Annotated in this window: 112 protein-coding genes and 3 tRNA genes (2 of these 115 cut by a window edge); 62 read left to right on the top strand and 53 right to left on the bottom strand. The window is 42.1% G+C overall.

Annotated features, from left to right (window positions below; genetic code table 11):
- The 3 genes in view from QWZ01_RS20245 to QWZ01_RS20255 are tightly spaced (at most 29 nt apart) and all read left to right on the top strand, a layout consistent with a single transcriptional unit that may run on beyond the window.
- Positions 1-749, top strand: the 3' portion of a protein-coding gene (locus QWZ01_RS20245; RefSeq protein ID WP_290326528.1) for a sensor histidine kinase. It extends 82 nt beyond the left edge of the window; 749 of the gene's 831 nt are visible here — the last part of the coding sequence; its start codon lies beyond the left edge, outside the window; the stop codon is at positions 747-749.
- Positions 715-1,359 carry a response regulator transcription factor gene (locus QWZ01_RS20250; RefSeq protein ID WP_290326529.1) on the top strand — a complete coding sequence of 215 codons (645 nt, stop codon included), beginning with the start codon at positions 715-717 and terminating at the stop codon, positions 1,357-1,359. Before QWZ01_RS20245 ends, QWZ01_RS20250 begins: the two co-directional genes overlap by 35 nt.
- A 29-nt stretch (positions 1,360-1,388) precedes the next feature.
- Complete coding sequence (locus QWZ01_RS20255; protein WP_290326532.1) at positions 1,389-2,459, top strand: PA0069 family radical SAM protein; 1,071 nt, start codon at positions 1,389-1,391, stop codon at positions 2,457-2,459.
- An 18-nt stretch (positions 2,460-2,477) separates the two neighbouring features.
- Here the strand turns inward: QWZ01_RS20255 and QWZ01_RS20260 are convergent, their stop codons facing one another.
- The 5 genes from QWZ01_RS20260 to QWZ01_RS20280 form a co-directional block, all read right to left on the bottom strand.
- Complete coding sequence (locus QWZ01_RS20260; RefSeq protein ID WP_290326534.1) at positions 2,478-2,876, bottom strand: ribosomal maturation YjgA family protein; 399 nt, start codon at positions 2,874-2,876, stop codon at positions 2,478-2,480.
- Position 2,877: 1 nt separating this feature from the next.
- Positions 2,878-3,324, bottom strand: a complete 447-nt coding sequence (locus tag QWZ01_RS20265) for a DinB family protein (protein ID WP_290326535.1) — start codon at positions 3,322-3,324, stop codon at positions 2,878-2,880.
- A gap of 118 nt (positions 3,325-3,442) precedes the next feature.
- A complete protein-coding gene (locus QWZ01_RS20270) occupies positions 3,443-4,186 on the bottom strand; it encodes a zinc ribbon domain-containing protein (protein WP_290326538.1) in 744 nt (247 codons plus the stop codon).
- Entirely contained in the window at positions 4,186-5,283 is a 1,098-nt protein-coding gene (locus QWZ01_RS20275) for a Nif3-like dinuclear metal center hexameric protein (protein WP_290326540.1), read from the bottom strand. Before QWZ01_RS20275 ends, QWZ01_RS20270 begins: the two co-directional genes overlap by 1 nt.
- 34 nt (positions 5,284-5,317) lie before the next feature.
- The gene (locus QWZ01_RS20280; protein ID WP_290326542.1) at positions 5,318-5,689 is read right to left on the bottom strand and encodes a TM2 domain-containing protein; all 372 of its coding nucleotides are present in this window, start codon (positions 5,687-5,689) and stop codon (positions 5,318-5,320) included.
- 183 nt (positions 5,690-5,872) lie between these two features.
- Between QWZ01_RS20280 and QWZ01_RS20285 the strand changes: the two genes are divergently transcribed.
- The 5 genes from QWZ01_RS20285 to QWZ01_RS20305 all read left to right on the top strand — a co-directional run bounded on the left by QWZ01_RS20285 (position 5,873) and on the right by QWZ01_RS20305 (position 10,650).
- Positions 5,873-6,544, top strand: a complete 672-nt coding sequence (locus tag QWZ01_RS20285) for a hypothetical protein (protein WP_290326545.1) — start codon at positions 5,873-5,875, stop codon at positions 6,542-6,544.
- Between the two features lie 51 nt (positions 6,545-6,595).
- Positions 6,596-7,630 (top strand): NAD-dependent epimerase/dehydratase family protein, encoded by a 1,035-nt coding sequence (locus QWZ01_RS20290; protein ID WP_290326547.1) that lies wholly within the window; start codon positions 6,596-6,598, stop codon positions 7,628-7,630.
- On the top strand, positions 7,618-8,409 hold the full coding sequence (locus tag QWZ01_RS20295; RefSeq protein WP_290326549.1) for an SDR family NAD(P)-dependent oxidoreductase: 792 nt from the start codon (positions 7,618-7,620) through the stop codon (positions 8,407-8,409). The genes QWZ01_RS20290 and QWZ01_RS20295 overlap by 13 nt, the downstream gene beginning before the upstream one ends.
- Before the next feature lie 3 nt (positions 8,410-8,412).
- Positions 8,413-8,688: a hypothetical protein gene (locus QWZ01_RS20300; protein ID WP_290326550.1), complete on the top strand. Its 276-nt coding sequence runs from the start codon at positions 8,413-8,415 to the stop codon at positions 8,686-8,688.
- A gap of 303 nt (positions 8,689-8,991) precedes the next feature.
- The gene (locus tag QWZ01_RS20305; RefSeq protein ID WP_290326552.1) at positions 8,992-10,650 is read left to right on the top strand and encodes a glutamine--tRNA ligase/YqeY domain fusion protein; all 1,659 of its coding nucleotides are present in this window, start codon (positions 8,992-8,994) and stop codon (positions 10,648-10,650) included.
- Positions 10,651-10,834: 184 nt separating this feature from the next.
- Here QWZ01_RS20305 and QWZ01_RS20310 read toward each other — a convergent pair whose 3' ends face one another.
- The 4 genes from QWZ01_RS20310 to ypfJ all read right to left on the bottom strand — a co-directional run bounded on the left by QWZ01_RS20310 (position 10,835) and on the right by ypfJ (position 13,997).
- Positions 10,835-11,659 carry an N-acetylmuramoyl-L-alanine amidase gene (locus tag QWZ01_RS20310; RefSeq protein WP_290326554.1) on the bottom strand — a complete coding sequence of 275 codons (825 nt, stop codon included), beginning with the start codon at positions 11,657-11,659 and terminating at the stop codon, positions 10,835-10,837.
- Positions 11,660-11,763: 104 nt separating this feature from the next.
- A complete protein-coding gene (locus QWZ01_RS20315) occupies positions 11,764-12,726 on the bottom strand; it encodes an MrcB family domain-containing protein (protein ID WP_290326556.1) in 963 nt (320 codons plus the stop codon).
- Entirely contained in the window at positions 12,717-13,109 is a 393-nt protein-coding gene (locus QWZ01_RS20320; RefSeq protein ID WP_290326558.1) for a (deoxy)nucleoside triphosphate pyrophosphohydrolase, read from the bottom strand. Before QWZ01_RS20320 ends, QWZ01_RS20315 begins: the two co-directional genes overlap by 10 nt.
- Positions 13,110-13,139: 30 nt before the next feature.
- The gene (ypfJ, locus tag QWZ01_RS20325) at positions 13,140-13,997 is read right to left on the bottom strand and encodes a KPN_02809 family neutral zinc metallopeptidase (RefSeq protein WP_290326560.1); all 858 of its coding nucleotides are present in this window, start codon (positions 13,995-13,997) and stop codon (positions 13,140-13,142) included.
- Between the two features lie 267 nt (positions 13,998-14,264).
- On the opposite strand from ypfJ, the gene QWZ01_RS20330 reads away from it, so the two are divergent.
- Genes QWZ01_RS20330 through QWZ01_RS20345 form a run of 4 tightly spaced genes read left to right on the top strand, consistent with a single transcriptional unit; the run spans position 14,265 to position 18,294 of the window.
- Positions 14,265-14,948 (top strand): DUF6134 family protein, encoded by a 684-nt coding sequence (locus tag QWZ01_RS20330; RefSeq protein WP_290326561.1) that lies wholly within the window; start codon positions 14,265-14,267, stop codon positions 14,946-14,948.
- Between the two features lie 24 nt (positions 14,949-14,972).
- Entirely contained in the window at positions 14,973-15,602 is a 630-nt protein-coding gene (locus QWZ01_RS20335) for an RNA polymerase sigma-70 factor (protein WP_290326563.1), read from the top strand.
- A gap of 1 nt (position 15,603) precedes the next feature.
- Positions 15,604-16,584, top strand: a complete 981-nt coding sequence (locus QWZ01_RS20340) for a FecR domain-containing protein (RefSeq protein ID WP_290326565.1) — start codon at positions 15,604-15,606, stop codon at positions 16,582-16,584.
- 9 nt (positions 16,585-16,593) lie between these two features.
- A complete protein-coding gene (locus QWZ01_RS20345) occupies positions 16,594-18,294 on the top strand; it encodes a peptidase associated/transthyretin-like domain-containing protein (RefSeq protein ID WP_290326567.1) in 1,701 nt (566 codons plus the stop codon).
- A gap of 192 nt (positions 18,295-18,486) precedes the next feature.
- Here QWZ01_RS20345 and QWZ01_RS20350 read toward each other — a convergent pair whose 3' ends face one another.
- Complete coding sequence (locus QWZ01_RS20350; protein ID WP_290326569.1) at positions 18,487-20,025, bottom strand: Do family serine endopeptidase; 1,539 nt, start codon at positions 20,023-20,025, stop codon at positions 18,487-18,489.
- Between the two features lie 189 nt (positions 20,026-20,214).
- Between QWZ01_RS20350 and dapF the strand changes: the two genes are divergently transcribed.
- A complete protein-coding gene (gene dapF, locus QWZ01_RS20355) occupies positions 20,215-21,009 on the top strand; it encodes a diaminopimelate epimerase (RefSeq protein ID WP_290326572.1) in 795 nt (264 codons plus the stop codon).
- Between the two features lie 359 nt (positions 21,010-21,368).
- Here the strand turns inward: dapF and QWZ01_RS20360 are convergent, their stop codons facing one another.
- From QWZ01_RS20360 to ku, 5 genes are all read right to left on the bottom strand, one after another.
- A complete protein-coding gene (locus QWZ01_RS20360; protein ID WP_290326574.1) occupies positions 21,369-21,866 on the bottom strand; it encodes a hypothetical protein in 498 nt (165 codons plus the stop codon).
- Positions 21,863-22,444, bottom strand: coding sequence for an RNA polymerase sigma factor (locus QWZ01_RS20365; protein WP_290326576.1), 582 nt, complete (start codon positions 22,442-22,444; stop codon positions 21,863-21,865). The genes QWZ01_RS20360 and QWZ01_RS20365 overlap by 4 nt, the downstream gene beginning before the upstream one ends.
- 170 nt (positions 22,445-22,614) lie before the next feature.
- Positions 22,615-22,770: a lmo0937 family membrane protein gene (locus tag QWZ01_RS20370; RefSeq protein ID WP_290326577.1), complete on the bottom strand. Its 156-nt coding sequence runs from the start codon at positions 22,768-22,770 to the stop codon at positions 22,615-22,617.
- A 106-nt stretch (positions 22,771-22,876) separates the two neighbouring features.
- Entirely contained in the window at positions 22,877-23,422 is a 546-nt protein-coding gene (locus QWZ01_RS20375; RefSeq protein WP_290326579.1) for a YciE/YciF ferroxidase family protein, read from the bottom strand.
- Between the two features lie 170 nt (positions 23,423-23,592).
- Complete coding sequence (ku, locus tag QWZ01_RS20380) at positions 23,593-24,363, bottom strand: non-homologous end joining protein Ku (RefSeq protein ID WP_290326581.1); 771 nt, start codon at positions 24,361-24,363, stop codon at positions 23,593-23,595.
- Positions 24,364-24,666: 303 nt separating this feature from the next.
- On the opposite strand from ku, the gene QWZ01_RS20385 reads away from it, so the two are divergent.
- Together QWZ01_RS20385 and QWZ01_RS20390 are read left to right on the top strand one after the other, a co-directional pair.
- Positions 24,667-25,353: an SIMPL domain-containing protein gene (locus tag QWZ01_RS20385; RefSeq protein WP_290326583.1), complete on the top strand. Its 687-nt coding sequence runs from the start codon at positions 24,667-24,669 to the stop codon at positions 25,351-25,353.
- Positions 25,354-25,599: 246 nt separating this feature from the next.
- Positions 25,600-25,977 carry a DUF6249 domain-containing protein gene (locus QWZ01_RS20390; protein WP_290326585.1) on the top strand — a complete coding sequence of 126 codons (378 nt, stop codon included), beginning with the start codon at positions 25,600-25,602 and terminating at the stop codon, positions 25,975-25,977.
- 76 nt (positions 25,978-26,053) lie between these two features.
- Here the strand turns inward: QWZ01_RS20390 and QWZ01_RS20395 are convergent, their stop codons facing one another.
- Positions 26,054-26,569 (bottom strand): DinB family protein, encoded by a 516-nt coding sequence (locus tag QWZ01_RS20395; protein WP_290326587.1) that lies wholly within the window; start codon positions 26,567-26,569, stop codon positions 26,054-26,056.
- Entirely contained in the window at positions 26,547-27,767 is a 1,221-nt protein-coding gene (locus tag QWZ01_RS20400; protein WP_290326590.1) for a sensor histidine kinase, read from the bottom strand. Before QWZ01_RS20400 ends, QWZ01_RS20395 begins: the two co-directional genes overlap by 23 nt.
- 204 nt (positions 27,768-27,971) lie before the next feature.
- On the opposite strand from QWZ01_RS20400, the gene gltX reads away from it, so the two are divergent.
- A complete protein-coding gene (gene gltX / locus QWZ01_RS20405) occupies positions 27,972-29,492 on the top strand; it encodes a glutamate--tRNA ligase (RefSeq protein WP_290326591.1) in 1,521 nt (506 codons plus the stop codon).
- An 89-nt stretch (positions 29,493-29,581) separates the two neighbouring features.
- On the opposite strand, the gene QWZ01_RS20410 is transcribed toward gltX, so the two are convergent.
- The gene (locus QWZ01_RS20410) at positions 29,582-29,791 is read right to left on the bottom strand and encodes a hypothetical protein (protein WP_290326592.1); all 210 of its coding nucleotides are present in this window, start codon (positions 29,789-29,791) and stop codon (positions 29,582-29,584) included.
- Between the two features lie 316 nt (positions 29,792-30,107).
- Between QWZ01_RS20410 and QWZ01_RS20415 the strand changes: the two genes are divergently transcribed.
- Positions 30,108-30,521 carry a hypothetical protein gene (locus QWZ01_RS20415; protein ID WP_290326593.1) on the top strand — a complete coding sequence of 138 codons (414 nt, stop codon included), beginning with the start codon at positions 30,108-30,110 and terminating at the stop codon, positions 30,519-30,521.
- Between the two features lie 3 nt (positions 30,522-30,524).
- Here the strand turns inward: QWZ01_RS20415 and QWZ01_RS20420 are convergent, their stop codons facing one another.
- Both QWZ01_RS20420 and QWZ01_RS20425 read right to left on the bottom strand, forming a co-directional pair.
- Positions 30,525-31,856 (bottom strand): APC family permease, encoded by a 1,332-nt coding sequence (locus QWZ01_RS20420; protein WP_290326595.1) that lies wholly within the window; start codon positions 31,854-31,856, stop codon positions 30,525-30,527.
- 130 nt (positions 31,857-31,986) lie between these two features.
- The gene (locus QWZ01_RS20425) at positions 31,987-33,789 is read right to left on the bottom strand and encodes a M61 family metallopeptidase (RefSeq protein WP_290326597.1); all 1,803 of its coding nucleotides are present in this window, start codon (positions 33,787-33,789) and stop codon (positions 31,987-31,989) included.
- 121 nt (positions 33,790-33,910) lie between these two features.
- On the opposite strand from QWZ01_RS20425, the gene QWZ01_RS20430 reads away from it, so the two are divergent.
- From QWZ01_RS20430 to QWZ01_RS20455, 6 genes are read left to right on the top strand one after another with little or no spacing between them, the layout of a single operon-like run.
- Complete coding sequence (locus tag QWZ01_RS20430) at positions 33,911-34,345, top strand: MarR family winged helix-turn-helix transcriptional regulator (RefSeq protein WP_290326599.1); 435 nt, start codon at positions 33,911-33,913, stop codon at positions 34,343-34,345.
- A 33-nt stretch (positions 34,346-34,378) separates the two neighbouring features.
- A complete protein-coding gene (locus QWZ01_RS20435) occupies positions 34,379-35,461 on the top strand; it encodes an efflux RND transporter periplasmic adaptor subunit (protein WP_290326600.1) in 1,083 nt (360 codons plus the stop codon).
- A 6-nt stretch (positions 35,462-35,467) separates the two neighbouring features.
- On the top strand, positions 35,468-38,593 hold the full coding sequence (locus QWZ01_RS20440) for an efflux RND transporter permease subunit (protein ID WP_290326602.1): 3,126 nt from the start codon (positions 35,468-35,470) through the stop codon (positions 38,591-38,593).
- Positions 38,594-38,598: 5 nt separating this feature from the next.
- Complete coding sequence (locus QWZ01_RS20445; protein WP_290326604.1) at positions 38,599-39,918, top strand: TolC family protein; 1,320 nt, start codon at positions 38,599-38,601, stop codon at positions 39,916-39,918.
- A 48-nt stretch (positions 39,919-39,966) separates the two neighbouring features.
- Positions 39,967-40,347 carry a response regulator gene (locus tag QWZ01_RS20450; protein WP_290326606.1) on the top strand — a complete coding sequence of 127 codons (381 nt, stop codon included), beginning with the start codon at positions 39,967-39,969 and terminating at the stop codon, positions 40,345-40,347.
- Complete coding sequence (locus tag QWZ01_RS20455; protein ID WP_290326608.1) at positions 40,344-41,198, top strand: BadF/BadG/BcrA/BcrD ATPase family protein; 855 nt, start codon at positions 40,344-40,346, stop codon at positions 41,196-41,198. Before QWZ01_RS20450 ends, QWZ01_RS20455 begins: the two co-directional genes overlap by 4 nt.
- Before the next feature lie 116 nt (positions 41,199-41,314).
- On the opposite strand, the gene lnt is transcribed toward QWZ01_RS20455, so the two are convergent.
- Together lnt and rsmI are read right to left on the bottom strand one after the other, a co-directional pair.
- Complete coding sequence (gene lnt, locus QWZ01_RS20460) at positions 41,315-42,934, bottom strand: apolipoprotein N-acyltransferase (RefSeq protein WP_290326609.1); 1,620 nt, start codon at positions 42,932-42,934, stop codon at positions 41,315-41,317.
- 103 nt (positions 42,935-43,037) lie between these two features.
- Complete coding sequence (rsmI, locus tag QWZ01_RS20465) at positions 43,038-43,757, bottom strand: 16S rRNA (cytidine(1402)-2'-O)-methyltransferase (protein ID WP_290326611.1); 720 nt, start codon at positions 43,755-43,757, stop codon at positions 43,038-43,040.
- 115 nt (positions 43,758-43,872) lie between these two features.
- Here rsmI and serS point away from each other — a divergent pair, with 115 nt between their 5' ends.
- Both serS and QWZ01_RS20475 read left to right on the top strand, forming a co-directional pair.
- Complete coding sequence (serS, locus tag QWZ01_RS20470) at positions 43,873-45,144, top strand: serine--tRNA ligase (RefSeq protein WP_290326613.1); 1,272 nt, start codon at positions 43,873-43,875, stop codon at positions 45,142-45,144.
- A 172-nt stretch (positions 45,145-45,316) separates the two neighbouring features.
- Positions 45,317-46,969 carry a M28 family metallopeptidase gene (locus QWZ01_RS20475; RefSeq protein WP_290326615.1) on the top strand — a complete coding sequence of 551 codons (1,653 nt, stop codon included), beginning with the start codon at positions 45,317-45,319 and terminating at the stop codon, positions 46,967-46,969.
- Positions 46,970-47,166: 197 nt separating this feature from the next.
- On the opposite strand, the gene QWZ01_RS20480 is transcribed toward QWZ01_RS20475, so the two are convergent.
- From QWZ01_RS20480 to QWZ01_RS20490, 3 genes are all read right to left on the bottom strand, one after another.
- Positions 47,167-47,529, bottom strand: a complete 363-nt coding sequence (locus QWZ01_RS20480) for a TM2 domain-containing protein (protein WP_290326617.1) — start codon at positions 47,527-47,529, stop codon at positions 47,167-47,169.
- A gap of 283 nt (positions 47,530-47,812) precedes the next feature.
- Positions 47,813-48,133, bottom strand: a complete 321-nt coding sequence (locus QWZ01_RS20485) for a DUF2752 domain-containing protein (RefSeq protein ID WP_290326619.1) — start codon at positions 48,131-48,133, stop codon at positions 47,813-47,815.
- Complete coding sequence (locus QWZ01_RS20490; RefSeq protein ID WP_290326621.1) at positions 48,126-48,533, bottom strand: DUF4199 domain-containing protein; 408 nt, start codon at positions 48,531-48,533, stop codon at positions 48,126-48,128. Before QWZ01_RS20490 ends, QWZ01_RS20485 begins: the two co-directional genes overlap by 8 nt.
- Positions 48,534-48,751: 218 nt before the next feature.
- On the opposite strand from QWZ01_RS20490, the gene mfd reads away from it, so the two are divergent.
- Positions 48,752-52,108, top strand: a complete 3,357-nt coding sequence (gene mfd / locus QWZ01_RS20495; RefSeq protein WP_290327828.1) for a transcription-repair coupling factor — start codon at positions 48,752-48,754, stop codon at positions 52,106-52,108.
- 151 nt (positions 52,109-52,259) lie between these two features.
- Here the strand turns inward: mfd and hpt are convergent, their stop codons facing one another.
- Positions 52,260-52,796, bottom strand: coding sequence for a hypoxanthine phosphoribosyltransferase (hpt, locus tag QWZ01_RS20500; RefSeq protein WP_290326623.1), 537 nt, complete (start codon positions 52,794-52,796; stop codon positions 52,260-52,262).
- Between the two features lie 145 nt (positions 52,797-52,941).
- Here hpt and QWZ01_RS20505 point away from each other — a divergent pair, with 145 nt between their 5' ends.
- The gene (locus QWZ01_RS20505; protein WP_290327829.1) at positions 52,942-54,168 is read left to right on the top strand and encodes a M16 family metallopeptidase; all 1,227 of its coding nucleotides are present in this window, start codon (positions 52,942-52,944) and stop codon (positions 54,166-54,168) included.
- A 23-nt stretch (positions 54,169-54,191) separates the two neighbouring features.
- Positions 54,192-54,764, top strand: coding sequence for a peptide deformylase (gene def, locus QWZ01_RS20510; protein WP_290326625.1), 573 nt, complete (start codon positions 54,192-54,194; stop codon positions 54,762-54,764).
- A 102-nt stretch (positions 54,765-54,866) separates the two neighbouring features.
- Here the strand turns inward: def and QWZ01_RS20515 are convergent, their stop codons facing one another.
- The 3 genes from QWZ01_RS20515 to QWZ01_RS20525 all read right to left on the bottom strand — a co-directional run bounded on the left by QWZ01_RS20515 (position 54,867) and on the right by QWZ01_RS20525 (position 57,168).
- The gene (locus QWZ01_RS20515) at positions 54,867-55,502 is read right to left on the bottom strand and encodes a peptidase associated/transthyretin-like domain-containing protein (RefSeq protein ID WP_290326627.1); all 636 of its coding nucleotides are present in this window, start codon (positions 55,500-55,502) and stop codon (positions 54,867-54,869) included.
- Between the two features lie 114 nt (positions 55,503-55,616).
- Positions 55,617-55,895 (bottom strand): NifU family protein, encoded by a 279-nt coding sequence (locus QWZ01_RS20520; RefSeq protein ID WP_166095485.1) that lies wholly within the window; start codon positions 55,893-55,895, stop codon positions 55,617-55,619.
- Positions 55,896-56,064: 169 nt separating this feature from the next.
- Positions 56,065-57,168: an Mrp/NBP35 family ATP-binding protein gene (locus QWZ01_RS20525; protein WP_290326631.1), complete on the bottom strand. Its 1,104-nt coding sequence runs from the start codon at positions 57,166-57,168 to the stop codon at positions 56,065-56,067.
- Positions 57,169-57,285: 117 nt separating this feature from the next.
- Between QWZ01_RS20525 and QWZ01_RS20530 the strand changes: the two genes are divergently transcribed.
- The 5 genes from QWZ01_RS20530 (at position 57,286) to QWZ01_RS20550 (ending at position 62,462) form a co-directional block, all read left to right on the top strand.
- Positions 57,286-59,535 carry a biosynthetic peptidoglycan transglycosylase gene (locus QWZ01_RS20530; RefSeq protein ID WP_290326633.1) on the top strand — a complete coding sequence of 750 codons (2,250 nt, stop codon included), beginning with the start codon at positions 57,286-57,288 and terminating at the stop codon, positions 59,533-59,535.
- Between the two features lie 109 nt (positions 59,536-59,644).
- Positions 59,645-60,274 carry an NAD(P)H-dependent oxidoreductase gene (locus tag QWZ01_RS20535; protein ID WP_290326635.1) on the top strand — a complete coding sequence of 210 codons (630 nt, stop codon included), beginning with the start codon at positions 59,645-59,647 and terminating at the stop codon, positions 60,272-60,274.
- Between the two features lie 165 nt (positions 60,275-60,439).
- Positions 60,440-60,814, top strand: a complete 375-nt coding sequence (locus QWZ01_RS20540) for a response regulator (RefSeq protein WP_290326637.1) — start codon at positions 60,440-60,442, stop codon at positions 60,812-60,814.
- Between the two features lie 151 nt (positions 60,815-60,965).
- Positions 60,966-61,196, top strand: a complete 231-nt coding sequence (locus QWZ01_RS20545; protein ID WP_290326639.1) for a hypothetical protein — start codon at positions 60,966-60,968, stop codon at positions 61,194-61,196.
- 201 nt (positions 61,197-61,397) lie between these two features.
- Positions 61,398-62,462 (top strand): alpha/beta hydrolase family protein, encoded by a 1,065-nt coding sequence (locus tag QWZ01_RS20550; protein ID WP_290326641.1) that lies wholly within the window; start codon positions 61,398-61,400, stop codon positions 62,460-62,462.
- A gap of 32 nt (positions 62,463-62,494) precedes the next feature.
- Here the strand turns inward: QWZ01_RS20550 and QWZ01_RS20555 are convergent, their stop codons facing one another.
- From QWZ01_RS20555 to QWZ01_RS20565, 3 genes are all read right to left on the bottom strand, one after another.
- Positions 62,495-63,430: a class I SAM-dependent methyltransferase gene (locus tag QWZ01_RS20555; protein ID WP_290326643.1), complete on the bottom strand. Its 936-nt coding sequence runs from the start codon at positions 63,428-63,430 to the stop codon at positions 62,495-62,497.
- 289 nt (positions 63,431-63,719) lie between these two features.
- Positions 63,720-63,793: transfer RNA gene (locus tag QWZ01_RS20560), tRNA-Pro, on the bottom strand.
- A gap of 153 nt (positions 63,794-63,946) precedes the next feature.
- Positions 63,947-64,528 carry a PAS domain-containing protein gene (locus QWZ01_RS20565; protein ID WP_290326645.1) on the bottom strand — a complete coding sequence of 194 codons (582 nt, stop codon included), beginning with the start codon at positions 64,526-64,528 and terminating at the stop codon, positions 63,947-63,949.
- Between the two features lie 320 nt (positions 64,529-64,848).
- Here QWZ01_RS20565 and QWZ01_RS20570 point away from each other — a divergent pair, with 320 nt between their 5' ends.
- On the top strand, positions 64,849-65,199 hold the full coding sequence (locus QWZ01_RS20570) for a bleomycin resistance protein (protein WP_290326646.1): 351 nt from the start codon (positions 64,849-64,851) through the stop codon (positions 65,197-65,199).
- Complete coding sequence (locus QWZ01_RS20575; RefSeq protein ID WP_290326647.1) at positions 65,199-66,308, top strand: alpha/beta hydrolase; 1,110 nt, start codon at positions 65,199-65,201, stop codon at positions 66,306-66,308. Before QWZ01_RS20570 ends, QWZ01_RS20575 begins: the two co-directional genes overlap by 1 nt.
- 112 nt (positions 66,309-66,420) lie before the next feature.
- On the opposite strand, the gene QWZ01_RS20580 is transcribed toward QWZ01_RS20575, so the two are convergent.
- A complete protein-coding gene (locus tag QWZ01_RS20580; RefSeq protein ID WP_290326648.1) occupies positions 66,421-67,320 on the bottom strand; it encodes a flavin reductase family protein in 900 nt (299 codons plus the stop codon).
- Between the two features lie 320 nt (positions 67,321-67,640).
- Positions 67,641-67,714: transfer RNA gene (locus QWZ01_RS20585), tRNA-Pro, on the bottom strand.
- 251 nt (positions 67,715-67,965) lie between these two features.
- Between QWZ01_RS20585 and QWZ01_RS20590 the strand changes: the two genes are divergently transcribed.
- From QWZ01_RS20590 to QWZ01_RS20605, 4 genes are read left to right on the top strand one after another with little or no spacing between them, the layout of a single operon-like run.
- Entirely contained in the window at positions 67,966-71,331 is a 3,366-nt protein-coding gene (locus QWZ01_RS20590) for a DUF4175 family protein (protein WP_290326649.1), read from the top strand.
- A 1-nt stretch (position 71,332) separates the two neighbouring features.
- Positions 71,333-71,758: an ATP-binding protein gene (locus QWZ01_RS20595; RefSeq protein WP_290326650.1), complete on the top strand. Its 426-nt coding sequence runs from the start codon at positions 71,333-71,335 to the stop codon at positions 71,756-71,758.
- Complete coding sequence (gene ybeY / locus QWZ01_RS20600; RefSeq protein WP_290326651.1) at positions 71,758-72,183, top strand: rRNA maturation RNase YbeY; 426 nt, start codon at positions 71,758-71,760, stop codon at positions 72,181-72,183. Before QWZ01_RS20595 ends, ybeY begins: the two co-directional genes overlap by 1 nt.
- A gap of 40 nt (positions 72,184-72,223) precedes the next feature.
- Positions 72,224-72,739, top strand: coding sequence for a glutathione peroxidase (locus tag QWZ01_RS20605; protein WP_290326652.1), 516 nt, complete (start codon positions 72,224-72,226; stop codon positions 72,737-72,739).
- 286 nt (positions 72,740-73,025) lie between these two features.
- Here QWZ01_RS20605 and QWZ01_RS20610 read toward each other — a convergent pair whose 3' ends face one another.
- Genes QWZ01_RS20610 through QWZ01_RS20625 form a run of 4 tightly spaced genes read right to left on the bottom strand, consistent with a single transcriptional unit; the run spans position 73,026 to position 76,184 of the window.
- The gene (locus QWZ01_RS20610; protein WP_290326654.1) at positions 73,026-73,838 is read right to left on the bottom strand and encodes an MlaD family protein; all 813 of its coding nucleotides are present in this window, start codon (positions 73,836-73,838) and stop codon (positions 73,026-73,028) included.
- On the bottom strand, positions 73,835-74,635 hold the full coding sequence (locus QWZ01_RS20615) for an ABC transporter ATP-binding protein (RefSeq protein WP_290326656.1): 801 nt from the start codon (positions 74,633-74,635) through the stop codon (positions 73,835-73,837). Before QWZ01_RS20615 ends, QWZ01_RS20610 begins: the two co-directional genes overlap by 4 nt.
- A 1-nt stretch (position 74,636) precedes the next feature.
- On the bottom strand, positions 74,637-75,413 hold the full coding sequence (locus QWZ01_RS20620; RefSeq protein ID WP_290326658.1) for an MlaE family ABC transporter permease: 777 nt from the start codon (positions 75,411-75,413) through the stop codon (positions 74,637-74,639).
- Positions 75,414-75,473: 60 nt separating this feature from the next.
- Complete coding sequence (locus QWZ01_RS20625; protein WP_290326660.1) at positions 75,474-76,184, bottom strand: pirin family protein; 711 nt, start codon at positions 76,182-76,184, stop codon at positions 75,474-75,476.
- Between the two features lie 85 nt (positions 76,185-76,269).
- On the opposite strand from QWZ01_RS20625, the gene QWZ01_RS20630 reads away from it, so the two are divergent.
- The 5 genes from QWZ01_RS20630 to QWZ01_RS20650 all read left to right on the top strand — a co-directional run bounded on the left by QWZ01_RS20630 (position 76,270) and on the right by QWZ01_RS20650 (position 82,898).
- Positions 76,270-76,926: an oxidoreductase gene (locus QWZ01_RS20630; protein WP_290326662.1), complete on the top strand. Its 657-nt coding sequence runs from the start codon at positions 76,270-76,272 to the stop codon at positions 76,924-76,926.
- Positions 76,923-78,791, top strand: coding sequence for an ABC-F family ATP-binding cassette domain-containing protein (locus tag QWZ01_RS20635; protein WP_290326664.1), 1,869 nt, complete (start codon positions 76,923-76,925; stop codon positions 78,789-78,791). Before QWZ01_RS20630 ends, QWZ01_RS20635 begins: the two co-directional genes overlap by 4 nt.
- Before the next feature lies 1 nt (position 78,792).
- Positions 78,793-79,038 carry a CBU_0592 family membrane protein gene (locus QWZ01_RS20640; RefSeq protein WP_290326666.1) on the top strand — a complete coding sequence of 82 codons (246 nt, stop codon included), beginning with the start codon at positions 78,793-78,795 and terminating at the stop codon, positions 79,036-79,038.
- Positions 79,039-79,261: 223 nt separating this feature from the next.
- Entirely contained in the window at positions 79,262-81,124 is a 1,863-nt protein-coding gene (mnmG, locus tag QWZ01_RS20645; RefSeq protein ID WP_290326668.1) for a tRNA uridine-5-carboxymethylaminomethyl(34) synthesis enzyme MnmG, read from the top strand.
- A 115-nt stretch (positions 81,125-81,239) separates the two neighbouring features.
- Entirely contained in the window at positions 81,240-82,898 is a 1,659-nt protein-coding gene (locus QWZ01_RS20650; protein ID WP_290326670.1) for an Ig-like domain-containing domain, read from the top strand.
- Here the strand turns inward: QWZ01_RS20650 and QWZ01_RS20655 are convergent.
- Positions 82,888-83,400: a gamma carbonic anhydrase family protein gene (locus QWZ01_RS20655; protein ID WP_290326672.1), complete on the bottom strand. Its 513-nt coding sequence runs from the start codon at positions 83,398-83,400 to the stop codon at positions 82,888-82,890. The two genes, QWZ01_RS20650 and QWZ01_RS20655, sit on opposite strands and share 11 nt — an antisense overlap.
- 60 nt (positions 83,401-83,460) lie before the next feature.
- On the opposite strand from QWZ01_RS20655, the gene QWZ01_RS20660 reads away from it, so the two are divergent.
- Positions 83,461-83,533: transfer RNA gene (locus QWZ01_RS20660), tRNA-Gly, on the top strand.
- Between the two features lie 155 nt (positions 83,534-83,688).
- On the opposite strand, the gene nadB is transcribed toward QWZ01_RS20660, so the two are convergent.
- The gene (gene nadB, locus QWZ01_RS20665; protein ID WP_290326674.1) at positions 83,689-85,281 is read right to left on the bottom strand and encodes an L-aspartate oxidase; all 1,593 of its coding nucleotides are present in this window, start codon (positions 85,279-85,281) and stop codon (positions 83,689-83,691) included.
- A gap of 407 nt (positions 85,282-85,688) precedes the next feature.
- Between nadB and nadA the strand changes: the two genes are divergently transcribed.
- From nadA to QWZ01_RS20680, 3 genes are all read left to right on the top strand, one after another.
- Positions 85,689-86,681, top strand: a complete 993-nt coding sequence (gene nadA, locus QWZ01_RS20670; RefSeq protein ID WP_290326676.1) for a quinolinate synthase NadA — start codon at positions 85,689-85,691, stop codon at positions 86,679-86,681.
- A gap of 322 nt (positions 86,682-87,003) precedes the next feature.
- Positions 87,004-88,050: a thiamine-phosphate kinase gene (thiL, locus tag QWZ01_RS20675; protein WP_290326678.1), complete on the top strand. Its 1,047-nt coding sequence runs from the start codon at positions 87,004-87,006 to the stop codon at positions 88,048-88,050.
- A 1-nt stretch (position 88,051) separates the two neighbouring features.
- Entirely contained in the window at positions 88,052-88,486 is a 435-nt protein-coding gene (locus tag QWZ01_RS20680; protein ID WP_290326680.1) for a hypothetical protein, read from the top strand.
- Between the two features lie 149 nt (positions 88,487-88,635).
- On the opposite strand, the gene QWZ01_RS20685 is transcribed toward QWZ01_RS20680, so the two are convergent.
- From QWZ01_RS20685 to QWZ01_RS20710, 6 genes are all read right to left on the bottom strand, one after another.
- Entirely contained in the window at positions 88,636-90,006 is a 1,371-nt protein-coding gene (locus QWZ01_RS20685; protein ID WP_290326682.1) for a DNA recombination protein RmuC, read from the bottom strand.
- Positions 90,007-90,170: 164 nt separating this feature from the next.
- Entirely contained in the window at positions 90,171-90,425 is a 255-nt protein-coding gene (locus tag QWZ01_RS20690; protein WP_290326684.1) for a hypothetical protein, read from the bottom strand.
- A gap of 45 nt (positions 90,426-90,470) precedes the next feature.
- Entirely contained in the window at positions 90,471-91,067 is a 597-nt protein-coding gene (locus tag QWZ01_RS20695; RefSeq protein ID WP_435404568.1) for a DUF4269 domain-containing protein, read from the bottom strand.
- Entirely contained in the window at positions 91,036-91,518 is a 483-nt protein-coding gene (locus tag QWZ01_RS20700) for a gliding motility lipoprotein GldH (protein WP_290326687.1), read from the bottom strand. The genes QWZ01_RS20695 and QWZ01_RS20700 overlap by 32 nt, the downstream gene beginning before the upstream one ends.
- A complete protein-coding gene (gene ricT, locus QWZ01_RS20705; RefSeq protein WP_290326689.1) occupies positions 91,518-93,077 on the bottom strand; it encodes a regulatory iron-sulfur-containing complex subunit RicT in 1,560 nt (519 codons plus the stop codon). Before ricT ends, QWZ01_RS20700 begins: the two co-directional genes overlap by 1 nt.
- 2 nt (positions 93,078-93,079) lie before the next feature.
- Complete coding sequence (locus tag QWZ01_RS20710) at positions 93,080-94,225, bottom strand: DNA polymerase III subunit (protein WP_290326691.1); 1,146 nt, start codon at positions 94,223-94,225, stop codon at positions 93,080-93,082.
- Between the two features lie 225 nt (positions 94,226-94,450).
- On the opposite strand from QWZ01_RS20710, the gene ruvX reads away from it, so the two are divergent.
- Positions 94,451-94,861: a Holliday junction resolvase RuvX gene (gene ruvX / locus QWZ01_RS20715; RefSeq protein ID WP_290327830.1), complete on the top strand. Its 411-nt coding sequence runs from the start codon at positions 94,451-94,453 to the stop codon at positions 94,859-94,861.
- A 78-nt stretch (positions 94,862-94,939) separates the two neighbouring features.
- Here the strand turns inward: ruvX and QWZ01_RS20720 are convergent, their stop codons facing one another.
- Positions 94,940-95,362: a GxxExxY protein gene (locus QWZ01_RS20720; RefSeq protein WP_290326693.1), complete on the bottom strand. Its 423-nt coding sequence runs from the start codon at positions 95,360-95,362 to the stop codon at positions 94,940-94,942.
- Between the two features lie 245 nt (positions 95,363-95,607).
- Between QWZ01_RS20720 and QWZ01_RS20725 the strand changes: the two genes are divergently transcribed.
- The 4 genes from QWZ01_RS20725 to QWZ01_RS20740 all read left to right on the top strand — a co-directional run bounded on the left by QWZ01_RS20725 (position 95,608) and on the right by QWZ01_RS20740 (position 98,635).
- Positions 95,608-96,246, top strand: a complete 639-nt coding sequence (locus tag QWZ01_RS20725; protein WP_290326695.1) for an O-methyltransferase — start codon at positions 95,608-95,610, stop codon at positions 96,244-96,246.
- A 2-nt stretch (positions 96,247-96,248) separates the two neighbouring features.
- Positions 96,249-96,800 (top strand): glycoside hydrolase family 73 protein, encoded by a 552-nt coding sequence (locus QWZ01_RS20730; RefSeq protein ID WP_290326696.1) that lies wholly within the window; start codon positions 96,249-96,251, stop codon positions 96,798-96,800.
- A gap of 60 nt (positions 96,801-96,860) precedes the next feature.
- Positions 96,861-97,691 (top strand): glucosaminidase domain-containing protein, encoded by an 831-nt coding sequence (locus tag QWZ01_RS20735; RefSeq protein ID WP_290326698.1) that lies wholly within the window; start codon positions 96,861-96,863, stop codon positions 97,689-97,691.
- A 143-nt stretch (positions 97,692-97,834) separates the two neighbouring features.
- Complete coding sequence (locus QWZ01_RS20740) at positions 97,835-98,635, top strand: peptidase associated/transthyretin-like domain-containing protein (RefSeq protein ID WP_290326699.1); 801 nt, start codon at positions 97,835-97,837, stop codon at positions 98,633-98,635.
- A gap of 14 nt (positions 98,636-98,649) precedes the next feature.
- Here the strand turns inward: QWZ01_RS20740 and QWZ01_RS26050 are convergent, their stop codons facing one another.
- On the bottom strand, positions 98,650-99,165 hold the full coding sequence (locus QWZ01_RS26050) for a YcxB family protein (RefSeq protein WP_353959423.1): 516 nt from the start codon (positions 99,163-99,165) through the stop codon (positions 98,650-98,652).
- A 383-nt stretch (positions 99,166-99,548) separates the two neighbouring features.
- On the opposite strand from QWZ01_RS26050, the gene QWZ01_RS20745 reads away from it, so the two are divergent.
- Positions 99,549-100,574: a DUF3078 domain-containing protein gene (locus QWZ01_RS20745; RefSeq protein WP_290326701.1), complete on the top strand. Its 1,026-nt coding sequence runs from the start codon at positions 99,549-99,551 to the stop codon at positions 100,572-100,574.
- Positions 100,575-100,585: 11 nt separating this feature from the next.
- Here the strand turns inward: QWZ01_RS20745 and QWZ01_RS20750 are convergent, their stop codons facing one another.
- Positions 100,586-101,542, bottom strand: coding sequence for a helix-turn-helix transcriptional regulator (locus tag QWZ01_RS20750; protein WP_290326703.1), 957 nt, complete (start codon positions 101,540-101,542; stop codon positions 100,586-100,588).
- Between the two features lie 71 nt (positions 101,543-101,613).
- Between QWZ01_RS20750 and QWZ01_RS20755 the strand changes: the two genes are divergently transcribed.
- On the top strand, positions 101,614-102,270 hold the full coding sequence (locus QWZ01_RS20755) for a CatA-like O-acetyltransferase (protein WP_290326705.1): 657 nt from the start codon (positions 101,614-101,616) through the stop codon (positions 102,268-102,270).
- Between the two features lie 19 nt (positions 102,271-102,289).
- On the top strand, positions 102,290-102,859 hold the full coding sequence (locus QWZ01_RS20760; RefSeq protein ID WP_290326706.1) for a DUF1543 domain-containing protein: 570 nt from the start codon (positions 102,290-102,292) through the stop codon (positions 102,857-102,859).
- An 88-nt stretch (positions 102,860-102,947) separates the two neighbouring features.
- Here the strand turns inward: QWZ01_RS20760 and QWZ01_RS20765 are convergent, their stop codons facing one another.
- A complete protein-coding gene (locus QWZ01_RS20765) occupies positions 102,948-103,535 on the bottom strand; it encodes an HD domain-containing protein (RefSeq protein ID WP_290326708.1) in 588 nt (195 codons plus the stop codon).
- Positions 103,536-103,954: 419 nt separating this feature from the next.
- On the opposite strand from QWZ01_RS20765, the gene ffh reads away from it, so the two are divergent.
- The 5 genes from ffh (at position 103,955) to QWZ01_RS20790 (ending at position 109,988) form a co-directional block, all read left to right on the top strand.
- Positions 103,955-105,283 (top strand): signal recognition particle protein, encoded by a 1,329-nt coding sequence (gene ffh / locus QWZ01_RS20770; RefSeq protein WP_290326710.1) that lies wholly within the window; start codon positions 103,955-103,957, stop codon positions 105,281-105,283.
- Between the two features lie 162 nt (positions 105,284-105,445).
- A complete protein-coding gene (locus tag QWZ01_RS20775) occupies positions 105,446-107,068 on the top strand; it encodes a M1 family metallopeptidase (RefSeq protein ID WP_290326712.1) in 1,623 nt (540 codons plus the stop codon).
- 154 nt (positions 107,069-107,222) lie between these two features.
- Positions 107,223-107,627 carry a hypothetical protein gene (locus QWZ01_RS20780; protein ID WP_290326714.1) on the top strand — a complete coding sequence of 135 codons (405 nt, stop codon included), beginning with the start codon at positions 107,223-107,225 and terminating at the stop codon, positions 107,625-107,627.
- A gap of 135 nt (positions 107,628-107,762) precedes the next feature.
- The gene (locus QWZ01_RS20785) at positions 107,763-109,301 is read left to right on the top strand and encodes a YifB family Mg chelatase-like AAA ATPase (protein WP_290326716.1); all 1,539 of its coding nucleotides are present in this window, start codon (positions 107,763-107,765) and stop codon (positions 109,299-109,301) included.
- A 306-nt stretch (positions 109,302-109,607) separates the two neighbouring features.
- On the top strand, positions 109,608-109,988 hold the full coding sequence (locus QWZ01_RS20790) for a response regulator (protein WP_290326718.1): 381 nt from the start codon (positions 109,608-109,610) through the stop codon (positions 109,986-109,988).
- Between the two features lie 84 nt (positions 109,989-110,072).
- Here the strand turns inward: QWZ01_RS20790 and QWZ01_RS20795 are convergent, their stop codons facing one another.
- Positions 110,073-113,048: an outer membrane beta-barrel protein gene (locus QWZ01_RS20795; RefSeq protein ID WP_290326720.1), complete on the bottom strand. Its 2,976-nt coding sequence runs from the start codon at positions 113,046-113,048 to the stop codon at positions 110,073-110,075.
- Between the two features lie 217 nt (positions 113,049-113,265).
- Positions 113,266-113,943 (bottom strand): hypothetical protein, encoded by a 678-nt coding sequence (locus QWZ01_RS20800; RefSeq protein WP_290326722.1) that lies wholly within the window; start codon positions 113,941-113,943, stop codon positions 113,266-113,268.
- Between the two features lie 202 nt (positions 113,944-114,145).
- On the opposite strand from QWZ01_RS20800, the gene QWZ01_RS20805 reads away from it, so the two are divergent.
- The gene (locus QWZ01_RS20805; RefSeq protein WP_290326723.1) at positions 114,146-114,418 is read left to right on the top strand and encodes a hypothetical protein; all 273 of its coding nucleotides are present in this window, start codon (positions 114,146-114,148) and stop codon (positions 114,416-114,418) included.
- A gap of 137 nt (positions 114,419-114,555) precedes the next feature.
- Here the strand turns inward: QWZ01_RS20805 and QWZ01_RS20810 are convergent, their stop codons facing one another.
- On the bottom strand, positions 114,556-115,343 hold the 3' end of the coding sequence (locus QWZ01_RS20810) for a zinc-dependent metalloprotease (protein ID WP_290326725.1). It continues 1,855 nt past the right edge of the window; the window shows 788 of its 2,643 coding nt (coding positions 1,856-2,643); its start codon lies off the right edge, out of view; it ends in the stop codon at positions 114,556-114,558.

Below are 115,343 nucleotides of genomic sequence, written 5' to 3' on the forward strand. Positions count from 1 at the left end.
GCTTTTTGTTGATTTATCAGCGAAAACAAAACAAAAACCTGTTTGAAAAGGAACAGCTTAAATCATCTTTTCAACAGGAGCTGCTTAAAACCCGTATGGAAATTCAGGAGGAAACACTTAATACTGTAAGCCGTGAGCTTCATGACAATATAACCCAGGTTTTATCATTTGTAAAACTTAACCTGGGTGTATTAGGAAAAACCCTGGACAGCAGCGGACAAGCAAAGATCAACGATAACCGGGAGCTGATTGCGCAATCTATCAGTGATCTGCGCAACCTTTCAAAAAGCATCAGCTTTGAGCATATTAGCGCCATTGGCCTGGTGAAAACGCTGGAAATGGAGGCCGAACGCATTAACAGAAGCGGGATCATAAACATAACTCTCCAAATTGCTGGTGATGTGTTTGCCCTTGGCGAACAGCGCGAACTGGTTTTATTCAGGATATTTCAGGAGGCTTTAAATAACGCCTTAAAATACGCGCAGGCGGCAAACTTTAAAATCAGCTTGTATTATAAAGCACAAATGTTTAATTTGACCGTCGAAGATGATGGTATCGGTTTCGACCCCCGATCACTGAAAGATAAAAGCGGATCAGGCTTACGAAACATTACAAACAGGGCATCATTAATTGGTGCCGAAACAGCTATAAACAGCTCGCCGGGTAACGGCTGCAGTATTAAGCTATCCCTCAATCCTCTCGAATTACAAACTTATGCTAACGGAACCCATTCAAATAGCCCTGGTTGATGATCACCGCCTTTTCAGAAGTGGAATAGCATCATTAATAGTGAGCCTCAACCGCTATAATATCCTGTTTGAGGCTTCCAACGGTAAAGAGTTAGTTGATAAAATAAGTACCGGTCTTGTCCCAAACATCGTACTGCTTGATATTAATATGCCGGTTATGGATGGCATATCAACAGCGCAATGGCTTAAAAAACATCAGCCCTCTATCCGCGTTATCATATTATCCATGTTTGAGGATGCCGAAAAGGTACTTACCATGGTCAGAATGGGTGTAAAGGGTTATTTACTTAAAGATTCTGAACCACATGAATTTGAAACCGCCCTGCTCAAAGTTTCCGATGGTGACTTATATTACCCCGATTTTGTTACCAAGCATCTGCTAAACAATTTTAATAGTGATAAAACCTCGCAGGTAAAGCTAAACCCACGCGAGATTGAATTTTTACGTCTCACTGGTACCGAACTTACCTACAAAGAAATTGCCGATACCATGTGTATTAGCGTGCGTACCGTGGATAGCTACCGCGACCAGCTTTTTGATAAACTGGGTATTAAAAGCCGCGTTGGCCTGGTATTATACAGCATAAAAAACAAACTGATCGATTTGTAATTTGCTAATTTTATTAGCAAATTTGTGAAATGGCACATGAAGATAATCCCGACTTTTTTAAAGGCCGGGGAGCGCAGGTAAACATCCATAACAAATTTTTAAAAAACAAGTACGTATCCGAACACATTGAGGGCCTGGACGAGCCGCTGCTGGAAAATACTGCCACTCAGCTTTTTGAGGAAACGCCAAAGAAAATTGTTAGCGAATCGCACAGTCCTGATCTGAGTCACATGTACTCCATTAATCCTTACCAGGGTTGTGAGCATGGCTGTATCTACTGCTATGCCCGTAATAGCCACGAATATTACGGCTTCAGCGCCGGGCTTGATTTTGAGCGCAAGATCATCATCAAGCGAAATGCTCCTGAACTACTTGAACAATATTTTAACAAAAAAAACTATAAACCTGTGTGCATTATGCTCTCGGGAAATACAGATTGCTATCAGCCTGTGGAAAGGCGATTGGAGATAACCCGAAGATTGCTGGAAATGTTTCTACATTATAAAAACCCGGTCAGCATCATCACCAAAAACAACCTCGTGCTGCGCGATCTGGATATATTAACTGAACTGGCCTCCATGAACCTGGTTCATGTAAACGTATCCATCACCTCATTAAATGAACAGTTACGCCAAAAATTGGAGCCCCGTACAGTAACTGCAACTGGCCGCCTGGCTGTGATCCAAAAATTGGCCGAAAAAGGTATACCTGTCAGGGTGATGGCTGCTCCTATTATTCCCGGGCTTAACAGTAATGAAGTGCCCAACATTATCAAGGCCGCGGCAGACAGGGGCGCTTTAGCTGCCGGTTTCACCATAGTGCGTCTGAATGGCAGCATTGCTGAAATATTCAGCGACTGGATATATAAAGCTTTTCCAGACAGAGCTGAAAAGGTTTTGAACATGATCAGGGAATGCCACGATGGGAAATTGAACGACAGTGATTTCGGCCGCCGCATGAGCGGCGAGGGAAAAGTGGCCGAATCTATTCACCAAATGTTTCGGATGGCCTGTAACCGTTTTATGGCTGGCCGGGTGATGCCGGAATACGACTATAGTTTATTTGTGCCGCGGAAAGGGAAACAAACGAGTATGTTTTGACCGTTGATTTAAATGTGATTACACTGATTTCGATGATGGCTTTCTATTAGCATCAGTCATTTTTAGGCATGTGTCTATCCCTACGCCAATCCACACACCAACGGTATAGCAAAGAAGGTCGCTCCATAAAAAGCCGGTACCCAAAACCAGGCGCCCAAAAAGCGTATGCCTTAGGTTGTTTATCCATGGCGCCTGATAAAGCTGACTAAACTCTATGGCATAACAAAACAACAAACCGGATAATATCATAAATTTTACCGGCCTTTTGATAAAGAAAAACCGCACAATAAAGTAAATCATGAGCGACCAAAGAATATCACCTATAAACAATGGTATAAAGTCAAAGTGCCGGGATAATAAACCGGCAACTATGGTGATAAATACCAGTATAAGATAGCTAATTCTTTGCCGTATCACTTTAATTATCCAACAGTCGCCTGTGGTAGTTAACCTGCCCCAGGTGATAATTCAGATGGCTCACCACATGTGTTAATAAATGACCTGTGGTAACTTTTTCATCAAAAAGAGGCTGTGGATATTCTTCTTCAAGTTTTGATTCAGGCAAACTATCAAATGTTTGGGCTACAACCTGTATGGTATCATCAAGACGCTTCAACAATTCGGCTCTTGGTACACTATCAGGTAAAAATTCAAGCTCACGCTTCCGTACATAACCTGTATTACCCAGTTGCGCACCAATAAAATGATTAAAACTGCCTATTAAATGCACGCATAAGGTACCGGCGCTGTTAGTGATCTGCTTTTCAGCATGCCATATCCTTTGCTCATCGCGATAAAGCTCAATCTCAGTTTTAAGTTTTCCCAGATCTCTGAGAAGAATCTTTTTAAATACTGCCACCATCATACTCATGGGTTAAAAATCCCATTGTAAATATCATCAATTATAAGCGTTCTTAAATACATTTTATCGCAAACAAAAAAAGGCGCCTTGTGGGCGCCTTTCATATATTTTAAGCTAATGCTTATGCTTCTTCTGCTTCCAGAGCCATTTGCTCATCAACCAGAATACGTCCGCAGTGCTCGCAAACGATGATCTTTTTACGTTGACGGATATCAGACTGACGCTGAGGTGGAATCTGGTTAAAACATCCTGAACAAGAGTCGCGCTGAATAGTAACTACAGCTAAACCATTCTTAGCATTTTGACGCAAACGGTTGTAAGCAGTTAATAAACGCTCTTCAATGTTTCCAGTTGCTTTTTCAGCCTGTGAGGTAAGTTCGTTCTCTTCTTTTTCAGTTTCGGCAGTAATAGTACCTAACTCATCTTTTTTGGCATCAAGATCACTCTTGCGTGCTTCAAGATCGGCAAGGGCTTTTTCGTAGATCTGGGTTTTTGAAGTGATCTCGAAACCATACTCACGTATTTTTTTCTCGCTTACCTGTATATCTAATCCCTGTATCTCAACTTCTTTCGATATGGCATCATACTCGCGGTTGTTCTTAACTTCATTAAGCTGACCTTCGTATTTTTTGATATTAGCCTGAGCTTCTTTGATCAGGTTTTTGCGGGTTACTATTTCATCCTCTACATCATCCAGCTCGGCTTTGATCTTTTGGATGCGGGTTTCAAGACCTGCAACATCATCTTCCAGATCGGCTACCTCCATTGGTAGTTCTCCTCTTACTTGGCGAATTCTATCAATTTTGGTGTGGATAGTTTGTAGTTCGTATAAAGCTTTAAGCTTCTGTTCTACGGTTTGTTCCATTAAATAAAATATTTGACTGGGTTTGTATTTACCTCTGTTAAACGGACGGCAAAGTTAGGAAATTTTTTCCGTATTATTTCATACAATAATTGCGCTGTAAATTGTTCACTTTCAAAGTGTCCGATATCTGCTATCACTATTTTTCCTTCGGCATCAAAAAACTCATGATACTTGTAGTCGGCAGTGACAAAAAAGTCGGCACCTGCCGCAATGGCATGCTTTAATAAAAAGCCACCTGCACCACCGCAAACGGCTACTTTTTTAACAGGCTTGCGGGTTAATGCCGTATGCCTGATCACATGCGTGCGCATCTTATCCTTCAGCTGAAACAAAAACGATTCTTCGTTTTGAGGCAGTTCCAGCTCCCCTATCATTCCCGAGCCTACCTGCTGATACTGATTGGTTAAATTAAAAAGATCATAAGCCACTTCCTCATAAGGATGTGCCAATATCAGTGCCATGATTATCTTACTCTCTAAGTTGGCCGGATAAACGGTTTCCATGCGTACCTCGTTTTCGTGATGGCGTTTGCCTGGTTCGCCAACATGGGGGATAGTAGCCTCGTTACCTTTAAATGTGCCGGTGCCATCAGTATTAAAACTGGTTTCGCTGTAGTTGCCAATATTGCCTGCACCAGCAGCAAACAAAGCATCGCGAACTTCATTTGCATGGCTTTGCGGCACAAAGGTTACCAGTTTTTTCAACAGATTATGCTTAGGCGCCAATATGCGGGTGTTTTTTAAACCGAGCGTATCGCAAATGCGCTGGTTAACACCTCCCATAATATTATCCAGGTTGGTATGTATGGCGTAAATAGCTATATGGTTACGAATGGCTTTCTCCACTACCCTTTCCACATAGGTTTTGCCGTTAAATCTTTTTAATCCTTTAAAAACTATGGGATGATGCGATATAATAACCTGACAGCCGCTGGCAATGGCTTCATCAACTACCGCTTCTGTACAATCTAACGATAGCAGCGCCTGGCTAACTTCCTGTTCAGGATTACCAACAATAAGGCCCGAGTTATCGTAATCTTCCTGGTACACGAGTGGTGCCAGGCTTTCAAGGTATGCAGTAAGTACAGCTAATTTCATGAATAAATATGAGTATAAAGCATTAGGCTGGATATCAACTATTGGGTTGGCTCATTGCCGCCATGCGATGGCTTTCATAAGCCATATTCTTATTATACTCCAAAGTGAGCGATTTATTTTTCACGAGATCAACAATAGTTCCAACCAAACAAAGGCCTCCGGTAAAAAAGTATAGGACACCCATGCCTATCTGCCCCAGAAAAAAGCGTTGTATACCGGCAAACCCAACAAAACCCAGCAAGGTAAAAATCAGTATCTCATTGGTATTTTTCCGTTTGCTGCTGTAAACCCTGTAGAAATAATTTTTCTGTTCATCGCTAAGCTCCCTGGTGGCTTGCTGCAGAAACCCCATTTCTTCGGGGCCCATATCGGCAAAATTCATATAGGGGTCCTGGTACACATTCATATAGTAAGGTTTATAATTGATAGCTGTTTGTTCAAAAATAATTATTTTATGATATAAAACTATAGGCAATTTACAGTAAGGCATTATACAGAAACAAAAAAATTAACATCAATTTCTGTAACGTTATATCACAGCAAACGTCTGTACCTTAGATCGATCCCTTTTCTCTTATAAACCATCGCCATGAAAAAAACAAAAACACAGGCCTGTGCTACCCTAATGCTATTATTTATATCCGTTAGTGCCTTTGCGCAACAGCGCGCAGTTAGCTATGACCTGGACCGCTTAGTTACAGAACATCGGCTTAGTGTGTATAATCGCGAGGCATCACCGTTGAATGATCAAGGCCAAAAGGGTCTCAAATTATCGGCAAAATATAATGATGGTGTAGCCTGGATCAACGATCTTAATTTTACAAATGGCATTATTGAGCTTGACGTTCGCGGAAAAAACGTGCCTCAGGAAAGTTTTTTAGGTGTAGCTTTTCATGGTGTTGATGAAAAAACGCTGGACGCCGTGTATTTCCGCCCGTTTAATTTTCACGCTGTTGATTCTGTTCAGCAGATCCACATGGTGCAGTACGTATCGCATCCGTTGTACCCGTGGAATGTACTGAGAGAAAAATTTAATGCCCAATATGAAAAAAGGATCAGCTCGCCCCCGAACCCTGATGCATGGTTTCATGTGCGTATAGAGATTAGGTATCCGCAGGTATTGGTATTTGTCAATAATCAAACATCACCATGTTTAAGCGTTAAGCAGCTCAATAATCGGCAAAGCGGAAAACTCGGGCTCTGGGTGGGTAATGGATCCGATGGATCGTTTGCAAACCTGAAGGTTACATTTTTCAATTAAAAAAATAACATAAGGCATAGGGGTAATTGAAAAGCCGGTTGTATAACGGGTATGAAAGTATTAGTTACCGGTGCAACAGGTTTTATTGGCAGGCGGCTTACGTTGTCGTTGGCCACAGCAGGCTATGAGGTAAAAGCCTTATGCCGCGATACCAATCATCCATACTTAATTAAACATCAAAACATTGAGCCTGTGCTGGGTAATATCCTTTACCCCCAAGGCCTTAAAAGGGTCATGGCTGGCTGCTCGCAGGTTTATCACATGGCAGCTTTGGCCAAAATGTGGTGCCGCAACCCTGATGCATACCACGAAACCAATGTTATTGGCACTCGTAATGTGCTGGAAGCTGCAAAGCAGACTGATATAAACAGAATAGTTTATACTTCAACCTGTGGTGTATGGGGACCAACTATTAAACATCCCATGACCGAGAATGACCCGCGCATCTGCGGTTTCCCGATAGCCTATGAGCGTACCAAATACCTGGCCGAGTTGGAAGTGCAGAACTTTGTAAGGCAGGGATTGGATGTGGTTATTGTAAACCCATCGCGGGTTTATGGTGAAGGGCCTGTAACCGATAGTAATACCGTAGCCAAAATGGTATTTGGCTATTTAAAAGGTACATGGCGCTTTATACCCGGCAATGGCGAACAGGTAGCCAACTATGCCTTTTTAGATGATGTAGTTGCCGGACATATAGCTGCCATGAACAAAGGCCTCACCGGCGAACGTTACATTTTAGGAGGGCATGACATTAGCTTCAATGATTTTTTTAAAACCTTACAGCAGGTAACAGGCATACAGCAAAGCATGATTAAAGTACCACTAAAGGTCATTGAGTTTTACAGCATGCTGCAATGGCTCAAAACGCGGCTAACAGGCTTGCCTCCGGTGTTTTTGCCCGAGTTTGCACAGCGACTACATTTTGATCAAAAGTATAGTAGTAATAAGGCCGTTAACCAGTTAAACTACACAATCACCCCATTTGCCGATGGCTTGCGCAAAACTGTTGATCATTTGCAGGCCAGCGTTCAACAAACACATCAGGAATCTTCTTCAACCATATCAGAACTATGCCACAATTAACCGCCATAGTAACAGGCGCCAGCGAGGGTCTGGGCAAGTCATTCGCCATTGAGTTAGCCCGTCGTAGTATTAATTTGGTAGTGGTGTCCCTCCCCGCGTCAGGGTTGCCGGAGCTTGCTTCCTTCATCCGAAAAAATTTTGAAGTAAAGGTTAGCTACATCGAGGCCGACCTTACCCAGACTGAAAGCTCTCCGGAAATTTTTAATTATCTGCATGATCATCATATCACGGCTCATGTGCTAATCAACAATGCTGGATTAGGCAATTGGTCATGGTTTGAAGAAAAAAGTGTTTCCTTTTATAAAACGCAGATAGAGCTTAATGTGATGACCCCGGTGCTGCTCACCCGTTTGTTTTTGGCGCAAACAGATGCCTCGGTTACCTCTTATATTTTAAATGTAGGCAGTTTGGGCGGTTTATTTGTTGTGCCCAAAAAGCAGGTTTACGGTGCAACAAAATCATTTATCCGCTATTTTACCCGCTGCCTGCAGTTGGAATTGCATGGATCAAACGTAAAGCTGAGTTTGCTTAGTCCGGGCGGTATCAATACCAAACCTGAGCTGCTGGTAATGAACAACAGCCTGAAAGGAATTTCAAAAGCTACCATCCTTGAACCGGAGCAGGTAGCCCGCATTGCCATTGACGGACTACTAAAGGGCAAAAAGGAGATCATCCCCGGCATAGTGAACCGCATGCTGGTTTTGTTGAACAGTTTACTGCCTGATTATGTAAAAGATAGTATTATTAAACGAAGATTAAACACTATTTTAGAGTCGTGAATTATGATCCTGTCAGTACCCATATACCGGCTTATTAAAAACCTGAGCAGTTACTTTAACCGCACCAGTAATACCTGTACAGTGGTTGATGATGAAACTATCATTATCAACTCGGGCAGCCTGCGCGGACTTATCCTGGAGTTTCATTACAACTTTTGCCAGGTAAAAATTCGTGGCCGCATCAATCTATGTATCGATATTACCCGCGATGTTTCCGTTGATGTACTCATGCGTATACTGGCCAGCCACAACATCATCCAAAGCCCACCGGCTCCCTGAGATTTTGGGGACTGTGAGGCTTTTGGACTGTCGGATAAAGGCTTAAATGACTGTGTAAAGAAGGATTAAGGAATAAAGGTTTAAAGCTGGATTTATCCTGACTATATTGTTTTTTGCCCGAATGTCTTTTGTTTCAACGGTCTGCTTGCCCTAAAGTCCGAAATTCTTTCGTCCTTGCTCCTTTGTCCAAAAGTCTTCTATCTCAGTAGTCCAAAAGTCCCACAGTTCAAAAGTCTTCCAGTCCAAAATCCCTCTCATCACATCAAAAAGTTTGTTACTTTTGTGCCTATTGCTATTTTATTTATGAGCGAAGAAAGATCACTGAATTTTTTAGAGGAAATTGTTGAAGAAAATATAGCTGCCGGTGTAAATGGCGGCGCGGTACTAACCCGTTTCCCGCCCGAGCCCAATGGCTATTTGCATATTGGCCACGCTAAATCTATTTGCCTAAACTTTGGGCTGGCAAAAAAATATAACGGCAAAACCAACCTGCGTTTTGACGATACCAACCCTACCAAAGAGGATATTGAATATGTTGATAGTATTAAAGAGGATGTAAAGTGGCTTGGCTTCGACTGGGCAAATGAGTTTTACGCCTCTGATTATTTTGATAAATTATATGAGCTGGCTGTTGAGCTCATCAAGAACAATTTGGCTTATGTTGATGACAGCACCGCCGAAGAAATAGCCGCACAGAAAGGTACACCAACAGAGCCTGGTACACCAAACCAGTATCGCAGCCGCTCGGTTGAAGAAAACCTGCAGCTCTTTGCCGATATGAAAGCTGGTAAATATTCCGATGGTGCAAAAGTATTGCGGGCCAAGGTTGACCTGGCATCGCCAAACATGCACCTGCGCGACCCTTTGATGTACCGCATTAAACATGCCCACCATCACCGTACCGGCGATGCCTGGTGCATTTACCCGATGTATGATTTTGCCCACGGCCAGTCAGATGCTATTGAGCACATTACACATTCGGTTTGTACGCTGGAGTTTGTGCCTCACCGCCCGCTATATGATTGGTTTATTGAGCAACTGGAACTGTTCCCGTCAAAACAATATGAATTTGCGCGCCTTAACCTCAATTATACTGTAATGAGTAAGCGTAAGCTGCTGCAATTGGTTGAGGAAAAGCATGTAGAAGGCTGGGACGACCCGCGTATGCCTACCATTAGCGGTTTGCGTCGTCGCGGTTATACGCCTGCCAGTATCCGCGAATTTTGCGATCGCATCGGCGTAGCTAAACGGGAAAATATGATTGACGTAGGCTTGCTGGAATTTTGCATTCGCGAGGATCTGAATAAAACGGCATGGCGCCGCATGGCTGTGCTCGATCCGATCAAATGTATCCTGACTAACTACCCCGAAGGCGAAACCGAAATTATGCACGGCGAAAACAACCCGGAGGTAGAAGATGGCGATGGCAGCCGCGAGTTTCCGTTTAGCCGTGAACTTTGGATAGAGCGCGAAGACTTTATGGAGATTCCGCCGAAGAAGTTTTTCCGTTTGGGAGTTGGTTTGATGGTGCGTTTAAAAAATGCCTATATCATCCGTTGCAACGATTTTGTGAAAGACGCAGATGGCAATGTAACCGAGATCCATTGTACTTACCTGCCTGAATCAAAATCGGGTAATGATACCAGCGGCATCAACGTAAAGGGAACTATTCACTGGGTAAGCGTACCCCATGCCAAGACAGCCGAAGTTAGGCTATATGATCGCCTGTTCCAGGTAGAAAACCCGCAGCATGAAGAAGGTGACTTTAAAGATTACCTGAACCCTAACAGCCTGCAAGTTATACATACAGCCTATATAGAGCCCGATCTGGCTAACGCCACACCTGGTAAAGCCATTCAGTTTATGCGTAAAGGCTATTTTACTTTAGATAAATACTCTACCCAGGATAAGCTGGTATTTAACCGCACCGTAACGCTGAAAGATGGCTGGGTGAAAAAGTAGTGCAGGTTCGTAGAAGAAGGTGCGAGGAGCGCCTCTGACACTGTTAAATAAAAAAGGGATTCTCTATGATCAGAGAATCCCTTTTTTATTTAGCGATCTGTCGCCCTGAGTATAATGAAGCATACATTCGCCAATCTACACCGGGAAAAGAAACGCACCTCACTCTCCGATCCCCGCACCCCAACTAATACTTCTTATAAACATTATACAAAACGTTCAAATCAAATTCGGTCATGGTTGGCGTTTCGTCAGTTTGTACAAAGTGGCGTTTAAAGGCTACGATGGCCGCAGTCAGATTGCGGGTATCATAACCGATCAGCCTAAGTGCCGTGGCGTAATCAAAGTTTTCTGGCGGAAGTTCCAGCAGTTCATCCCTCCAGTAGCCAAAGCCTTTTTGTGCCAGCAGTTTCCAGGGGAAGAATGGCCCGGGATCAGGCTTGCGTAACGGGGCAATATCCTGGTGACCAATAAAATTACCCGTGGGTATACCATAACTCTTCTTAAGTTGCGCTAACAAAGCAACCAGGCTGTTCAACTGTTGATCTGTAAAGGGCTCGTTGCCGTTATTATCAATCTCAATACCTATAGAACAGCTGTTCATATCAGTAATGCTCCCCCACCGGCTGATGCCGCCATGCCAGGCACGCAGGTAATCGTTCAGCATATGATATACCTTACCATCCTTGGCTACCACGTAATGCGCGCTCACCTGTGTTTTTACAATGGTAAAGGTTTTAAGCGTTTGCTGTACAGAATCCTGCGCAGTAAAGTGAATGATCACATAATTTGGTTTGCGCAGATTAAAATTAACCGTACCTACCCACTCACCGGGAATAGCAGCACCAACGCTATCCGCCAGCATAGGAGGCTGTGTTTGTTCAATAACCTGGGCCAATGTATCAGCATGCTGTTTATAAACCTTGTTGGTTAAAGCATACGGCCCCTTTGGTGAACAGGAACTAATAACGGCAAGCGCCGATATTAAAAGTATAGTGTAAGTATATTTCATGCAAAGCTTTGTAGATGAGCTAATGTAAGAAAATACGCAGGAAGAGGGAAAGTGTTTTAAACAGCGGTATGGCTGGTCAAGGAATTGTTACGTGATTAGCAAATCTATCGAATTAGGCTTTTTAAGAGTTCGATATTGCTTGGATCCTCTAGACGATGTATCATGCTGTGACAATTTGAGCATAATACCACAAAGTCCTTTCTGGCGTCTAATTGTATTCGTTGTTGAGTTAAATAAGATATTGGCACAAGATGATGTGCTTCTATAAAGCCCCTTCCAATTTCTCCATACCTCTCTTCAAAATTAAGCTTACATACTTTACAAGTATATCCCTGCGTTTCTTTAACTTTCTTTGACAATCTGATATTTCTTTCAATTCGTTTGTGAAACCTAAACTTCCTTAACTCTTCAAATTCTTTGTATTTTTCTTCATCATCTTCCTTTTCAGCTTGAGTTGATGGCAGACCTTCATTATATGATATGAGTTCATAAATATTTAAGATTTCTTTTATATCGTTTTGCAATTGATTATCAGAGGGAATTTTATCAGCTGAATAGAATTTTGAAATTACATTTCCTGCTTCATACAAACTTGGATATTTAGATTTTGTCGTTGAAAGGTTTTTCAGTTTTATTACATCCTCATCAAAATTTGATGGAATTTTACCTATTTGGGCTCTAAAATCTTGCGCTTTTATTTTGAGAACCTCTTTTGCCTCTCGTTTATAAATGGCTTGAATCTCAGTTACCCCTTGGTTCAAAGACAAATAAAATCCGGACATATCATCCCTGAAAAGAAAAACAGGATAATAACCAGATTGAGGAGTATTAGTAATTAAAACATCCAAAATTGCAATCCAAGGTGTTGCACTCCAATTTCCATTACCAGGAGATCCTTTAATTATATATCTTTCCTTATCTAAGATTAATTTAGACATCATATCTGGTAAATGCTGACGAATTAAGGTTCCAAGCGGATGCTTACCAAAAGATTGACTATATGCTTCGTGATAATCGTTAAGTACGTTTTGAAAGAGTTCTTGTAAATCGCTATAAATTACTTCCATCTATTTGTTAGATAATAGTTAACTATAGGCACATCTGCATCCGCCCAATCCAAAGCTAACAATTCATTTCCATGCAACCATTTAAATTCAGCGTGCTCTTTTAATAAAATATCTCCGCTAATATGTTTACAGGTAAATGGGATGAGCTGTATGGTAATATTAGGGTATATGTGAATATTGTTTAGTAAAGCTTTCTTAATTTGAATTTCTATATCGAGCTCTTCTTTTATCTCCCTAATTAAACAAGCTTCTGGTGTTTCGTCGGGTTCAACCTTACCCCCTGGAAACTCCCATTTTAATGGAAGACTCATTGATTTACTTCGTTGTGTAACCAGAACTCGTTCTTGACTGTCAATTATAATAGCACATGTTACTTGAATCACATCTCTAAAATAGCATTTTAAAACAATCTTCTACTCCACCTCCCCACTCGCAAAAGTATCGCCCTGGCTAACATCTCCTGTTTCGTAGCCTTTTTTAAACCAATACATGCGTTGGGCGCTGGTGCCGTGGGTAAAGCTGTCAGGCTCTACATGGCCCTGAGCTTGCTTTTGGAGGCGGTCGTCGCCAATGGCGTTGGCTGCGTTTAGGGCTTCTTCGATATCGCCCGGGTCGAGCACATTTTTAAGGTTTTGTTCGTAGTGCGCCCATACGCCGGCATAAAAATCGGCCTGCAATTCCAGTTTTACGGATAGTTTGTTGTATTGCTTCTCGCTGAGGCGCCTGCGAGCCTGATCAACTTTGGCAGAGGTGCCCAGCAAGTTTTGTACATGATGGCCAACCTCATGGGCTATCACATAAGCCTGGGCAAAGTCACCGGAGGCACCAAAACGGTTCTGCAACTCATCGTAAAAAGACAGATCGATATACACCTTGGCATCGGCCGGGCAATAGAATGGACCCGTTGCCGAGCTGGCATTACCACAGCCCGATTGTATGGCATCAGTAAACAATACCATGCGGGGCTTATCGTAAGTTTTACCCATTTCGTTAAAAAGCTTAGTCCATATATCTTCGGTATCGGCCAAAACAACTTTCACAAACTGCACTTGCTTTTCTTCAGGCGCGTTGGGGTCTTTAGCACGCTGTTCGGTTCGGGGTTGTGTGTTGCTTGCCACTTGGTTAAGCAGTTGCGAGGCATCTATACCCGTAAAATAGTAAATGGCAATAGCCACAATACTTACTATTCCGCCGCCCAGTGCAAAGCGGCCTCCGCCGCCTCCGCGGTCGTCTTCTACATTATCGCTTTCGCGCCTTCCGAACCATTGCATGTTGTTTGTGATTAGTTTGTACAGTAAACATAATTGTTTTAATTATTGTTTCACAGCCACATAACGGTCTTTTTTAATTCCTGAAATCATATTTTACCCAACCCTCTTTCCAGCGAAGCTGAGGAGAGGGTGATCCAGCGTAGCGCAGATCGGGTGAGTATAATGAGTAAATTATATTACCTCCCAGGCATAGGGGTAACGCCTTAATGAATTGTACTACCTGTAGTTAAAAAGAATACAGGTATTAATTTATTAAAAACCATCATCATGATAACCGCCCTGCTTATCTGGCTCTTTAAAAAATATGTGGCCCCGGCTCTCAAAAATAGAAACATCACGCTATCTGTTTTTGTAACCCCGCTAAAAAGGTTGGCCACACTGTTGGCGCTTGTTTGCTTTTCGGTTGCTTCTTTGGCCCAGGAACAAACAGTTAAATATAACGTGCTGCACAGTGGTAAAGTGGTTGGCCATATGGACCTGTACCAAAAACGCGAGGGCGATGATCTGTACCTCAAAATGACCTCCGAAGTAAAAATGCGTTTCATTATGAGTATCAAAGTTGATATTCAGGAAGAGTCGGTTTTTCAGAGTGGAAAGCTGATCAGCTCACGTGTGTGCCGTAATGTTAACGGAAAGGAAAAGGCCAACCGCCAAACCAAAGCCTGCGGCGATGCCTATCAAACCCTGGCCGAAGGTAAATGCGGACAACGAGTTGATCAAAAACACATCGGCCAAAACATGATGCTGTTATACTGCCATGAACCCGATGATAACGCGCAGATCTATTCTGATAATTTTCAACAGTTTTTACAGGTAAAGCGGGTTTCCGAGCATGTATACCGCATTGATCTGCCCGATGGTAATTATAATTTTTACTCATATAGCAATGGTATTTGCAGCAAGGTTGATATTCATCATTCGCTGTATACCATACAAATTAAGCTTGCCTGAAATTTTGCTTTTAACATTCCCTTTGTGAATTTGACCGCCAAACAAGCTATCTTTAATGCAAACTTTCACCTCTTAAAAGTGGAATATAGCGATAGCTCGGTCATCAGTTTATTAAAAGAAGGCAGCGAAAAGGCATTTGAATGGTTGTTTAAAGCACATTTCGACAGTCTGCATGCCTATGCCTATACTTTTTTAAAGGATGATGAAATGGCCGAAGAAATTGTACAAAACGTATTTTGCCGCATATGGGAAAAACGCGATCAGCTAAAAATCGATGGTTCACTAAAGGCTTACCTGTACAGGGCTGTTCATAACGAAAGCCTCAACTATTTAAAACATCAAAAAGTAAAAGCCTCATTTGGGGTATATTATGCCGGGCAGCTGCAACAGGATGAGGAAGAAAATGCCTCTGGCAAGTTAATGACGGCCCAGTTGCAGCAGCGTATTGATAGTGCTATGAGCGAGCTGCCTCAGCAATGCCGGATTATTTTCCAGCTCAGTCGTTTTGAACAGCTTAAATATCAGCAAATTGCCGATCACATGGGCCTGTCCGTTAAAACAATAGAGAACCAAATGGGCAAGGCCCTGCGCCTGATGCGCGAGAAACTGGCGGAATTTTTGCCGGTTATTTTAATTATATTAATGCAATGGTAGTATGATGGGTAATGCCAATACAAATATAAACGACGACTTGTTGGTAAAATACATAGCCGGGGAAGCTTCGCGCGCCGAACACCTGGTTGTGGAAGATTGGATTGCCGCCAGTGAAACCAACCGCGCCCTTTATGAGCAGTTTAAACTCATTTGGGATCAAAGCCCTCAGGCCGTGCGGAACGTAAATAAAGAGGACGCTTATATACGGCTGCAAAACCGGCTTAATAACCCTGCTGCAATGCGCCAGCCTTCGGTACTGACCAAAACACCAACCTCATATTGGGTAGGCCTGGCTGCATCAGTGCTTTTAATCAGCTCCATACTTTGGCTTACTTTTAACCACTTTTATGACAACGGTTCGGTTTCATTTATCCGGATAGAAAGTAACAGTAAGGTTCGTACGCAAAATCTGCCCGATGGCTCTGAGATCACCCTTAATGCCCACTCCACCCTTGTTTATCCAAAAAGGTTCACCGGCAATATTAGGCCTGTGAGTTTACGCGGGGAAGCATTTTTTAAAGTTAGTCCGGATAAAACAAAACCGTTCATAATTAAGGTGAATGATGTAACAGTTCGTGTGGTTGGCACGTCATTCAATATTAAAAGCCGTAATGGCAAAACCGAAGTAATTGTGGAAACAGGCATTGTAAAAGTTCGTGAACACGAAAATACTGTTGACCTTAACCCCGGCGAAAAGGCAACCGTTATTAAAGGATCCTTATTAAAAGAACAAAATAAGGGCAAGCTTTATAATTACTATTTAACCAGGCAACTGGTATGCGATAAAACTCCTTTGATTGAGGTGGTGCAAACCCTTAACGAAATATATGGTGCTCATATCATCATCGCCAATAAATCATTAGAGGCTTTACCTATAACCACAACCTTTCAGGGTCAGTCGCTTGATGAAATAGTGAGCGTCATTAGCGATACCTTTAAGATTACCGTAGAGCGCAAAAATCAGCAGATCATATTTAAATAACCTTTTTACATGGGCTGTTTACGCAGGTATATTATTGTTGCCGTGATCATGTTTGCGCTTCCTATAGTAAGCTATGCCTATCTTCCCGAATCCATCCTCGCCAAAAACATATCTATCCATGTAAATAATATGCGCGTGGGTACGGTGCTAAAAACCATTGAGGAAAAGGGCAACTTCACTTTCTCTTACAACAGTAACATTGTAAAAACCGATAGCCTGGTAACTATCAACGCCGATAACTGGACAATAAAGGAGGTACTTGACCACCTGCTCCTTAACCGCTTTGAATATAAAGAAACCTCCAATTTTGTTATTCTGCGCTATGCTCCGCTGCAACTATCCTTAACTACAGAAAAAGCTGCAGCCGAGGGCGATGAATACCACATCAGCGGTTTTGTAACTGACGAGCAAAGCGGCAAAAAGCTGGAAAACGCAAGCGTGTATGATCGTGTGTTGCTGCAATCTGTGCTTACTGACAAAGAGGGACATTTTGAACTTTTTCTCAGGAATAACGGTCAACCGGTAACAGTTACCGTTAGCAGGGAATTTTATAAAGACACCACCATAACCTTTTTAACTGGTGTAACCGTAAACCCTAACGATAACAAACCAAAAAGTCTTATTGGCTACATTATAAGCGGCGATAACGACGGCATTGAAACCACCTCATTAGGTAGGCTTTTTATATCAACCAAGCAGCAAATACAAGCTGCCAACCTTCATGGGCTTATTGCCCAGGCACCTTTCCAGGCATCGGCAATCCCCGGAGTAAGCACCCATGCCGAGTTTAGCGGCCAGGTGGTGAACACCGTATCATTAAATGCGGTAGGAGGCTATAATGCCGGGGTTGATGGTTTTGAACTGGGCCTCATTTTCAACTTAGATCAGGGCGATGTGGGAGCAGTTCAAATAGCAGGTATATTTAACGTGGTTGGTGGCAATGTAAACGGTTTTCAGCTCGGTGGCTTATATAATAATGTGTTGGGGAATGTGCGGGGCATACAGCTGTCGCTACTGCATAACAGTGTAAAACATGATCTTAATGGTATACAGCTATCTGGAGTGTATAATCATACCAAAGGTAATGTGGCCGGTATGCAGCTGGCCATATTGGGTAATGTGGCCGGTAAAAAAACAAGCGGAATGCAGGTGGCCGGGCTTTTTAACTATGCACGTAACCTGCGGGGAGTGCAACTCGGGCTGGTTAATATTGCAGATACTTCTTCGGGCTATAGCATTGGTTTGATCAACATAGTAAATCATGGTTATCATAAACTGGCCTTATCAAGCAACGAAACGCTGAACGCCAATTTGGGCCTTAAAACAGGAAGCCGGCAACTCTATACTATTTGGCAGGGTGGAATACGATTTGATGATAACAGTAAACTTTATGCATTTGGCTTTGGGTTTGGTCGCGAGCTGGGTTTGGGCAAGCGCTTAGCCCTTAATCCCGAACTTACCCAAAATTACGTTTACCAGGGCAATTGGGCACGCACCAATCTGCTTAGCCGTCTTGATGCGTCTTTAACTTATAAAGCGGCCCGATCATTCTCCATAAACGTCGGACCATCGTTAAACTTTTTTTATTCGGACCAACGTAATCCTGTTAATGGTTACGCCTGGGTAAATGACCTTCATCATAGTTTTATCAGCAGCAGCCGCAACTGGACAGGCTGGGTAGGCTGGACAGTTGGGGTTAGTTTCTTTTAGAGGATTAATTCATTTTTATCGATCTCCTTTTGTCATCCTGAGGAACGAAGGATCTATTCGTGAACTGTATATTTCGCAGAATAGATGCTTTACTATGTTCAACATGACAGAAGTGTTAAATCAGTAAATATCCCCCAAACAAGAAACCCCAACCTTTCGGCCGGGGTTTCACTATTAAATCGCTTTATTCTTTTATTGCACCTGGAACATATTGTTAAAGTTTGTCCCGTCGGGATAGTTACCTGAAATTACCAGGTTACCATTACGCAGGTTGGTGATGGCTTTATCAATATCGGCCACACTGTTTATGGGTTGTTTATTGATGCTGGTGATCACTGAGCCTACCGGTATCTCAAAGTTATCAAATACCCGACCCGGACGCACCTGGGTTACTTTAACACCTGAGTTTACATGGAATTTTGCTTTTTCGGCAGCTGTTAACGGCTGAAAGCTTGCACCCAGTTTGTTAAATAATTCTTCGGCCGATTTAGATACTGCCGCGGTACGGTTTACCGGCGTAGCATCAGCTTTAAGCGTTACAGCAAAGTTTTTCTCTTTACCTTCTCTAAGCACAGTTATATTAACCTTATCCCCAGGTTGTAAACGACCAACATGCTCTTGCAGATCAGACGATTCGTAAACCTGGGTACCTTCTACCTTGTCAATAATATCACCTTTTTTAATACCAGCCTGCTCTGCACCGCCGCCTGGTACAACGTCATTAACGTATAAACCGTTCGTATTGGTTATATTCAGTTGCTGAGCAACTTCGGGGTTAAGTTCGGTAAAGCTTACGCCAACAAAACCACGTTTAACAGAACCATATTTCTTAATATCGTTCAATACTTTTTTGGCCAGGTTAATTGGAATGGCAAAGCCATAGCCTTCGTATGAGCCTGTGTGCGATGCAATGGCAGCGTTAATACCTACCAGTTCGCCTTTTGTATTTACCAATGCACCGCCGCTATTGCCTGGGTTAATGGCAGCATCGGTTTGGATGAATGACTCAATAGCCTTGTTAAGCCTTGGTGCTCCCTGCTGATTGCGGGTACGTCCAAACGGATTTTCATCGCTATTATCCTGGCTGCCGATAATGCCTATGTTACGGCCCTTGGCGCTCACAATACCTGCTGTTACAGTTGATGTTAAGTTAAATGGGTTACCCACGGCCAATACCCACTCGCCTACACGAGTATCGTCTGAGTTACCCAGTTTTACAATTGGCAGATCAGTAGCGCTAACCTTGATTAAAGCAAGATCCGTACTGGGGTCGGTACCAATAACTTTAGCCTCAAACCGACGGTGGTCGTTAGTGGCTACGGTAATTTTATCGGCATTTTCAACTACGTGGTTATTGGTTACAATAAAACCATCTGGCGAAATGATAACCCCTGAACCTGATGCCTGTTGAGGACCACGCTGCGGAGCACGCTGGCCAAACATATCGCCAAACATTTGTTCAAGCTGGTCTTGCCCGCTACCGCCCGATTTACTGCTGTATGTAGTACGAATATACACTACCGCCGGGGTTGCCGCGGCCGCAGCTTCTGTAAAATCAAGCGCTCCGGTTGATGAAACTACCGGCGCGGTTTTATTACTGGTGAAGTATACTTTTTGCTTATCCTCAAAGCTCATGTTATCGGCATATTTGTTCTCGATCATCCTATATGCCCCTAAAGCCAGTGCACCTCCTACAAAAGCGGTTAATAGTGTTAAACCTATCTTTTTCATTTATATTTGCCTTTCTTATTTTATGTTTATATAATTTAACAACTCAAATTTAATACCATATAGACTACAATAGCAACGATAAGTTATTGCGTTTTTTGTTAAATTTTGTTAAATAAAAATATCCCGGCATTTTTAATCATTAGCCAGGAGGTGTGTTAAGCTAAGTAGCTGATATTAAATGACATTATTGTGAATATACGATTTTATAAATACCAGGGCGCAGGCAATGATTTTATAATGGTTGATAACCGTACAAATACAGTGAATCACACCAATCCTAAACTTATTTCATCCTTGTGCGACCGCCGTTTTGGTATTGGCGGCGATGGTATGATGTTTCTGCAAAACAAAGAAGGCTTTGATTTTGAAATGGTTTATTACAATGCCGACGGACAGCCCAGCAGCATGTGCGGTAATGGTGGCCGCTGCATTGTTGCCTTTGCCAAGTTTTTAGGCATTATTGAAACCGATACTGAATTTTTGGCGGTTGACGGCCCTCACCATGCCAAAATTTCAGAAAGCGGCGATTGGGTAAGCCTGCAAATGATTGATGTTGACCAAATTAGCACCGATCATGGCGCTTACGTGCTCAACACAGGATCGCCCCATTATGTAAAACAGGTTGATGATTTGGCGCACCGAGATGTTTTTCATGAAGGTAAGGCCATTCGTAATAATGCTACTTATCGTGAAAAGGGGATCAATGTAAACTTTGTTGAACCAACCGACGACGGGTATTTTGTACGCACTTTTGAACGCGGTGTGGAGGATGAAACTTTTGCCTGTGGAACCGGTGTAACCGCAGTTGCCCTGGCTATGGCCTGCCACAAACAACAAACGGGAAATATTACCACCCCAATCAAAGTATTAGGCGGCGATTTGAATATCCGGTTTAACTATGACGGCAATGCCTTTACTGATATTTTTTTAGAAGGGCCCGCCGTACAGGTTTTCAGCGGTGAAGTTAGCTCCCCAGCGCCCTGAAGGGGAGTTTCTTTAATTACTTTAAGCCTTTCCGTTTGGAAAGGCTTTTTTATTTCCCCACCCATTACAATTTATAGTTTACCTGATTAAGCTCCCCTTTAGGGGTAGGGGGCAAAAAATAAAAGCCCCCCAGACTTGCTCCGGGGGACTTTCAACCTAAACCTTATCACAATTAAACCGGTAAGTTTACCAGTTCGTGTAGGGTATTACAATTACTATACCAAAGTTGCATATGGTGCGGAATTTATGTTCAATACCATGTTACTCCATATTAAAACTTGCCTTCAGATTACACAAAAAAACACACCATGACTAATTGATTGGTCACTTGTCGGTTTTGGGATACACCAACGGCAATTCTATACCTGCTTTGTGGTTTTGCGCCTGCGTAAATAAGCATCAGTTAAAAACAAAGCCAGCACCACATCAAATATTAAGAACCATTTCATAAACGCCGAGCTCAAAATACCCCCGGCATTTGGCAACTTTATATTAGCCGGCAGAGTTACATCGAATTTAATGCCTGAAATATCGATACTTGAAAATGCCATTACCAGCAAAGCCACTATGGTTACTGTAAAGAAAATGGCAATCCCCTTAATGATGCGTTTATCAATAGCGGCTTTGAGCGGTTGCAAGGCATTTTCGGTACGTATAGCCTCCATTACATTAAAAGTGAAGGCCATAGGCGGCTCATCAAGTTCCATTAATGCAAACTCCTGGTTAAGCGCCAGCAGTTCCTGATATTTTTTGGCATATAGCTCATCATTCGCTATAAGCCTGGCAATGGCTTCCTGCTCCGCTTGGGTACAGGTTCCATCAATATAGTTCCAGAGTTTTTCTTCAATCTCGTTCATATCAGTTCTTTCACCTCCTGTTTTAAATTGCGCTCCAGCTTTTCTTTTAAGCGCTGGCGTGCCCTGAATAGTTTAACCTTAACCGTATTAGCCTCTATGCCCAGGGTTTGAGCAATTTCTTCGAGTGATTGCTCGCCCTTGTAAAACAAGGTGATGATGGTGGCATCATCAGGCAACAATTGCTCAATGGCCTGGTTAAGGTAAAACGACCGGGATTTATTTTCTAAGTTATCTGTATCATAGCCCGACTCATGGTGTTCAACCTGTATAAAGGTATGCTCATCATCTATTGAATCGGTTGCTATTCTTTTCTTTCTTAAAAACGTCATAGCCGTAGTATAAACTATACTATACAGCCAGGTACTAAATTTTGATTGTCCCTGAAACGAACTTAATGACCTGTACGCTTTCACAAAACAATCCTGAGCAATCTCTTCGGCATCTTCCCTGCCTTTGGCAAAACGCAGGGCAAGGGTAAATACAAAACGCTGGTGCCGTTTAACCAGATCGGCATAGGCCGATTGATTACCCGCCAGGGTTTGTTGTATAAGTTCGATATCTGAAAGCTTGCTCTGCATGTAATACAACCTCTCTGACGCCGTGTTTATAACTTAGGTTACATGTTTTAAGTAAAAATACTAAAATTTAACCCGCTATGGTATTAATACGATGAAATACAAAGAGATACCTTATAAACAAAAAATGCCTCTGAAATAAACCAGAGGCATTGCAATTATGGTAAAACAGCTTAAACAGCTGTTGGTCGCCTGATGATGCCTAACAGTACGGCAATTATTGCAATAACCAGCAATACGTGTATTAAGCTGCCTACAGAAGTAAAAAACACGCCAATTGCCCATCCTATCAAAAGGATCACAGCAATTATATACAATAGTGAGTTCATAATAATTTGGTTTTAGTTAATGTTTTCACAGATAGATAACTATACAATAGCCAAATGCATTAAAATGTTTTAAAACGTTTGGCTTATTTGGAGGACTAAGCCCCAATTACTTTTTCTCTGATCTGGATGATTGATTGATGCCGGCCTCCGCAATTTGGGTAAGTGTGCTATCAGCATTTTTTTCCTCCTGCAAGGTAGAGTCAAGCAGTTCGGCAGCCTCATTATATCCCAGTACACTGGCCAACGTTTTTAAGGTTCCGTATGATGCAATTTCATAGTGTTCAATTTTTTGAGCCGCCGATATAATACCGGCATCGCGGGTAATGCTGCCCTTTTCGGTTTCGGCTACAATTTCATCACCTTCCTTAATTAAACCGGCCATGGCCTCGCATTTTACAGCTACTGCTTTTTTGCCGATAGATTCAAATGCCGATTCTAAGCGGGTAATGTGGTTTTCGGTTTCGGTGAGATGATTATCAATTGCCGAACGCAATTCGTTTGATGTTGCTGCTTTGGCCATTTTGGGTAAAGCTTTGGCCAGATGTTTTTCGGCCCAGTAAATGTCTTTTAATTCGTCAATAAATAATTCATTTAATGCCGATTCCTGAACATCATCTGTTTGTTCAGGAGCTTTTGTTTTTGTAGTTGCCATGGGTGAAGTTTTTTAGTTTGATGTACCTGGCTTAAAACAAAGGCAATGCCATAATTAATTATTTTAAAATAATATTAATTATTACGATAGAATATTCAATCATTAAAACACTCTACAGCCCAAATAGTGTAGCAATAATATGGTTAGTTGTATAGTAAATCAGAAAAGTGTTAGGCCCCCTTTTTGGTTTTTAGGCTGCTCATTAACTGTTCGTACAAATCATCACTGGTGGTTTTGCGAGGTTTTAGTTTTTTAACTGTTGTGCGTTTGCCTTTTGATTTGGCTTTAATGATGTTTAACAGCTCGCCTGTATATTCATCTTTAAATTTAGACACATCAAAATCTTCGGCGTACTGGTTAATCAGGGCCAAGCCCACATCCAACTCTTTTTTACTTACCGCAACATCATCGGCAATGTTCAAATCTTCCGTACTTCGTATTTGCTGGCCAAAACGTATACGGGTTATTACCAGTACATTGTTCACCGGGTGCACTATACACAGGCTTTCGGTGCTGCGCAGTACAAAACGGGCTAAACCCGCTTTTTTTGATTGCTGCAGGGCTTTCAATAGCAGAGCGTAAGCCTTATTGTTTTTGGTATCAGGTTCTGTATAATACGAGGTTTCATAAAACATAGGGTTTACATCAGCAATATCCACAAAGCTTTCAATTTCTACCACTTTGCTTTTTTCGGGAGCCGCATCTTCAAAATCATGATCATCCATGATCACATAATCATCATTAAGCTTGTAGCCTTTTACAATTTTATCGTACGGCACCTCTTTGTGGGTATGCTCATTTACCCGTTGATAGCGTATGCGTGCATGATCTCGGCTATCAAGCATATCAAAATCAAGCGAGCTTGTTTGCACCGCCGAATAAAGCTTTACGGGGATGCTTACCAAGCCAAAACCAATTGAACCTTTCCAGATAGACCTCATAATACAAATGTTTAAATATTTTTCAAGTATAACCTCTAAAAAGCACAAACAGTTTTTATATTATTGACCATCAACGGCATTGGTCAAAGCCCAATACAAAAATGTAGCTTTATATGCCTTTTGCTACAGCATATAATAGTCTGTTGCTAAACAAATAAATTGCCAACCCTGTTACACATTAAACTTTTAGCACGTTAACATAGTCATATACTCAAATAAAAATAACTATAACGTGAAGTCATCGGCGACAAACTAAACAAAACAGTCGCTGATTGCATCACAACAATTAAAAACAATTATCACATGAAAAAGCTATTTATCCTTGCCGTATTATTAACATTCACCTATGGTGCTTTTGCACAAACTATTGATCTGCGCCGCAAAATTGAGGTAACCGGAACTGCCGAGCAGGAAGTTACCCCCGACATTATATACGTTTCTATATCCCTGCAGGAATATATGAATGGTAAAAACAGGGTAACCATTGATGTTCTGGAAAACCAACTTGAAAAAGGCGTGAAAGACGCAGGCATTGCCAAAGAAGACTTTACCGTTAACAATGTATCGGCCTGGAACAACACCTATCAGAAAAAGAAAGCTCCTGATTTTTTGGCCAGCAAGCAATATCTTATTAAGGTTACCGACCTGAATAAATTTAACCAAATATTGGCTAAGGTTGATGCTAAAGGTATCCAATCAACCAATATTGAAAGCTACGACTATTCAAAAATCAACGACCTGAAAAACACCCTGAAATTAAAAGCCCTTTTATCGGCACGCGATAAGGCCTCTTTCCTGGTAAATGGCCTGGGCGATAAGTTAGGTTCGGCTATTAACATCACCGAAAATGATAACAGCAGTTTCCCTCAGCCACGTACCATGATGTTTAAATCGGCAATGGCTGCCGATGCTGAAAAGGTTGAGTCTGATATTGATTTTAAAAAGATAAAACTGAGTTTCCAGATACAGGCTGTATTTGAAATAAAATAAGTAGCGGGGACTCACCCTGACATCGCTACGCTTATCACCCCTCTCTTCGCCTGCGGCGGAAAGAGGGGTTTTTCTTTTACGTTTTCTATGTCCTCTTTCCTGCGAATCCAAGATTGGGTGAGTTATTAAAAATTTTTATTACATGGTGTAACCTGTTTTTAAAACCTGTAGTCATAGCTTACATATACACCATAATGGTGGTTTAAAAAGAGAAAAATTTAATTAACTTATTAAAACTTAAATACTATGGGCGCAGGTGAATTAGGGGTATTAGCTGGAATAATAATACCTCTCGGCTTTTTTATTATGATATTCGGTATTGTTTATTTAAACAAACGCGAGAAACTGGCAATGATTGAACGCGGGATGGATCCCCGTACTTATAAGCCACAATCAGCCCCTTATCAAAACCTTAAATGGGGATTGTTATTGCTTGGCGCTGGAGTTGGTTTATTGTTAGCATTTATTTTAGATCATTCCTTGTACAGCAATTTAGATGAGGATAGCATACCTCCTTTATACTTTGCCCTTATTGCCATATTTGGCGGCCTTGGATTGTTCCTATCCTACCGTATAGAAAAAAAGGAAGTACTGGATAAGGAAGATGCAACCTTAACAAAATAAACAACATCAATATTCTTAATGTAAAAGGGCGCTGTTCTATCAAACAGCGCCCTTTTACATCTTAATATTCCTGAGTTCAGGAAATTCCGTAGCGGTCTTTAAATACATTCAGGTGGTGCAATTCGTGCCCTGCCAGCATATATACAAATGCCCTTACCGAAAACGGGTGATTACTTGCAATACCCGTGCGCAGCAACTGCTCTTCACTAAAGCCCCTGATCATGTAAATATTTGACTGGCGGGCAGCCTTAAATTCGGCAGCAAGGTCCTGAATGCTTCGGCTGTTAAAATCAGTGTTATCTACATAAATATTCTGATCAAAACCGGGCAACTCAATGTAGTTGCGCGAAAAAACCAAAGCCCGGTAGGCAAATGTGCGTTCGGTATCAATCATGTGCCCAAGTGCCTGTTTAACCGTCCATTTACCGAGAGCATAAGCATAGGATGCCTGTTCATCTGTAAGCTTGCTGAATAATTGATAACTGCTTTCCATTAGCTGTTCAAGCAGTTCAATTACATTCTTGTTAGGCACTAGGCCAACGTATCCCGCGGCAAAGGGCGAATATTCCTCAGGCTGTGGTTTGCTTATCATTTTGCGTGTTTTTTAATACTATCCTAAAGGTAGTTCCTTTACCTATTTCTGAGTCTTTTACAAATATTTGCCCATTATGGTAATTCTCCAGTATACGTTTGGTTAATGACAAACCTAACCCCCAGCCACGTTTGCGAGTGGTATAACCCGGTTGAAAAACGGTATCAAATTTTGATCGTTGTATACCTTTTCCGGTATCTGTTACGTCAATAAATATCTGGTTCTTAACCTTCCCTTTCCCGCTACTGATCTCTATTCTAATATTGCCTTTGCCATCAATGGCATTAACCGCGTTTTTAAGCAGGTTTTCCAGTACCCAATCAAACAGCGGGATATTGAGTCCGGCTTGCAATAAGGGGTTTCCGTTCAATTCAAATCCTATGTTTTTGCTTACACGAACTTTAAAATAGTCAACAAAATCCTTCACCACATCATAAACCAAATGTTCTTCCAAAACCGGTTTTGATCCTATTTTTGAAAAACGGTCGGCTACAATCTCCAGTCGTTTTACATCATTCTCCATTTCGGCCACCAGCACATCGTCTTCCGCGTCAAATTTTTCTTTCATCAGCTCTATCCAGGCCATTAATGAAGATATGGGCGTACCCAGCTGATGCGCCGTTTCTTTAGCCAAGCCTACCCAAACCTGATCCTGCTCCGATTTTCGCGAGGAGCTGAATGCCGTATAGGCCATCAATAAAAATATAGCAATTAAGGTTAACTGAACATAAGGGAACAGTTTTAACTGGGTAAGTAATGGCGAATCTTTATAAAACACCAGCCATTGCGTACCCGGCACCTTAAGTCTGATGGGAGCGTGTTGATTTTTCATATACGCCAACTCCGATTCAAAGTAGGCAGTATCATACTTCATTTTTTTGTTGTTCTCGGCCTGCAGCTTGATAAAGGTTTTTGTAGTATCCAATCCGCGTACATATTTAAAGTCACCGTTTTCATCGGTTACAATAGCGGGAACGGTTAAACTGTCCCTTACAGCAATTACATAACTTAAAAAATCATTATCATCAGATGCCAGGATCTGTTTCATACTTAATGCCCAAACTTGCGCGCGTGTACGCTCGGAACGGGCAATGTTTTTTACCAGGTAATTAGTATAAAACAACGAACTGCTGGCTATTACTACTGCAAACGCGAGCAGGAAGTATTTCCAGCGCTTTTTTTGTTGATATGGATTCATTTTGGCCAAGTAGTCAAATAACGTAAAATTATTTCAAATGTGCGGATGCAGATGTGCTGATTTAAAATGTGCAACTTTTGCCTGCTTAATTCATTTTATTTGCGCATCTGGAACCCGAACATTCGCACATCTGCATATCTGCACACCCTCATATTTGCACATCCGCGCATCTGCACATTGTAAAAAACTTATCTTTGCCACATCATGACCGATAAAAAAGTAAGAGTCCGTTTTGCACCAAGCCCAACCGGTGGTTTACACCTGGGCGGAGTACGCACCGTATTATTTAACTATTTATTCGCCAAAAAACATAAAGGCGATTTTGTTTTAAGAATTGAAGACACCGACCAAACCCGCTATGTGGAAGGTGCCGAAGAATATATTTTAGATTGCTTAAAGTGGTGCGGCCTGGAGCCCGACGAAAGTCCGGTAGCCGGAGGCCAATATGCTCCTTACCGCCAAAGCGAACGTAAAGCCCTATACCGCGAATATGCGGAACGCCTGGTGATGCAGGGCCATGCTTATTACGCCTTTGATACTGCAGAAGAGCTGGACAAAAACCGCAAGGAAATCCCTAATTTTCAATATGGTCAGGCTTATCGTGATAGCCTGCGCAATTCATTATCATTACCACAACATGAGGTTGATGCCCTGCTTGACGCAGGTACTCCGCACGTGATCCGCATAAAAATGCCGGCCGACGAAACCATTAGTTTTCACGACATGATACGCGGTCATGTAAGTTTTGAAACCAACCAGGTTGATGATAAGGTATTGCTTAAAGCCGATGGCATGCCTACCTATCATTTGGCTGTTGTGGTTGATGATTACTTAATGAAGATTTCTCACGCATTTCGCGGTGAAGAATGGCTGCCATCTGCCCCGGTACATTTGCTGCTTTGGGATTACCTTGGCTGGAAAGCCGATATGCCGCAATGGGCGCATTTACCATTGATATTAAAACCAGATGGCCACGGCAAGCTAAGCAAACGCGATGGCGCCCGCTTGGGTTTCCCGGTATATGCCATGAGCTGGTTTGATGCTAAAACTGGCGAACTTACTCCTGGTTTCCGCGAGCTTGGGTTTTTACCTGAGGCGTTTTTGAACTTGCTGGCTACCCTCGGCTGGAACGATGGTACCGATCAGGAAATATTTACGCTTGATGAACTGATAGAGAAATTCTCTATTGAACGAGTAAATAAAGCCGGCGCTAAATTTGATTTTGAAAAGGCTAAATGGTTCAATGCCGAGTGGATAAAACGCTCGGATGCAACTACACTGCTGCCGCATGTAAAAACCATTTTAGCAGAAAAAAATATCAATATAACTGATGATCAGCGATTAATTACTTTGATTGATCTGATCAAAGACCGCTGTGTTTTATTGCCCGATTTTTACCAGCAATTAGGCTACTTTTTTGAAGAACCAAAATCATACGACCTCGCTTCCGTTAAACCGAAATGGAACGACCAGAAAGGTGATTTTTTTAAGGAATACATTGAAAAGTTAGCCAATATTGAAGCTATACAACCCGAACTGGAAGAGCCCGCCTTTAAAGCCTTTGCTGAAGAAAAAGGAATGAAAATCGGCGATGTCATGATGCCATTCCGCATTATGCTTGTTGGCAGCAAGTTTGGCCCGCATGTATTTGATATAGCTGCATCATTGGGCAAACAAGAAACCATTAACAGAATAACCAAAGGTCTGGTTGCGTTTTCGGCCTAAGAGCCTTTGTCTTTATTTATCAAGGCCCTTTCACTTGTGTTATAACGAAGCGAAAGGGCCTTTTTATTTATAAAATATCTCTGTTTATTTTAATTGGTGATCTCTTGCAAAATTTCATTTACCCTGTTTGGCGCTACTCCTTTTTCAATGGCCATTTCAGCCAATAGTTTGGTTTGCGCCTTTTGATATTTTATAAATGTAGGTATGCTGAAAACAAGCCTTGCGGTTAAAATCAGGATAATAACACTTACAATAAAAATAACAGGATATATAAACAGTATAAATTCAGGAGTGCCCATGTGATGTTTGGTTAAGGTTATTAACCAAGGTAATAATTTGTGCTTAATATTTTATGAATAATAACGTAACAAACATATTTCAATTCCGTAATAATGACTTAACCGCTTGAAAGGCTGTATGATGCGTCAAAATATACCATTATAAACACTCGATATAAGTTAATTTATTTTCTTATATGTATAATAAATAAAAAATAGCCATTATAAGCTCGCTTAAAAAGCGCTTTTTGTATCAATATTATTACAAATCGCAATAATATTTTGTTGGTATCATATTTATGATTTAATTTTAACCTGCCCTACTAATTAACTGGTTATGATCAGCATACGATCTAAAAATGTATTACTTGTAGCTCCCGATACTTTTCCGGTAGAGCTATTGCCTGAAAGTCAGCTGTTCAGGCATATTTCGTCCATAGCCACTATTTTTCCAACCATACATGAACTTAAGCCTAATCTGATCATTTTAGATCACGAATATGTGATCAAAGACATAGAAAGGATCTTAAGAAGAATAAGCAGCAACCCCTCTTATAATAAAATTAAAGTTTGCTGCTATAAAAAAACCGCCCACACCAAAACCGACGGCCTTTTAAAAGCATTAGGGGTTGATCATATATTTTACCAGGAAGATTTTAGTAAGGAAGCACAGAGCAAAAACACTTCAGGCGTACTCTCAAGCATTTTAGATACCTCCATTGTGCACCTGCTGGCAAAGGCGGTGCATTAAAAATCAATATTGTTTAGTTTTTAAATGAGGCCGGGTTAATAAAATGATGCGCCAAGCTATTTCCGCGCTTAATAGTGTACCTATTGCAAACGCCGCTGCCTTAAGCGCTTCTGGTGTTGAAGAAAGCGCACCTCCTAAAGCTACCGCATAAACAACAAAGGGCAGCAACAGTGCCAGGCAAAGCCCGGTAACACCTAACGGAATGCGGAATGGCCTTTCTTTGTGAGGCTCTTTCAATCTGAGCCTGATCAGTGAAACATACTCCAACGATAAGCCCGCACCATATACGGTTACATCAATAATAAGCAGGTCGGCAAATGTCCAAAGTATCATGAAGCTTACTACTATTGAGCAAATAATGATAGAGATATAAGGAGTTTTAAACTTGCTGTGCAATTTGTTCAAACCCTTCGGAAGCAAGTTATCTTCAGACATTACCTGAGGCACACGTGATACTGACAGCAATACCGCCGCATATATACCCAGCGTACTGGCCATCCCTCCCGCTGCTATAACAATACCCAACCAACGGCCACCAACCAGCACACCCAATGCAGGAAAACCATCGTTGGTTAAAGTATCATCGTTTATACCCGATTGCTGGGCAACCCAGGTAATGAGCAAATAAACCACCATGACCAACAAAAAAGCGATCACCATTGAAATGCGGTATGAACGCACTGGTTGCTCAACCTCCTCGGCATAGGTAGTAATGTTATCCCAACCCAGGCAATTCCACATTACGGTATACAAGGCCATACCAAATGATGAAAAATTTATTCCCTTTAAAGACGGACCAGGAACCACCAAACCACCTGCATGATGATGAATCGCCATTACAATAAGCACAATTACGGGAGCCAACACCGCCGCACTTAAAAATAGCGATACCTTACCCACAGGTACAATACCCAATATATTTAACCCTGCCGATGCCCATATGATCAGCAGGCAAACCGGCACCTGGTACTGCAGCAATACAGGGAAAAAGAACGAGGCATATTGTACAAACAAAACCGGGTAAATGGCCAGATCAACAAAGGTGTAAAGCCAGGTCCACCAGCCCTCATAAAAACCCCAACGGGTACCCAGCGCATATTTAACCCACTTGTAATATCCACCGGTAATAGGCATCATGCTGTTAAGCTCTAAAACAGTGAATATGGCCGGTACATCCCATAGTAAAGGTGTTAGCAATAGTATCAGCAGCGCGCCATGATCGCCGGCGTAACTAAGTAAAGGTTCTAATCCGTAAGGACCACCTGAAACAGTAAAGAAAATAACAGCAATTAACTGTATAGGCCTGATTTTTTTTAACGCGGCAGCTGATGGCATAAGCGATAAAAATATAATTTATGCAGGGATATTGAAAGGCTATTCAAAAGAAAAGGGACGCATTCATATACGTCCCTACGGTTATTTTTCTATATAGACACCTGTAATGTGTCTCTCAATCATATGTAATTTACAAGCTCAACCATTTTTTGCGAACCTGCAGTTGCTGCGGGCTGGCATTATCTACAGCTACAATTTTATATTTAACGCGGTTGTTCCTGAGCAATGTTACAGGCAAGGTTAGCGGTAACCCATCGCGGATAATGCTAACTTTTATTTGATCACCTACCTTTTTATCGTTTAGCATGGTTGCGGCATCGGTAATGGGGTTATCGTCAATAGCAACCAGTTCATCGTTAACGTTAATACCATTAATATAGGCAGATGTTCCACGTGCAACATTGGTAACTATGATCTTTTTATTGGCAGCAGTTGAGGTTACCACCCCTAAAGCAGGGTCATTACTACCGGCGAGATCATCAACTATTTTATACCCGGCATAACCCAAGTAATTATTATAATCAATTGGAGTTAAGCCATTTATATATTTTTTATAAAAATCACCCAGCTTTTTACCGGCAAATTTTTCAAATCCTTTTTTAAACTCGGCATCCGTATAACCTCGCTGTTTGGTTTTATAATATTCGGTGTACATGTATTTCATTACATCATCAAGCGAGTATTTGCCTTTACTGCTGTTAATGATCTCGAGGTCAAGCATCATGCCTACAATAGCCCCTTTATTATAATAGGATATGGTTGTATTGCCTGAGTTTTCATTTGGGCGATAAGCTTTTATCCATGCATCAAAGCTTGATTCGGCAACAGTTTGAACATTTTTACCCGGCAGATTTTCCAGGATATTAAACTCCCCGGCCAAAACATCCAGGTAATTTTCAGGCGGATAAAGGTTAGTACGGCGTACAACTATCTCCTGAAAATATTCGGTAAAGCCTTCGGCAATCCAAAGGTTGGTTGTATAATTTTCGTTATCATAATCAAACGGGCCAAGTACAATCGGGCGCAAGCGCTTTACATTCCATAAATGGAAATGCTCATGAGCAGCCAAACCTAAAAAATTCTGATACCCTTTTTCAGTTCCATATGCATCGCGCGAAGCACCTAAAACTGTGGAACTCAAGTGCTCCAGTCCGCCCCCGCCCTTTAAATGATTGTGTACTATAAAAACATAATGCTTGTTGGGGTTTTCGCCAAAAATAGCAGCTTCCTGTTCTACAATACTATGCAGATCTTTTTTAAGGCGCTCCTTATCGTAATTGCCTCCGCCATACATACATACCTCATATTTTACACCCGATACATCAAAGCCAAAAACGTCCTGGTTACCTACTTCAATCGGCGAATCGAACAGGATATCGAAGTTGGGTGATACACGTGTAAACGGATCGCCGTTAACCATTTCCAAACTGGTTGATACTTTATCCCACCCTTTATAAGGTTTAATATGAATGGTTGATGGCTGGTGAAGCATATTAGCCGGGTAAATAAATATCCCTGAGGTAGAAAGGAAACCATGTGAAGCATCGATATAGCTGGTACGAACAGATACCTCATTGGCATACACCCGGTATTTAATGGTTATCTCCGATAGGCCCTTAGCGGCAATGCGCCAGGTATTCTTATTGATCTTGGGCGATGCAATCGGTTTTCCTCCGGCTTCAGCACTAAAAGCCTCTATATTTTTTGCAAACTCCCTCACTAAATATGAGCCGGGTGTCCATACGGGCATTTTCAGGTCGAGTTGGTTTTGTTTCAGGCCCAAAACATGCATCTCAACATCTGCATAATGCGCCTGAGCCTCCGGGAAGGTAACGGTATAGGATATGTTAGATGAGCCTTGCGCCTTACTTACAGATTGATTCATAAATAATAGTATTAAGAAAGAAGTAACGGTATGTATAATTGGTTTCATGCCCGCAATTTAAAAATTTTATGTCTTCAAAAAATTTATGCGATAAATACGCACGTGTAAAATGGTTGATACATGCAACTATTTTAATAGCCAACTGTTTAAGTTTGCAGGTACAATTACAATGCAATTGATTGAACCTATTTCGCGAAAACTGATACGGCTTGGTAAATTATACCAAAGCGTACTGGCTAAACATACGGCCTATCTGGATGTGAACCAGTACCATTATATTTTATCGCTGATTTGTTATTATGACGGCCAGCTTTCGCAAAAGGCGCTGGCCGAGATGCTGGGAAAAGATAAGTCGGCAATGGTAAATATCATTAACCTGCTTACCAAAAAAGGGTTCGTATATCGCGAAAACAATCCTAACGACCGCCGCGAACAATTGTTAAAAGTTACTCAAAAAGCTAAAGAAGCTGTACCGCACATCGTAGAAACGTTTAAAAACATTAACACGAATATAACTGCAGGCATATCTGAAGAAGACCTGAAAATATTTGAAAGTGTACTGTTGCGCATGCAAAGCAACATCAAGCCCTTAACTACCGCCTAATTAAAAACTAAATCACTACATGATTAATTCCATATGAGAACAAGGTATATCATTTACACCGCGCTGGCTTTGCTGGTTGCCTATTTAATCTACAACAAGTTTTTCAGCCCCGGAGCTAAAGAATCTGCTGCGGCAATGGCCGCCGGCGGCAAGGGTGGAAAACGCAAAACCGGCCCTGTATCAGTTAATGTCATGATTGTGAAAGATACCGCAGTGAATAATGTTATTGATGTAACCGGATCAATTGATGCTAATGAAAAAGTTAGCCTGGTAAGCCAAACCGCAGGCAGTATTACCGGGATATATTTTACCGAGGGCACCCGGGTACAAAAAGGCCAACTACTGGTTAAAGTATACAACCAGGATCTGGAGGCTTCGCTAAAACAGGTTAAATACCAGGAAACACTGGCTAAACAAAATGAGTACCGCAATAAAATATTACTGCAAAAGGAAGCCATTAGCCAACAGGAATACGATACCTCCTTAACTTCTCTCAACTCCTTAAAAGCACAGGGAGATGTGATTAAGGCCCAAATACAACGTACCGAGATCCGGGCACCGTTTTCAGGGACCATTGGCTTAAGGAACGTGAGCCCCGGGGGATATTTGTCGCCACAAACTCCAATTGCACAGCTTGTAAACATTGATCCGGCTAAGGTTACTTTTTCTGTACCGGAAAGATATTTATCAATAATCGGCTCAGGCAGCAAAATCAAGTTAAATACCGAAAGCTCGAGAGAAACCTTTACTGCTACCGTGTACGCTATTGACCCATCAATTGATGTTAACTCACGCACCATTACCGTACGCGCCAAAGCACCCAACCCTAAGGGTTTACTTACAGCGGGCAGCTTTGCCAAGATCAATTTAACGCTTGATCAGATACCTAAAACCATTTTGCTGCCAACACAGGCCGTTATACCCGATTTAAAAAGCAACCTGGTTTACCTGTATAAAAATGGTGTGGCTACACCCCAGGCTGTAAAAACAGATATGCGTACCGATACCAAAATACAGATCATTGATGGCTTAAAACCTGGCGACAGCGTGGTAGTTTCGGGTATAATACAAATGCGACCAAAGGTTCCTTTAAAAATTGCTAAAGTAATTAAGTAAAAAGCTATGAGTTTATCCTCAGTTAGTATAAAAAGGCCGGTACTGGCTACAGTAATGTCAGTAGTTATTGTAGTATTCGGTATTATCGGCTACAAATTTTTAGGGGTGCGGGATTTCCCCTCTGTTGATCCGCCTATTATTTCGGTATCAACCAGTTACGCAGGTGCCAACGCCGATGTAATTGAATCGCAGATCACCGAGCCGTTGGAGAAGGCCATCAATGGTGTTCCGGGTATCCGTAACCTGTCATCAACCAGTTCTGTGGGTTCAAGTAACATCACGGTTGAGTTTGACCTGGATGCCGATCTGGAAACTGCTGCTAACGACGTGCGCGATAAGGTAGGACAGGCACAGCGCCAGTTACCGCAGGATATTGACGCCCCACCGGTGGTTACCAAAGCCGATGCCAGCGCCGATCAGATCATTACCCTGGAAGTACAGAGCGATACCCGCAACATTAACCAGCTGGACGATTATGCCGAGAACGTATTGCAGGAAGGCCTGCAAACCATCCCAGGTGTAAGTACTATCAACATACAGGGTCAGCGCCAATACGCCATGCGTTTATGGATTGATCCTAATAAACTATCTGCCCAGGGTGTAACCGCAACGGATATTGGCGCGGCGCTCAGCAAAGAGAACGTGGAGCTCCCAGCCGGTAAAATTGAGGGTAACAATACCGAGGTTACCATCAGGGCTCTGGGTAAACTATCAACCGAAAAAGATTTTAACGATCTGATTATCCGGTCAGACAGTAACCGGGTTGTTCGCCTGCGCGATGTGGGTTATGCTGTTTTGGGTTCAGCCAACGAGGAAACTATCTTCAAAGAGTCGGGCGTACCCATGATTGGTTTGGCCATTGTACCGCAACCGGGAGCCAACTATGTACAGATTGCCAAAGACTTTTACAAACGCCTTGACCAGATCAAAAAAGATCTTCCTCCGGATATTAAGGTAAAGGTGGCTTTGGATAACACACGTTTCATCAACCAATCTATCACCGAGGTGCAGGAAACACTGATCATTTCTTTTGTGTTGGTGGTTATTATCATTTATCTGTTCTTCCGTGATTGGCTGATCGCCTTCCGTCCGTTAATAGATATACCGGTATCACTGATAGGAGCATTCTTCATCATGTATATTTTTGGTTTCTCCATTAACATATTAACCTTGTTGGGTATAGTATTGGCAACGGGCCTGGTTGTGGATGATGGTATTGTGGTAACCGAGAATATTTATAAAAAGGTTGAAGCCGGGATGGCTATCCGTAAAGCCGCATTTGAAGGCTCGGCCGAGATATTTTTCGCGGTGGTATCTACATCCGTTACCCTGGCGGCGGTGTTTTTACCCATTGTGTTTTTACAGGGATTTACCGGCAGATTATTCCGTGAGTTTGCGGTGGTAGTAGCCGGGGCGGTACTGATATCAGCATTTGTATCATTGTCGCTAACGCCGATGCTGAATGTAAAACTGATTCGTAAAAACAACAAAAAATCAAAGTTTTATGAGCGTACGGAGCCTTTCTTCGTAAACATGACCAACTCTTATACCGAAACCCTGGTTAAGTTTATGAAAGTACGCTGGGTATCGTTTGTTATACTGGCTGTATCCATCATCATCATTGGCGTTTTGGTTAATGTTATCCCATCAGAGCTTGCCCCGCTTGATGACCGTAGCTTACTGCGCTACAGCGTTACAGGGTCTGAAGGAGCAACCTATGAGTACATGACCAAATACATGGATAAGGTATCGCAACTGGTTGATGATTCTATTCCCGAGGCAAAGGTTAACTTCGAGATCGTTTCACCTTCATTTGGTGGCGGCTCATCCAACTCCGGCTTCGGCCGTATAGGCTTGGTTGCTCCTGATGAAAGGGGGCGCTCGCAACAGCATATTGCCGACTGGCTCAGTAAAAAGCTAAGCAAAATGCCCGATGCCCGTGCCATTGTAATACAGGAACAAACCATAAGCGGTGGTGGTAGCGGTGCGCGTACCTCGCTCCCGGTGCAGTACGTTATACAGAATCAGGATTTTGAAAAGATACGTAAGGTGTTACCGGAGTTTTTTGCCGAGGTTTCTAAAAGCCCCGTATTCCAGGGAACCGACGTTAACCTGAAATTCACGAAGCCTGAGCTTCGGGTAATTACCGATCGTGACCGTGCCCGTGATCTCGGGGTTTCCGTTGATGATATAGCTCAAACACTGCAATTATACTATAGTGCCGGCCGTTTGGATTATTTCCTGATCAACGGAAAACAGTACCAGGTAATTGCCCAGGTTGACAGGGCTAACCGCGATCAACCCCTTGACCTGAAATCGGTTTACCTGCGTAGCACAAAAGGCGGCCTGGTACAGCTGGATAACGTAGTAAAAGTAACAGAAGGCGCTACACCGCCGGCGATTTATCACTTTAATCGTTATAAATCGGCCACCGTATCGGCGGGTTTAGCTCCCGGCCGTACCGTTGGTGATGGTATTAAAGAGATGGACCGCATTGCCGCCAGCTTACTTGACGATACCTTCAGCACAGCGCTTAGCGGCCCATCACGGGATTATGCCGAGGGTTCATCAAACATCCTGTTTGCCTTTGGTTTTGCCTTGTTACTGATATATCTGGTACTTGCAGCACAATTTGAAAGTTTCATGGACCCATTCATAGTGATGCTTACCGTGCCGCTGGCTATTTCGGGCGCGTTTTTATCGCTTTGGCTGTTTAACCAAACTCTCAATATATTCAGCGAGATCGGTATCATTACCCTTGTAGGTTTGGTAACCAAAAACGGTATCCTCATTGTGGAGTTTGCCAACCAGCGCATGGAACATGGTGTAGCCAAATACGAAGCCGCAATTGAAGCCGCTACCGCCCGTTTACGCCCAATATTAATGACCAGTTTAGCCGTGGTGCTTGGTGCCGTGCCAATTGCCTTTGCGCTGGGTGCCGGTGCAAAAAGCCGTGTATCATTAGGCATTGTAATTATGGGTGGTATGTTGTTTTCGCTGGTATTAACACTTTATATCATCCCGCTGATGTACGTGATTTTTGCTTCAAAAACCCGTCGCGACCCTGATCATGACCCTGAAGACATGGAGGTACATGAAGAGAAAACCCCTAAACTGATTGAAAACTACTAAGCGATATGATCACTAAAAAAATAGCTTTCTTTATTTTCTGCAGCATTGTTTTCAGTATAACGGTACGGGCACAGGATGCTCCTGTGCTCACCCTTAAAGATGCCATAGAGATTGCCCTGAAAAACAACTATAATATCAAGCTGTCGCAAAATAACTCAAGCATAGCATCAAATAACGTTACCCTGGGTAATGCGGGAGTATTGCCACAAGTAAGCGGCGATTTTAGCACGACAGACAGTCGCCAAAAAACCAAGCAAACCCGTAACGACGGCACCATTAACAATATCAACGCGCATAACTCCAACAACAATTATGGAGTAAACCTTAACTGGACCATTTTTGATGGCTTTGGTATGTTTGCCAATTACTCCCAGTTAAAAACTTTGGATACCCTCGGCGCTATCCGTTTAAAAGATACTGTACAAAGTACTGTTGCCAACGTAATCACTACGTACTATGATCTGGTTAGCCAAAACGAGCAAATAAAGGCCTTAAAGGGCGCCATTGATATTTCACGTACCCAGTTGCATTATGCCAACGATAAGTTTCAGGTAGGCCGTGCCTCAAGGCTTGATGTTTTAAATGCACAGGTAAACCTCAATACCGATACCGCCAACCTGGTTACCCAATACCAGCAATTTAAGGCCATTAAAATACAGCTGAATCAATTGCTGATCCGCGATCCGCAAACTGATTTTTCGGTAGTTGACACCATGGTTATTGACAACAAACTGGTACTTGCCGAGATTATTAACAGCGCCCAACTGCAAAACCCGGCAATATTATCGGCACAAATCAATAAACGCCTGGCCGAAATTAATTTGAAACAGGTACGCGCAACCCGTTACCCGCAAATTGGCGTAACATCAGGCTATACATTTTCAAACAGTAAAACACCCGCGGGCTTTACCCTATCGCAAAATGTACATGGTTTAAATTACGGCTTAACCGCTACCATTAATATTTTTGATGGTTTTAACCAAAATCGCAGGGAAAGGAACGCCAAAATACAAATTGACAACGCTACGATTACCGCCAAACAAACCCGGCTTAATGTTGAGGCGCAGATCAGCAATTTTTACGTGAGCTATTTATCCGGGCTCGATCTGATAAAACTGGGTGAAGCCAATATGGTAATTGCCAAGAAGAACCTGGACATATCGTTAGAGAAATATAAGCTGGGCAACATTACTCCATTGGAGATCAGGGAGGCCCAACGTAATTATCTTGATGCGCAATCAAAGTTCTTTACGGCTCAGTATCAATCAAAACTTGCCGAGGTTACTTTAAAGCAAATCACCAATAGTATAGATATTAAACAATAACGAAAAAGTATATTTTTTAAATTACGATAAAAAGCTATTTTTGAAGCGATGTTAAATCCATACAAAACCTGCCTTTTAATTGACGATAGTTATATCGATAATTTCATTTCGCGCAGGATTTTGGAAAGCAGCAATTTTGCAGAGCAGATAATTGTTTGCCAATCACCTGCCGAGGCCATTGACTTGCTTAGGGAAGGTTCAGTAAAACCCGATGTTATTTTTTTAGATATCCGGATGCCCCTGATGACCGGCTTTGAGTTTTTGCAGGAGTATGATGCGCTTCCAATGGATAAAGATGGCATTAAAATATTTATGCTATCCTCATCCCTTGATCCTACTGACCTGAAGGAATCGTTAGGAAACAAGTATATTACCCAGTTTATTCATAAGCCATTAACGCTTAAATCGCTCGAAGAAATTTGTCCATGATCTTAGTCGCCGATAGCGGATCTTCAAAAACAGACTGGCTGCTTACAACCCCGCAGCAAGAGTCAATATCATTTAAAACAACCGGGTTAAACCCTTACTTTTTAACCGAAAAGGAAATAGCCAAAGTAATACAGGACCAGGTGCCCGAAATGGTAGCCTACGCCAATGATATTACCGAAATATATTTTTTTGGCGCTGGCTGCTCAAGCCCCGACAGGCATGAAATTGTTTCAAACGCCATCAGTCAGCTTTTTAATAAGGCTTTTATAAGTGTCGATAGTGATTTGTTGGGTTGCGCGTATGCAACCTGCGGGCACGAAAAAGGCCTTTGCTGTGTAATGGGTACAGGCTCAAACATCTCCTTTTTTGATGGCGAGAACATCCACGACGGTCAGCATGGTTTGGGCTTTGTTTTGGGAGATGAGGGTGCCGGAACCTGGTTTGGCAAAGCCCTAATCACCGATTTTTTGTACGGCAATATGCCTGCCGATATCAGCGAAAAGTTTGATAAGGAATATGGCATCAACAAAGAGATTGTGATTAAGAATGTTTACCAAAAGCCTAATGCCAATACCTACCTGGCCACATTCTCAAAATTTGTAAGCGAGATTAAAACAACCCCATACGGACAGGCTTTATTAGAAAAGGGACTGCTGGAGTTTATTGAAAGCAATATCAAATCGTACCCGGAATATCACCGGTATAAATGCCATTTTGTTGGATCTATAGCGTATTTCTTTGCTGAAGAACTAACCGAACTTTGCCATAAACAAGGTGTAAAAACCGGTAAGATCATCAAACAACCCATCAATGACCTGATGGCCTTTATCCTGAAACGAAACGAGGAGTAAATAAACTATCGTCATCCTGAACTTGTTTCAGGATCTCTGGACAAGTATTCCGCATTCGATACAACAAATTAGCTTTTGGGATGCCGAAACAGGTTCGGCATGACGGCAAGAAATGATTAAGCAACCCTGCGCTTTCTGAATCTTGGCCCAACAACCACAAATCCTATAAGCAATACCGCCACCGTGCTTCCTGTTTTGGGCAGGTAATCTCCATGCTTTGTGTAAAAAGTAAGTTCGGAGTTAAGGTTAATGTCCTGTTTAAGAGCAGTGCGTGTCCACCACTTGGTTTGTTGTACCACATCGCCGCGTTGATTGATAAATGCCGAAATACCCGTATTGGCCGACCGCGCCACCCATCTGCGGGTTTCAATAGCCCTAAGTTTGGCATAATCCAGGTGCTGGTCTTTACCGGATGTATTCTCCCACCAACCATCATTAGTAATAACCGCAATAAATTGGGCTCCTTTTTTCACCGAACGGGCCACATATCCTCCCCAGATAGACTCGAAACAAATTACAGGATCAACACCAATACCGCTTTGCGAATAAAAAACCTCCGCATCTGGCTGACTGCCATATGCACCCGTAGCACCACCCAAATGTTCAAATACAGGTTTTAAAAACGACAGCGTGTTCCCAAATGGCAATGATTCGGCCCCCGGCACCAAGCGCGATTTATGATAAAACTGCACCTGATCGCCATTTTCAATATTTAAAGCGGTGCTAAAACTATCGGCAAATAAGCCATCCTGTGTTGGTGTAGCTGTTGAAGTGGCCCGGTTATTATAAATTTTATAGGTTTCACCCCCGGTTAGCAGGTTGCCATTTTTGAATTTTGTTAAAAACCGCTTAGCCTGTATAAATGAATTGCTTGATTGTATGCGATCTTCATCCATATAATCAGGTATAGCTGTTTCGGGCCATAAAAAGAACTCCGTATTACGTTGGCCTATGCTATCCGAAAGATGGCTCATAATGGCTATCTGCTGTAATGTAGGTATAGTTCCCTCCTTTTCATACGGATCAATATTGGGCTGAACAACCACAATGTTCGATGGATTTTTTTGCTCGGTATAATTGTAATAAGCAAACAATGAAAAGCTAAGCGGCAGCACCAAAATCAACGCAAAAGCTACAATATATTTTAAACGTAAAGTTTTTGGTTGTGCCTCGCGTAGTCCTACATAAATCAAAAATGCCAATATATTAAGTGCCCACACCCAAATAGTGCCGCCATAAACACCAGTATACTCATACCACTGCACCCACTGGTGGCTTACAGCAAAGCCGTTACCCAGGGTCATCCACGGGAAGTTTAGGTCCCAACTCTGGTGCAGATATTCATAACCGATCCAAAGGCAAACCAAGCCGGCAAGACTCCAGCCCCTGCTGGTCAATAACCTTAAACGATAGTAAAACCAGCACGCGAAAGCCATAAGCAAGGGTCCCAGCGAATATGGGATAAGCGTAATTGGGATAGCCACCAGATCGCCTACTATCTTTAACGCGTTATAAACCCAATACACCGATGCCACGTTCCAAACAAAAAAGCCGATGAAGGTTACATTAAATATCTGCCGTCCTTTTTTTACTGTTGTTGATTGGATAATATTTTCCATTGCCAGCAGCATAGGTACAAACCCAATAAACAGCAACAAGGTGGTATAAGGTGTTGGCGGCCACCCTATCCAAAGTAATAAACCGGAAAGAATGGCTAACGGAAGATTTTTTTTCATTTATATTAATTTCTTCTGGCTGTCATGCTGAGCTTGTCGAAGCATGGTGGGAGAGCCTTTGCGCTTGTCCTTCAACAAGCTCAGCATGACAGCCTCTTTTATCTTATTCCTCTTCGTCTTTATACTTGTTTTTTGAGCTTTTTGCTTCGGCTCCTGCTACACAAATCACGAACTCTCCCTTTGCAGGGTGCGTTTCATAATATTGCTTAACCTCTGTTACCGTACCACGAACCGTTTCTTCAAACATTTTGGTGAGTTCGCGTGATACAGATAATTGCCTGTCGGCACCAAAATAAGTGGCCATTTCATCAAGTGTTTTCAATAAACGGTGCGGCGACTCATACAGTATCAATGTACGCTCTTCTTCGGCTAATATTTTGTAGCGTGTTTGGCGTCCTTTTTTCAGCGGTAAAAATCCTTCAAAGCAAAACCTGTCTGTTGGGAAGCCTGAATTTACCAGCGCGGGTACAAAAGCGGTGGCCCCAGGCAGGCATTCTACTGCAATATCAAACTTTAAAGCTTCGCGTACCAGGTAAAACCCCGGGTCAGATATAGCCGGTGTTCCCGCGTCAGATATCAGGGCTATGTTTTTCCCTTCCAGCAAAAACTTCACGATCTCGTTTGATGACTGGTGCTCATTATGCTGATGGTGCGAAAACACTTTTTGATGAATGTCAAAATGTTTCAGTAAGGGTGCGGAAGTACGTGTATCCTCAGCCAAAATAAGATCGGCCTCCTTTAAAACACGTATAGCTCTAAAGGTAATATCTTCTAAATTACCAATTGGGGTGGGTACTAAATATAGTTTGCCTCTTTCGCTCATAGTTCATGGATAATGGTTCATGGTATGGCATTGGTGGCATTAATTTTCAAAATGAGCCATGAACAATGAACCATAAACTATGAACTAATTATATCTTTGCCTAAAAATAAATTAAATGCTGCAAGTTAGTTATATCCGCGATAACCGGGAACAGGTTTTGGAACGTTTGGCTGTAAAAAATTTTAAACAGACCCAACTGGTTGATGAAATTATAGGGTTAGATGACAAACGTCGTCAAACTCAAACCAGCCTGGATAACGTTTCGGCCGAGGCCAATGCCGCAGCCAAACAAATTGGTGATTTGATGCGCAACGGTAAAAAAGATGAGGCAGAAGCCATTAAATCAAAAACCGGTGCCTGGAAAGAAGAGATCAAAAAACTTGGTGAACAGCTTACCTTTATTGAAGAAGAACTATATCAAAAACTGGTTTTATTGCCCAACCTTCCACACAGTTCTGTACCCAAAGGTTTAACCCCCCAGGATAACGAGGTAGTATTGGAAAACGGCAGCAAACCCGAACTTCCATCTACAGCCTTGGCTCACTGGGAACTCGCGGCTAAATATAACCTGATTGATTTTGAACTGGGTGTTAAAATAACCGGAGCTGGTTTCCCGGTATATAAAAACAAAGGCGCTAAACTGCAACGCGCATTGATCAATTATTTTATTGATGAAGCCGAGAAAGCGGGCTACAGCGAAGTAAGCGTACCGCTAATGGTTAACGAAGCCTCTGGTTTTGGGACATCACAGCTGCCCGATAAGGAGGGCCAGATGTATTTTGTAGGTTTAGATAATTTATACCTGATACCTACCGCCGAAGTGCCGATCACCAATATGTTTCGCGATGTGATATTAAAGGCCGATGAATTGCCTGTAAAACATTGCGGGCATACGCCATGCTTCCGTCGTGAGGCGGGTTCATATGGGGCTCATGTGAGGGGACTTAACCGCCTGCATCAGTTTGATAAGGTAGAAATTGTACAGGTAGCACATCCTGACAAATCATACGAGATACTGGAGCAAATGAGCACCCATGTTCAGGGATTATTACAAAATTTAGGTCTGCCATACCGCGTGTTACGTTTATGCGGCGGCGATATGGGTTTTGGCTCTGCCCTTACTTATGATATGGAAACCTGGAGCGCGGCACAGCAACGCTGGCTGGAAGTGTCATCTGTATCAAACTTTGAAACATTCCAGAGCAACCGCTTAAAACTGCGTTTCCGTAATGCAGAAGGTAAAACCCAGCTGGCCCATACCCTAAACGGGAGCGCCCTTGCTTTGCCGCGTATTGTAGCAACCTTGCTGGAAAACAACCAGACAGAAAAAGGCATTAAAATACCGGAGGTACTGGTGCCATATACCAAGTTTGAGTGGATTGATTAAGTAATCCTTAAACATACACTCGCGTCATTGCGAGGAACGAAGCCATCTCTAAGCTTTATAAAGAGCCCCCTTTAGACTTACGAAGTTTAAAAACTTCGTAAGTCTTCAAATCACCTTACGTCCCTTGCAGTAAGCCGCTGCTTTAATTACATTTGGGTTAATTCCATCATGTATGAAAAACAGATACCATTACTTACTTGCATTAACCGGATTTGCCTTACTAACCGGATGCACTCAGGATAAAAAGACAGGACAGGAAGCCGCAAAGGCCATGTCAGCCGATGAAATAAAATCACACATTGCAATATTAGCTGCTGACTCTTTAATGGGACGTAAACCTTTTACCGAAGGCGAAACAAAAGCTACAGCCTATATCGCTTCCGAGTTTAAAAAGGCTGGGTTAGAGCCGGGCAACAACGGTAGCTATTTTCAGGATGTACCCATGGTAGAGATTACCAGCACCCCATCCGCAACTATGCAGATCAGCGGGAAAACATCAATGAGTTTACACCCCTCAACTGATTTTGTAACGTTTAGTCGCCAGGAGATCGATTCGGTACAGCTTAAAAATTCGCCGCTTGTTTTTGCAGGATACGGTGTTGTTGCACCGGAATATCATTGGAACGATTATGCCGGCCTTGATGTAAAAGGTAAAACAGTGGTAGTATTAGTGAATGATCCGGGTTTTAAAAACGGCGACCCAACGTTTTTCAAAGGCGATACCATGACCTACTATGGCCGCTGGACCTACAAATTTGAAGAAGCAGCCCGTCAAGGCGCTGCGGGGGTGCTCATTATACACCAAACAGAGCCTGCCAGCTACGGTTGGGATGTTGTTTCAAACAGCAATACGGGTGCAAAACTTTACCTTACTCAAAAAGACAAGCACTTGTCACGTTGTAAGGTTGAAGGCTGGGTAACTGAGGATGCCGGCAAAAAGCTATTGGCAGCAGCAGGTATTACCGGCGATATCCGTGCCCTTGCCCGAAAGAAAGACTTCAAGGCTATTCTGCTGAATATGAATGTATCGTTGTCCATCAAAAACAAGCTTAAATATTCTACTTCGCACAACGTAATTGGCACTTTGAAAGGCAGCACCCAGCCCGATGAATATGTGTTATACAGCGCCCACTGGGACCACCTGGGCATAGGAAAACCCGATGCCAAAGGTGATAGCATTTACAATGGTGCGGTTGATAATGCAAGTGGTGTTGCGGCTATCATTAGCGTAGCTAAGGCCTTTCAGCAAGCTAAGGATAAACCGAAACGTTCTATTGTATTTTTAGCGGTTACCGCCGAAGAACAGGGCTTGCTTGGTTCAGAGTACTATGCCACTCATCCTGTATATCCGCTCAATAAAACCATTGCCGATCTGAACATGGATGCGCTTGGAAATTATGGCGAAACCAAAGACATTGCCATCACAGGTAAAGGGCAAAATGATCTTGAAGATTATGTAGCCGAAGTAGCCAAACAAGATGGCCTTACGCTTATAGGCGACCGTCACCCAGGTTCAGGCAGTTATTACCGTTCAGACCATTTTAACTTTGCCAAACAAGGTGTACCCGCGCTTGATATTAACAATGGCAGCGACAGCAAAACACATGGTGCCGGTTATGGCGAGCAGCAGCAAAAAGAATATGGTGACAACCGCTATCACCAACCTGCCGATAATTACTCCGCAGATATGGATGCAACCGGTATGGCACAGGTAGCCGATATCCTCTACCGTGTGGGTACCAAGCTAAGCAATGAAAGCACTTTCCCTGGTTGGAAAACTGGCTCGGAGTTTAAGGCTGTAAGAGATAAGGCTCTGGCGAAGTAACCCCCGCTCAACTCGTCATGCCGAACTCGTTTCGGCATCCCAACAGAAGGTTACGTCTACCGGTAGAATTAGCTCATGGGATGCCGAAACAAGTTCGGCATGACGAAAGGGAATATTCTAAAACTAAAAAATCCACCTCATAACAGAAGGTGGATTTTTTTTGATATATAGTGAAACTATGGTTCCCGAAGAAACGTTTAGTTGCTCATTTTAGCAATATTGAAGCTTTCAAAAGCCATCTGTTTGTTATAGTCGTTAGCTATATTTTTATAATTAATAAGGTCAACAATAGTACCGATGAAGCAAAAGCCGGCTGTAAAAAAGTATAATAGTCCCATGCCAATCTGATCGGTCAGAAAGCGCTGTACCCCTGATACACCGAGAAAACCTAATAAGGTGGCCAACATAATATCCTGCGGATTTTTTCTTTTACCACCGTAAATACTCATAAAATATCTCAGCTGGTTTTCTGTTAATGAAGCTGAGGCCTGTTGCAAAAAGGCAAATTCTTCGGGTGTCATCCCGTCAAACATCATATATGGATTTTGGTAAGTGTTCATCTTAGTAGTGTTTAAGTTTACTGTTTGTTTTATGATATAAAGGTATAACGCAGGGCAAAAAACGCCAATGTAAAACTGGTTAGCAGCCTCAACAAGTCGGTGAGTTGGCAGGTTTTGGCGGTAAAATAATTTTGCGTGAATAGTATTTATGAAAGCTATGTCATTGCGAGCGTAGCGCGGCAATCGCATACTTTACAGAGAGAACTCGTATTATTCGCGATTGCTTCGTCGTTCCTCCTCGCAATGACAAAAGGAAAACATGTTAAGGATCGATAGCTCTTATTTAAGAAACATGATTCCCCGGGTTCTCAAATCTCCGTCCGTAACCAAGGCGGTCTTTCCCTAAAATATAAATGCGATGAAAAATAATAAGCACAGCGGGAATGCCCAGCCAGTGTGAATGAAAGGAATTGCGGATGTCGCCATGAAACAGGTAAATGATGGCGTGGCCCAGGCCGCAGCCCGGGCACCAGGTAATACCCATTAGTTTTAACGGGCACAATGTAAAATGCGATTCGGCCTGCGGAGCAGTAAAAGCCAGCGACAGCATAGCTGCTATCCAGAAAAGAAGTTCAAAATATTTTGAAAACAGCTTTTTAATCAACCTTGTTCGACTTGTTGTGAAACAGTAACGATACCCCAAAGGCCAGTAAAACACCAACCAGCAAAGCACCAAATATCCTGCCCGAAAAATCGCGGATATTGTTTCCGGCAGATATGTAGCTAATATAGAGTATAGCGCCAAAAACGGCAATAATACCCCCTACTATTAATATTTTAAAGCTTTGTATCAGCGCTTCCAAAAAACCCATCTTCCCCTTACAATCCTGCGCGCGGTAACTTCTGATGCCAAAATACAAACCTATTGCCGGTATCAGGAACGAAAAGTATTCAACAGGCGCTACCTTATCTGTGCTGGGTGTAACCCCCAAGCTGTGCATGGCAAACATCCATATGCCGCTTAATACGCCTATAATAATACCCGATAAAAGTGCATTCTTCATGGTTATAAAATTTGGTTAAAGTAATAGGTTGGCTTGAATAATTAGTTTTACTGAATTTACCATTAAAAAGTAATAATCACTGCATATTGTTTGCATAATTGCTATTTATTTTAGAGTAAAGATTTGGGAACAAAGAGTAAGGATTTTTCGTTGCTCCTTGGTTCTCAAAATCTTTGATCCTTTTCTCCCCCATCTTTTTTGCGTACATTTGCAGCGGTTTGAACATCCGTGATATTTTAGATAGATATAAAGCTGATGAAAGGATCAAAGCGTTGGCAACCGCGCTCAATGCTTCTAAAAATCCAAGAATACAGCTTCGTGGTTTAGTTGGGTCAAGTGACTCGGCCATGGCGGTAGCATTGTATTTTTTGCAGCACAAGCACATGATATTTGTGTTGCCCGAGCGTGAAGACGCCGGATATTTTCAGGCCGATCTCGAAAACCTTACCGGTAAAGAGGTACTGCTTTTCCCTTCATCATACCGCAAACCCTTTGAATTTACCCAGCCCGATAGCAGCAATGTACTGGCCCGGGCCGAGGTACTGAACGAGCTTAATCACTCGTCGGAATTTGGACAGTTGATCGTAACCTACCCCGAGGCCCTGGCCGAAAAGGTAATTGACCGTGCATCACTCGAAAAAAATACGCTTGAGATTGCCGTTAGCAGCAAATTAAGTATCGACTTTATTAACGAGTTTTTAATTGAGTACGACTTTGACCGGGTTGATTTTGTGTATGAGCCCGGCCAGTTTTCGGTTAGGGGTGGCATTGTTGATATATTTTCTTTCTCGCATAATCTGCCCTACCGTATAGAGTTTTTTGGCGATTTTATTGAATCTATCCGTACGTTTGAAATTGAGAGCCAGCTATCTGTTGAGCAGGTTAAAAGCATCACCATTGTACCCAACGTACAGTCAAAATATTTAACCGAAAGCAATATTTCATTACTGGAATATGTTGATGCTGGTACACAGGTATGGATAAAGGATGTACAGTTTACGCTGGATATTATACAAACCGGTTTTAAAAAGGCGGTAAATCTCTGGAAGGCTTTATCCGCTGAAGAGAAGGCTCAAAACCCTGATTGGATAGACCCCAAATTTGGCTTTACCGATGAAAAACTAATAGCTGACCAGCTGCATGATTTTCCGGTGGTGGAGTTTGGCAAACAGTTCTTTTACCAGCCAACAGCCTCTATTAACTTTGAAATGCGTCCGCAGCCTTCTTTTAATAAAGATTTTACGCTGCTGATCCACAATTTTAAAAACAATGAGGCCGAGCATATCGAGAATTTTATCCTGACCGATTCAGCCCGCCAGGTAGAACGTTTGTACGCTATACTGGATGATCTGGATAAAACGGTAAAGTTTACCCCGGTAAGTGTTTCCATTCGTGAGGGATTTATAGATCATGAGCAAAAACTGGCCTGCTATACCGATCACCAGATATTTGATCGTTATTATAAATATAAGCTCAAGAAAGGCTACCAGCGATCACAGGCCATCACCCTAAAAGAACTGCGCGACCTTAAACCCGGTGATTATGTAACCCATATTGACCACGGCATAGGTAAATATGCCGGTTTGGAAAAAGTGGAGGTAAACGGCAAACAGCAGGAAATGATCCGCTTGATTTATGCCGATAACGACCTGCTTTACGTCAATATCAACTCGCTTAACCGCATTTCTAAATACAGCGGCAAAGAGGGCACCGTTCCTAAAATGAACAAGCTGGGTACCGATACCTGGGAGCGCCTCAAAAAAACCACAAAAAAAAAAGTTAAGGACATCGCCCGTGACCTGATCAAACTTTACGCCGTGCGTAAAGCCCAGCATGGTAATGCCTTCTCGCCCGATAGTTATTTACAAACCGAACTGGAGGCATCCTTCCTTTATGAGGATACTCCCGACCAGGAAAAAGCCACCACCGACTTTAAAAAAGACATGGAATCGCCGCATCCAATGGATAGGCTCATTTGTGGTGATGTGGGCTTTGGTAAAACCGAAATAGCCGTACGTGCGGCATTTAAAGCCGTGGCCGATAGCAAGCAGGTAGCCATATTGGTACCAACTACCATTTTAGCGGCTCAGCACTATAAAACATTTACCGATAGACTCAAGGGTTTCCCGGCAAATATTGATTACGTAAATCGCTTTAAAACGAGTAAACAAATCAAGGATACGCTGGAAAAGCTGAAGGCGGGAAAGGTTGACATCATCATCGGCACACACCGCCTGGTGAGCAAAGACGTAAAGTTTAAAGACCTTGGCCTCATGATCATTGACGAAGAGCAGAAATTTGGTGTATCAACCAAAGAAAAGCTAAAGCAAATGCGCGCCAATGTTGATACGCTTACGCTAACCGCCACTCCTATTCCCCGTACCTTGCATTTTTCGTTGATGGGTGCAAGGGATTTGTCCATTATATCCACTCCTCCCCCAAACAGGCAGCCGGTAGTTACCGAACTGCATGTATTTAACGATACACTGATCAAAGAGGCTGTTGAGTTTGAAATTGACCGGGGCGGCCAGGTATTCTTTATCCATAATCGCGTGGCTGACCTGCCGCAATTAGGAGGCATGATTCATAAACTTGTTCCCAAGGCACGGGTAGGTATAGCCCATGGCCAACTGGAAGGCGACGCATTGGAAGATGTAATGCTCAAATTTGTGAACCATGAATACGATGTATTGGTGGCCACTACAATTATTGAAGCCGGTTTGGATATTCCGAACGCTAATACCATCATCATCAATTACGCCCACATGTTTGGCCTTAGCGATCTTCACCAGATGCGTGGCCGTGTTGGGCGAAGCAATAAAAAGGCATATTGTTATTTGCTAAGTCCACCGCTATCTACCTTAACCAGCGAGGCCCGCAAGCGATTAAGCGCTATTGAAGAGTTCAGCGACCTGGGCAGCGGGTTTAATGTTGCCATGCGCGATCTGGACATCCGCGGCAGCGGCAACCTGTTGGGTGCTGAACAAAGCGGTTTTATTGCTGAAATTGGCTTTGATATGTACCACAAAATTTTGGACGAGGCCATACAGGAGCTTAAAGAGGATGAATTTAAAGGTGTTTTCCCTGATGATAAACCCCGTCCGTTCATTTCCTTTACCCAGATAGATACCGATCTCGAAATTCTAATACCAGACGAGTACGTAACCAATATTGCCGAACGCTATAACCTATACACCGAGCTATCCAAATTGGAAAACGAAGTGGAACTGGCCGCTTTCCAACAACAGCTGCATGACCGCTTTGGCAAAATACCACCTCAGGTGAATGACCTGTTAAACACCATGCGACTGCAATGGCTGGGCAAGGTAATCGGCTTCGAGAAAATTTCGCTTAAAAAGAATGTGTTGCGCGGTTACTTTATCAGCAACCAGCAGTCGGCCTATTTTGAATCAGACGCATTCCGCAACGTGCTTACGTTTGTGCAATCAAACATGCGCCGTACCAACCTTAAAGAAGTAAAAAATACCCTGCGTTTAAGTATCGAGGGTGTTAATAGCATTGATCAGGCTGTATTGTTTTTAAATGAAATAGCTGGCATGGTTGGGGTTGATTAAGCCCCCCTCACGTCATGTTGAACTTGTTTCAGCATCCCACATGCAACGTTATACATGTGGGATTGCTTAGCATTTGAGATCCCGAAATAAATTCGGGAGGACGACATCTGGGTATAAATCCGAAATCGAAAATTTTAATTTCGAAATCTCTTTACACTTTCTTATAAATACTATTCAAATTACGGCCCAACTCCTGGTAATCTAAACCATAGCCTACTACAAATTCGTTTTCGATTTCAAAGCCTACGTATTTAAGCTCGTCAATCGGGTTTTGCAAGGCTGCTGGCTTCAACAATAGCGAGCACACGCTTATAGAGTTAGGTTTGCGAAGCTTCAGTTTCTCTACCAGGTAGTTAAGGGTATTTCCGGTATCAACAATATCTTCTATAATGATTACGTCGCGGTCTTTGATATCTACAATCAAATCAATGTCTTCGCGTATTTTGAGTTTGCTTGTGGTACCTCCATAGTACGAAGCAAGTTTGGTAAAAGCAATTTCGCAGGGGATATCGATGTGTTTAATGAGGTCGGCAATAAACAGAAAGCTGCCGTTAAGCACACCCACAAACACGGGCACACTGTTGGGGTAATCGGCGTTAAGTTGCTGGCCAATGGTCTTGGTTCGTTCGGCTATTAAACTTTCACTGATTAGGGGCTCAAACTCAAGATCGGCAATTTTAATTTTCATGGGTAGGGGTATTTAGATGTTTAGGATATTCAAAAATCGTTGATTCATGTAAATCCAGTACGATTTTTCGCCTAAAATAGTATAAATAGGTTACAATAACATCAAAATAATTGTAACGGATATAACGTTATATTTACACCTCATGATAGACTATCAGGCTTACACCTTACCCAATGGCATCAGGATATTGTATAAACATGCTCCGTTTACCATTACCCATTGTTGCTTTATTGTAAACGCGGGCTCGCGCGATGAAAATGCCGGCCAAGAGGGCCTTGCGCATTTTATTGAACACCTGCTTTTTAAAGAAACCGAAAGGCGCAGCACCAGCCAAATATTGAACCGGCTTGAACTGGTTGGTGCCGATCTGAATGCTTATACCACTAAAGAATACACCTGCATACATGCCTCACTGCTTAACCAGCATTTGGAACGTGCAATGGATCTGTTTGAGGATATCCTTTTTCACTCCACCTTTCCGGAAGATGAGCAGGAAAAAGAAAAAGGTGTGATATTGGATGAGATCGCCTCCTACCTTGACCAGCCTGAAGAAGCCATCCAGGACGATTTTGAGGAGCTTCTGTTTGCTGATCATCCTATGGGTAAAAACATCCTGGGAACAGAGGAGTCTGTTGGTAAAATGAATGGCGCTGATATCCGCGCGTTCATCAATAGCAACTACAGTACCTCAGAAATGATATTTGCGGTGCATGGCAATTATGATTTCAAAAAGATCATTAAGCTGTCGGAAAAGTATTTTGGCCAGGTAGCTGTAAACAAGTCCGAAAAAAAACGGACCACTCCGCACTCTAATCAAAGCGGCATCCATATAGTTAAAAAGCCCATTTCGCAAACGCACTGTATCATAGGCAATCAGGCTTATTCATCATCGCATCAGCATAAAAATGGGCTGTTATTGCTAAATAACCTGCTGGGAGGCATGGGTATGAGTAGCAGGCTTAATCTCGAGATCCGCGAAAAATACGGCATCGCCTATACTATTGAATCAAATTATACGGCACTTACTGACACCGGCATTTTCTCTATTTATTTTGGCACCGACGCTGAAAAAGCCAACAAAGCCTCGCGCCTGGTTCATAAAGAATTGAAGAAACTGCGCGATCAAAAACTGGGCACCCTGCAGTTGCATCAGGCCAAAGAAAAATTTATTGGTCAGATAGCCCTTGCCGAAGAAAACAGGATGAGCCTTATTATTTCAATGGCTAAAAGTTTGCTCGATTTTAACCATATTGATACCCTGGAAGATGTATTTGCCAAGATAAATGCCGTTACTGCCGATCAACTATTGGAAATAAGCAACGAAATTTTTGATATTGACAGGCTAATTACACTGAAATTTGAACCTAAATAATAATAAACCTGTATTTTTGCATAATGAAATACCCTATCATAGCTTACGGAGATCCTGTTTTAAGGAAAAAAGCAACAGCAATTGAACCTGATGAATACCCGCACATAAAGGAGTTGGTTGCAAACATGTTTGAAACCATGTATGCCGCTCATGGCGTTGGCCTGGCTGCCCCGCAGGTAGGCATGTCTATGCGTTTATTTGTGGTTGATGCTTCTGTGTTCAGCGATGATGAGCCCGAGCTTAAGGACTTTAAAAAAGCATTCATCAACGCCACTATTTTAGAGGAAGAGGGCGAAGAATGGGGCTTTAACGAAGGCTGCTTAAGTATTCCGGACATCAGGGAAGATGTTTACCGCAAACCTATCGTAAAGATGTCATACTATGACGAAAACTGGAAGCACCACGTTGAAAGCTTTAAAGGCTTAGCGGCCCGTGTTATACAGCATGAATATGATCATATTGAAGGTAAATTATTTACCGATAAATTAAGCCCGCTACGCCGTCGCCTTATTGAGAAAAAGCTGAATGATATTTCAAAAGGGATGGTTGATGTAGACTACAAAATGAAATTCCCTGCCGTTAAAAAAGGCAGATAACTTTAGTTTTGAGTAGTGAGTGATGAGTTTTGAGTGAAAAGAAACTCATCATTTCCAATTAAAGGAAAAAACTCGATACTTAAAACTCAGAACTTCTTAAAACTAATTACTGCTCTTATTATCAGAATCTGTTATCTGTTTAATCAGGCTGCCCCAGGCCAAGGGGTTAAGCAGCGGGTTGGGGGTTAAGGAGTGCGAATTCACGATACTGGTATGCATGCTTTGCGCGTTTGCCGACTGTATTTCCTGCGCATCGCGGGGTAATATATTTCCTAAAGCCACCAATGATGTACGGCTTATATTTTTACGGGCTATCTCCAGGTCATCATCTGCCAGTTTTATAGCCAAAAAATCTTTCTTAAATTCATCAGTAGTAGCCCATGGAAACACATGGAAGGTAGGCAGGTTTATGATTTGCGGTTTAAGCAAAACCTGCATAGTATAGCTGTTGTTGGGCACCTTTGCCGGGATCACAACAGTTAATGTCCCGTAACCCACACAGGTAAACCGCAGGGTATCCTGCTCATGGGCCACAAATGAAAAATATCCTTTATAGTTTGACTGGTTGGCCGAATTACGCGCCGAGGTATTGGTAATAGTTACATAAGGCACTATAACATTAACACTATCCGCATTATGAATAATCCCTGTAAACTGCACAACGGGCCGGTCGTTATGGTTTTGAGCAAAAACGCCTGCTGCTGTAAATAAAAATAATATGGCTATTAAATATTTCATATACCAATCACTTTTCCCGTATATATTACATGCCCCAGCCGGAAAAAGTTTTAAAACTAATTCAAAAGTACGTTAATGCCCTAAATAAGCCGGGCATTTTAACAATACTTAACATTATCTCAAATTTTCGGGAAGCACCGCGTTAGGATCGTCAATATCTGTTAAGTTAATAGCCTCGATGCCTGTAACTTCAGGAACCGCTTTTTTTATGGCCTGCTCAATGCCTGCCTTAAGCGTCATGATGCTCATCGGGCATGACCCGCATGAACCTAATAGTTTTAATTTAACTACACCCTCAGGGGTAATCTCCTCGATCGAAACATTCCCGCCATCAGCTTCCAAATACGGACGGATGGTATCTAAAGCTGTTTCTACCTGACTTAATAAACTCATTTTTACTAATTTATAACAAAAGTAAAGTTACTTAATTATTTACAATATTTTTAATGGACTTAAGGACAAAAGACTATGGGATTTTTGGACTATGAGACCGTGGGAAGCCTATTTTTAATGATAATGACTTCGCGTCCTGTATCTTTCTGTCTTTTATCCTTACTCAATTTTATCCCTGCTCCATATACCTGCTTGCAACAGCCGCGTTATCCAATGCTTTCGCGTTTGAAATAGCTACCTGCTGTGCTACACGGCGGGCCATTTCTAAAAACGCGCTGGTCATCGGGCCATCTTCATCCATTATGGTTGGCTTGCCGGCATCACCCGATTCGCTTATCCCCTTTACTAACGGAATTTCACCCAAAAATGGTACATCCAGCTGTTCTGCAAGTTTGTGGCCTCCGCCTTTTCCAAATATATAATATTTATTTTCTGGCAGCTCGGCTGGTGTAAAGTACGACATGTTTTCTACCACACCCAATATTGGCACATTAATGGCCGGCATTAAAAACATGCCTATCCCCTTTTTAGCATCGGCCAGTGCTACATTTTGCGGCGTTGTTACAATAACAGCTCCTGTTACCGGGAAAGTTTGCGTAACGGTGATGTGTATATCGCCGGTTCCGGGCGGCAAGTCAATCACCAGATAATCCAGATCGCCCCAATCGGCATCATTAAACAACTGTTTCACCGCGGTTGATACCATTGGCCCGCGCCATGGCACAGGCTGATTAGGGTCGGTAAAAAAGCCTATCGAAAGCAACTTGATACCATATTTTTCAATCGGTTCAATCCGGGTTTTACCATCAACAACACTGGCCTGCGGGCGTGCGCCTTCCAAACCAAACATGATAGGTACCGATGGGCCGTAGATATCGGCATCAATCAAACCTACTTTAGCACCGGCCTTGGCCAGTCCTAATGCCAGGTTTGCCGCCACTGTTGACTTACCTACTCCGCCTTTGCCAGATGCAACGGCAATTATATTTTTAACACCCGGTACTCCGGTATTTTTTTGCGTGGTAACCCGCGATGTCATGTTAATGCTCACCACGGCCTCTTTACTTATAAAATGGCTGATGGCATTTCGGCAGGCATTTTCAATTAAAGCCTTTAACGGGCAGGCCGGCGTGGTTAACACAACCGAAAAGCTCACGTTGTTGCCATCTATATGAATATCCTGTATCATGTTCAGGGTAACCAGGTCTTTTTTAAGGTCCGGTTCTTCTACATTACCCAGGGCTTGTAAAACTTGTTCTTTAGTAATTATCATAATATTATGGCAAATTTATGAAAACAGGCTGTTGATTTGCGTTTGTTAAAGAAACAATTTGCAGAAACAACCGTTTGCAGGGGATAAGATTTAGTTTAGTTTTGGAAAAATTTACACATGAAGCGCCTTAATCCTAAATATATACGCATAGCCGCCTTTATACTAATACCCTTATTCCTTATTTTTTTAATAGTTGGGTACACCACGTATTCAAAACGTGAGTCGCTGCTTCAAAAAGCTATTGACAAAGCTAAAGCAAAAGCCAAGAGGGATTATAATTTAGATGTAAAAATAGGTTCGGCCCATTTTACAGGCTCAAGCACGGTATCGTTTACCGATGTAACCATTGTGCCTGAGCAGCGCGACAGCCTGCTGAACATTAAAACTTTGGTGGTTAGTGTTAAGCTTTTGCCGTTAGCAGTTGGCGATATTAAATTGGCTGATGTGATATTGCAGGATGGATTCATCAACCTCACAAGTGTTAAAGGCGTTAAAAATTTCGACTTTCTGTTTAAAAAGAAAAAGGATACCACAACAACACATACCAAAGTTGATCTGGCCGATCTGTCTGACCACCTGATCAACGAGCTGCTTTATAAAATTCCGGATAACCTGGCGCTTAGTAATTTTTCAATTTCATTCAGGGATGATAGCACCAAGCTAAAACTGCTCGCCAAAAACGCCATGATTAAAGATGGCAACCTTACTTCAACCATTGATGTGGATAATGGTGCTGCCACCTGGCATTTTGCCGGCAAAATGCACCCGTCTGATAAAGATATTGACGTAAAGTTATATGCAGATGGCAAAAAGGTAGAACTCCCGATTATCGAGAAAAAATTCAGGCTTAAATTAAACTTCGATACCATCAGCACCAAACTTACCAAAGTGGAACATGGCGGCGGCGAAACAAAAATTTATGGTTCCTGGGCCGTACACAACCTGCTCATTCACCACCCTGCGCTATCATCAGATAATATTGAGTTTCCGGATGCTTCTATTGATGCCAATGTTTTTGTGGGCAGCAATTATGTATCTGTTGATAGCTCTTCGCTCATTCATATTAAAAAATTAACAGCTCATCCATTTATCAAATACACCCTAAACCCGGTTAAAATTTATGAGTTAAAACTTAATACCGGCTGGCTTAATGCTGCCGATATTTTTGACGCGTTCCCTTCTGGTATGTTTGATGCGCTTAACGGCATTCAAGTGGCCGGCAAGCTTAACTATGGCCTTAACTTTTATATGGATACATCAAAACCGGATGATCTCCAGTTTGATTCGCGCCTGAGCAAGGATAATTTCAAGATCATAAAATACGGCAAAACCGACCTTACCAAGCTTAACAGCAGCTTTGTGTATACCCCTTATGAAAAGGGTAAACCCATGGCGCCACACCTGATTGGGCCCGACAATCCCGAGTTTACACCGCTCGAGCAAATTGCACCAACGTTGCGTAACGCGGTAATGACGGCCGAAGACCCATCATTTTATACCAATCATGGTTTTGTTGAGGAGGCCATCCGCAAATCAATAGTTACTGATTTTAAGGATAAGAAATTTAAACGCGGTGGTAGCGGCATATCCATGCAACTGGTTAAAAACGCATACCTGAGCAGGGAAAAAACCCTTGCCCGTAAAATTGAGGAGATCCTGATTGTTTGGATTATCGAGAACAATCGCCTCATGAGCAAAAACCGCATGCTGGAGGTTTATTTTAATATTATTGAATGGGGCCGCAATATCTATGGTATATCAGAAGCCTCACACTATTACTTTGGTAAGTCGCCTTCTGAACTTAGCCTGGGCGAAAGTATTTACCTGGCCAGTATTGTGCCTTACCCTAAGGGTGGTTTGTATGCTTTCCAGCCTGATGGTACGCTTAGGCCTGGCCTGCATGGCTACTTTAACCTTATCGGTAAGTTAATGGCTCAAAAGGGCTATACGCAACGCGATACCAATGCCTACGGGTTTTATTCTGTACGATTACGTGAAGGCCTGCGTCGTGCCATTGCCCCTGTTGATACCGCTACAGCTGATAGCCTGATGAAACAAGGCGGCGACGATAACGAGATTATGCCTGTGCTGGAAGATCCTGTAAAGAAACCGGGCTTTTTCCAACGCCTGTTTGGCAAAAAGGATACTACCGGTAAAGCAGAAGAAGAAAAAGAAAAGCAGAAAGAAAAATCGGCCAAGGAAAAGCTGAAAGAGCAGATTGAGGCATTGAAGCAGGAATATAAACTCAAGATAGATAATATTGATACCACAGGCAAAACCCGAAAAGATATCAGGCAGGAAAAACGTCGCCTCAGAAAGGAACAAGACGACAAAGAAGATGAGTTGAAAGCAAAGGCAAATTTGTAGCTGAAATTATCATGTAAATTAGGTGTTTAAACACCTAATTTACATTTGGGTGATTGTTTTGCATGTTTAAACATTTAACTTTGTTTAAACAACAAAAAAAATACATATCATGTCACTCATAGAAAAATTACAATGGCGTGCTGCCGTTAAACAATTTGATTCAAGCAAAAAAATCTCTGCCGAACAATTAGATAATTTACTGAGCGCTGTACAGCTTGCCCCTACCTCACTGGGTCTTCAATCATTTAAAGTTATTTTGGTTCAGGACGCCGAAACCCGCGAAAAATTACGCGCCGCTGGTTACAACCAGGCACAAATTACAGATTCTGCCGCATTGTTTGTTTTTGCATCATTAACCAACCTTGACGAGCAATTTGGTAAAAGCTTTATCGATCTTGTAGCTTCTGTGCGTAATATTGACCGCGCAAGCCTTGAAGGTTACGAGCAAATGGTTTTAGGCACATTAAGCAGCCGTACTGAAGAGCAAAAATTAGAATGGTCACACAAACAGGCCTACATCGCTTTAGGTGTATTATTAAGCGCCGCTGCCGATTCAGGTATTGATGCAGCACCAATGGAAGGCTTTGATGCTGCTAAATTTGACGAGATTTTGGGTCTGAAAGAAAAAGGCTTAACTACAACCGTTATTGCAGCTGTTGGTTTCCGTTCAGAAGATGATCAATACAGCAAAATGACCAAAGTACGCAGATCAAAAGAAGAACTGTTTTTACACGTATAATTATTCCATTGGACCTGCCTGGTATCCATAATGTCGCTTCTGAGGCAGCCGGCAGGTCCAATTATCCTCCATATCGCCCTTCATTCAGTACACTTTAAGCAAATTTCTTCTTGATAACCACATGTTAATCAATGGCATGTGCTTTGTATTCTTATACCTGAGAATATGAAAACGATGGCAAAGAAGATATTAATAGTTGACCACAGTGAGTTAATGACCGAGGTTATGTCATACATCTTAAGCGGAAAGGGCTACGATGTTATAGCACTGAACGGCCCCGATCACATATTCACCAATATCCGCCAAAACCATCCCGACCTGGTTATCATTGACTCGCTTTTGCCCGGAATTGATGGTGCTGATTTATGCCGCTTGCTAAAGCGAAACAAGGCAACAAAAACACTTCCCGTGATCATTTGTACTGATAGCGAAGATTTAGATCAATCCCTAACTCAAAAGGGAGCACCTGACGATATTTTGCACAAGCCATTTGGCATGAATAACCTGATTGAAAAGGTAGAATATCAACTTGCAGCCTAAATAACTCTTAAATAAGGATACCACTCTGTGAACATTTTTCTTAGCTGATGCGCTGTTAAATAGAAGTATAGGCAAAGAAATTATCGCTCAATTTTCTTTAAAATGCATTTTTTATTGTCAACAGTTGTATATTTACCCCGAGGAGAAAAAGATGGGCCTGCCACTAAGAATTACATATAACGATACCGACCACGTTTATCAGATCAATACAACACCGATCAACAAATCAACAAGTGAGCTTGAAATATTGCTAAACGGCGAGAAAATTGTGCTTCAGAAGGATGCCCGTGGCGCATGGATACAAATGGGCGAAGGGCCACTGATTGATCCTGAACTTGCCCAGGCCCTTGGCCGTTCTGTTTCATTAAGATTCAGGATGTAACCTTAACCTGTTTTTAAATTTCGTTTCCGATATTCCTTTTTATTTCCCTTATTGCCATTCGCTGCAACTAAAGCACGCTCCATATAAAGCTGTTTGAATAACCACCCGCGCTTATGTAAAAATTTTGATCCCTTGAAATAAGGGCCAATACATTACATATCTTGTATTCGATATTCTGAAACCGAAGCTAACCCGCATGCTATGTTATTACAACACAAGACGCTTTCTATCTGTATATGGCTATTATTATTTTCTGCCGGTGTATTTGCCCAGCAAACACCGTATTTAGCAGAAGACCGGGTTGCGGCCGATTTTAAGAAGTTACTGAACAGGCCCCGGGTTGCTGCCAGACCTTCCTTTCAAATCACTAAAACAGATTCGGTTATTATTGAAACGGGATACATATATAGTGAGAAAGATGAAAAGGTACCTATTCTGATCTACAAACCGGTTACACAGGCCAAAGCCTTTCCTGCCGTTATTTTTCTGCATGGTACCGGAGGCACTAAAGATGCTAAGGACATTAAAAACATACTCTACCAGCTTAGCAAAAGAGGCATCATGGGCGTGGCTATTGATGCACGCCATCATGGTACACGCATTGCCGGAGGTGCTCACGGCTCAAAAGAGTATGTTGAAGCCATTACCAAAGCATGGCATAATACCGATCCAACAAGCCAAACACATCCTTTCTTTTTTGATACGGCATACGATCTGTGGAGAGTGACAGATTATTTGGTGAGCCGGCCCGATGTTGAGGCTGGTCGCATTGGCATGGGCGGCATATCTATGGGTGGCATAGAAACCTGGATGGCTGCTTCTGTTGATACCAGGATAAAGGTTGTGGTGCTTGATATTGCCGCGCAGAGCTTTAAATGGTCGCTTGATAATGATAAATGGCAAGGTCGTGCTGGCACCATACAGGCAGCACATTTACAAGCCGCCAAAGACATGGGCGACTCTACTCTCAATAAGAAAAATGTAAAAGCACTGTGGGATAAATTATTGCCAGGAATAACCGGCGAGTTTGACTGCCCTTCCATGATCCGCCTGATAGCCCCAAGGCCCTTATTGGTACTCAATACGGAGCGCGACCAGAATTGCCCCCTACCCGGCGCAAAAATTGCCTTTGAATCGGCCCGGGCCTCATACATATCTAAAAATGCTGCTGACAAAATAAAGATGGATATTGCACCAAACCTGCCACATACCACCACACCAGAGCATCTAAAAATGACGCTCGACTGGTTCAGTAAATGGCTTTAAGCTACCTCCCCCCGCTAATTTTATTGATGCGTTTAAATTTTGTAAAGATAAAACCGTGCCGCGTCACCTTGCTGAGCGGCATTTAAAATTTGAGCTTGCTTCTCAAAATTCGCTATTTCTTCAGGTGTAAAATGTTTATCAAAAGCATTCCACTTATGGGTCTCCGGATCAACCAGCGGTATATCTTTTTCATATAGTTCACTACCCAAAAACTGAAAAGCGGAGGAATCAAATATTACATTCTGTATTTTGAAACCCGTTCTTTCAGCTAAAAGAGAAAGACTTTTCATAGTATGCAGTACATAGTGACGCGGAGCATCCAGCTGAACCCAATTACCCCCATAAATTTCCCATGCCTTTCCCAATAATGGAATACTTATCATAAGTACGCCTCTTTCTTTTAATAACCTGTGGCATTCTTTCATTTCAGCCACCTGATCATCAACATGCTCTAAAACGTGGTGCATGATTAGTAGATCATAACTGTGGGCAGGCAGCTCGGTAAGTTCTTTTTTTAGCACCCTAACCCCGTACCCATGGTCTACTTCTTCAGGTATAAATTTATCTACCCCGGTTACATTTTCAAAACCCAGGTTAAATAGCGCGCAAATTAGCGCGCCTTTTCCGCAGCCAATATCGAGGATACGGGCGCTCGGCGTTGTTTCTATTGGTCTTAGGTAATTGATTAATAAATTGCCTGATACTTTGTATTTTCGTTTTATCCTTAAATTACCAACTAATCGTTTCTGTATTGGTTGCCTTTTCAATACTGGTGTTACTTGGGTAAATGATACGTAGTCAGCAGGATAATACTTATCTATATTTGAAGGAATACTGAGCGTTTGCAGGGCTCCGCAATTTCCACAAGCTGCATAATTAAACAGATCACGAAAACCAAACATCATTTCTCTAAAAACAAACTTCTCAGTAAATGCGCTTCCGCAAATCCTGCAATTATCTATACTCATGTAAAGCATTTAGGGTGATAGGGTGAAAATTCTTTAAATAACAGACGAATTAGTAAAAGGTTACAAATATTGGCTTTCAGCAAGGTATAAAATTTCGCCCGAAGTACAACCGCTTACCCTCTGTTTAAAAACTTTTTAGCTGTTTTGGATAACTGGTACTGTTGCTGTAGTTGTTCTGGTATGACTGTTTGAAAAAACGAGGGTCAACAAAGAGGTCAACAAAACTAAAAAAGCATATCAGAACCGGTTCAAATAACCGCTCAGATATGCTCTTATACTTCTTTTTCTGTCGGGATGGCGGGATTCGAACCCACGACCTCCAGCACCCCATGCTGGCGCGATACCGGGCTACGCTACATCCCGAACTTTATCAAATATGGCTGCGCAATAAACGCTCATCTATGTTTGAAAAACAAATATAATAAGTGCTCACGTAAGTGCAAGGGCGCATTTCAATTTATGAATATTAAAAACTACCGAATTGATTTTCTAAGATTTTAAGCGGATAAATAACCTTTAGGCTCCGGTTATCACAAAACTGCCCGATATGCGTTTTGGCCCGCCATGTTCATTGTAGGTAATATTTCCAGATGTCATTAACCATTTCGATTCCCCGTTGTCAAGTGTTGTCATTCTGTAGTTCTTAACAACACGTTCGCCGCTTTTTATAGCATCGGTAATAGCCTTAAACATTTCCTCCCTAAATTCTGCATCAATCAGCTTTAGCCCGTCGGTAAGGGTCAACCGCTCCCCTTGGGTAATACCATATATCAATCTCCCGTTTTCCGAAATGGATAACTCTTGGGTTTCCAAATCAACCGACCAATATCCAACATCCGGAAGCACTACTTCTGTGCTAAAACAATCCAACGCCTCTAATAGCTTATTGTTGGTTTTATCAATCTGTTCGTAAGCCAGCTCAAGCTCTTCGCCAATATCCATAAGCTCTGCTTTTAAAACACTTACCTCTGTAGTTAATGAAGCAACTGTTTCCTTTAAGGCAAATTCATTATCGTTTGAGTTTTGGGGCGATCCCTCTTGATCGGGTATCTTCTTACCTTTTTTATGCTTTAGGAAATAGAGATTAATGAAGCCCATGAGTGTGATTAATGAATAAAAAAATAGGTTTTGATACCATTTTCCTACACTTAGTATATTTGATATTGAGTCACTTAAGCTACGCATTAAGGCCAGGTAAAAGATTTTTCAAAGTTACTTTGAATTTACAAAAATGCAAATAGTCTCCCGTTATAAATGTCTAAGTAACGATTAACATTCAGTTAACCAGTTATACTATTATTTTTAAGCCTATAAATTCATAAAAAACACTCTTGTAACAGCTCTTTTTTTATTTTAAATGCTTTTTTAATATTTTAGTATGCTCTTCAACCCCTGCTACCAATTAAATCATCACCGATATGCTTACAGATGTGAACCCTAAATTGCCCATGCGCAATAAGGCCATTACCAGAGATTTCTACTTGAACAAACTGGGTTTTCAGGAGTTTGGCAAAGCCGATTACGATGGCTATCTGATGGTTCAAAAAGACAACATCCAGCTCCATTTTTTTGAATTTAAAGATGTAGACCCTGCAGAAAACTATGGGCAAGTATATATCCGTACCGATGATATTGAAGCTTTTTACAAGTTTGCCCAAAGCCAGGATCTCAACATAACCAAACTGGAGTATAAACCCTGGATGCAAAAAGAGTTTTCCATTCACGATCCTGATAACAATTTGCTTACCATTGGGCAGAGTTTAATATAATGAGGCTAAACAAAGTAATTGATAGCGCCATGGTGGCCGCTATGATCTGTATTGCAGGCGCTGCCTGGGCTCAAATACCCATCCGTGATCCGCATACGCCCGGGTACGTATCTGCCACCGCGTTGCCGGATGGTGTTGTACCCTCGCCCGCTTCTAATGGTAATTATATTATCGGCCCAACCCATGATCCTGCACCAGAATCAATCGTACAAAACAATGTGCCCAAGGGAGAGATATTTCATTTTACAATAGATTCTAAGGATAGTAAAATTTATCCGGGCATTGCCCGCGAACCCAATACATTTGGCACTGTTGATCCGGAAAATCCTGCTAAGTTAATTGTAACTACAAGTCACCCGGCAGCTTATACCCGTCAGGTAGCGGTATATGTTCCTAAACAATACGTTGCCGGCACCGCAGCGCCATTCATCGTTGGAGCCGATGGGCCCGATAATTTGTTATTTACCGTTTTAGATAACCTGATTGCTGAAGGTAAGGTACCACCGATGATAGCCATCTCTATCAGCAACGGCAGCGGTGATGCACAGGGTAGTCAACGGGGCCTGGAATATGATACCATGAGCGGGCTGTATGCTGAGTTTGTTGAAAAAGAAATACTCCCCCTGGTAGAAAGTAAGTGCCGGGTAAAACTAACTAAAGACCCTGCTGCACGCGCTACTATGGGTGGTAGTTCGGGCGGTTCATGTGCCCTGATCATGTCATGGTACCATCCCGAATTGTATCACCGTGTACTCACCTACTCCGGTACTTACATCAACCAGCAATGGCCATACAATCCTAAAATACCGCATGGAGCATGGGAGTTTCATGAAAACCTGATCCCGAAAAGCCCTTTGAAACCTTTGAGGATATGGATGGAAGTAGGCGACCAGGACCTGTTTAACCCAAACGTAATGCGCGACGGTATGCACGATTGGATTTTAGCAAACGAAAATATGGCAAAAGTACTCGCGGCTAAAGGTTATCCATACCAATTTGTTTTTGCCTGCAATGCAAAGCACGTTGATCATAACGTAAAAAAGCAAACATTACCCGAAGCATTGGAGTGGCTTTGGAAAGATTATCAACCTGCCGCGGTCACAAAATAAATAGCTATTTCAGCCTTCTAAATTTTTTGATAAATCCGAAAAGACTGTTCTCTGTTAAAACAACAAAGCCTGTAAATCATATCATTTGCAAGTGATATGGTCAATAAACAAATTATATCAATAACACTTTCCAGGCGTCCCTTACCCGGCCGTTATCTAACAATTGCTTGGCTTTTAAATGCAGGTGCAGGGTGAGGGTGCGGCTGTCGCCAATGGCAGCATCAACCAATTCTTTTATTTCATCAGTTTGACTAAAGGCCTTTACCTCCTCATCGGATGGCAAAGTTTCAACTAGCCCCAGTAACCCCAGATTATTCCCGGTTAATACTTCGGAGTTTTTAACCTCATTGGGAAAAGCATCAATGCCGATACCTATTCCGGCACGCCCTATTGGTTTGGAAATTTTAAATAAATTATCGCTGGTTACCCTGCAATACCAATCGCCGCCTAAACGAGCCACCAGATCTATTTTATGCGGGTCTATTTTACCATCAGCATCCAAAATAGCTTCATTGATATGAATACGTTTTACCTCGGCAATAACCAAATTACCTGCGCCTCCGTTTTTTCCTAACGATGTCACATCATTCACTACACATTCCAATTGAACGGTTGATTCCGCTACCCTTGGTGGCTTTACAGTCTCCGAAGCCAATTCAGTAAACCCCGCTTTCGAAAATTCATTTACTCCTTTTTTGTAATCCATACTCGTTAAGTACGTTTGTTGCACCATATCGTAGCTTACGATATTAATCACACATTCAGGAACTTCCAAAACGTTTTCAAGGGTGTGTTTAGTGGTATTATCCCGCGCCCTGCTTGTCGGTGAAAACACACATATCGGTGGATTTATGCTAAAAACATTAAAAAAACTGAACGGACTTAAATTAACCTCACTCCTTTTGTTAATAGTGGATACAAAGCATATTGGCCGGGGGGCAATGGCATAATGCAAATAAACTTGCATTTCGGCCGGTGTCAACGATGATGCATCAATAGTTTTTAACTTCATACAAGTTTTTATTTAAAGCTTAAATCAGCCTAACAGCTATTTTTTTGATTTCAATGTTTTTTCCTCAAGGTAAGTATTTAGTTCGCCTTCAACCTCGGCTACGTTGACTAATTTCAAATATTCTAAGATGTTCTCTGGGAATAACAGGCTTGCTAATGTTTGGCAGGAGTCATGCAATGCTTTCGTGTTCGTTCAACTATTGCATAAAACAAATGATCTTTCTATTACCCCGCAAATTTTCTGGCTTATCTCTGAGTTGTTTTTAGAAGAAATAAAAAAGCCTATAAATCATATGATTTACAGGCTTTGAATGGTATCAGTCGGGATGGCAGGATTCGAACCTGCGGCCTCCACATCCCAAATGTGGCGCGATACCGGGCTACGCTACATCCCGAAACGGTGAAATATTTACACCATTACCTGACTTGCAGGGGCGCAAATGTAAGAAGTTGATTCATATATCAAACCATTTCTTCAACTTTTTTTTAAACTTTATTTAATAAGGCTTTTAATTAAACCGTAGTTATTTGCATAAACACTGTTCAGTTTATTTATTATTGGCCTCTCTACAACTTAAAATCATTATTATATAAATTGCCCCGTTTTTACGTTTTAGTTTAAATTAAGTACCTTTTACGCTTAAATATGAATTCATCTGAAAATTATGAAATACTGATTGGTAAGATCAACATCTTTATCAGGAAGTATTATTTCAATAATTTTCTGCGCGGGCTCATATTTTTAGGTGCAGGCTTGTTTACTGCCTACGTGGTTATTACCCTCAGCGAGTATTTCGGTAACTTCAACATCGTTTTCAGAACCATTCTTTTCTATTTTTTCATTCTGCTCAATGCCGGGTTAATTTGCTGGCTCATTTTACCTTCATTATTATCATGGTTTAAGCTAAATCGTTCTTTAACTCATGATGAGGCTGCTCAAATTATCGGGAAGCATTTTCATGACGTTAACGATAAATTATTAAATACCCTGCAGCTCAAAAAACTGGCTGTTGCCGATGAAAATCATCGCGCGCTCATTGAAGCCAGTATCGATCAAAAAATTGAAGCGCTTAAGCCGGTTAGCTTCCCATCAGCCATAAACATCCGCGAAAACACCAAATATTTAAAATGGGTGCTCGCGCCGTTGGCGGTTATCATTGTACTGGCCTTTGCCGCCCCATCTATTTTAACCGAAAGCACCAAAAGGCTTATCAGGCATAACGAATACTTTGCCCCTGTTGCGCCTTTTAAATTCAACGTTCTTAATAAAACACTTTCGGTAGTACAGGGCGATGACCTGAAACTCGACCTCAGGCTTGATGGCGATAAGCTACCGGCCGATGTATATGTAGAAACCACCAATAATACTTTTAAGCTCGATAAAGAAAACATTAGCCGCTTTCATTACCTATTTACCAACTTGCAGCAAAACACATCGTTCAAATTAATTGCCAACGGGTTCAGCTCAGCTCCTTACAATATCACGGTAAATCAAAAGCCCGCACTGTTGCATTTTGATGTAGAACTCAACTACCCCGCTTACCTGCACAAAAAGGCCGAAAAACTAATCAATGCCGGTGATCTGGTAATACCTGAAGGAACCCGGGTAAACTGGCAGCTGCACACGCAGCATGCATCAGGCGTACAATTTACCATGAATGGCCTTACACAGCCTGCCCGACTAAGCGCACCTGATATATTTGAGCATTCAGAAAAAGTTAACAAAAATTCCATTTACAAACTGGCCCCGGTTAATACGATGGTTAATCACACCGACTCGGCCACGTATCATATTAATGTAATTACTGACGAGGCCCCGGCTATTACGGTACAGGAAAAATCTGATTCGGTAAGCATGAACGCCTTGTATTTCAATGGTAAAATTCAGGACGACCACGGTTTTTCGTCATTAACGTTTCACTACACTGTACAAGCTGCTGGTAATAACAATCAGCAAAAAACGTTTGTAAAACCAATTAAGGCGGCGATGGATCAAACACAGTCGGATTTTTTTTACTTCTGGAATTTAAAAGAGCTCGGTGTTGAAGCAGGCGCCCGGGTAACTTACTTCTTTGAAGTGGCCGATAATGATGGTGTAAATGGCCCCAAAAAGGCGCGCAGCACAGAACATACACTCAACATGCCCGACAGCAAAGCCATTAACGAACAGTTAAATGCCGGTACTCAGGCCGTGAAACAAAAAATGCAGTCGGCCATTAAACTGGCAGGCCAGGTTGAGCACGATTCGCAAAAGCTTAATCAGTTATTGCTTAATAAAAACACCCTCTCATTCGATGAAAAAAAACAGGTGGAGGATCTGCTTCAAAAACGCCGCGACCTGGAAGATCTGGTAAAAGAAATTAAAGACGAAAATCAGAAAAACCTGTACAACCGCCAGGAAAACCAGCAGCAAAACCAGGAGCTTTTAGCCAAGCAAAAGCAAATTGAAAACCTGTTTAACAACGTACTTGATCAAAAAACAAAAGAACTGCTGCAAAACCTGCAGAAACTTTTAGATCAGGAGCAGAAAGATGCCACCCGCGATGAATTATCAAAAATGCAGATGGATAATAAGTCGCTCAAAAAAGAGCTTGACCGTATGCTTGAGCTCTATAAAAAGCTGGAGTTTGATCAAAAACTAAATCAAAGCGTTGATCAATTGAATAAACTTGCTCAAAAGGAGCAGCAATTATCTGATAAAAGCAAACAACAGGGTGCCGATCAGAAAGCGTTGCAGCAGGAGCAGGAAAATCTGAAAAAAGACTTTCAGGATATAAAAAAGGGGCTGGAAGATCTGCAGAAAACAAACGAACAGGCCGAGCATAAACAGGATTTTCAAAACCCCGAAAAAGAAACCCAAAGCATTGATCAGCAAATGGATCAAAGCAAGAATGAGTTGCAGAAAAACAATAAACAGGGCGCTTCAAAGGCACAGCAGCAGGCAGCAAAACAAATGCAGGAACTGGCCGCCAAGATGGAGCAAAATAATGCCGATGGAGAAAGCAAGGAAAACGCTGTTGATGCCCAGCAACTGCGCGAGCTGCTGAAAAGCCTGGTGAATAGTTCCTTTAACCAGGAAAAGGTGATGCAAACCTTAAAAGCAACCAGCCCAACAGATCCGTCGTATATAACACTGTCGCAAAGTCAGAAGGATATAAAGGATAACCTTAAAACTGCCGAGGATAGTCTTTATTCGCTTAGCAGGCGTATCCCTCAAATACAATCAACCGTAAATGAGGAGATTAGCAATATCAATAACCATATTGACCAGTCACTCGAAAACCTGGGCGACAGGCGCACAAGTGAGGCCAACCGTCATCAGCAATATGCAATGACCGCAATGAACAACCTGGCCCTCATGTTGAATGAGGCATTGGAACAGCTGCAAAAACAGATGGGAAAAAGCGGAAAAGGCAAGGGCAAAAAGCAGTCGGTATCTCAGCTGGCCAAGCTGCAGGAGCAGCTGAATCAAAACATGCAAAAGGCACGTGATCAGATGCAACAGCAAGGTAATCAGGGCAAAGGACAGCAGGGCAAAGAAGGTAACCAGGGTAAAAACCAGCAGGGCGGCCAGGGAAATAACATGAGCGAGCAGCTGGCCCGCATGGCGCGGCAGCAGCAAATGATAAGGCAGGCATTGGAGCAAATTAACCAGGAAGAAAATAAAGACGGCAAGGGAGGCTTGGGTAATCTGGATAAAATTTCCAAAGAAATGGAACAAACTGAGCATGATCTCGTAAACAGGAAGATTACAGACGATGCCTTAAAAAGACAACAACAGATCCAAAGTCGCTTATTGGAGGCCGAAAAAGCCGAACAAGAACGCGAACAAGACAAACAAAGAGAAAGCCAGGCCGGTAAAAATATACCGCCGGGATACATAAAAGCGCTGCAGGGATACCAGCAGCAAAGTAACAAGCAAACGGAGCAAATTAAAACAGTATCTCCGGCACTTAATTTGTATTACAAACAAAAAATTAAATCTTACTTTGATCAACTTAATGCCAAATAATATGGAACAGGCAAATGTTCATACCAGCAGTGAATTGTTTACGTTACAGCTGCCGTCAAAAACGGAAAGCATAGCGCAGCTTGAGTTGTTGATTGAAGAAATTGCTGATAAATATCATGTAGCAGAAGATACTTTCGCCAACATGATGACCTGCCTTAATGAAGCTGCCATCAATGCCATTATACATGGTAACAAATTGGATGAAAATAAAAAAGTGATCATTAATGCTGAAGTAGAGCCAAAACGCATCATATGGACCGTTACCGATGAAGGTCCCGGTTTTGACTATGCCAACCTGCCCGATCCCACCGCACCAGAAAATCTTGAAAATTTAACCGGAAGGGGCGTTTTTATTATTAAACACCTGGCAGATCAATGCATTTTTAATGTCTCAGGTAATACTATTGAACTACACTTTAAAATATAATGCCGGCTATCCAGTTTTTTGAAGAAGACATCATATACAAACTTAAAAATAAAGCCCTTGTGCGCCAATGGATCAAAGATACCATAATCGCCGAGGGTTTTAAGTTAAAGGAACTTACCTACGTTTTTTGCTCAGACGCCTACCTGCTGCCCATGAACCAGCAATACCTTGATCATGATACCTATACGGATATCATTACTTTTGATAATTCGGAAGTTGAGGGTGATATTGTAGGTGACATTTTCATCTCTGTTGAGCGGGTACGTGAAAATGCCGCCAAGTTTAAAATAAGCGAAACAGACGAGCTACACAGGGTAATCATCCATGGTGCATTACACCTTTTAGGCTACAAAGATAAAAGTGCTGTTACAAAGCAGAAAATGACACAAAAAGAGGACGAATATTTGGCAAAAAGACCTTTTTAATATCTACATTTACTCTGTTTTACAATCAATTATCAACAAAATGAAATTACTTACTTTAATATTAGCGTTCCTTTTTATTTCGGCGCCATCATCTGTTTATGAGTTTAAACTGAAAACCATTGATGGGCAGGATTTTTCACTGGCCAAATACAAAGGCAAAAAAGTGCTTATTGTTAATACGGCCTCTAAATGTGGTTTTACCAAGCAATATACTGATCTGGAAAAATTATCTGAGCAGTACAAAGGTAAGTTAGTAGTAGTAGGTTTCCCGGCCAACAACTTTGGCGGTCAGGAGCCAGGTACCAATCAGGACATTAAAACATTTTGCAAGGAAAACTTTTCAGTTACCTTCCCTATGAGCGGTAAGGTTAGCGTGAAAGGCCTTGACATCGACCCATTATTCCAGTACCTCACCACTGCCCCTAACCCTGATTTTACAGGCGAAATTAAATGGAACTTTGAAAAATTCCTGATCGACGAAAATGGCAAACTGATCCACCGTTTCAGGTCACAAACCACTCCATTATCTGAAGACATTACAAAGTATCTGAACTAAGATATTTAACTGCAAAACAAAAAGCTCCGGTAATTATCGGGGCTTTTTTGTTGTTCTTTTTATTCACCAAAAAGTGCCTGTTTTTTAGGGCTACTTTTATTGTATATGTATAGTATTCTATATAGTTGTACTTAGTTGTGTTAAGTGTTTGTAAATTTTAGTACACAAAAACTTACACCAATTGATCATTTTAACTGACGAAACACAGTTTAAGTTAAACGAAATAAATTTTATAAACACTTCATTATTTGCCTTTTGGGCATTTTTTGGTTCTGTTTGGCTCCTTTTAATTCCCGTTATCTCCCTTTGAATCTGCCTTTTGTTTTGCGGCCTTTTCAGCAGCTTTTTCTTTCTCTTTCTGCGCCTCTTCCTGCACTTTTTTGATAGAATCCTGTTTGGCTTTGGCAGCCTTTTTCTTTTTATTAAAGAAACCACGCAATAAAAAATTATGCTGTGCCGCTGTCAGATCCTCATTAAGGGTATTGGTGGTTCTATGAACGGTTTTCATAGTGGTTTGAGCCTGCTTAACTGTGCTTTCAATATTTTTAGCCATTTCCTCATTATTGAGCATACGGCCAATGCTTCCCTTGCCGCTATTGATCTTACCAACAATTTGCGACAGGTCGGTAGTCAGGGTTTCGGCGTTGTCGGCTACGCGCGTGAGCTTGGTTATTATCTTATCCACATCAACCGGGTTTATAGATCCCAGTTTACCGCCCGGCTTAACCTCCTCCTGGCTGGTTACACCACCCGGGGCAATCACCACCAGTTTATCGCCCATTAATCCGTCGCTGCCAATGCTGATTTTTGAATCTGTCTTGATGAACTTTTTAACCTTGTTATTCAAGGTCAGATCAACACGTACCGAACTATCGGTCACGATATTGATAGATTGCACCACGCCCACATTGATGCCCGCAAAGCGCACGTTATTACCCACCTGCAGGCCGCTTACATTTTTAAAGGTGCCATATACGTTAAAGGTTGAATTGAACAAGCTTTTTTGGCTGCCAATAAAAAAAATACCTAATGCCAATACCACCAGGCCCACGAATGTGAACAGGCCTATCTTTATTTTCTGTGCAGATGTGGTTTTCATATCTCTTGGTTAAAAAATGATCTTACAATTTTGTTATCCGATTTTTGTAGTTCTTTAAATGAACCCTCGGCTATAAACTCTCCATTATCCATCACTAAAACGCGGTCGGCCGTGATGCGGGCACATTCCATATCGTGTGTGATAATTACCGACGATGTTTTATATTTTTCCTGCAGATGAAGAATCAGCTCGCTTATTTCCCTCGAAGTAATAGGGTCAAGACCAGTAGTAGGTTCATCGTAAAGCATAATTTCGGGCTTCACGATCATGGTACGGGCAAGCCCTACCCTTTTACGCATTCCGCCCGAAAGGTCAGAGGGCAGCTTGTCTATAGCATCCAGCAGACCTACACCATCAAGTACTTCCTCTACCCGCTTATCTATTTCCTGCTGATCATTTAGCTTCAGCACACGGGTTAATGGAAACTCCAAGTTTTCGCGTACAGTCATGGAATCATAAAGTGCCCCGCTCTGAAACAGGAAACCTATTTTTATGCGCAGCTGTTTAAGTTCCTCATCGTTAAGTTCAGCAACCTTTTCGCCAAAAACAGTTAACTCACCTGCATTCGGTTTAAGCATACCTACAATGCACTGGATAGTTACCGATTTGCCCTGGCCTGATTTACCTAAAATCACCATATTTTCACCTCTTTTAAGGTCGAATGTGATATCCCGGAGCACTTCCTTATCTACAAAGCCTTTTTTTAATCCTTTGGCATGAATAACCACCTCGTCCTGCTTTTTAGCTTTAGCTGGTATTTGCTTTTTAGTTTCATTATGTTGATCGGCCGCTTTCATATCAATGATAAAATAACAAACTGGTAATTTGGACGGCTATGGCATCAATAACAAAGATCCACAAGGATGCGGTTACCACAGCCGAGTTGGCGGCTATCCCTACACTCTCGGTACCTTTATTGGAATGGTAACCCTTATAGCAGCCTACAAAGCCTATCGCGAAACCGAAAAACACAGTTTTAACAACAGCCGGCAACAGGTCTGAAAAATCAAGAGAAGAGATACATTTGGTAAAATAAAGAGAGAGACTGATGTTATCTGTAATATTAAGGGCCAGGAAGCCCCCAAACAGCCCTATAACGTCGCCAATGATGGCCAGCAGGGGTACCATGATACTGGTTGCGAAAACCCGCGTAACAACGAGATATTGAAGCGGGTTTGCTCCTGATACCTCCATAGCATCAATTTGCTCGGTAACTTTCATGCTGCCCAGCTCGGCGCCTATGCTTGAGGCTATTTTACCGGCACAGATGATAGCGGTAATAACAGGGCCTATTTCCCTGATCAAGGATACAGCCAGAGTTTTGGGCAACATACTGGCAGCACCCAGCTCAACCAGCGATGGCCGAAGCTGTACTATTAAAACCAGCCCCATGATAAAGGAGGTTATACCTACCAGCATCATGGAGCGATAGCCTATTTCATAACATTGCCTTACAAATTCCGACCATTCAAAACCACCGGTAAAAATGTTTCTGAAAAACCTGCTGAAAAAAATGCATTGTTCACCAATGCCTTCGGCCCATTTTCTCCATCCGGTAATTGCTTGTTCTGCCATACGTTACCATATTTATTTTGCAGTTCAAGAAAATTAACCTTTAGGTTTCGGTTTGCAGGTTTATGACATTGGTACGTCAATGATCAAAAAACGGGAACGTTCTTCGGGTTCAATTATAAATGAACTGGTATCATAAACACCCAGCGCATCTCTTTTGTTTAAAACCGCGCTGTTTATTTTGATCGATCCTTCTAACACAAATACGTAGGCGCCATTGCCTTCAGTTTTTATATCATAGCTTATCTGCTGGCCTGCATCAAAATTACCCATACTGAAAGTAGCATCCTGGTTTATCCAAAGTGTATCGGCACTCTCTACAGGAGATACCAAAGTAACCAGCTGATTAGGCTTTAAAGCCTCTGTAAAGCTTTTTTGATCATAACGTGGCTGTATGTTCCTCTCTTTCGGAAAAAGCCATATCTGCAGCGTTTTGGCCTCCTGTGTTTTTGATGCATTATATTCCGAATGGTATACACCTGTACCTGCCGACATGATCTGAACTTCGCCTGCACTAATTACACCTGTATTACCCATGCTGTCTTTATGCTCCAAACCTCCCTCTAAAGGTATGGTTACAATTTCCATATTATCATGCGGATGGGTACCAAAACCGGTTCCGGCAGCTATGGTATCATCATTTAATACCCTTAATGCGCCAAAGTGCACTTTATCAGCATCATAATACGATGCAAAGCTGAAAGAAAAGTTTGCTTTTAACCAGCCTATATTATTTTTTCCGCGTTCGTTTTCGGGATAAAATATTGTTTTCATGGATGTTCTCCTATTTATATGTTTAAACACACAATTTTTATTCCACAATTTAATTATGCGTACTTTTGCAAAAATTTTGTATACAATGGCGCATAAAGCTATTATTGCAGGTTCAAGCGGACTAATTGGCAGTATTTTATTGGATATTTTGCTGCAAGAGCCATTTTATGATGAGGTGCTGATTCTGGTCAGAAAAGAATTACCAATTAAACATTATAAACTGTCGCAGTTTGTGGTTGATTTTGACCGTTTAGATGCTTACAAAGAGCACCTAACGGGCCATGCCTTGTTTTGTTGCCTGGGTACAACTAAAGCTAAAACACCTGATAAGACTGTTTACCGCGCAATTGACCATGATTATCCTTTGCAACTGGCGCAATTGGCACATCAAAATGGCGTTAAACAATATCATTTGGTTTCGTCAATAGGTGCTAACGCGGCTTCGTCTACTTTTTATTTAAAAACAAAAGGTGAAACCGAAAATGACCTGCAAAAGGTAGGCACCCCTGCCCTGTATATCTACCGGCCATCGTTTTTAACCGGCGACAGGCAGGAAAAACGGGCTATGGAAAAAATAATAAGCTATTTATATATAATAATAAATCCTTTATTGTTTGGAGGATTAAAGAAGTATAAAAGCATCCCGGCAACCACAGTGGCTAAGGCGATGTACAAACAGTCAATGCAAAATACAAAAGGCTTATTTATATATGAGTCTGATCAAATAAAACAACTATCGTGAGCACTTACATTTCTGCCGAGAATCTTGGTCATCAGTTTCATGACAACTGGCTTTTTAAAAACATCACCATTGGTATTAACCGTGGGCGCAGGGTTGCACTGGTGGGTGTTAACGGAGCAGGTAAATCAACCCTGTTAAAACTACTGTCGGGCCAAATAAAGCCTACAGAGGGCAAGGTTGTACAAAGCCGTGACCTGAACATGGGTTACCTGGAGCAAGACCCCCACTTCAAAAATGCCGTAACCATCAGCGATTATATTTTTCATGCCGATGATGTGCAGCAACAACTGATCCGCCGTTACGAAGAGCTGTTGGAGAATGAACCCGACAATGCCAAGGCTATTGAAAAGGTGATGGAAGAGATGAGCGATGTGGATGCCTGGGAATATGAATACAAGATCAAGACCATTTTGGGCAGGTTAGATATTCATCATCTTAACCAAAAGATCAACACCCTATCGGGCGGACAAAAGAAACGTTTAGCATTGGCTAAGCTACTTATTGAGGACCCTGATATTTATATACTGGATGAGCCTACCAACCACCTGGATATTGACACTATTGAGTGGCTGGAGAAACTGTTAACCGAGGGTAACAAGACCATACTCATGGTTACGCACGACAGATACTTCCTTGACAATGTTTGTAACGAGATATTAGAGATTGACCGTGGCAAGATAGTTCCATACAACGGCAGCTACGGCTATTACTTAGAAAAGAAAGCAGAGCGTGATGCAGCCGACGAGGCATCCTTTCAAAAGAACAGCAACTTGCTGCGCAAGGAGCTGGAATGGATGCGCCGCCAGCCACAGGCCCGCGGTACCAAATCAAAGGCTCGTATTGATGCCTATTATGACCTGGAAGAAAAAACAAAGGCCGGTGGTATCCGCGAAAAGGTTGAGCTGAGTGTTAAAACAGCACGCCAGGGTAACAAGATCATGGAGATGGAGCATCTGTATAAATCATTTCGTGACCAAACCTTTATTAAAGACTTTAGCTATGTATTTAAAAAAGGCGACAGGATTGGTTTAGCCGGCCGTAACGGCAGTGGTAAATCAACCCTACTTAATTTAATTACCGGAGCATTACAACCCGATCAGGGAACTGTGGTAAAGGGCGAAACTACTGTAATAGGATATTTCCATCAGGCTGGTTTAAACTTTAAGGAAGACGAAAGGGTAATTGACGTTGTAAAAAACGTAGCAGAGTTTATTACCATGGCCGATGGTAAAACCATATCGGCTTCTGCCCTGCTCACGTTGTTTCTCTTCCCTCCTGCCAAACAGTATGGTTTTATATCAAAACTAAGTGGCGGTGAAAAGAAACGCTTGCAGCTAATGAGCATCCTGATGAAGAACCCTAACTTTCTGATTCTGGATGAGCCTACCAACGATCTTGATATTGATACGCTAAACGTATTGGAAGAGTTTTTAACTAATTACGGCGGTGTATTGATGATGGTATCGCACGACAGGTATTTATTAGATAAGCTTACCGAGCAGCTTTTTATTATGGAAGAAGGCGGTAACGTACGTATATATAATGGTAACTACTCATCATACCGTTTAGAATTGGAAGAAGCCAAGCAGCAGAGCAAAAAAGCACCAGCGGCCCCTGCTCCAGTAGCTGCTTCCACCCCCAAAAAGAATAAGCTAAGTTTTAAGGAAACTAAAGAGCTGGAAACCCTTGAAACCGAAATTGAGCAGGTAGAAAACCAGATAAAGGACAAAACAAATCAACTAAACGCGGTAGGCATTGAACCATCCAAACTAAATGAGATCATTAATCAGATTGAAGATCTGAATAAGAAATTGGATGCTAAAAGCACCCGTTGGATGGAATTAACAGAGTTAAAAGAATCATAATATGAAAACTTCTGATATCATAGCATCTGTTGGTGTAATTATCCTTTTGATAGCTTTTTTATTAAATTTATATAAGAAACTACCATCAGAAAGTAAGTTATATAGCTTATTAAACTTACTTGGTGCAGGTACTTGCTGTTATGCATCGTATATGGTTAGCTTCTACCCATTTGTGGTATTGGAAGGTGTTTGGGGATTTGTAGCTTTAATATCATTATTCAGATCTTCAAGAGGAACATCAATATAGATTAGATAGCTTTGCAGGCTGTACAAGCTTGTTTTAACATAAAACATAGTAATGTTCCACGTGGAACATTACTATTAAACCAAGACTTATAAACGTTTAAATAAGTCCTGTTTAATAACTAAAACCTATTCACTATAATACAATTTTAAACTTATTCAGGGTTAATATTAACCTTATACAATAGGAAAGATTATAATGTTCCACGTGGAACATGGAGGTAAAAATGTTCAAAAAATATAATGTAATAGTTGTTGGTGCAGGTCATGCCGGCTGCGAAGCTGCTGCTGCTGCTGCCAATCTTGGTTCATCTGTTTTATTGATCACCATGAATATGGGAACCATTGCTCAGATGAGTTGTAACCCTGCCATGGGCGGTGTTGCCAAGGGACAAATAGTGCGGGAGATTGATGCTTTGGGTGGTTATTCAGGTATTATAACCGACAAAACATCATTGCAATTCCGCATGCTTAATCGCTCAAAAGGCCCTGCTATGTGGAGCCCAAGGGCTCAAAGTGATCGTATGCGCTTTGCTGAAGAGTGGCGTTTAGCCTTGGAAAAAACCCCTAATGTTGATTTCTGGCAAGACACTGTTACATCCCTTTTAGTAAAGGATAATACTATTAAAGGTGTACGTACATCTATAGGTATAGAGATTGAAGCTGACTCCGTTGTGCTTACCAATGGTACATTTTTAAATGGCCTTATACATATAGGTGAAAAGAGATTTGGTGGCGGCAGGGCTGGTGAAAGAGCAGCTACAGGTTTAACCGAGCAGCTAATAGAACTTGGCTTTGAAGCCGGCCGTATGAAAACCGGTACCCCACCCCGTATTGATGGCCGCAGCTTAAACTATAGCCTCATGGAAGAGCAATGGGGCGATGAAGAACGCGGTCGTTTTTCGTTTACTGATGTAGAGATGATAGAGCAACAACGCTGCTGCTGGATCACTTATACTAACCTCAAAGTACACGAAACACTGAAAGAAGGTTTTGAAAAATCACCCATGTTTACGGGTCGCATCAAGGGTTTAGGGCCACGTTATTGCCCATCTATAGAGGATAAAATAAACCGTTTTGCAGAGCGCGATCGTCACCAGATATTTGTTGAACCTGAAGGATTAAATACAGTAGAGATCTACGTTAATGGCTTCTCTACCTCCCTGCCCGAGGATGTTCAGTACCGCGCACTCACCCAGATCCCAGGTTTTGAGAACGCTAAAATGTTCCGTCCGGGTTATGCAATCGAATACGATTACTTCCCACCTACCCAGTTAGGTTTAACTTTAGAAACCAAACTGGTAAGCAATCTCTATTTCGCCGGGCAGATCAATGGTACCACAGGTTATGAGGAAGCAGCATCCCAAGGTTTCATTGCCGGTATTAACGCACACCAAAAAATCAATGATAAACATGAGCTGATACTAAAAAGATCAGAATCATATATTGGTGTTTTGATTGATGACCTGGTAACCAAAGGTACCGAAGAACCATACCGTATGTTTACTTCAAGGGCCGAGCACAGGTTGTTATTACGCCAGGATAATGCGGATATCAGGCTGAGCCCAATGGGTCATGAGCTTGGTTTGATCAGCGATGAACGGCTGGAAAAGGTAAATCAAAAAGTTAAAAACTCCGATGATATTGTAGCTTATACTAAAAGCAAGTCTATCGATCCATCAAATGTAAATGGTTTATTAGAAGAATTAGGTACCAGCCCCCTATCGCAAAATGCTAAACTATTTAATTTATTGAGCCGCCCTCAGGTGGGTTTTGAAGACCTGAAAAAAGCCGATGCTCCATTAGCCGAATTATTATCAGCCTATGATAAAGAAACTATTGAGCAGGCTGAAATAAAAATTAAATATGAGAGTTACTTTATAAAAGAATTGGAAATTGTTGACCGCATGAAGAAAATGGAAGACCGGGAAATTAACCCCGAATTTAATTACCATACCCTGGTATCACTTTCAAAAGAAGCACGCGAAAAATTAATGAAGATAAAACCACGCACTTTAGGTCAGGCTTCCCGAATTTCGGGTGTTTCTCCGTCTGATATCTCAGTTTTGATGGTTCATGTATCAAGATAACATATAAAATACTAATAATCAGTTATTTATAAAATATCGTTTTAAATCAATTATTTTCAATTTTTAATATTACCGTTCATAAAAATATAAAAATCGCTTATATCGCCTAAAAACCATGTTAAATAAAAAACAGGTCAATTATTACAATTTTATACCCTATTTTACTGTTGTTTTATTCCTTTTTGCGTGTGCCGCGCAGCAACCACCCCAGGGAGGGCCGCGTGACCATACTCCACCCAAATTGGTGAAGGCCGTACCCGCAAATAAAACACGGAATTTTAAAGCAAAAGAAATTGACCTGGAATTTGACGAGTTTATAAAACTGACTAACCAATACCAGGAGATCAGTATGAGCCCGGCGATGGAAAAGTTACCTGAGTACAATTCAAACAAACGCAACCTGAAAATAAAATTTAAAGACACGCTACTGAAAAATACAACCTATGTGATCAGTTTTGGAAAATCAATTCAGGATGTAAACGAGAATAACGTACTTAAAAATTTTACTTATGTTTTTTCAACCGGTAATCATATTGATTCTTTAAGCATATCCGGAAGCGTGACCAATACCTTAACGCAGGAAAAAGAAAAGGATGTAACCGTGATGATATTCCCGGTAAAGCAAGATACGCTCTTCGGAAAAAAGAAACCGAGTATTTTTGCCACTACAGATTCATCCGGAAATTTCAGCCTGAATAACCTGCGCGAAGATGACTACCGGATCTACGCTTTAAAAGAGGCCTCCCCTAACAAGATATTTGATAATGAAGCAAACGAGCTTATTGCTTTTTTAAAACAGCCCATCCACTTAAGGTCTGATACTTCAAACGTTCAGCTTAATTTATTCAAGCAATTGCCCCAGAAATTCAGGATCTCTGAAAAAAGATTTGACACTGATGGTAAGATGGTTTTTGTATTTAACAAAGCCTTAAACAGCCCTGCATTGAAAGTTATTTATCCTGCCGATATTGATAAGCAAAAATCAGTTGAGTTCAGCAAAACCAAGGATACGGCCTCTATGTTTGTACGTAATATGGGCTTTGATTCTATAAGGTTGGCTATTTATGATGATGGCAAACCCATTGATTCTGTATCGCTCACTAAGGGCAAAAAGGAAAGCTTTCAGCGTACACTTACCTTTAAATACAACATTAATGGCAATAACCTGCTTAAGCCAGGTACAGATCTGAAGCTTTCGGCGAGCCTCCCGATTGAAAATTTTGATAACGGGCAAATAACACTTAATGAAGATTCAATACCTGTTGCTGCCAGCGATTACAGCCTGCAAAAGGATACTGGTAATTTTAAAAATCTTAACCTTAAATATCGCTGGCGACAAGGTAGTAAGTATGAATTGATATTTAATGAAGCTGCTTTTACTTCTATTTACGGTGAAAAAAATAAAAGAATATCAAAAAAGTTCCAGGTAGATAAAGTAGAAAATTACAGTACCCTAACCCTAAAAGTTACCGTTCCAGATACAGCCAAAGCTTACGTGGTTGAATTACTAAGTGAGAACGGCGAAAAGAAAGAGTTGCTGCAAAGCAATTTTATCCGGCGCAATACCTCATTGGTTTACAGGAACTATGTGACGGGTAAATATATGATCAGGGTTGTTTACGATGAAAATAAAAACGGCAAATGGGACAGCGGAAACGTAAAACAACGCCGACAGCCCGAAAATATATGGGTAAGCGATAAAGTAATAGCCCTAAGGCCCAACTGGGAAGCCGAAGAAGCCATTACCATACCTAAGGAGCGTATTACTCCTTAAACCAGCTTGAATACATGATATAGTTATTAGGCAGCTTTTTAAGCAAAGCTTTTTGCTCATCAGTTAGTGGTTTTATCTTTTTTGCGGGTATACCGGCATATAAAAAGCCCGATTCGCAAATGGTATTTTCCAGTACTACAGCTCCTGCAGCAATGATCACAAACTCGTTAACCACAGCGTGATCCATCACTATGGCCCCCATGCCTACCAGCGTATGGTCATGTAAAGTGCAACCATGTACCAGGGCATTATGACCTATGGATACATAATTACCTATATTGGTAGGTGCCTTTAAATAAGTGGCGTGTATAACGGCACCATCCTGTATATTGGTGTTATCCCCTATTTTGATGTAATGTACATCTCCACGGATTACCGCGTTGAACCAAACAGAGCAATTGGCACCCATCACCACATCGCCTACAATAGTGGCATTGGGAGCAATAAAACAATCTGCACCCCAAACCGGGCTTTTATCTTTCACAGGTAGTATAACAGGCATATTTTAATTATTGAACGATTGGATTATTGAATTTTTATTTATGTTTGAGTAGAACTAAAAGCGGAAATAGCTCAGCTGGTAGAGCATCAGTTTCCCAAACTGAAGGCCGCGGGTTCGAATCCCGTTTTCCGCTCTTTTTTAATATTTACGAAGTTTTAAAAATTTCGTAAGTATTCTTTTAGTTTGTCATTGCGAGGAGGAACGACGAAGCAATCGCGAACTATGCATATTCCTCCTTAAAGTTCGCGATTGCTACGCTACGTTCGCAATGACAACAAATTTTTATTTCTAAAACACCGTATCCTGAATTTGCTCAGCATGCTCCGGATAATCAGTAGTGTAATGTAATCCCCTGCTCTCTTTACGTAACATGGCAGATTTTACTACTATAAATGACACCTGGATCAGGTTGCGTAGTTCGCAAAGTTTAACGGATAATTTTGTCTTTTTGTAGAACTCTTCCGTCTCCTCATACAATAAACCTAAACGGCGCATAGCCCTATCCAGCCTGAAATCTGAACGTACAATACCCACATAGTCATTCATAAGTTTTTGCATTTCGCGCACGTTGTGTGTAACCAGAATATCTTCGTTAGATAACTGAACCCCTTTTTCATCCCAATCAGGTATACCTTCAGGAATTACAAAACTTTCAAACTTACCTATGGCATCCTCATAAATACGGTGCGCAAAAACCAAAGCTTCTAATAATGAGTTAGATGCCAAACGATTTGCACCATGCAGACCTGTTGACGAGCATTCGCCACAAGCATATAACCTTAATATAGATGATTGGCCAACATGGTTAACCATAATACCACCACACATATAATGACAGGCTGGCGCTACAGGTATCATATCCTTGGTCATATCTATCCCAATTTCCAAACATTTTGCATATATATTAGGGAAATGATTCAGAATATCTTTCTTACTGCGATGCCTGATATCGAGGTAAACAAAATCCTCACCCGATTTTTTAATCTCGGCATCTATCGCACGTGCCGTAATATCACGCGGAGCAAGTGACTTACGCGGATCATACTCCTGCATAAACTCCTCCCCATTGGTACGTTTTAATATACCACCAAAGCCACGAACCGCTTCGGAGATTAAAAATGAAGGATATTCGCCAGGATTATATAAAGCTGTAGGGTGGAACTGAATAAATTCCATATTACGTACCTTGCCCTTGGCACGGTATACCATGGCAATACCATCACCGGTAGCTATAGTGGGGTTGGTAGTAACCGCGTAAATATGCCCCGCCCCACCCGATGCCATTACTGTAACTTTAGAAAGGATCTTCTCAACCACATTACTTTCGGTGTTAAAAGCATATATGCCATAACACGTAATATCCTTACTTGATTTACCTACCAGCTGACCCAAATGATGCTGAGTGATCAGATCAACAGCAAAATAATGTGTTAATATCTCAATATTAGGGTTCTTATGTATCTCTTCTAATAGCGAACGCTCTATCTCCCAGCCTGTTACATCTTTATAATGTAGAACCCTGAATTCGGAATGACCACCTTCTTTAGCCAGGTCATAAAAACCCTCATTGGTTTTGTCAAAGTTGGTTCCGTAATCAATAATTTCGTTAATACGTTCCGGCCCTTCTTTAACAACGGCTTCCACAACTTCACGATCACAGAGGCCATCACCCGATATTAACGTATCTTCTATATGTTTTTCAAAAGAATCTTCTTTTTTATCCACAACCACCGCAACACCCCCCTGGGCATACTTAGTGTTTGATTCATCTTCGTTCGATTTTGTAACTATCAGAACCTTACCGTGCTTGGCGGCTTTCAGCGCAAAACTCAGTCCGGCTATGCCCGAACCTACCACCAAAAAATCAACAGATTTAGTCATAAAATGTGTATAATGTGTAAAAGTATTATGTAATGTTAATAACCGGTATAAAACCTGTTAATTCTATGTAAAGAAAAAGCTAATAATTAATCAAAATGTGGATAACCCCTATTTTTTGTGCTAATATGAATAATTTTTGAGCGACTTTTAAGGAACCAAACAGATATACCTAACATTTTACCCACCACCAAAATATTAACATAAAACTTTTTTAAATAAAATTTGATTGTCATACGAATCACAAAATCAGCCCCATATAAGTTTATAAGATGTTGATAACTGTTGATAAAATGTGAAAACTAATTAATCAGCCAAAATATTTACCGACTTTTGCACATAACTAACACACCAATAAACAATAGTTTTATTTTATATAAAAATTAGTTGTTATTAATTGAATTGTTGAAATGGATACCTTCGAAGAAATAAATGTGAAAGGATTTGCGGACGAATACATCGACCCGACACTGGATCTTTTTGATGAAATTGAGAAACTTAAAAAGGAAAAAAATGCAGTCATTTTGGCCCATTATTACCAGGAGCCTGATATTCAGGATATTGCCGATTATATTGGCGACAGCCTGGGCTTATCGCAGCAAGCTGCTAAAACAGATGCCGATGTTATTGTTTTTGCCGGAGTACACTTCATGGCCGAAACAGCCAAGATACTTTCACCAGATAAAAAAGTTTTATTGCCCGACTTGAAAGCAGGTTGCTCATTAGCTGATAGTTGTCCGCCCCATTTATTTAAAAAGTTTAAGGAAAACTATCCAGATCATCTGGTGATCACTTATGTAAACTGTACAGCCGAATTGAAAGCTTTAAGTGATATAGTTTGTACATCAAGCAATGCAGTAGCCATTGTAGAAAGTTTACCTAAAGATCAGAAGATCATATTTGGGCCCGATAAAAACCTGGGTGCCTATGTTGCTAAAAAAACAGGCCGCGATCTGGTATTGTGGAATGGAGCCTGTATGGTACACGAGATATTTTCGAGAGAAAAGATCACCAAATTGAAAGAAAGACATCCTGGTGCCAAGTTACTGGCTCACCCTGAATGTGAGGAAGTTATATTACAAATGGCCGATTATATCGGTTCAACAACCGGGATACTGAAATATGCAGGAAATCACCCTGATAAAGAATTTATAGTGGCAACCGAGGCAGGTATTTTACACCAGATGCAAAAGGAAAACCCCGATAAGGTGTTTATCCCTGCGCCGCCAAATAACAATTGTGCCTGCAATGATTGTCCGCATATGAAACGTAACACATTGGAAAAGTTATACCTGTGTTTAAAAAATGGTTCACCGGAAATTACAGTACCCGAGCATATTATTGAGCGGGCCGTAAAACCAATTGAACGCATGCTGGAAATTTCGGCACAGCTGGGATTGTAAATAGACTTGAAGAAAGACTTACGAAGTTTTAAAAACTTCGTAAGTTTAAAAAACTCCTCTCGGCATGACGGGTTTGTGATGAAGCCTTAAAATCTCAAAAAATTTTTCCGCCAAAGGCGGATATACTGGTTTTGCGAGGGGCTCGGCTAATATTTAAGCTAAAACAGCGAGGGGACCTAAAAATCCTAAAAAATTTTCCGCCGAAGGCGGAAGACATCAAGGCGTTTTTTGCGACGGCCCGAAAATTTGTAAATAATGCCATGCAGTCAGGAACTAACAATTTTCCTTATTTTTGCAGGCTAAATTTTTTTAAGAAAAAGAAATGTTTGAAAATCAAGACAGAACAAATTTAGAGGACCTGGGCGAATTTGGCCTTATTGGTCATCTTACAAAAAGTATAAAACTAACACAGCAAAGTACCATAAAAGGTGTTGGAGATGATGCTGCTGTACTTGATTTTGCCGGTAAAAAAGCACTTATCAGTACCGATATGCTGCTGGAAGGTATCCATTTCGACCTGTCATATACCCCGTTAAAGCACCTTGGCTATAAAGCTATTCAGGTAAACCTGAGTGATATTTATGCTATGAACGGTACTGCTACGCAGGTTACGGTTTCTATAGGCATGTCGAGCAAGTTTCCTTTGGAAGCTATTGAGGAATTATATCAGGGAATTTATATTGCCTGCGAAAAATATAATGTTGACCTGGTTGGCGGTGATACTACGTCGTCAAAACAAGGTTTGGTGATCAGTGTAACTTCTATTGGTTACGCCGATGAAGCTGATATTGTATACCGTAACGGGGCCGGCGAAGGAGACCTGATCTGTGTATCTGGCGATTTAGGTGGTGCTTACGTTGGTTTACAATTGCTGGAGCGCGAAAAGATGATCTATCTGGAAAATCCAAAAATTCAGCCCGACCTGGAAGGTAAGGATTATATCGTAGAACGCCAGTTAAAGCCTGAGGCCCGCAGGGATATTGTGGAGCTGTTAAAAAGCATAGATGTAAAACCAACTGCGATGATCGATGTATCTGACGGTCTGGCTTCAGAGATATTGCACATCTGCAAACAGAGCGATAAAGGCTGCAGTTTGTATGAAGAAAAAATTCCGCTCGACCCCATGACCTACGAAACGGCCCGCGAGTTTAACCTGGATCCTACCGTTTGCGCACTAAGCGGCGGCGAGGATTATGAGTTGCTGTTCACCGTTAAGCAGGCGGATTACGATAAGATCAAATTTAAAATGGATATTACCATCATTGGTCATATTACCGAGCCATCTGCAGGTTGCAACCTGATTACCAAATCCGGTAATTCGCACCCGTTAAAAGCACAAGGCTGGAACGCATTCAAAAAGGAGCAATAAAATGCTGAACTCTTTATTCAAAAAGCTATATACAAACCAGGATAGCAACAATAACGATAAACCTAAACAGGTAGTTAACGGGGTTATTTTATTGTATATAGCTTTCATACTATCCATGATTACCGACTGGCTCGATGGTATTACTGTAATGCCATTTGTTGTAGTATTTTTAATTATCAGCCTCGTAATTACCGCCACTGCCGAAGGCAAGAAATGGGCGCGTATAATTATGGTTGTACTGATAGTTTTTAATGGCCTGTCATTTTTATTTAACATTGCCCAGGTACTTAGCCATGCCCCCAAAGGTAAATTTACCAACCTGGTAATGGTATTGTATACCATAGAAATCACAACCGAAATATGGGCACTGGTACTGCTTTTTTCAAAAGCCGCCAACGTATGGTACAACCAGCCACGGCCGGAAGTTGTTGAGTAAAAGACTATTATTGAAAAGTAAGATCCTCCACCCGTCATCCTGAACTTGTTTCAGGGTCTCACATAACGGGAATCCTGCATTCAGTAAACTTAGCACGTGAGATGCCGAAATAAATTAGGCATGACGCTCAATAGTTGATTTTCATTTTCCTAATCCTCCCCTATAAACTTCTGATCAATTTGCTTATCGGCTTTGGCGCCCAGTTTTTTAATGCGCTCGGCGGTGTTAGTGAGGTTTCCGCGACCTTCGGATAGTTTATTGATAGCACTGTTGTAAGCGTTTTGGGTGTAATTGATATTTTTACCGATGCTGTCCATATCACCTAAAAAGCCGACAAACTTATCATACATATCACCGCTCAGGCGGGCTATTTCAAGCACGTTGCGGTTCTGGCGTTCCTGTTTCCACATGCTTGCGATAGTGCGCAAGGTGGCCAATAATGTCGACGGGCTAACGATCACCACTTTTTTATCCCAGGCGTAATTAAACAGTTCTCCATCCAACTGTACGGCTATACTGAATGATGATTCAATAGGCACAAACAACAGCACAAAATCGGGCGAATTGATCTTGTACAGATCATGGTATTTTTTTGACGATAACCCATTAATATGGCCACGTAAGGATTCAATATGCGCCTTGGCAAAAAGCTTGCGGTCTTCCTCGGTATCGGCATTTACCAAACGTTCATAAGCAATTAATGACACCTTAGAGTCGATCACCAGGTGTTTTTCATCGGGCAGATCAATAATCACGTCGGGCTGGTACCGGGTGCCGTCAGTGGCCTGCATGGCGGCTTGAATGCGATATTCCTGGTCGCGTACAAGGCCCGAACGTTCCAGCACACGCTCCAGTATCACTTCGCCCCAATTACCTTGTTTTTTATTATCACCTTTAAGGGCTTTGGTTAAATTTTGGGCCTCATCACTTATCTGTTTATTGAGGTCCATGAGCTGGGTAATTACACCTTTTAGGGTGTTACGCTCTGCAGCCTCCATGTTATAAACTTTCTCTACCTTATCCTCAAAAGCCTTAAGGTTTTCTTTCAGCGGATTTAGGATCATATCAAGGTTGCTGCGGTTTACATCAATAAATTCCTTCGATTTTTCTTTGAGGAGTTTTTCGGCCACGTTCTCAAACTCGCGTTGAAACTGCACACGGATCTGCTCAATCTCTACTTTTTGTTCCTGCAGTTTTTCCTGCTGCGATCTGTAGTAAGCCCGGGTACTTTCCAGATCCTGATTGGCCTGCGCCAATTGCCCGCGCTCGTATATTAACTCATCAAGCAGGCGGTTTTTTTCATCTTTTAAAAGATGAATAATGTTTTCTTTTTCATTGGCTATGACGCTGGCTTTTTCTTCGGCCCTGGCCAGCGAAATTTTGAGTTGGTCGTGTTCATTTCTAAACCGGTTTAATTCCTCGGCCGATATCAGCTCCAAAGCTTTAGGCTTCTTCAAAAACAGGAAAACCGCTATAACCAATATTACCAGCGACACGATCAATAAAATTTCACCATTCATTTTGATAAAAATATTAGTAAAATTATGATAATATTTTTAGTAATGCAAGGTGAAATGTTTGAAAACATCTTGCGCTCGATTGTAATGAGTGCTTAAAGGAAGCGAAAGACTTACGAAGTTTTTAAAACTTCGTAAGTCTTATATAAAGTGATAGTATTTAAATACTATTTGGGTTTCTTAGCGGTATCGGTTGTTGGCGCGCTTGGCGAAGCGCCGATATTACTGGTATCTGACGATCCGGGCGTTGCAGCAGCGCCACCTGCAGAAGATGACGTATGTATCAATTGCGTAGTATCGGCCGAACCGCTGTTGCCTTTGGCGGCACTGGTATCATCGGTTCGGTTGGTTTTATCGGTTCCGTTGCAGGAGCTTATAATGATACCGGCTGCTGCAAAAACCATAACAATTAACTTTTTCATAGCGATGTTTATTATTTAAACACCTGCAAATCATAATAGTTCTGATTATTTGGTTTTAAGCCCGCTAAGCAACTCGGGGTTAAGAAGAGCCTGGTATGGATTACCGCTTAATCCTAATGCTTTTGCGAAGGCAGGTTCGGTTTTATAGCCTTGTTTTTTAAGAGTGATGATCTGTTGCCTGAACGCTTCGCCATAGTGTTGCAATAGCTGATGCTCCATCAGCATGTGGCGGTAAGCATACTGCTGCCGCGAAGGTACGTACTGACCAAAAACTTCAACAGGCCAACCTTCTATAATAAAATTGATAATAACGGTTTCCTGTCCGTTGATCAATGTGTCAGCCAATTCAAAATCTTCAAAACCGCCAAAAGCTTTTGTGGCAACCATTTTAAAATTGTATTTATCGGTAAAGCAGCATATAATATCCAGATCGCTGTTTTCAATATCAATATTGATGGGGATTGTGCCGGCCAAAACAGGGTCAAAAGCCTGCAGGGTTTCCATTAACTTGTGTTTACTGAGCAAATGATATGCGGCTTGCTGCCGGGACGTACCGTTAATTAAATATTGGAGATTTTCAAACAAATGGACTGGCATTTCAGCTAAAATATTACTTCGCCTTTTCCACCCGCAAACCCACATCACTTATTTCGTGCAGGGGGTTATCGCGCATGTTTTGTTCTATTTCAAAGTGGTAGCTGCCTTTGGCGGGGAATTTATAGCCGTTTTTAAATGGTACCTGGTAGCTGTACAGGTTTCCCGTTCCGTTGCCCAGCCACTGTCCATCGTGGGTGGCCAGTTTAAGTTCGTAACGGGTAATTTTTACCTTTTTATCGGGCATGGTTTGGCTGATAAGCACAAACAGATTAGAGTATTTGTAGTTGTCGGTAACCCGCACGTTAAAATAAAGATTGTAAGGGGCCTGGTCGTCGTCAATTTTGCAATCAAACTTAACTTTATTCACGTACGACCAATTGTGATCTGTGATGGCTACGTTATTGTCAATGATCGCGTTTTTGTCTGTACAACTACCCAGCAGTATAATGCATAATGCACATACTGTTGGGTAGAATATTTTAAATGCCCGTTTCATTATTGCTGGGTATCCGGAGGGGTGTTATTGTTGCTGTTCTGGTTATTAGGCTTTGGACGATTGGGCCTGTTGCGCCTGTTATTACTTTTACCTCCTTCGCGTGGCTCGCGGTTGCCCGCTACCTGTGGCGGTTTGTTAGGGCTTCCTTCACGTGTTTCCCTGTTGCCTGCTGCCTGCGGTGCTTTGTTGGCCCCGCCTTCCTGTGGTGGGCGGTTTCCCTGTTGCTGAGGTTTATTACCTCCCTGCTGGTTTTGCGGCCTTTGCCCCTGCTGTTGCGGCGAACGGTTTGGTTGCTGAGGCTTGCCTCCTTCAGGATTGGCTTGTGCAGGTTTTTCTGCAGATGGAGCCGCACCCTGAGGCCTTGGCTGGTTAGGCTGGTTTTTTGGCCTGTTATCTGCCTGTACACCATCGGGCCTTTGGCCTTTATTACGGTTTTTGTTATTGCTTTTCTTTTTATTGTTGCGGCTGCGTTCGTCAAGGCGGGTTAGGCTATCCTGACCCACTACGTTTTCGTAGTCAAGCGCTTTTGCAGGTTGAGCTTCTACCTCTACCAGTTCTCCCAGGTCGGCAGGAATAACGCCCTCCTTATTTTGCTGCTGAATTTCTTTTACCTTGCTTATTGGCAACGGTACCCATGATTCTTCACGAGGGTAGCTAAACCACATGATCTTTTTAAATATATCCGTTTTTTGCAGGCGGGCGTCACCTTTTTCGGTCCGCAGCACGTTCACATTATCAGGGATGTATTTGAGCGCGTCCATATAGGTATCCAGCTCATAGTTTAAACAGCACTTTAGCTTACCGCATTGGCCGGCCAGTTTCAGGGTGTTTAACGAAAGATTTTGGTAACGGGCGGCCGAGGTTGATACCGTTTTAAAATCGGTTAGCCAGGTTGAGCAGCAAAGTTCGCGACCGCATGAGCCTATACCGCCAAGGCGGCTTGCTTCCTGCCTCATACCTATCTGCCTCATCTCGATACGGATGCGGAAGGTTTCGGCCATTTTTTTGATCAGCTCCCTGAAATCAACGCGGCCTTCGGCTGTGTAATAAAAGGTAGCTTTGGTTTTATCGCCCTGGTAATCCACATCACTCAGCTTCATGCTCAGGTTAAGGTCAAGGGCCAGCTTGCGCGATTTGTGCATGGTTTCCCACTCCATATCTTTGGCGGCTTTCCATTTATCCACGTCGGCAATGGTAGCTTTACGGTATATCTTTTTTACCACATCGGCTTCTTTCACGTTGCGCTTAACCATTTGCATACGCACCAGCTCGCCGGTGATAGATACGTGACCAATATCATAACCGCCGGTAGCGGCCTCAACGGCAACGAGTTCGCCGGCTTCCAGGTAAATATTGTCAGTGTTTACAAAAAACTCCTTGCGTGAGCCTTTAAATTTAACTTCAATAATTGGAAACGGCTTATAATTTGTCGGCATGTCCATGTGCGACAGCCAATCGTAAACATCTAATTTGCTGCAACCATTAGTAAGGCATGAGCCGTTACTTTTGCAGCCCGCAGGTGAGCATCCGCCACCTGTTGAACAACTTCCACATCCCATAATTAATTCGGTATATATTGACTCCCCTGAGGGATGGTTTTTACATTCAGTATTTTTATGATCTGTAAAGATACATCTAAAAATAAAATTTTAGGATTTGCATTTCTCTCTACATGATAGTGCGCTTTTTCAAGCTCGGTACTGATGTCCTGAGCTTTTGCAATACTGAGTACGCTGGTCATTTTTTGAGCTGTTTCCAGCTCCTTTGCCGGCAGGTGAACCAGGTTGCCAGCCCCCGCCATAAGCAGGCAGCACTCGCGTATAAAGCTGATGCCGTAGCGTAAAAAGTTTTTTTGATTTTCGCGGCCCATTTTGGCAAACTGATCAACAAAGGTTAAAACCTCCAGTCCCTTGTTGCTGAAACACAGGCGAAGCCATTGCACAAAAAGATTATGATAGCCTTTATTATCCTGCTGCAGCATGGTAAGAGCTTCGGTAAGGTTGCCATTGCTCAGGTAGGCTATTTCGGCAGCGGCATCCTCAGTTTGGTTATGCTCGGCAATCAGGTAATTTTTCACGTCCTCATAACCCAGCGCCGGAATTTTTACCAGTTGCGTGCGCGAAAGAATGGTGTTCAGTATCTGATCCTGGTTTTGGGCCACCAATATGAACAGCGTGTTAGGCTGTGGCTCCTCAATAATTTTTAGCAGGGCGTTACCCTCCTTGTCCAGGTACTCGGGCAACCAAAGGATCAATATTTTGTATACCGATTCAAATGGCTTAAAGCTAAGTTTTTTAATGATTTGGTGGCACTCAGCAATATTGATGTTGGCCTGTTTGTTTTCGGCATCCAGGTAACCGCGCCAGGTATCCAGACTTAGGTATGGGTTTGCGGAAACCGCTTCGCGCCATTGTTCAATAAAAGTAAGGGCGGTATCATCCTTATGTTTGGCAAAAAACGGATACGAAAAATGCAGATCGGGGTGCATCAGTTTTTCATACTTGCGGCACGATGAACATACTCCGCAGGAGTCGTCGAGCTGTTTATCTTCGCATGAAAGATACTGGGCATAGGCAATAGCAAGCGGCAGGCCTCCCGAACCCTCGGGACCTAAAAACAGCTGCGCGTGGCTTACCCGGTTCTCTGTCACCGTGTTAAGTAAACGTTGCTTTACGGCTGCCTGTCCTACTATTTGTTTAAACTGCATTTGGTGCAAAATAGCGAAATAGTTTTGAGTTATGGGTATTGAGTTTATAGAAAGTGTGATAATGACGGGTAATGAGTGTTGAGTTATGCGCTTTTACAACGGTTTTTTTAATATTGAGCTCACTTCTGTAGCTCATTGTTCAGAACTCAAAACCGTAAACCAAAAGAGGTAAGCCCGGCCAAAAAAGCTACTTTTGTAACGTATAACCCACTACTTACAACTACTATGAGAATAATGGCTTTCGATTACGGCACCAAACGCATAGGCATCGCGGTTACCGATCCTTTGCAGATCATCGCCACCGGGTTGGATACCATTCACCCGCAGTATATTGTTGACTACCTGAAAACCTACCTGCAAACCGAACAGGTGGAACGCTTTATTGTAGGCGAGCCCAAGCAAATGGATAATACACCATCGCAATCGGCCATGCATGTAAAAGGTTTTGTTACGCTGCTCACCAAAAACTTCCCCCAAATACCTATTGAAATGCTCGACGAGCGTTTTACCTCCAAAATGGCATCAGCCACCATTGCTCAAAGTGGCATGAACAAAAAACACCGCCAGAATAAAGAACTGGTTGATACCATATCTGCGGTGATACTGCTGCAGGGATGGATGGAGAAACGTTTTTGACTGTTGATTTGGGTTTGATTGAGGTGATTTCGTTGATGATTTTGCGCTGGAGATTGATGTATTTTGCTTGTTGTTTTATTAAAAGCCGTTGATTTGTTGCTTTGCTAATTTGTATTCATTAGTAACACGTTTAAATTCCAGGCTTTTTGAGCCGAAATTGATGAGCAGGCCTGTTTCCAGTTTATAAACTTCCAGATAGTTTAATACCTGGGCAAGGTGGGCGTCCTCTAATTTTGATAACGCTTTAATTTCAACCATTACTTTATCAGCAACAAGAAAATCAACCCGTCTGGTTCCAATATCAATACCATCGTAATAAATAGTCATTTCCAGTTCCCGGCTAAACATTAAATTCTGTTTTTGCATTTCAATGGCCAAAGCCCGCTGATAAATTACTTCTTGAAAACCATTACCTAATTCGGAATGAACCTTCATTGCGCAGCCAATTATTTTACCTGTCAGCTCAGAATATTTATAAGCGTTATTTACCACTTCTTTCATTTGAATAAGGACTTAGGTTTTATGTTTGATAAAACTATAAAAACCAATCAAGAATAATACAATAAAATAGCAATCAAAATACATCAATCTCCAGCGCAAAATCATCAGCGCAATCACGACCATCAATCCAAATCAACGGTTCAGACGATAAAGTGTTAAAATAAAACAAGCTAACAATCAAAAAGTTAAGTAAAAAATCAACGAAATCTGCGTAATCAACCCCATCAACGGTTTATCTTTGCCGCATGGATATTCTCCCTCATGCCTTGCTGGCATACTTAGATGACCATTGCGATCCGGAGCCTGAGGGGCTGCAAAAGCTCAACCGCGAAACGCATTTAAAAGTGCTCCGTCCGCATATGCTGTCGGGCCATTATCAGGGCCGCCTGCTCAGTTTTCTGAGCAAAATGATACAGCCAAAACTTATTCTGGAGATAGGAACCTTTACAGGCTACTCGGCAATTTGCCTGGCCGAAGGACTTGTTGAAGGAGGCATCCTCCATACCATTGAGGTGAACCGCGAAATGGAGGAGATCATTAATTCACACTTTAAATCAACACATGTTGAAAATAAAATAAAGCTGCATTTTGGCCAGGCAGAGGCCGTTATTGCTGATTTAGAGGAAGATAATTTCGATTTAGTGTTTATTGATGCCGATAAAAAGAATAATTATACTTACTTTCAATTAGTTTTTGACAAAGTACGGTCCGGAGGATTGATAATAATTGACAATGTTTTGTGGAAGGGAAAGGTTTATGGTACAGAAAAAGATACCGATACCGAGAATATCCGCAAACTAAATGACCAGATAGCTGTTGACAGCAGGATAGAAAAATTAATCCTGCCGGTACGCGACGGGCTGCTGGTTATCAGAAAAAAATAATTATGAAGAAAATCTTACTGATTACAACACTGTTGATATCAACATTTGCTGCTTCAGCACAAAAAAATACTTCACAATCATATATCGAGAAGTTCAAAGATGATGCCATTCGTATTATGCACGAAACCGGCATCCCCGCCAGTATAGTTTTAGGAGTAGCCATGCACGAATCAGGCTGCGGAAACAGCACCATAGCACAAAATTTAAATAACCAGTTTGGTGTAAAAGGCGGCGGCGGCGCGGTGTATACCAAACACAACAAAAAAGTACGCACCTCCTATAAAAAATACGATTCGGTTTTAGAATCATTTCAGGATTTTGCCCGCATCATGACCGAGCGCAAGCAGTTTAGCCACCTGGCCGATGCCTTGAACCATTACGATTATCTGGGCTGGGCCAAAGGCATACAACGCAGCGGTTATGCAAGCAGTCGCAGATGGGCATCGCAGGTATTGGGTATCATCAACAAATATGACCTCCATGATCTTGACGAGAAGCCAAGCGACTCAACCAAGCTGGCCAGCCAAACGCAATTAGCAGAAACAAAACAATAAATACGTTTATAAATCTTATTTTGGCATATTTATTAATGCCTTACGTTAAGGTTTAGCTATATGCAGAAACTATTTGCCTTATTATTTATAGCCGTAATTTGCCTGAGCTCGTGCTCATCGCGCAAAAAAGGTATCTCCGGCGGCCAGGCCCGCCGCAACAATAACAGCATCAAAAAAGGGAATGCCGATGCTGCCAACTATCAATCATACACATCGCTGGCTTATATTGACCGCTTCAAGGATATTGCCATTCAGGAAATGAACCAGAATGGTATCCCCGCAAGTATTACCTTGGCGCAGGGCTTGTTTGAATCGGGCAGCGGCAATAGCGAACTGGCCCGTTACGCCAACAACCATTTCGGCATTAAATGCACCAGCGACTGGAAAGGCCGAAGCTATTACAAAGACGATGATAATAAGAACGATTGTTTCCGGGTGTATGATAACCCGGAGGATTCTTTCCGCGATCACTCTGCTTTTTTAAAACGCAAAAACTACGCTAAGCTTTTTGAGCTTGACAGGAATGATTACGAAGGCTGGGCTCGTGGGCTTAAACAGGCCGGCTACGCCACCAACCCAAAATATCCTGAATTGCTGATTAACGTTATTGTAAAGTATAATCTTGACCAGTATGACCGCCCCGAAGGCCAGATAGCCAAAATTAAACGCGAAGACCGCGTGCTGACCCAGATCAACAACAATATTGGCAAGGCCACAACCGATAGCATCCCCCAAACCAAGCCCGACGATAAAATATACACCGTTAAAACAGGCGATACACTATACAACATATCCAAGCGTTTTGGAATAACAGTTGATGAACTAAAAGGACTAAACAGCATTCCCGACGATCATATTTCCATAGGGCAAAAGCTTGTTGTAGTGAAGTAGGGTTTTGTTGGAGCGAGTTTTTGTTGCGGGTTTTGGGTGCGAAGAGCGAAGTGTGGGTGTGGAAAAATAAAGAATGTCACCCCGTCCTCACACCCCGCTCCCCGCACTCCTCCCACCCCACCAGCTGTTAATTGTTGTTAAATATGATGCTCAGGTACTGCCGAACAGTTATTTTTGGCGCCACCATGAAAATATGGCTGCTTTTATTTTTCAGTACATTATCCTTATCTGTTTTTGCTCAGCAAAAAACGGTTGATGGTATTGTGTTTGATAAAGAGAGCAAAACACGTATTGCCAAGGTTAATGTACGGAACGCTACCACGGGCAAATCAGTTTACAATACGTTTAAAGGCGAGTTTAAAATAGAGGCCAAACCCGGCGATGTACTCATTTTTACCAAGCCCGACCATTTTGCCGATACACTGCAGCTGCAAAACAATACTTCGCTGGCCGTTTATATGAAACGCACGGCCATACAGTTGCAGGAAGTTATTGTGCGCGATACCATGTTAAACCCGCAAAAACAACTGGCAGCTACTAAAAAAGATTATACCAAAATTTATGGGTCGCTTGATAATCATGATTTGCTTTCGGTAGCGCCGGGGATGGGTGCAGGTATAGGTATTGATGCCTTGTACAATGCCTTTAGCCGTAGCGGCCGAAACGCCGAAAAGCTGCGCGAGATCATCGCGCGCGATTACAAGCAGAATGTGATAGACTATCGTTTTAACCGCACCTATGTAGGCTCCATCACCAACCTTAAAGACCAGCAGCTTACCGATTTTATGCAGCGTTACCGCCCCGGCTATTACCTGGTAACCACTGCAAGTGATTACGAGTTCATAGCATCAATAAAAGCCAACCTCAAACGGTTTTTACGCGCACCGCGCAGGTATGCCCTGCCAGTACTTGTTACCCCAAAGGCAGAAGATCTGGCCAATTAAAAAAACGGTTAAATTTACAGTGACATTGATATTTTAACTGGGAGATTTTGGGATTCCAGATACGTTTTTAACTGTTGAATGTAAAAAAGGTCTTCCTTTTTCAATTTAACAAAATTCGCGGTCATAGAGCTTTGATATAATATAAGGCAACTCTTTGTTGATTGTATTTTATAGAATGAAGCCCAATTAAATGTGGCATTAAAAGATTCCCCTGTAATTGAAAAAGTCTTTTCTGAAAAATGGTAAATAATCAATTCTTTGAAGCGTGGATTTTTTTTAAAGCCGAGATAGCATATCAAAAAAACAAATATGGGCAAATAGATTTCTACTACTAATAAAACAAGCCCAAAGGAATATAAATCAGAATTTAAAATACTGTTTTTGTGAAGAATGAAAAAAATCAGATAAGAAATTAGATAAAGTACTGTAATTATCGTCCAAGCTTTGATCCATATTTTTGAATATAAAATATTCATCTGAACACTTAAGTATTCTTTAAAAGTAAATTTATTAGAGATTGCGAACTCCATAATATTGTGAATGGTTTATAAGTTGAATTACAGGCTTAAAATACAATAATTTACATACATATTTTTTTACTGTTAAATTATGGCCGGAAACTTGATGAGTGTAATCAATCCTTCCGCTACTGCAAGCGTCCCGCTTGTAGTTTTCATGATGGTAAACATGGTTCAATACCAATTGTGCATTCCTTGGCAGGATTACCACAAGCGGGACGCTTGCGGTAGCGAAAGAATTGGGTTTTACAACAGCCTTTTTGTTCCACAAACCCCTCAATCTGCTTAATTCCGGCTCAGACAAATTCACCCCAAAAGTTCAAATTTTTAAAACTATCGGGCTCATTTTTTATTAATCTGTTATAAAAGAAGATTTTTGCTTTAATTTGTCATCTATGATAAAAACCAGACTTGCATTACTCCTACTGGTATCTACCACTCTTGGCATTTCGGCCAAAGCACAGCAAACAGACAGTTTAAAACGCGATACCGTTATTAAAATTGATACAGCACAGGTTAACAAATTTCGTATAGATTCACGCAGAAATGCCATCCCTACCCGTGTTAGGCCCGTTCAGCTTCAGCGCACACAGGTGCCGCTCAATATGCTTGATTATAAAGTGAACTATTGGAAAAAGAGCGTAACCTTCGGGCTTAACTTCAGCCAATCTGCCTTTAGCAGCAACTACAGCGCCGGTGGTGTAAGCGCGGTAGCTTTAGGAACAAACTTTATTTACCATACCGAATACAACAAAGCACCTTTTAGTTACGTGAGCGAGCTGAACCTGCTTTACGGCGTTTCAAAAAACAAGGGTCAGGGCAAACGTAAAACTAATGACCGTATATTTTTTGATAACAAGCTGGCCTCGCAATTATCAAAAGACTGGTACATTTTCGGTGCGCTCACCTTCGAGTCGCAGTTTGATAAGGGCTTTAACTATGTTGATCTGGGCAACGGACAAACACAGGCGCAGTATATTTCAAATTTCATGTCGCCGGGATATGTTACCGAATCGCTCGGTTTTGAGTACAAGCCAACCAATTATTTCGATCTGCGTTTAGGCACAGGTACGGCCCGCCAAACATTTGTTTTAGACAGAACGGTTCACCGTTTTCAAACAGATAACTACGGGGTTGATACGCTGAAAACAGTAAAGAACGACCTCGCGTTCCAGATGGTGGCCTTATTTGATAAGGATATTGCCAAAAACATCCACCTCAATACCCGTTACGCGTTATTTATCCCTTACGGCGAACAGTTAAAGTTTATCACTCATCGTGTGGATATGGTTTTATCGGCCAAAGTAAACAGGTTGATCAACGTAACCATCAACGGAACGCTGCTGTATGATAAACATACCTCGCCCGATGCCCAGGCTACAGAAGGCCTCGCGCTCGGGATGCTGTACCGCTTCCCGTAACCTATGCCGGGTTATTTTACAGAGCCCGGTGAATAACCAAAGTACTGCTTAAACGCGCGGATAAACGACGCGTCGGATTGGTAGCCTGTAATGGTGGCTACCTCGCCCACGGTATAACCACCACTCCTGATAAGGTTTAGGGCGTGCAGCATTTGCCTGTCGTGCACATAGCCAAACACTGTTGTGCCAAACAGTTTTTTAAATCCCCGTTTCAGTTTAAACTCGTTCAGCAAAAAATCGCGTGCTATGCCTTTCAGGCTCAATTCATCTAAATAATTACTGTCAAGATATTTTTTAACGGCCATTAGCTTTTCGGTATCTCCTGTGCTTATGATTTCGTAAGCGGGTGATTCAGCGCTTTGCTGATCAAGCGTAAGCAGGGTAAGTTCCGTTATTTTAGATCTGATATAGGCGTTTCGCAATGAATCGGCCACTGGCGGCCCGGTGACCAGCTTCAAGGCACTATGCTGCAACCGGCTTGTTTGTTTACTGCCGGGGAATAAAGAATAGGGCTTGTAATTTTGGCTTTGCTCCAGGATATGCTGGTAACTGCTGCCGCAATCTGAAAGTATCTCCATAAAAAACGAAGGCTTGAGCCCAATGCATACATACTCGTAATGCTGTTGCTTATGAAATATGAAAGAGCTTAGGGGATCAACACAGTTGAGCAAATTAAAGTTGCCTGTACTGAGCGAGAGGGAATTATCAATGCCCGATATATAGGCATCTGAACTGCCCATGAGCTGGAAGTGGATACTTACATGGGTGGCATCATGCATATTGCCGATGTGTAACTCATCGTTAAAACTGCCGCTAAAATGCAGTATGTTAAAGGCATCGCCCATAAGGCTTTGGGTTTGGCAGTTAAATTTATCGGAAACCCCTCCTGCAGCCCGGGTAGTTTGAAAAGACCGGGTGAAATCTCTTTTCAGTATATCGGCAAATTCTGTTCCTTCCAAATAATACATAATCCGTTTATGCTAATTTAAAATCCGTTTGGGCATCATGAAGCACCGGGCTAAAATGCAATTTGCACCCCATGGAAAATATAGGCAAATATAAGGTAGATGTGGCTGCCTGGAAGCGGGCCGCTCATTATAAGTTTTTTAAGGACTTTGAGCAGCCTTTTTTTGGCATTTGTACAACAATTGATGTAACCGGGGCTTACCATTATTGTAAAACTCGGGGCTGTTCCTTTTTTCTGTATTACCTGCATCAATCGCTTTTGGCGGCTAACAGGGTGCCTGAGTTCAGGCTAAGGATAGAGGATAATGAGGTTTACGAATACGAAAAAATAGCGGCATCGGTAACCGTATTGCGGGCCGATGAAACCTTTGGCTTTGCCTACCTGGAGCATCATGAAAACTTTGATGATTTTACATTACGGGCCAGGGCGGTAATTGATCAGGAAAAAACGGAAACAGGATTGCAGATCAGGCCGGGATATAACAGCCTTATTCACTATTCGGTACTAAGGGATATCCGCTTTAGCAGTATGCAGCACGCCCAGGCTTTAGGCTACCCGGATAGTGTTCCGAAAATAGTGTTTGGTAAAATTCATTTTAATGACAACAAGGTATGGCTCCCGGTATCTGTACACGCGCACCACGCCCTTTGTGATGGTTTGCACATGGGGAGCTTTGTGAATTATTTTGAAGAGCAAATGAATAGGGTTGTTACCGCGCAGGCTGTTTAAAGTTTGGTATTTTTGAGGCATGGCAACATTAAAGTTATTTATGATGATGCTGGGCGGCAAACCAGCCGGGCGGCACACCGAACAGCATGACATTTTTTTCGGGATAGGCGAAAGTCCCAAATCGCTGGTTAATGAAATCAACTCGTTTTGGCCCGAGGCAAAAGGGAAACTGCATGTTGACGCCTGGCGTGAGGTAACCTCGGTAAACGGGTGCCGGGTTGAAGTGATTGTTAAGGCTGGCGGCGTGAATGTAGTCAACCAGCAAAAACTGTTCTTTATTAATTTAGGCGGATACCAGGAAGGACTGTTTGATGAGCCCCATTTCAAAGTGATCACCGCGCAACCTGATAAGGCCAAAGCAATAGCTTACGCCAAAAGCACCGTGTTTTATCGTGAGGTACATTTCCCCGGTGCAGAATCACATATAGATGATAAATACGGTATCGACGTAGATGACCTTTACGAGATTGAGGAGATATTGCCCAATGATCAGAAACAAAAATACGCGCTGCAAATAGCCCCCGCCAATACTGAACTCCCGGAAGATCAGATTCACCTGGGTTATTTTAAGCTGAACGCATTGCCGTAAGGGAAATAGTATTCTACAGAAAGGCCAGACTTACGAAGTTTTTAAAACTTCGTAAGTCTTTTGCTCAGTATGAAGAGGGTGAAAGAATTTATTTCTGCAAAGTGGCAAGTTTCAACGCGCCCTCTTCAACAATGGCATCCTTAAGCTGTGTAAGGAACTCGTTAAAATTAACGTGGCGATCCATCATGTATAGCATTTCCTTTTCAATATCGAGCCAGGTATTAATGTCGGCTTCGTTATGCTGTACCTGGGCCTCCAGTTTATCAAGGGCATTGGCAACTTTGGCTTCGTTGGTTACTTTGGCCTCAAACTCATGCCATAGGTCAAAAAATTCGTCGCCCACGGTATTGTCCAGTTGCTCGCGGATATCTTCAATAGCCCTGGTTTCATTTTCAATCTTCAGCTTTTTAACATCTTCGTTAAAAGTATCAAACGCGGGTACATCCCCTACCAGGGCCTCAATAATATCATGTATAATGATCATTTTCATGATCCGGGTAGAATCTACCTTAATACCGAGGTGCGGTTCAACCAACAAAAACATGATGGATACCCGCCAGGTATGTTCGGCCACACTTTCCTGCCTGCCATCAGATAGCCAGCTATGACGGGTTAAACGCTTCAGGTTTTCGGCAACATGTAAAAACTGTAAAATTTTGTTGATCTCGGATTTCATAATGGTTTAGTTAGCACATAAAAGTAAACAATTGCCTTAAATTTTGTAAATTTGTATATACCACAGCCCGGCCTCCACTATTAGGATAGCCGGGCTGTTTAGTTAAGGCAACAAAGAAACCGGTGATTCGGGATATTTGAATTAGTTATTTGAAAATCAATAAATTAAGACTTTTTAAAGCAAAAAAAACGGCTTAAAACCAAGTCGGAAAGTGTTAAAACAGCTTGTTTTGCTCAATTTTGGGCTCATTTCCTCAATTTTTGGCCCTGTTTTCAGCAAAAAAGTGTTAAAATAAAAATTTAAGAAGTTTTGATAGGGCGGGTATTTAAAGCCTGATGTTAAGCCCAAATTAATTTAACGGATATATTTCAAAATCATACCTTTGTAACCTTTAAAAGAGATTAAAGTATTTTATAATAATGTTTGAAAATCTTTCGGATAAACTCGACAGGGCATTTAAGGTTCTGAAGGGACAGGGAACTATTACTGAGATAAACGTGGCCGAAACCATGAAGGAGATACGCAAAGCCCTTCTTGACGCCGACGTTAACTATAAAACCGCCAAAGCATTTACAGATGATGTAAGGCAAAAGGCATTGGGCCAAAATGTGCTCACAGCCGTTTCGCCTGGCCAGTTGCTTACCAAGCTCATGAACGATGAGTTGGCCGAGCTGATGGGCGGTACCACTGCCGAACTTAATTTTCCGGCTACGCCAACCATTATATTAATTGCAGGCTTAAACGGTGCGGGTAAAACAACCTTTACCGGCAAGCTGGCCAATTATTTAAAAACACAGAAAAACAAGAAACCATTACTGGTTGCCGATGATATTTACCGCCCGGCGGCTATTGATCAGCTGGAAGTATTGGGCCAGCAAATAGGCATCCCGGTTTATGCCAACCGCGAATCAAAAGATCCGGTGGCTATTGCCCGCGAAGGTATTGCCCTGGCTAAGCAAAATGGCAACAACGTGGTTATTATTGATACCGCCGGCCGTTTAGCTATTGATGAGGCCATGATGGTGGAGATTGAGCAGGTAAAAGATGCTGTTAAACCGCATGAGATCCTGTTTGTAGTGGATTCCATGACCGGTCAGGATGCTGTGAACACTGCCAAGGTGTTCAATGATCGCCTTGACTTTACCGGTGTGGTATTAACCAAATTGGATGGTGATACCCGTGGTGGTGCAGCCCTTTCTATCAAATCGGTAGTGAGCAAGCCTATCAAATTTATTGGTACCGGCGAAAAGATGGAAGCGCTTGACGTTTTCCACCCTGATCGTATGGCATCACGTATCCTGGGCATGGGCGACGTGGTTTCCCTGGTTGAACGCGCTCAGCAGCAGTTTGACGAGAAAGAAGCTGCCGAACTGCAAAAGAAGATCCGCAAGAATAAATTTGACTTCAACGATTTTTACAGCCAGATACAGCAGATCAAGAAAATGGGTAACATGAAAGATCTGATGGGCATGATACCCGGTGTGGGTAAAATGATGAAGGATGTGGAGGTTGATGATAATGCCTTTAAATCAATAGAGGCCATTATCCAGTCGATGACACCGTTTGAGAAATCAAACCCCGAAACCATTAACCAAAGTCGCCGTACCCGTATAGCCAATGGCTCTGGTACTGATCTGGCTGAGGTAAACCGCCTCATGAAGCAGTTTGACGACATGAAAAAAGTGATGAAACAAATGAGCAACCCGGCAGCCATGGCCAGCATGATGCGCCGTATGCCAAAAATGTAAGTTTCGTTTTCCCTATTCTGAAAAATATAAGGCATCCGGTTAAAACGGATGCCTTTACATGTTTTAATAGAACACATATCCAAAACTCGTTTGGAAAAAATATCGGCCCATATATATTTTAATATGGAGCTTTTTCACAAACTTTAGCGTTAAATATATTGTATGCTTATTATCCGCTCTGTTCGTAAAACACTTGCTGCTGCATTAACATTTGCCGCGTTATCGGCCCATGCCCAGATACCCGGCGCTACCATTGATGTGCAGCATTACAATTTTGCCCTGCAACTAAGCGATAATGACAATACCATTAACGGGCAGGCGACTGTTGCGGTTAAGTTTATAAAGGATGCCGCGTCATTCAGTCTTGATCTGGTTAAAAAGAATAGCAGCGGAAAAGGGATGCTGGTATCGGCCGTTACCGAAAACGGAAAACAACTCCGGTTTGTACAGGATAGCGATACCATTAAAATATACACCGATGCAAGGCTCAACAGCATTCATAACTATACCATAAACTATGCCGGGATACCTGCAGACGGGCTCATTATATCTACCAACAACTACGGCCACCGAACCTTTTTTGGCGACAACTGGCCCAACCGCGCGCATAACTGGCTGCCCTGCGTTGATGCCCCGGCCGATAAAGCCTCGGTTGATTTTGTAGTTACCGCGCCCGATCATTACCAGGTTATATCCAACGGATTAAAAATAAAGGAACAGGCACTCCCAGGCAATTTAAAACTTACACACTGGCATGAGGCTACTGTATTACCCACCAAGGTAATGGTAATTGGCGTGGCCCAGTTTGCTATTGACCACCCCGGCGATGTAAATAAAATACCGGTATATACTTATGTATTTCCTGAAAATAAGGAAGCAGGGTTTAAAAGCTATGCCATTGCCAAGGATATATTACCCTTTTTTATAGAGCGTGTTGGTCCGTTCAGTTATGAAAAACTGGCTAACATTCAATCAAAAACCATATTTGGGGGCATGGAGAACGCGAGTGCGATCTTCTACTTTGAAGGGTCGGTAACATCGCCTGATATTGAATCGCTGATGGCCCATGAAATTGCCCACCAGTGGTTTGGCGATGGGGCCAGCGAAAAAAACTTCGGTCACCTGTGGCTGAGCGAGGGCTTTGCCACCTACATGACCAACCTTTACCTCGAAAATAGATATGGTGCCGATACCCTCAAAAAGCGCCTCATCCTCGACAGGGAAAAAGTGCTCGGTTTTGAAAAAAGGCGTTTAACCCCTGTTGTTGATACCGCAGTAAATGGCCATTACATGCAGCTGCTGAATGCTAACAGCTACGAAAAGGGTAACTGGGTACTGCACATGCTTCGCCGCAAACTGGGCGATGAACTATTTTGGAAAGGTGTACGGGCCTACTACGCTAAATACAAAGGCAGCAACGCCAATACCGACGATCTGCGCCTGATCATGGAGCAAACCAGCGGGCAGGACCTCAAACAGTTTTTTACCCAATGGCTACGTACAGCAGGCCACCCATCATTGGATATAGCCTGGAACTACGATGCTGAGAAGGGAATAATTGACTTTATTGTAGATCAGAAACAGCAAACCCTGTTCAACTTTCCTTTGGAGTACACTATTGATGGTGAAAAACATACGTCAGTAATAAAGGACAGGTTTAACCATTTTCAAATCCCCGCTAAAGCCGCGCCTGCTACCGTAGTTATAGATGCAGACGTAAACCTACTGGCCGATTATGAGATAAAAACCTACATTGATCTGATGCTCAGGAATAAGGTAAAATAGAGGGTTTTTAATAGGTAAAGTCGGTGGATATAAAATACCGGCTTTAATAAATATTATAAAAACCGCGCAATAAAATTTTATAAAAATACGTTATTGCAATATAAAATATTTATATATTAGCTAAAACCTATTATTAACCTAAAACTATAGCATCATGAACACTACAAGATTTTATCAATCCGTGTATGTAAATTTTTACAGGTGGAGCTTTAAAAATTTTGGACAGGCAAGTATGCCAAAATTCAATTCGCTTTTTGGAGTAAACTTCCTGATGATCATATTAATAACCAATTTGATGCTGCTGGCCGAATTTATCTTAAAATCGGGCTGGTTCAACATTAGTCCTATTTCCGGAACATTTATACAGTTGGGTGTGGTTGCAGCATTGCTGCTTAATTATTTTACCCTGCTCAATAACAAACGTTTCAGTAAACTTAATATAGCATTTGAAAAACTAAGCAAACATCACCAAAAAACATGGTCGGTGATGGTGCTGGGCTGGGTAATTGCCTCATGCGTTTTTATGCTGATGTCAACCTCGGTTAGATTGTCACGATAACAACTATTCTTAAACCGGCCATTGCAAAGCAGTGGCCGGTTTTTTTATCCTCCTTGAATTAATTATTTAATATCACTCCCCTTTCCCTCATAAGTAAAAATATTTATCTTTCGCTTTGATTTAAACTTTATCACAGTGTTAGTTAAAACTTTTGGCAGTGCGGTTTATGGTATTGAGGCAATTACTATAACGGTTGAAGTAAATATAGCGTCGGGGACTAAATATTATATCGTGGGCCTGCCCGATGTAGCCGTTAAGGAGAGTTATGTACGTATTGAATCGGCGCTGAAAAATTGCGGTTTCCGGATGCCCCGGCAGCAGGTGGTGGTAAATATGGCCCCGGCCGATATTAAAAAGGAGGGTTCGTCATACGACCTTACCATAGCTACGGGTATTTTAGCTGCCTCAGGGCAAATTGAGCCCGAAAACATGGATAAGTACATCATTATGGGAGAATTGTCGCTCGATGGCAGCCTGCAGCCCATTAAAGGCGCCCTGCCCATTGCCATACAAGCCCGCAAAGACGGTTTTAAAGGTTTTATCCTTCCCAAACAAAACGCCCGCGAAGCAGCCATTGTAAACGATCTGGAAGTTTATGGCGTAGAGAATATTAAAGAAGTGGCGGGTTTTTTTAACGGCGATGTAACTATCAGCCCTGAAGTTGTAAACACCCGCGAAGAGTTTTATAATAGTCTGAGCAATTACGACAGTGATTTCAGCGAAGTAAAAGGGCAGGAAAATATTAAGCGTGCACTGGAAATAGCCGCAGCGGGTGGTCACAACGTTATTTTGATCGGTCCGCCGGGAGCAGGTAAAACCATGCTTGCGCGCAGGCTGCCATCTATTTTGCCCCCGCTAAGTTTATATGAATCCTTAGAAACAACCAAGATACATTCCGTGGCCGGTAAGCTGGCTGCAGCCGATGCCTTGGTTACTATAAGGCCGTTTCGATCGCCCCATCATACTATCAGCGATGTGGCTTTGGTTGGTGGCGGCGGAAACCCGCAGCCGGGCGAAATTTCCCTGGCACATAATGGTGTTTTGTTTCTGGATGAATTGCCCGAATTTAAGCGCAGCGCCCTTGAGGTAATGCGCCAACCGCTGGAAGAACGCCGTATAACCATATCAAGGGCCAAATTCACGGTCGATTATCCATCCAGCTTTATGCTGGTGGCCAGTATGAACCCCTGCCCTTGCGGATATTATAATCATCCCGAAAAAGAATGTATCTGCCCGCCGGGGATGGTACAAAAGTATCTGAGCAAAATTTCTGGTCCGCTGTTGGATAGGATCGATCTGCATGTGGAAGTTACGCCTGTAAATTTCAGTGAGCTATCATCAGACCGCGCAGCTGAGAAAAGTGAGTTAATCCGCGAGCGGGTGATGAAGGCCCGGGAAATACAAGTTGAGCGCTTCGATAAAAGGACAGATCTGCATTCCAACGCGCAGATGAGCCCCCAAATGGTTCGCGACCTCTGTAAAATTGATGCCGCCGGACAGGCCCTGCTCAAACGCGCTATGGAAAAACTGGGTCTATCGGCCCGGGCCTACGACCGTATCCTGAAAGTGTCCCGCACCATCGCCGACCTGGCAGGCAGTGAGGGGATCAAATTGGAGCATTTAGCCGAAGCCATACATTTCAGAAGCTTGGATAGAGAAGGCTGGGCTGGGTAGTATGGAGACGGAGTCTTCAGGCATAGTGTTTCGTAGTTAGAAAACTACGGATAGCGAGACTATTAGGTTTTCTAATCCTGGCGCAAATATGGGTTTGGCCAAAAGAGTAATGGCTACTTAATATTACATTATATACACCGTAACTAATATATTACGAAGCCGGGCAATGCTAAGAGTAAAACAAAGCACCTGAATATCTTACAGGATGTTACCGATAGCAGGCCCTTAATCGGCGCGCTGTTTTTATTAATTACAAACTTAAAATATTTGCTTTTATTAAAATTTATTTATAGTTTCACTTGGAGTATGCGCACGGAAGAGCCTAATAAGAAGATCATCATATTTGATGATGACGAAGATATCCTTTCTATTTGCAGTTATATTTTGGAAGAGCAGGCTTGGGAAGTGCATACTTTCACCAACTGCAATGATATAATTGACAAAGTAGAGCGCATTATGCCGGATGTTATTTTAATGGACAACTGGATACCCGATGCCGGTGGAATTATTGCCACCCAAACGCTTAAAAGTGTTGACGAATTAAAACATATTCCGGTTATATATTTTTCGGCCAATAGCGATATTCAGATGCTGGCCAACCATGCTGGTGCGCAAAGCTACCTGGCCAAGCCGTTTGATCTGGATGAACTGGAACGGGTTATCAATACCGTACTTGTAACGCACTAATTATAAACCTGAATGATATCATAACAGAAAACCCTCACCATTAACGATGAGGGTTTTTCTATTTTAGGTAGTGTTTGTTTGATGCTATTCAGGTGAACCTGGTCCACCTGGGCCTGGGCCGATACCCGGAGGAGGTGGGTTGCCGCCGCCATCTCTTCTGCCACCCCCATCTCTGAAGTTTCTGTTATCCTGTTGTACCGGAGCCTTTCCCGCAAATTTTTGCAGGCGCAGCGTAAACGTTAACAAGTAGTAACGGGCAAGCCTGTTTACACGAGTTTGGGTGATTGAACTGGCTGTTGGTACAGATGTAAAGCCTGTATTTTGATTGAAAAGGTCGAAGCCTGATAGGCGGAGAGTAGCTATCTTATTTTTCAGGAACCTGCGTTCAACATACAAATTTAATATGTTTGGATTGGTAACCTGGATGTTTGAGGCATAGCCATAATTGGTAGCCTTTGTGTAATCATAGCTGAACACCCAATCGCCAAAGTAATTTTTACCGTTTAACCCAACGTTCCATGTTCTGAAGTTTGTTAAGCCATCGTTTAGCTCACTTCTTACAGAGTTACTGGTTCTGTTGATAGAATAATTAGTTAAAACCTGGGCGTCAATTATATTGGCCAAATCAACCCGGAAACGAAGTTCGGGAGTAAGCACAAGGTTTTTTCCAATATTTTTTAACCTATTGGCATCAATATCTGCTTGTGTTGCCGTAAGCGGGTCCAAAGCAGTAAGATTGGTCAAATAACCCACATTATTATTGTAGGTAGCTGTACCGTTAAATGTAAGTGAGTATTTGCGCTGAGCCCATGGTTTTGAGTAGGTTAAACGACCGCTTATATTATAATAACCATCGGCATTTAAATACTGGGTTAAAATTTTGTTTGAACTATTAGAGCTGATAGTATTAGTCACCACCTGGTTGCTTACCTGTTGATATGAGAAATTGGCAAAAAACACATCGCCGGTAGCAAAGCTGAAATTATTATACCGGATAGACACGTTATTGGTGAACGCCGGGTTAAGGTTTGGGTTACCAACAACAGGATAAAGAGCATTTGAATAATCAACCACCGGTTGTAACTGGGTGAAGGTTGGTGCGGCGTTTGAACCATTATAATTCACGCTGAATGATTTGCTGCGTGAAAAATTGTAGATAAACCTTGCAGTAGGAATAATGTTAAAAGTAGATTTATGCGTAATAATATCATTCAAAGGCGAGTCGCCATCTAAAACAGAAGGCTGCACACCCAGGCCTAAGGTGTAGTTATACTTTTTTTCTATAAAGCGATAATTTAAGCCTATCCTGTTGGTGGTAAAGGTATAGTTATACTGGTTACTCAATAAATCAGAGCGGTTATAATCATTGCTGGTACTTAATGTATCTGTTTCCTTATTATTGGCAGTAACAGAATGGTTAAAGGCATAGTTAAGTTCCAGGTATGAGCGCTTGCCCAGCGGTTCCAGATATGACAGATTGGTACCCCAGCTATTGGTACGGCTGTAAGTATTTATCAACTGATTTATGGGAGCTGTAGGAGTACCTGCAGTATACATATATACAGGGTTTTGATATGACCACGTTGGCGCAGAGCTTGCATTTACCAAAATGCTTAAATTACGACGGTGACCAAACCTGTGATTATATAGCGCAGTGATACCATAATTTGGCGCTTGCGAATCACCGTTGCTGATAGAGCTATATTTAGTTATGCCTTGTTTTTGAGTAAGCGATACACTATCAACCTCATTGGTGTTAGTCCCGCCGTAAGAGAACGTTGGGGTTATCTTTAAATAATTGATGGTATCGGGTTTGTACTCCATATTCCAGGTAAAACGATGATTGATGTTCTCATCTTTTTCCAGGCTGTATTGGGTTTGCTGGCTGGGGTTGGTTGATGAAGTATTTTGCTGGAATATGTTATTAGTTGTTGATGTGGTATTATCAGCAAAGCTATAACTACCATACACAGAAAGGTTTTTACCCCACTGATCGCGAAAGTTTACACCGATAGAGCGGGCATCTGTGATACCATTTTGGGCCGTTATCAAACTTCCGGAATTGAAACTGCCACGGCCGGCATTGCCACGGCCGCCGCCGCCACCAAAACCACCGCCTCCGCCTGCTCCAAAGCCACCACCCCCTCCTCCTCCGCCACCACCGCGGGTGCCGGTGCTTCCGAACGAGAAGGTATTTACGTTGGTATTGTTAAAACTACCCTGAACAGCAATCTGCTGATCGCCATTGAAGGTGAATACGTTTAATGACCCTATATAGCGGTTGGCATTAGGAATGCCCTGGCTTTTTGGCAAGGCGTCTTCACCATCACCTGCAGTAGCCTGGCCGGTGTAGCCATAGTTTTTATCTTTCCTGATGGTGATGTTCATGATCTTATCGGGCTCGCCGGTTTTAACGCCGGTTAAGTTGGCCTGATCGCCATAATCATCAATCATTTGTATGTTTTCAATAATATCGGCAGGCAGGTTTTTAGTGGCGCTTTGTACGTCGCCGCCCATGTAATCCTTGCCGTTTATACGTACTTTGGTTACCTGTTTACCCTGTGTGGTGATATTTCCATTTACGTCAACATCAACACCGGGAAGTTTTTTGATCAGATCTTCGGTGGGAGCGTTTTCGCGCACTTTATAGGAGCTTGCATTGTAAACAACGGTATCTTCCTTAATGGTAATAGGGTTGGCCGCGCCAACAATGGTAACCTGATTCAGCATGCTGGTTGAAAGCTGCATCACGATATTGCCCAGATCAACCGGTTTGTTATCATTAGTTAAAGCAAAATGTTTTTTAACAGCAGTAAAACCAATGGATGAGATGGTAAGCGTCATCTGGGTACCTTTTATACCCGAGAAAGCAAATTTTCCGTTAGCATCGGCAATGGATATGGTACTGTCCCCTCCGTTTGATATTAGCTTGATGCTGCTGCCGGGTAGTGATAGTTTGGTAGAATCAACTACGGTGCCACTTACATCATGCGTGCTTTGTGCAAATGAGTTAAATGCAAATAAAAAGGTAAAACTTAAAATGAGGAACAGGGGTTTCATAAAGTGTTTGTTCGGCTTCTGTTGTTATTAGTTAAATCAATAGACACAATCGGAACGCAAATGTTCAATTTATAAAGTATTAAATGCCAAAAGAACATATGATTGTTACATATTTGGGGTTAAAGGGCTATCAATCATAGCATTGTTACAATGTCCGAACACAGAAAAAGCCGGTATTCCGGCTTTTTCTGTGTTTTTATAGTGCGTATATGAGTTGTTAATTCACATGCAAAGCTAAAGCAACTTCGTTATAGTTGCGAAGATTGATACCCGGATGAGTAACCTGTAGTGTGGTGAGGCCAGTACCAGGGATAATTACAACTTTGAAATCAAGTCCTCCCTGTGAAAAGTTAGCTTTAACATTTACATAGCCTACGCCAAAGTCTGAAAGTGTAATAGTGCGGCCAACTTCGCTGTAAGGCAGTGCAAAATACCCGGTAGTGCTGCCGGTTGTTCTGAAGTAAACCAAGATAACACCGCTATCTACAATATCCTGCGTAATAGCCGGTACGTTAAACGTTGTGAAACCGGTAAGCGTAACACTCTTATTAACTAAAAGATAACTTTGAACATTGGCTCCATCTGCACCTGCCGGTCCCTGTGGTCCGGTTGGTCCTGCCGGCCCTTGAGGTCCTGCGGGTCCCTGTGGACCTGCCGGGCCTTGTGATCCGGTTGGTCCTGTTGGCCCCGCCGGGCCTTGTGGCCCAGTAGCCCCTTGCGGGCCTGCCGGTCCCTGTGCGCCGGTATCGCCCTGAGGGCCCTGTGCACCGTCGGCACCATTTGTGCCATTTGTGCCATTAGCACCCGCTGGCCCGGTTGCACCGTCCTTTTTACAGGCGCTGATGTTTAAAAAGCAGGCCATTAAAACGAGGTACAAGAGTCGTTTTATTTTCATAAATCTTGAAAGTTTAATATTGATAGTGCTTTATTACGGATGCAGGCACAATTAGTTTCAGAAGGGGTAAATTCAGGAACAATTATTGTGCACCTCCATGTTTAATTATGTTTTGGAGCACAAGTAGTTAATAAACAAAAGTTTAAAAAAAGAAAATAACAAAGCTGCATGTGTTTCGTTAAGATTAATATAAATTTAACCTATGAAAAATATTAGCAACACATTGCACACCAAGATACACCATTGGATTGATGGAATAGGCTTCAGGCTAAACGCATCACAAACAAACAACAAAAGCCATATCACAACCAATCATTATTTTTTTGAAACGTTCAATTTTTTTGAAAAAAAGAAGCAGGACGATCCAAAAAGCACCAAATTCTTATGTTTTGATGCTTACGGCGAAAAAATCAATGTAAAGTCGTTGCTTGACCTTCAGGTTGCTTTTTTTGAAAATATCAGCCAGCTTAAGTAATTAAACTTGCTGTGTATTATCCAGACCACCAATATCGCTTTTTAAATAATCAGTGCCGCTTTCGGGTACAGCAATAAAAAAAATCCTGCTTAAATTAATAAGCAGGATTGGACGTGTAGGCTAACGGGCTAATCCTGTTACTTATCAGTAACCGTTCTGGGCCAGCAATTCATATAATCATTTACGTTATTTTCTTTCAGCAGCTCATCAGTATTGATGGCGCGTATACCCATTGGCGAAAAATTAACTATTGGCCTGGTTGGGTTCAATGCCTCCTTGATCCTCAGGTGCAAATCGGCAAAATGTGCAGCTGTTAAGGCATCGCCGCCTTTAGGTAAGCCTGCATCTATTTTCTTTAACTCGGCACGAACCATCGGCCTGATGTCAGAAAGGGCAATGTTTATAGGGGTTAAGCCAAATGCAGCCAGCTGGGCCGGGTTTATGCCGGGGAAAGAAGCGCTGGCATCTGTAGTTAGCAGGCCCTTCAGGTTATCTACATAGCCCCGCTGCAAGTTGCGCTTAAAAGCATCGGGTTTGCTATTGTTAAATACCCCTGCACGTATATCAGTAAACAAATTGGCTACGGTGTAGGCATTAGTTCCGTTTTTGGCTTCGTTATCATACATACGCGCCAGTTTTGAAGGGTTAAGTACGTTGCCAAGCACCGCAACCTGGAGCGATTTAATGCGGTTAAGTATTACGCCATTATCAAACTTACTCAATTCGGGCTTGTTGATGAGCCAAAGCGGGGTTTCAAATAACTGCTTGTTTAAAAAGAGCTCGGCATCGCGCTGGCGGGTTTTACTTACAAAATCATAAACGGCACCTTTTTGATCATAGGTTTTAAAGTTTTCGTTCATACCGCCAATATTGGTGGTAACATGACCCATGTACCTGTTAAACTGGTTCAAAATCTCACCATATA

It is taken from the genome of Mucilaginibacter aquaedulcis, from assembly GCF_030409325.1.
Lineage (GTDB): Bacteria > Bacteroidota > Bacteroidia > Sphingobacteriales > Sphingobacteriaceae > Mucilaginibacter > Mucilaginibacter aquaedulcis.

Coding starts and splice junctions, on each gene's coding strand:
- QWZ01_RS20690 (WP_290326684.1), bottom strand. CDS start 90,425: ATGAAAAAGTTAATTGTTATGGTTTTTGCAGCAGCCGGTATCATTATA.
- QWZ01_RS20680 (WP_290326680.1), top strand. CDS start 88,052: ATGCTGAACTCTTTATTCAAAAAGCTATATACAAACCAGGATAGCAAC.
- QWZ01_RS20400 (WP_290326590.1), bottom strand. CDS start 27,767: ATGAATCCATATCAACAAAAAAAGCGCTGGAAATACTTCCTGCTCGCG.
- QWZ01_RS20265 (WP_290326535.1), bottom strand. CDS start 3,324: ATGATGGTGGCAGTATTTAAAAAGATTCTTCTCAGAGATCTGGGAAAA.
- QWZ01_RS20655 (WP_290326672.1), bottom strand. CDS start 83,400: ATGCCTGTTATACTACCTGTGAAAGATAAAAGCCCGGTTTGGGGTGCA.
- hpt (WP_290326623.1), bottom strand. CDS start 52,796: ATGAAAATTAAAATTGCCGATCTTGAGTTTGAGCCCCTAATCAGTGAA.
- QWZ01_RS20520 (WP_166095485.1), bottom strand. CDS start 55,895: ATGAGTTTATTAAGTCAGGTAGAAACAGCTTTAGATACCATCCGTCCG.
- rsmI (WP_290326611.1), bottom strand. CDS start 43,757: ATGAGCGAAAGAGGCAAACTATATTTAGTACCCACCCCAATTGGTAAT.
- QWZ01_RS20425 (WP_290326597.1), bottom strand. CDS start 33,789: ATGAAACCAATTATACATACCGTTACTTCTTTCTTAATACTATTATTT.
- QWZ01_RS20740 (WP_290326699.1), top strand. CDS start 97,835: ATGATGCTCAGGTACTGCCGAACAGTTATTTTTGGCGCCACCATGAAA.
- QWZ01_RS20640 (WP_290326666.1), top strand. CDS start 78,793: ATGAAAACTTCTGATATCATAGCATCTGTTGGTGTAATTATCCTTTTG.
- QWZ01_RS20250 (WP_290326529.1), top strand. CDS start 715: ATGCTAACGGAACCCATTCAAATAGCCCTGGTTGATGATCACCGCCTT.
- QWZ01_RS20730 (WP_290326696.1), top strand. CDS start 96,249: ATGAAGAAAATCTTACTGATTACAACACTGTTGATATCAACATTTGCT.
- QWZ01_RS20725 (WP_290326695.1), top strand. CDS start 95,608: ATGGATATTCTCCCTCATGCCTTGCTGGCATACTTAGATGACCATTGC.
- QWZ01_RS20430 (WP_290326599.1), top strand. CDS start 33,911: ATGCAATTGATTGAACCTATTTCGCGAAAACTGATACGGCTTGGTAAA.
- QWZ01_RS20350 (WP_290326569.1), bottom strand. CDS start 20,025: ATGAAAAAGATAGGTTTAACACTATTAACCGCTTTTGTAGGAGGTGCA.
- QWZ01_RS20315 (WP_290326556.1), bottom strand. CDS start 12,726: ATGGAAGTAATTTATAGCGATTTACAAGAACTCTTTCAAAACGTACTT.
- QWZ01_RS20345 (WP_290326567.1), top strand. CDS start 16,594: ATGGGCTGTTTACGCAGGTATATTATTGTTGCCGTGATCATGTTTGCG.
- QWZ01_RS20570 (WP_290326646.1), top strand. CDS start 64,849: ATGCTTACAGATGTGAACCCTAAATTGCCCATGCGCAATAAGGCCATT.
- QWZ01_RS20385 (WP_290326583.1), top strand. CDS start 24,667: ATGAAAAAGCTATTTATCCTTGCCGTATTATTAACATTCACCTATGGT.
- QWZ01_RS20370 (WP_290326577.1), bottom strand. CDS start 22,770: ATGAACTCACTATTGTATATAATTGCTGTGATCCTTTTGATAGGATGG.
- QWZ01_RS20340 (WP_290326565.1), top strand. CDS start 15,604: ATGATGGGTAATGCCAATACAAATATAAACGACGACTTGTTGGTAAAA.
- QWZ01_RS20615 (WP_290326656.1), bottom strand. CDS start 74,635: ATGAAAGCGGCCGATCAACATAATGAAACTAAAAAGCAAATACCAGCT.
- nadB (WP_290326674.1), bottom strand. CDS start 85,281: ATGACTAAATCTGTTGATTTTTTGGTGGTAGGTTCGGGCATAGCCGGA.
- QWZ01_RS20455 (WP_290326608.1), top strand. CDS start 40,344: ATGATCTTAGTCGCCGATAGCGGATCTTCAAAAACAGACTGGCTGCTT.
- QWZ01_RS20550 (WP_290326641.1), top strand. CDS start 61,398: ATGTTATTACAACACAAGACGCTTTCTATCTGTATATGGCTATTATTA.
- QWZ01_RS20375 (WP_290326579.1), bottom strand. CDS start 23,422: ATGGCAACTACAAAAACAAAAGCTCCTGAACAAACAGATGATGTTCAG.
- QWZ01_RS20795 (WP_290326720.1), bottom strand. CDS start 113,048: ATGAAACCCCTGTTCCTCATTTTAAGTTTTACCTTTTTATTTGCATTT.
- QWZ01_RS20735 (WP_290326698.1), top strand. CDS start 96,861: ATGCAGAAACTATTTGCCTTATTATTTATAGCCGTAATTTGCCTGAGC.
- QWZ01_RS20410 (WP_290326592.1), bottom strand. CDS start 29,791: ATGGGCACTCCTGAATTTATACTGTTTATATATCCTGTTATTTTTATT.
- QWZ01_RS20620 (WP_290326658.1), bottom strand. CDS start 75,413: ATGGCAGAACAAGCAATTACCGGATGGAGAAAATGGGCCGAAGGCATT.
- QWZ01_RS20800 (WP_290326722.1), bottom strand. CDS start 113,943: ATGAAAATAAAACGACTCTTGTACCTCGTTTTAATGGCCTGCTTTTTA.
- QWZ01_RS20365 (WP_290326576.1), bottom strand. CDS start 22,444: ATGCAGAGCAAGCTTTCAGATATCGAACTTATACAACAAACCCTGGCG.
- QWZ01_RS20750 (WP_290326703.1), bottom strand. CDS start 101,542: ATGTATTATTTGGAAGGAACAGAATTTGCCGATATACTGAAAAGAGAT.
- QWZ01_RS20590 (WP_290326649.1), top strand. CDS start 67,966: ATGAATTCATCTGAAAATTATGAAATACTGATTGGTAAGATCAACATC.
- QWZ01_RS20630 (WP_290326662.1), top strand. CDS start 76,270: ATGGCGCATAAAGCTATTATTGCAGGTTCAAGCGGACTAATTGGCAGT.
- QWZ01_RS20285 (WP_290326545.1), top strand. CDS start 5,873: ATGAAAAAAACAAAAACACAGGCCTGTGCTACCCTAATGCTATTATTT.
- QWZ01_RS20395 (WP_290326587.1), bottom strand. CDS start 26,569: ATGATAAGCAAACCACAGCCTGAGGAATATTCGCCCTTTGCCGCGGGA.
- QWZ01_RS20255 (WP_290326532.1), top strand. CDS start 1,389: ATGGCACATGAAGATAATCCCGACTTTTTTAAAGGCCGGGGAGCGCAG.
- ffh (WP_290326710.1), top strand. CDS start 103,955: ATGTTTGAAAATCTTTCGGATAAACTCGACAGGGCATTTAAGGTTCTG.
- QWZ01_RS20760 (WP_290326706.1), top strand. CDS start 102,290: ATGGCAACATTAAAGTTATTTATGATGATGCTGGGCGGCAAACCAGCC.
- ricT (WP_290326689.1), bottom strand. CDS start 93,077: ATGGGATGTGGAAGTTGTTCAACAGGTGGCGGATGCTCACCTGCGGGC.
- QWZ01_RS20445 (WP_290326604.1), top strand. CDS start 38,599: ATGATCACTAAAAAAATAGCTTTCTTTATTTTCTGCAGCATTGTTTTC.
- ybeY (WP_290326651.1), top strand. CDS start 71,758: ATGCCGGCTATCCAGTTTTTTGAAGAAGACATCATATACAAACTTAAA.
- QWZ01_RS20565 (WP_290326645.1), bottom strand. CDS start 64,528: ATGGGCTTCATTAATCTCTATTTCCTAAAGCATAAAAAAGGTAAGAAG.
- QWZ01_RS20450 (WP_290326606.1), top strand. CDS start 39,967: ATGTTAAATCCATACAAAACCTGCCTTTTAATTGACGATAGTTATATC.
- QWZ01_RS20580 (WP_290326648.1), bottom strand. CDS start 67,320: ATGAAGTTAAAAACTATTGATGCATCATCGTTGACACCGGCCGAAATG.
- QWZ01_RS20515 (WP_290326627.1), bottom strand. CDS start 55,502: ATGAAATATTTAATAGCCATATTATTTTTATTTACAGCAGCAGGCGTT.
- QWZ01_RS20790 (WP_290326718.1), top strand. CDS start 109,608: ATGCGCACGGAAGAGCCTAATAAGAAGATCATCATATTTGATGATGAC.
- QWZ01_RS20535 (WP_290326635.1), top strand. CDS start 59,645: ATGTCACTCATAGAAAAATTACAATGGCGTGCTGCCGTTAAACAATTT.
- QWZ01_RS20280 (WP_290326542.1), bottom strand. CDS start 5,689: ATGAATGTGTACCAGGACCCCTATATGAATTTTGCCGATATGGGCCCC.
- serS (WP_290326613.1), top strand. CDS start 43,873: ATGCTGCAAGTTAGTTATATCCGCGATAACCGGGAACAGGTTTTGGAA.
- ku (WP_290326581.1), bottom strand. CDS start 24,363: ATGAGGTCTATCTGGAAAGGTTCAATTGGTTTTGGCTTGGTAAGCATC.
- thiL (WP_290326678.1), top strand. CDS start 87,004: ATGTTTGAAAATCAAGACAGAACAAATTTAGAGGACCTGGGCGAATTT.
- QWZ01_RS20685 (WP_290326682.1), bottom strand. CDS start 90,006: ATGAATGGTGAAATTTTATTGATCGTGTCGCTGGTAATATTGGTTATA.
- QWZ01_RS20295 (WP_290326549.1), top strand. CDS start 7,618: ATGCCACAATTAACCGCCATAGTAACAGGCGCCAGCGAGGGTCTGGGC.
- QWZ01_RS20525 (WP_290326631.1), bottom strand. CDS start 57,168: ATGATAATTACTAAAGAACAAGTTTTACAAGCCCTGGGTAATGTAGAA.
- QWZ01_RS20720 (WP_290326693.1), bottom strand. CDS start 95,362: ATGAAAGAAGTGGTAAATAACGCTTATAAATATTCTGAGCTGACAGGT.
- QWZ01_RS20530 (WP_290326633.1), top strand. CDS start 57,286: ATGAAGCGCCTTAATCCTAAATATATACGCATAGCCGCCTTTATACTA.
- QWZ01_RS20540 (WP_290326637.1), top strand. CDS start 60,440: ATGAAAACGATGGCAAAGAAGATATTAATAGTTGACCACAGTGAGTTA.
- nadA (WP_290326676.1), top strand. CDS start 85,689: ATGGATACCTTCGAAGAAATAAATGTGAAAGGATTTGCGGACGAATAC.
- QWZ01_RS20610 (WP_290326654.1), bottom strand. CDS start 73,838: ATGAAAACCACATCTGCACAGAAAATAAAGATAGGCCTGTTCACATTC.
- QWZ01_RS20755 (WP_290326705.1), top strand. CDS start 101,614: ATGGAAAATATAGGCAAATATAAGGTAGATGTGGCTGCCTGGAAGCGG.
- QWZ01_RS20300 (WP_290326550.1), top strand. CDS start 8,413: ATGATCCTGTCAGTACCCATATACCGGCTTATTAAAAACCTGAGCAGT.
- QWZ01_RS20310 (WP_290326554.1), bottom strand. CDS start 11,659: ATGAAATATACTTACACTATACTTTTAATATCGGCGCTTGCCGTTATT.
- QWZ01_RS20595 (WP_290326650.1), top strand. CDS start 71,333: ATGGAACAGGCAAATGTTCATACCAGCAGTGAATTGTTTACGTTACAG.
- QWZ01_RS20695 (WP_435404568.1), bottom strand. CDS start 91,067: ATGTGGGTTTGCGGGTGGAAAAGGCGAAGTAATATTTTAGCTGAAATG.
- QWZ01_RS20420 (WP_290326595.1), bottom strand. CDS start 31,856: ATGCCATCAGCTGCCGCGTTAAAAAAAATCAGGCCTATACAGTTAATT.
- QWZ01_RS20775 (WP_290326712.1), top strand. CDS start 105,446: ATGCTTATTATCCGCTCTGTTCGTAAAACACTTGCTGCTGCATTAACA.
- QWZ01_RS20490 (WP_290326621.1), bottom strand. CDS start 48,533: ATGAAGAATGCACTTTTATCGGGTATTATTATAGGCGTATTAAGCGGC.
- QWZ01_RS20625 (WP_290326660.1), bottom strand. CDS start 76,184: ATGAAAACAATATTTTATCCCGAAAACGAACGCGGAAAAAATAATATA.
- mnmG (WP_290326668.1), top strand. CDS start 79,262: ATGTTCAAAAAATATAATGTAATAGTTGTTGGTGCAGGTCATGCCGGC.
- QWZ01_RS20780 (WP_290326714.1), top strand. CDS start 107,223: ATGAACACTACAAGATTTTATCAATCCGTGTATGTAAATTTTTACAGG.
- QWZ01_RS20290 (WP_290326547.1), top strand. CDS start 6,596: ATGAAAGTATTAGTTACCGGTGCAACAGGTTTTATTGGCAGGCGGCTT.
- QWZ01_RS20275 (WP_290326540.1), bottom strand. CDS start 5,283: ATGAAATTAGCTGTACTTACTGCATACCTTGAAAGCCTGGCACCACTC.
- QWZ01_RS20440 (WP_290326602.1), top strand. CDS start 35,468: ATGAGTTTATCCTCAGTTAGTATAAAAAGGCCGGTACTGGCTACAGTA.
- QWZ01_RS20390 (WP_290326585.1), top strand. CDS start 25,600: ATGGGCGCAGGTGAATTAGGGGTATTAGCTGGAATAATAATACCTCTC.
- QWZ01_RS20555 (WP_290326643.1), bottom strand. CDS start 63,430: ATGAGTATAGATAATTGCAGGATTTGCGGAAGCGCATTTACTGAGAAG.
- QWZ01_RS26050 (WP_353959423.1), bottom strand. CDS start 99,165: ATGGAGTTCGCAATCTCTAATAAATTTACTTTTAAAGAATACTTAAGT.
- QWZ01_RS20575 (WP_290326647.1), top strand. CDS start 65,199: ATGAGGCTAAACAAAGTAATTGATAGCGCCATGGTGGCCGCTATGATC.
- QWZ01_RS20270 (WP_290326538.1), bottom strand. CDS start 4,186: ATGGAACAAACCGTAGAACAGAAGCTTAAAGCTTTATACGAACTACAA.
- ruvX (WP_290327830.1), top strand. CDS start 94,451: ATGAGAATAATGGCTTTCGATTACGGCACCAAACGCATAGGCATCGCG.
- QWZ01_RS20480 (WP_290326617.1), bottom strand. CDS start 47,529: ATGAACACTTACCAAAATCCATATATGATGTTTGACGGGATGACACCC.
- QWZ01_RS20805 (WP_290326723.1), top strand. CDS start 114,146: ATGAAAAATATTAGCAACACATTGCACACCAAGATACACCATTGGATT.
- QWZ01_RS20330 (WP_290326561.1), top strand. CDS start 14,265: ATGATAACCGCCCTGCTTATCTGGCTCTTTAAAAAATATGTGGCCCCG.
- lnt (WP_290326609.1), bottom strand. CDS start 42,934: ATGAAAAAAAATCTTCCGTTAGCCATTCTTTCCGGTTTATTACTTTGG.
- def (WP_290326625.1), top strand. CDS start 54,192: ATGAAATACCCTATCATAGCTTACGGAGATCCTGTTTTAAGGAAAAAA.
- QWZ01_RS20305 (WP_290326552.1), top strand. CDS start 8,992: ATGAGCGAAGAAAGATCACTGAATTTTTTAGAGGAAATTGTTGAAGAA.
- QWZ01_RS20765 (WP_290326708.1), bottom strand. CDS start 103,535: ATGAAATCCGAGATCAACAAAATTTTACAGTTTTTACATGTTGCCGAA.
- QWZ01_RS20710 (WP_290326691.1), bottom strand. CDS start 94,225: ATGCAGTTTAAACAAATAGTAGGACAGGCAGCCGTAAAGCAACGTTTA.
- QWZ01_RS20545 (WP_290326639.1), top strand. CDS start 60,966: ATGGGCCTGCCACTAAGAATTACATATAACGATACCGACCACGTTTAT.
- QWZ01_RS20700 (WP_290326687.1), bottom strand. CDS start 91,518: ATGAAACGGGCATTTAAAATATTCTACCCAACAGTATGTGCATTATGC.
- ypfJ (WP_290326560.1), bottom strand. CDS start 13,997: ATGCAATGGTTCGGAAGGCGCGAAAGCGATAATGTAGAAGACGACCGC.
- QWZ01_RS20745 (WP_290326701.1), top strand. CDS start 99,549: ATGATAAAAACCAGACTTGCATTACTCCTACTGGTATCTACCACTCTT.
- QWZ01_RS20650 (WP_290326670.1), top strand. CDS start 81,240: ATGTTAAATAAAAAACAGGTCAATTATTACAATTTTATACCCTATTTT.
- QWZ01_RS20605 (WP_290326652.1), top strand. CDS start 72,224: ATGAAATTACTTACTTTAATATTAGCGTTCCTTTTTATTTCGGCGCCA.
- gltX (WP_290326591.1), top strand. CDS start 27,972: ATGACCGATAAAAAAGTAAGAGTCCGTTTTGCACCAAGCCCAACCGGT.
- QWZ01_RS20475 (WP_290326615.1), top strand. CDS start 45,317: ATGAAAAACAGATACCATTACTTACTTGCATTAACCGGATTTGCCTTA.
- QWZ01_RS20435 (WP_290326600.1), top strand. CDS start 34,379: ATGAGAACAAGGTATATCATTTACACCGCGCTGGCTTTGCTGGTTGCC.
- QWZ01_RS20415 (WP_290326593.1), top strand. CDS start 30,108: ATGATCAGCATACGATCTAAAAATGTATTACTTGTAGCTCCCGATACT.
- QWZ01_RS20360 (WP_290326574.1), bottom strand. CDS start 21,866: ATGAACGAGATTGAAGAAAAACTCTGGAACTATATTGATGGAACCTGT.